General features: G+C 62.7%; 76 protein-coding genes and 1 pseudogene. 53 read left to right on the plus strand and 24 right to left on the minus strand.

Translation table 11 applies throughout. The features are described 5' to 3' along the window. From GHK62_RS15860 to GHK62_RS15880, 5 genes are all read left to right on the plus strand, one after another. Window positions 1-474: trimethylamine methyltransferase family protein (locus GHK62_RS15860; protein WP_193571417.1), on the plus strand; the 474-nt coding region annotated here is incomplete at its 5' end. 107 nt (window positions 475-581) lie between these two features. Further along, entirely contained in the window at window positions 582-1,280 is a 699-nt protein-coding gene (locus GHK62_RS15865) for a 4Fe-4S dicluster domain-containing protein (RefSeq protein WP_153440131.1), read from the plus strand. Window positions 1,281-1,556: 276 nt separating this feature from the next. Continuing rightward, window positions 1,557-2,324 (plus strand): phosphodiester glycosidase family protein, encoded by a 768-nt coding sequence (locus GHK62_RS15870; RefSeq protein ID WP_153440197.1) that lies wholly within the window; start codon window positions 1,557-1,559, stop codon window positions 2,322-2,324. A gap of 74 nt (window positions 2,325-2,398) precedes the next feature. Next, entirely contained in the window at window positions 2,399-2,926 is a 528-nt protein-coding gene (locus GHK62_RS15875) for an RNA polymerase sigma factor (protein WP_153440132.1), read from the plus strand. Window positions 2,927-2,928: 2 nt separating this feature from the next. Next, on the plus strand, window positions 2,929-4,938 hold the full coding sequence (locus GHK62_RS15880; RefSeq protein WP_234886915.1) for a vWA domain-containing protein: 2,010 nt from the start codon (window positions 2,929-2,931) through the stop codon (window positions 4,936-4,938). A gap of 232 nt (window positions 4,939-5,170) precedes the next feature. Here GHK62_RS15880 and GHK62_RS15885 read toward each other — a convergent pair whose 3' ends face one another. From GHK62_RS15885 to GHK62_RS15895, 3 genes are all read right to left on the minus strand, one after another. Next, window positions 5,171-5,518: a hypothetical protein gene (locus GHK62_RS15885; RefSeq protein ID WP_153440133.1), complete on the minus strand. Its 348-nt coding sequence runs from the start codon at window positions 5,516-5,518 to the stop codon at window positions 5,171-5,173. A gap of 301 nt (window positions 5,519-5,819) precedes the next feature. Beyond that, window positions 5,820-6,839, minus strand: coding sequence for a betaine--homocysteine S-methyltransferase (bmt, locus tag GHK62_RS15890; protein ID WP_153440134.1), 1,020 nt, complete (start codon window positions 6,837-6,839; stop codon window positions 5,820-5,822). A 106-nt stretch (window positions 6,840-6,945) separates the two neighbouring features. Then, the gene (locus GHK62_RS15895) at window positions 6,946-7,815 is read right to left on the minus strand and encodes a LysR substrate-binding domain-containing protein (protein WP_153440135.1); all 870 of its coding nucleotides are present in this window, start codon (window positions 7,813-7,815) and stop codon (window positions 6,946-6,948) included. Between the two features lie 105 nt (window positions 7,816-7,920). On the opposite strand from GHK62_RS15895, the gene GHK62_RS15900 reads away from it, so the two are divergent. Continuing rightward, a complete protein-coding gene (locus GHK62_RS15900; protein ID WP_153440136.1) occupies window positions 7,921-8,340 on the plus strand; it encodes a tautomerase family protein in 420 nt (139 codons plus the stop codon). Between the two features lie 170 nt (window positions 8,341-8,510). Here GHK62_RS15900 and GHK62_RS15905 read toward each other — a convergent pair whose 3' ends face one another. From GHK62_RS15905 to GHK62_RS15920, 4 genes are all read right to left on the minus strand, one after another. Next, window positions 8,511-9,557 carry a quaternary amine ABC transporter ATP-binding protein gene (locus GHK62_RS15905; protein WP_153440137.1) on the minus strand — a complete coding sequence of 349 codons (1,047 nt, stop codon included), beginning with the start codon at window positions 9,555-9,557 and terminating at the stop codon, window positions 8,511-8,513. Next, window positions 9,550-10,458 (minus strand): ABC transporter permease, encoded by a 909-nt coding sequence (locus GHK62_RS15910; RefSeq protein WP_153440138.1) that lies wholly within the window; start codon window positions 10,456-10,458, stop codon window positions 9,550-9,552. The genes GHK62_RS15905 and GHK62_RS15910 overlap by 8 nt, the downstream gene beginning before the upstream one ends. Before the next feature lie 252 nt (window positions 10,459-10,710). After that, window positions 10,711-11,709 carry an ABC transporter substrate-binding protein gene (locus tag GHK62_RS15915; protein WP_153440139.1) on the minus strand — a complete coding sequence of 333 codons (999 nt, stop codon included), beginning with the start codon at window positions 11,707-11,709 and terminating at the stop codon, window positions 10,711-10,713. Between the two features lie 878 nt (window positions 11,710-12,587). Then, window positions 12,588-12,731 (minus strand): hypothetical protein, encoded by a 144-nt coding sequence (locus GHK62_RS15920; RefSeq protein WP_153440140.1) that lies wholly within the window; start codon window positions 12,729-12,731, stop codon window positions 12,588-12,590. Window positions 12,732-12,979: 248 nt separating this feature from the next. Between GHK62_RS15920 and GHK62_RS15925 the strand changes: the two genes are divergently transcribed. The 6 genes from GHK62_RS15925 to cobO all read left to right on the plus strand — a co-directional run bounded on the left by GHK62_RS15925 (window position 12,980) and on the right by cobO (window position 23,755). Then, window positions 12,980-14,452 (plus strand): cobyric acid synthase, encoded by a 1,473-nt coding sequence (locus GHK62_RS15925; protein WP_153440141.1) that lies wholly within the window; start codon window positions 12,980-12,982, stop codon window positions 14,450-14,452. 118 nt (window positions 14,453-14,570) lie between these two features. Next, window positions 14,571-16,328 carry an adenylate/guanylate cyclase domain-containing protein gene (locus GHK62_RS15930; protein ID WP_184108838.1) on the plus strand — a complete coding sequence of 586 codons (1,758 nt, stop codon included), beginning with the start codon at window positions 14,571-14,573 and terminating at the stop codon, window positions 16,326-16,328. Window positions 16,329-16,950: 622 nt separating this feature from the next. Continuing rightward, window positions 16,951-17,478: a bifunctional adenosylcobinamide kinase/adenosylcobinamide-phosphate guanylyltransferase gene (gene cobU / locus GHK62_RS15935; RefSeq protein ID WP_153440143.1), complete on the plus strand. Its 528-nt coding sequence runs from the start codon at window positions 16,951-16,953 to the stop codon at window positions 17,476-17,478. Between the two features lie 3 nt (window positions 17,479-17,481). Then, a complete protein-coding gene (cobW, locus tag GHK62_RS15940) occupies window positions 17,482-18,546 on the plus strand; it encodes a cobalamin biosynthesis protein CobW (RefSeq protein WP_153440144.1) in 1,065 nt (354 codons plus the stop codon). A 216-nt stretch (window positions 18,547-18,762) separates the two neighbouring features. Then, a complete protein-coding gene (gene cobN / locus GHK62_RS15945; RefSeq protein ID WP_153440145.1) occupies window positions 18,763-23,100 on the plus strand; it encodes a cobaltochelatase subunit CobN in 4,338 nt (1,445 codons plus the stop codon). A 10-nt stretch (window positions 23,101-23,110) separates the two neighbouring features. After that, a complete protein-coding gene (gene cobO, locus GHK62_RS15950; protein WP_153440146.1) occupies window positions 23,111-23,755 on the plus strand; it encodes a cob(I)yrinic acid a,c-diamide adenosyltransferase in 645 nt (214 codons plus the stop codon). A gap of 53 nt (window positions 23,756-23,808) precedes the next feature. Here the strand turns inward: cobO and GHK62_RS15955 are convergent, their stop codons facing one another. Continuing rightward, window positions 23,809-24,594, minus strand: a complete 786-nt coding sequence (locus GHK62_RS15955; protein ID WP_184108840.1) for a TSUP family transporter — start codon at window positions 24,592-24,594, stop codon at window positions 23,809-23,811. A gap of 489 nt (window positions 24,595-25,083) precedes the next feature. Here GHK62_RS15955 and GHK62_RS15960 point away from each other — a divergent pair, with 489 nt between their 5' ends. The 6 genes from GHK62_RS15960 (at window position 25,084) to GHK62_RS15985 (ending at window position 30,590) form a co-directional block, all read left to right on the plus strand. Beyond that, entirely contained in the window at window positions 25,084-25,539 is a 456-nt protein-coding gene (locus GHK62_RS15960; RefSeq protein WP_153440148.1) for a cobalamin biosynthesis protein, read from the plus strand. A gap of 136 nt (window positions 25,540-25,675) precedes the next feature. Beyond that, window positions 25,676-26,518 carry a uroporphyrinogen-III C-methyltransferase gene (cobA, locus tag GHK62_RS15965; protein ID WP_153440149.1) on the plus strand — a complete coding sequence of 281 codons (843 nt, stop codon included), beginning with the start codon at window positions 25,676-25,678 and terminating at the stop codon, window positions 26,516-26,518. Then, window positions 26,515-27,819, plus strand: a complete 1,305-nt coding sequence (locus GHK62_RS15970; protein WP_153440150.1) for a cobyrinic acid a,c-diamide synthase CobB — start codon at window positions 26,515-26,517, stop codon at window positions 27,817-27,819. The genes cobA and GHK62_RS15970 overlap by 4 nt, the downstream gene beginning before the upstream one ends. Beyond that, window positions 27,816-28,817, plus strand: coding sequence for a threonine-phosphate decarboxylase CobD (gene cobD / locus GHK62_RS15975; protein ID WP_153440151.1), 1,002 nt, complete (start codon window positions 27,816-27,818; stop codon window positions 28,815-28,817). Before GHK62_RS15970 ends, cobD begins: the two co-directional genes overlap by 4 nt. Beyond that, window positions 28,818-29,801: an adenosylcobinamide-phosphate synthase CbiB gene (gene cbiB / locus GHK62_RS15980; RefSeq protein WP_153440152.1), complete on the plus strand. Its 984-nt coding sequence runs from the start codon at window positions 28,818-28,820 to the stop codon at window positions 29,799-29,801. A 36-nt stretch (window positions 29,802-29,837) separates the two neighbouring features. Further along, window positions 29,838-30,590 carry a glycerophosphodiester phosphodiesterase gene (locus GHK62_RS15985; RefSeq protein ID WP_184108843.1) on the plus strand — a complete coding sequence of 251 codons (753 nt, stop codon included), beginning with the start codon at window positions 29,838-29,840 and terminating at the stop codon, window positions 30,588-30,590. Between the two features lie 34 nt (window positions 30,591-30,624). On the opposite strand, the gene GHK62_RS15990 is transcribed toward GHK62_RS15985, so the two are convergent. Next, window positions 30,625-31,362 (minus strand): Crp/Fnr family transcriptional regulator, encoded by a 738-nt coding sequence (locus GHK62_RS15990; RefSeq protein ID WP_153440154.1) that lies wholly within the window; start codon window positions 31,360-31,362, stop codon window positions 30,625-30,627. A gap of 287 nt (window positions 31,363-31,649) precedes the next feature. On the opposite strand from GHK62_RS15990, the gene hemN reads away from it, so the two are divergent. From hemN to GHK62_RS16030, 8 genes are all read left to right on the plus strand, one after another. After that, on the plus strand, window positions 31,650-32,999 hold the full coding sequence (hemN, locus tag GHK62_RS15995) for an oxygen-independent coproporphyrinogen III oxidase (RefSeq protein ID WP_153440155.1): 1,350 nt from the start codon (window positions 31,650-31,652) through the stop codon (window positions 32,997-32,999). A 111-nt stretch (window positions 33,000-33,110) separates the two neighbouring features. Beyond that, entirely contained in the window at window positions 33,111-33,395 is a 285-nt protein-coding gene (locus tag GHK62_RS16000) for an acyl carrier protein (RefSeq protein WP_085938953.1), read from the plus strand. Window positions 33,396-33,509: 114 nt separating this feature from the next. Beyond that, a complete protein-coding gene (locus GHK62_RS16005; RefSeq protein WP_153440156.1) occupies window positions 33,510-33,986 on the plus strand; it encodes a 3-hydroxyacyl-ACP dehydratase FabZ family protein in 477 nt (158 codons plus the stop codon). Between the two features lie 2 nt (window positions 33,987-33,988). Beyond that, on the plus strand, window positions 33,989-35,191 hold the full coding sequence (locus tag GHK62_RS16010) for a beta-ketoacyl-ACP synthase (protein WP_153440157.1): 1,203 nt from the start codon (window positions 33,989-33,991) through the stop codon (window positions 35,189-35,191). A 13-nt stretch (window positions 35,192-35,204) separates the two neighbouring features. Beyond that, a complete protein-coding gene (locus tag GHK62_RS16015) occupies window positions 35,205-36,488 on the plus strand; it encodes a beta-ketoacyl-ACP synthase (RefSeq protein ID WP_153440158.1) in 1,284 nt (427 codons plus the stop codon). A gap of 121 nt (window positions 36,489-36,609) precedes the next feature. Continuing rightward, on the plus strand, window positions 36,610-37,638 hold the full coding sequence (locus GHK62_RS16020) for a zinc-binding dehydrogenase (protein ID WP_153440159.1): 1,029 nt from the start codon (window positions 36,610-36,612) through the stop codon (window positions 37,636-37,638). Window positions 37,639-37,649: 11 nt separating this feature from the next. Further along, a complete protein-coding gene (locus GHK62_RS16025) occupies window positions 37,650-38,573 on the plus strand; it encodes a lipid A biosynthesis lauroyl acyltransferase (protein ID WP_153440199.1) in 924 nt (307 codons plus the stop codon). A 343-nt stretch (window positions 38,574-38,916) separates the two neighbouring features. Further along, window positions 38,917-39,627 carry a PAS domain-containing protein gene (locus GHK62_RS16030; protein WP_153440160.1) on the plus strand — a complete coding sequence of 237 codons (711 nt, stop codon included), beginning with the start codon at window positions 38,917-38,919 and terminating at the stop codon, window positions 39,625-39,627. Between the two features lie 154 nt (window positions 39,628-39,781). Here GHK62_RS16030 and GHK62_RS16040 read toward each other — a convergent pair whose 3' ends face one another. Beyond that, window positions 39,782-40,297 (minus strand): hemerythrin domain-containing protein, encoded by a 516-nt coding sequence (locus tag GHK62_RS16040; RefSeq protein WP_153440161.1) that lies wholly within the window; start codon window positions 40,295-40,297, stop codon window positions 39,782-39,784. 192 nt (window positions 40,298-40,489) lie between these two features. On the opposite strand from GHK62_RS16040, the gene ccoN reads away from it, so the two are divergent. The 4 genes and pseudogenes from ccoN to ccoP all read left to right on the plus strand — a co-directional run bounded on the left by ccoN (window position 40,490) and on the right by ccoP (window position 43,967). Beyond that, the gene (gene ccoN, locus GHK62_RS16045) at window positions 40,490-42,109 is read left to right on the plus strand and encodes a cytochrome-c oxidase, cbb3-type subunit I (protein ID WP_153440162.1); all 1,620 of its coding nucleotides are present in this window, start codon (window positions 40,490-40,492) and stop codon (window positions 42,107-42,109) included. 12 nt (window positions 42,110-42,121) lie between these two features. Then, on the plus strand, window positions 42,122-42,853 hold the full coding sequence (gene ccoO, locus GHK62_RS16050) for a cytochrome-c oxidase, cbb3-type subunit II (protein WP_153440163.1): 732 nt from the start codon (window positions 42,122-42,124) through the stop codon (window positions 42,851-42,853). Between the two features lie 13 nt (window positions 42,854-42,866). Then, a pseudogene (locus tag GHK62_RS34315) lies at window positions 42,867-43,016 on the plus strand (cbb3-type cytochrome c oxidase subunit 3); the annotation flags it as partial. Window positions 43,017-43,103: 87 nt separating this feature from the next. Continuing rightward, window positions 43,104-43,967: a cytochrome-c oxidase, cbb3-type subunit III gene (ccoP, locus tag GHK62_RS16060; protein WP_153440165.1), complete on the plus strand. Its 864-nt coding sequence runs from the start codon at window positions 43,104-43,106 to the stop codon at window positions 43,965-43,967. Window positions 43,968-44,269: 302 nt separating this feature from the next. Here the strand turns inward: ccoP and GHK62_RS16070 are convergent, their stop codons facing one another. The 3 genes from GHK62_RS16070 to GHK62_RS16080 all read right to left on the minus strand — a co-directional run bounded on the left by GHK62_RS16070 (window position 44,270) and on the right by GHK62_RS16080 (window position 46,007). Beyond that, the gene (locus tag GHK62_RS16070) at window positions 44,270-44,623 is read right to left on the minus strand and encodes a VOC family protein (protein ID WP_153440166.1); all 354 of its coding nucleotides are present in this window, start codon (window positions 44,621-44,623) and stop codon (window positions 44,270-44,272) included. Continuing rightward, complete coding sequence (locus GHK62_RS16075; RefSeq protein ID WP_153440167.1) at window positions 44,620-45,060, minus strand: SRPBCC family protein; 441 nt, start codon at window positions 45,058-45,060, stop codon at window positions 44,620-44,622. Before GHK62_RS16075 ends, GHK62_RS16070 begins: the two co-directional genes overlap by 4 nt. A gap of 107 nt (window positions 45,061-45,167) precedes the next feature. Continuing rightward, complete coding sequence (locus GHK62_RS16080; protein WP_153440168.1) at window positions 45,168-46,007, minus strand: helix-turn-helix domain-containing protein; 840 nt, start codon at window positions 46,005-46,007, stop codon at window positions 45,168-45,170. Window positions 46,008-46,209: 202 nt separating this feature from the next. Between GHK62_RS16080 and ccoG the strand changes: the two genes are divergently transcribed. From ccoG to GHK62_RS16110, 6 genes are all read left to right on the plus strand, one after another. Then, the gene (ccoG, locus tag GHK62_RS16085; RefSeq protein ID WP_153440169.1) at window positions 46,210-47,784 is read left to right on the plus strand and encodes a cytochrome c oxidase accessory protein CcoG; all 1,575 of its coding nucleotides are present in this window, start codon (window positions 46,210-46,212) and stop codon (window positions 47,782-47,784) included. Continuing rightward, window positions 47,781-48,275, plus strand: a complete 495-nt coding sequence (locus GHK62_RS16090) for a FixH family protein (protein WP_153440170.1) — start codon at window positions 47,781-47,783, stop codon at window positions 48,273-48,275. The genes ccoG and GHK62_RS16090 overlap by 4 nt, the downstream gene beginning before the upstream one ends. Next, window positions 48,272-50,554, plus strand: a complete 2,283-nt coding sequence (locus tag GHK62_RS16095) for a cation-translocating P-type ATPase (RefSeq protein WP_153440171.1) — start codon at window positions 48,272-48,274, stop codon at window positions 50,552-50,554. Before GHK62_RS16090 ends, GHK62_RS16095 begins: the two co-directional genes overlap by 4 nt. Beyond that, complete coding sequence (ccoS, locus tag GHK62_RS16100) at window positions 50,551-50,709, plus strand: cbb3-type cytochrome oxidase assembly protein CcoS (protein ID WP_153440172.1); 159 nt, start codon at window positions 50,551-50,553, stop codon at window positions 50,707-50,709. The genes GHK62_RS16095 and ccoS overlap by 4 nt, the downstream gene beginning before the upstream one ends. A 179-nt stretch (window positions 50,710-50,888) precedes the next feature. Beyond that, on the plus strand, window positions 50,889-52,319 hold the full coding sequence (gene gndA / locus GHK62_RS16105; protein WP_184108845.1) for an NADP-dependent phosphogluconate dehydrogenase: 1,431 nt from the start codon (window positions 50,889-50,891) through the stop codon (window positions 52,317-52,319). 122 nt (window positions 52,320-52,441) lie between these two features. After that, complete coding sequence (locus GHK62_RS16110; protein ID WP_153440173.1) at window positions 52,442-52,708, plus strand: hypothetical protein; 267 nt, start codon at window positions 52,442-52,444, stop codon at window positions 52,706-52,708. Window positions 52,709-52,812: 104 nt separating this feature from the next. Here the strand turns inward: GHK62_RS16110 and GHK62_RS16115 are convergent, their stop codons facing one another. Then, window positions 52,813-53,118: an antibiotic biosynthesis monooxygenase family protein gene (locus GHK62_RS16115; protein WP_153440174.1), complete on the minus strand. Its 306-nt coding sequence runs from the start codon at window positions 53,116-53,118 to the stop codon at window positions 52,813-52,815. Between the two features lie 144 nt (window positions 53,119-53,262). Then, complete coding sequence (locus GHK62_RS16120; RefSeq protein WP_153440175.1) at window positions 53,263-54,324, minus strand: LacI family transcriptional regulator; 1,062 nt, start codon at window positions 54,322-54,324, stop codon at window positions 53,263-53,265. Between the two features lie 523 nt (window positions 54,325-54,847). Here GHK62_RS16120 and GHK62_RS16125 point away from each other — a divergent pair. The 10 genes from GHK62_RS16125 to GHK62_RS16170 all read left to right on the plus strand — a co-directional run bounded on the left by GHK62_RS16125 (window position 54,848) and on the right by GHK62_RS16170 (window position 67,119). After that, window positions 54,848-56,083, plus strand: coding sequence for an ABC transporter substrate-binding protein (locus GHK62_RS16125; RefSeq protein WP_153440176.1), 1,236 nt, complete (start codon window positions 54,848-54,850; stop codon window positions 56,081-56,083). Between the two features lie 218 nt (window positions 56,084-56,301). After that, window positions 56,302-57,210 (plus strand): carbohydrate ABC transporter permease, encoded by a 909-nt coding sequence (locus GHK62_RS16130; protein WP_153440177.1) that lies wholly within the window; start codon window positions 56,302-56,304, stop codon window positions 57,208-57,210. A 25-nt stretch (window positions 57,211-57,235) separates the two neighbouring features. Continuing rightward, the gene (locus GHK62_RS16135) at window positions 57,236-58,147 is read left to right on the plus strand and encodes a carbohydrate ABC transporter permease (protein ID WP_283064930.1); all 912 of its coding nucleotides are present in this window, start codon (window positions 57,236-57,238) and stop codon (window positions 58,145-58,147) included. A 6-nt stretch (window positions 58,148-58,153) separates the two neighbouring features. Next, the gene (locus GHK62_RS16140) at window positions 58,154-59,239 is read left to right on the plus strand and encodes an ABC transporter ATP-binding protein (RefSeq protein WP_153440178.1); all 1,086 of its coding nucleotides are present in this window, start codon (window positions 58,154-58,156) and stop codon (window positions 59,237-59,239) included. Between the two features lie 96 nt (window positions 59,240-59,335). Beyond that, window positions 59,336-61,810, plus strand: a complete 2,475-nt coding sequence (locus tag GHK62_RS16145; protein ID WP_153440201.1) for a beta-mannosidase — start codon at window positions 59,336-59,338, stop codon at window positions 61,808-61,810. A 5-nt stretch (window positions 61,811-61,815) separates the two neighbouring features. After that, window positions 61,816-62,514: a D-lyxose/D-mannose family sugar isomerase gene (locus GHK62_RS16150; protein WP_153440179.1), complete on the plus strand. Its 699-nt coding sequence runs from the start codon at window positions 61,816-61,818 to the stop codon at window positions 62,512-62,514. Between the two features lie 58 nt (window positions 62,515-62,572). Then, a complete protein-coding gene (locus GHK62_RS16155; RefSeq protein ID WP_153440180.1) occupies window positions 62,573-63,334 on the plus strand; it encodes a sugar phosphate isomerase/epimerase family protein in 762 nt (253 codons plus the stop codon). 15 nt (window positions 63,335-63,349) lie between these two features. Then, window positions 63,350-64,486, plus strand: coding sequence for a Gfo/Idh/MocA family protein (locus GHK62_RS16160; protein WP_153440181.1), 1,137 nt, complete (start codon window positions 63,350-63,352; stop codon window positions 64,484-64,486). A gap of 203 nt (window positions 64,487-64,689) precedes the next feature. Then, window positions 64,690-65,718 carry an L-glyceraldehyde 3-phosphate reductase gene (gene mgrA, locus GHK62_RS16165; protein ID WP_153440182.1) on the plus strand — a complete coding sequence of 343 codons (1,029 nt, stop codon included), beginning with the start codon at window positions 64,690-64,692 and terminating at the stop codon, window positions 65,716-65,718. 294 nt (window positions 65,719-66,012) lie between these two features. Continuing rightward, window positions 66,013-67,119 carry a TRAP transporter substrate-binding protein gene (locus GHK62_RS16170; protein ID WP_153440183.1) on the plus strand — a complete coding sequence of 369 codons (1,107 nt, stop codon included), beginning with the start codon at window positions 66,013-66,015 and terminating at the stop codon, window positions 67,117-67,119. A 315-nt stretch (window positions 67,120-67,434) separates the two neighbouring features. On the opposite strand, the gene GHK62_RS16175 is transcribed toward GHK62_RS16170, so the two are convergent. Both GHK62_RS16175 and GHK62_RS16180 read right to left on the minus strand, forming a co-directional pair. Beyond that, a complete protein-coding gene (locus GHK62_RS16175; RefSeq protein ID WP_153440184.1) occupies window positions 67,435-69,228 on the minus strand; it encodes a TRAP transporter large permease in 1,794 nt (597 codons plus the stop codon). Further along, the gene (locus GHK62_RS16180) at window positions 69,225-69,800 is read right to left on the minus strand and encodes a TRAP transporter small permease subunit (RefSeq protein WP_153440185.1); all 576 of its coding nucleotides are present in this window, start codon (window positions 69,798-69,800) and stop codon (window positions 69,225-69,227) included. The genes GHK62_RS16175 and GHK62_RS16180 overlap by 4 nt, the downstream gene beginning before the upstream one ends. 475 nt (window positions 69,801-70,275) lie before the next feature. On the opposite strand from GHK62_RS16180, the gene GHK62_RS16185 reads away from it, so the two are divergent. Then, window positions 70,276-71,898 carry a glycoside hydrolase family 43 protein gene (locus tag GHK62_RS16185; RefSeq protein WP_153440186.1) on the plus strand — a complete coding sequence of 541 codons (1,623 nt, stop codon included), beginning with the start codon at window positions 70,276-70,278 and terminating at the stop codon, window positions 71,896-71,898. Window positions 71,899-72,027: 129 nt separating this feature from the next. Next, complete coding sequence (locus tag GHK62_RS16190) at window positions 72,028-72,396, plus strand: RcnB family protein (protein ID WP_153440187.1); 369 nt, start codon at window positions 72,028-72,030, stop codon at window positions 72,394-72,396. 111 nt (window positions 72,397-72,507) lie between these two features. On the opposite strand, the gene znuA is transcribed toward GHK62_RS16190, so the two are convergent. Next, window positions 72,508-73,530, minus strand: a complete 1,023-nt coding sequence (gene znuA, locus GHK62_RS16195) for a zinc ABC transporter substrate-binding protein ZnuA (RefSeq protein WP_153440188.1) — start codon at window positions 73,528-73,530, stop codon at window positions 72,508-72,510. Window positions 73,531-73,681: 151 nt separating this feature from the next. Here znuA and GHK62_RS16200 point away from each other — a divergent pair, with 151 nt between their 5' ends. From GHK62_RS16200 to GHK62_RS16210, 3 genes are read left to right on the plus strand one after another with little or no spacing between them, the layout of a single operon-like run. After that, window positions 73,682-74,590 (plus strand): ATP-binding cassette domain-containing protein, encoded by a 909-nt coding sequence (locus GHK62_RS16200; RefSeq protein ID WP_153440189.1) that lies wholly within the window; start codon window positions 73,682-73,684, stop codon window positions 74,588-74,590. Further along, window positions 74,583-75,410, plus strand: a complete 828-nt coding sequence (gene znuB, locus GHK62_RS16205) for a zinc ABC transporter permease subunit ZnuB (protein ID WP_153440190.1) — start codon at window positions 74,583-74,585, stop codon at window positions 75,408-75,410. Before GHK62_RS16200 ends, znuB begins: the two co-directional genes overlap by 8 nt. Next, window positions 75,410-75,808: a Fur family transcriptional regulator gene (locus tag GHK62_RS16210; RefSeq protein ID WP_153440191.1), complete on the plus strand. Its 399-nt coding sequence runs from the start codon at window positions 75,410-75,412 to the stop codon at window positions 75,806-75,808. Before znuB ends, GHK62_RS16210 begins: the two co-directional genes overlap by 1 nt. An 18-nt stretch (window positions 75,809-75,826) precedes the next feature. Here GHK62_RS16210 and GHK62_RS16215 read toward each other — a convergent pair whose 3' ends face one another. The 4 genes from GHK62_RS16215 to GHK62_RS16230 form a co-directional block, all read right to left on the minus strand. After that, window positions 75,827-76,357: a gamma carbonic anhydrase family protein gene (locus GHK62_RS16215; protein WP_153440192.1), complete on the minus strand. Its 531-nt coding sequence runs from the start codon at window positions 76,355-76,357 to the stop codon at window positions 75,827-75,829. A gap of 10 nt (window positions 76,358-76,367) precedes the next feature. Then, window positions 76,368-77,057, minus strand: coding sequence for a fumarylacetoacetate hydrolase family protein (locus GHK62_RS16220; RefSeq protein ID WP_380785535.1), 690 nt, complete (start codon window positions 77,055-77,057; stop codon window positions 76,368-76,370). Between the two features lie 285 nt (window positions 77,058-77,342). Beyond that, window positions 77,343-77,549 carry a hypothetical protein gene (locus GHK62_RS16225; protein WP_136510096.1) on the minus strand — a complete coding sequence of 69 codons (207 nt, stop codon included), beginning with the start codon at window positions 77,547-77,549 and terminating at the stop codon, window positions 77,343-77,345. 308 nt (window positions 77,550-77,857) lie between these two features. Beyond that, entirely contained in the window at window positions 77,858-78,097 is a 240-nt protein-coding gene (locus GHK62_RS16230; RefSeq protein ID WP_153440194.1) for a DUF982 domain-containing protein, read from the minus strand. 417 nt (window positions 78,098-78,514) lie between these two features. Here GHK62_RS16230 and GHK62_RS16235 point away from each other — a divergent pair, with 417 nt between their 5' ends. Beyond that, complete coding sequence (locus tag GHK62_RS16235) at window positions 78,515-78,976, plus strand: DUF4174 domain-containing protein (RefSeq protein ID WP_153440195.1); 462 nt, start codon at window positions 78,515-78,517, stop codon at window positions 78,974-78,976. Here the strand turns inward: GHK62_RS16235 and GHK62_RS34320 are convergent. Next, window positions 78,954-79,376: a hypothetical protein gene (locus GHK62_RS34320; RefSeq protein WP_234886916.1), complete on the minus strand. Its 423-nt coding sequence runs from the start codon at window positions 79,374-79,376 to the stop codon at window positions 78,954-78,956. The genes GHK62_RS16235 and GHK62_RS34320 overlap by 23 nt on opposite strands. Before the next feature lie 273 nt (window positions 79,377-79,649). On the opposite strand from GHK62_RS34320, the gene dusA reads away from it, so the two are divergent. Next, complete coding sequence (gene dusA, locus GHK62_RS16245) at window positions 79,650-80,789, plus strand: tRNA dihydrouridine(20/20a) synthase DusA (protein ID WP_153440196.1); 1,140 nt, start codon at window positions 79,650-79,652, stop codon at window positions 80,787-80,789. Window positions 80,790-80,912: 123 nt separating this feature from the next. Here the strand turns inward: dusA and GHK62_RS16250 are convergent. Continuing rightward, window positions 80,913-81,858 (minus strand): IS630 family transposase gene (locus GHK62_RS16250; protein WP_167528167.1). Its coding sequence is split into 2 segments (ribosomal slippage): window positions 80,913-81,518 and window positions 81,520-81,858, totalling 945 coding nucleotides; the frame shifts between segments, so codons are not numbered across the junction. Window positions 81,859-81,918 lie beyond the last annotated feature (60 nt).

An 81,918-nucleotide genomic window follows, 5' to 3' on the forward strand; every position in this document is an offset into this window, starting at 1 on the left:
CAGGCGGCGCACGAGTCTGCCAACACGCTCAACATGACGTTGCTCGCCGGCACAAACTTCGTGCTGCATGCGGCCGGTTGGCTCGAAGGTGGCCTCGTCTCGTCCTACGAGAAGTTCATGATCGACCAGGACCAACTCGGCATGATGCAGAAGATGGCCGAGGGTGTGGACCTTTCCGAAAACGCCCAGGCGCTCGACGCGATCCGCGAGGTCGGACCGGGCAGCCACTATCTCGGCTGCGCCCACACGCAGGCGAACTTCCAGACCGCCTTCTACCGCTCGCCGCTCGCCGACAACAATTCATTCGAGCAGTGGGAAATCGAAGGTGAGAAGCGGATCGAACAGCGCGCCAATGCGCTGGCGCGCAGCTGGCTCGAGCACTACGAGGCGCCTTACCTCGACCCGGCAATCGACGAGGCATTGAAGGACTACATCGCCAAGCGCAAGGACTCCATGCCCGACGCCTTCACCTGAAAGGCTCCCGAGCGAGCCAGGGAGCAAGGCGGCAGGGCGCAGGTGGCCGACATGATCCAGAAGGACGTCTGGCGCCCGCATTACGAACTACACGGGCCGAAACCGAAATGACGGTTCCCTCGGCGGACGAATTGCTTGAAACGATCCGTGCGGCGCTCGCGCCGCACGGTCTTTTTTTGCGTGGCACGGTGAGTTTTGCCGATGGCGAGGAAGCTCCGATGCTGGCGGACGGCAGACCCGCCGCGAGCATCGTGCTCATCGGCAATATCGGCGGCTCGCTCTGGGAGCCTTTCAGCCGCTGGCGCGATGGTGAGCCCGCTCGCGGAGGAGCCGACCCGCTCGACAATTGGTCGAAGCAGGTAATCCGGCCTGTTGCGGAAGCCGCCGGAGCGATCGCCTATTTCCCTTCCGATCCGCCCTGGCAGCCCTTCCAGCAGTGGGCAATGCGGGCCGAGAGGCTGAAGACTTCGCCGCTCGGGATCCTTATCCACCCGCAGTACGGCCTCTGGCACGGGTATCGGGGAGCGCTCGGCTTCGATCAGGTACTGCCGCGGACGGGCAGCATTTCGGTTGGCCATCCTTGCGACGCCTGTGTGGAAAAACCGTGCAGCTCCGCCTGTCCGGCTGATGCCTTGGCCGCCGGCACATTCGATGTCGGCCGCTGCCGCACACATCTGAGGACGCAGGCGGGGGCAGGCGGCTGTCTCGCCCATGGCTGTCTTTCGCGCGATGCCTGTCCGGTGGGGCGGGATTATCGTTATCCGGCTCAGCAACTCCGGTTCCACATGGCAGCGCTCAGTTTGTAGCCGACGCGGATTGCCCCTCACCCTAACCCTCTCCCCGCACGCGGGGAGAGGGGACTTAAGAGGCCGCCGCTTGCCCTTTCGTCTCCAATTCGGCTAGCTGGGCGAGGGGGCTTCGGCTAGCCGGGCGAGCGGGCGCGGCGGATCCCTTCGCCCCGCTTGCGGGGAGAAGGTGCCGGCAGGCGGATGAGGGGCCTTCCGCGATGGCGAACGCACGCTGCAATTTTCGCCGCAATCCGTGCGATGCTACGCCTCACGATCCGCTTCGAGTCGCGAACCATGCCGCTGTTTCCGAAAGCCTTCCTCGTCGGCGCCGCCATCCTCACCGCCGGCTTTGCCAAGCCCTCGCCAGCCGACGCGGCAGACACCGCCTGCCGGAGCGTTAGCCACCTGGGCGAGGACTATGTCGTCTGTTCCTTCGATCCGGCGGCGAGCGACATTCGCCTCTACAACAAGGGCCAGGGGGGCGTACCGTTCAAATCCTTCAAGGCGCTGTCGCTCGAACTGCGCCACCGCGACGAATATCTCGTCTTCGCCATGAATGGCGGCATGTACCATGAGGATCTCTCGCCCGTTGGCCTGTATGTGGAAGAGGGCGTGGAGCAGGCGTCGCTCAACACCAATTCCGGCTGGGGCAATTTCCACCTGCTACCGAACGGCGTCTTCTACATCGGCGACGGCAAAGCCGGCGTTATGGCGGCGGAGGCCTATCGCGCCGCAGGTATCAAGCCGCGCTTTGCGACGCAATCCGGTCCGATGCTGGTGATCGACGGGGCGCTGCATCCGCGCTTCCTGGCAAACAGCGACAGTTTGAAAACCCGAAACGGCGTCGGCGTGACAAGCGGGGGCGAGGTGGTCTTCGCGGTGTCGAAACGGCCGGTGCGCTTTCATGATTTCGCGACGCTGTTTCGTGACGCGCTTGATTGCCCGAACGCGCTCTTTCTCGATGGCACGATTTCGAGCCTCTATGCGCCCGAGATCAATCGCCACGATCGTCTGTTTCCGCTCGGTCCGATTATCGCCGTTGTCGCTTCGTTCCCGCGATAATTTTTTCCCGAGGGCCCAAGGAACGGTCGGCGGCGGACGTCTAACGGGAAAACAGGTGGAAGGCGGGCACGGACTTGGACGCGGAACTCGTTGAAAGGGCGGTGAGGGGCGACAGGGAGGCGTTCAGCCTTCTGGTCGAGCGCCACTATGATTTCGTCCACGCGGTTGCCTGGCGCTGGACCGGCAACGTGACCGATGCGGAGGATATCGCGCAGGATGTCTGCATTCGCCTCGGTTCCGCGATCCGCGGCTTTCGTGGCACCAGTCGTTTCCGCACCTGGCTCTATACGCTGACGCTTAATGCCGCGCGCGACCATCGCCGCCGTCGAGTGTGTGACGAGCGCAAGATCGCAGCCTATGCGTCGGATCTAGCGGCGCAGGGCACACCGGACGGAGAGGACGAGAACCGGCAGGAAGCGCTCTGGACGGCAGTCCGGGCGCTGCCGGAGAAACAATGCGATGCCGTCCTGCTCGTCTACGCCGAAGGCTTGAGCCATGCCGCAGCGGCAGACGTGCTCGGCTGCTCCGAGGCGACCATCTCCTGGCATGTTCATGAGGCGCGCAGGCGTCTGCGGACAATGCTCGGTAAGGAGGCTGTGTGATCATGACCGACGATTTCGAAAAGCTTGCCGGAAAGCTGCCGCCGATGCCTTCGGGCGAGGCGCGGGCGCGCGCGCTCGCTGCGGCTATGGAAGCCTATGATACGGCGGAAAATTCGGGTGCCCCCCAAGGATCCGCGCCATCCCTTCGTCCAAGCTCCATCCTCAACCGGATTCGGAGCCCCATTATGAACCGGAAATTGCTTGCCGGATCGGCGCTGGCAACGCTGATCGTCGTCCCCGCCGCCATGTACCTGACACTGGAAACAGCCCGCAATGATCGGCTGCCCGAGCAGCAAACCGAGATTGCTGCAAACACCGAATCGAAGCCGGCCGCGCCTGAAGCGCAGGGCGCCGCGTCGCTTGCTCGCTCGCAGCCGGCACAGGCCGCTGCAAAAATTGCGGAAGAAGTGGAAAGCGAAGCACCGGCGGCCGCGGAAGCCGACGCGATGGCGAGCGGAACGGCCGCCGATGCCGCCGCTCCGATGAGCACGCTCGGTGGAGCCGCCGGCTTTGCTGCGCGCGGGCGCATGGAGATCATGCCGGCGCCGACGACACCGGGCGACATTCTTCCGCCGCCGATCGAAAACCGCGAGCGTTTTGGCAACGCCGATGCCAATCCGGTGAAGGCCGTGGCGGCCGAGCCGGTCTCGACCTTCTCCGCCGATGTCGATACGGCCTCCTATTCCTTCGTCCGCCGCTCGCTGATGGCGGGTGAGATGCCCAACCCCGATGCCGTGCGGATCGAGGAGATGGTCAATTATTTCCCCTACGACTGGCCGCGCCCGGCGTCGGCCAGGGAACCCTTCAGGGCGACGGTTACCGTCACGCCCACCCCATGGAACGCGGGCACGCGCCTGATGCATGTGGCAATCAAGGGCTACGAGGTCGTGCCGGCGGAGGCGCCGAAGGCCAACCTCGTCTTCCTGATCGACGTTTCCGGTTCCATGGACGAGCCGGACAAACTGCCGCTGTTGAAGAACGCCTTCCGGCTGCTCGTCGACAAGCTGAAGCCGGAAGACACGGTGTCGATCGTCACCTATGCCGGCAACGCCGGCACGGTGCTCGAGCCGACGGCGGTCAAGGATAAGGCGAAGATCCTGGCGGCGATCGATACGCTGACGCCCGGCGGTTCGACGGCCGGCGCTGCCGGCATCGACGCGGCCTACCAGCTGGCTGAAAAGGCCCGCGTCAAGGACGGCGTCAACCGCATCCTGCTGGCGACCGACGGCGACTTCAATGTCGGCCCGTCAAGCGACGAGGAGCTCAAGCGGCTGGTCGAGGAAAAGCGCAAGAGCGGAGTCTTTCTCTCGGTGCTTGGCTTCGGCCGCGGCAACTACAACGACGCACTGATGCAGGCGATCGCCCAGAACGGCAACGGCGTTGCAACCTATATAGACACCCTCGCCGAAGCCCAGAAAACCCTGGTCGAGGAGGCGGGCTCGTCGCTCTTCCCGATCGCCAAGGACGTCAAGCTGCAAGTGGAGTTCAATCCGGCAGCAATCGCGGAGTATCGTTTGATCGGCTACGAGACCCGGGCACTGAAACGCGAGGATTTCAACAATGACCGGGTGGATGCCGGCGATATCGGCTCGGGCCACAGCGTCACCGCGATCTACGAAGTGACGCCGAAGGGAAGCCCGGCTGTCCTCAACGACGACCTGCGCTATGCGACGGCGGAGAAGCCGGACGCGGACGCAACGGCGCATTCGGGCGAGCTAGCCTATCTCAAGATCCGCTACAAAAAGCCGGACAGCGACAAGAGCGAGTTGATCACCACGCCGGTCACTGAGGCGAATGCGGAGCCTTCGCTCGGCGAAGCCTCGGCAGACGTCCGATTCTCCACAGCCGTCGCCGCCTTCGGCCAGAAGCTTGCGAGAAACCCGGCGCTTGCCGGCTATTCCTATGCGGCGATCTCCGAGCTGGCGGCGGGCGCCAAGGGGGCCGATCCCTTCGGCTATCGCGGCGAGTTCGTCAATCTGGTGCGCCTGGCGAAGGGGCTTTCTGGCGAGTGACTCCGCGGAACCGCCCCTCATCCGCCTGCCGGCACCTTCTCCCCGCGGGCGGGGAGAAGGGGCGACGCCGCGCGGGCTTCGGCAAATTCCAAGCCATTCTGTCAGGGCTGTTGAAGGGGCGAGTCACGAGCCGCGGGCGCGACTCACCCTCGCCCCGCTTGCGGGGAGAGGGCAGGGTGAGGGGCAAGGAGCGCTGCCAGTGAAGCCGGTGCCTGCTGCTGCATCGAAGTTGCTAGGCCTTCGGGTAAGCCCGCTGCAGGCCGCCGGAATTCGCCAGCCCAGCCCGGAACGCTTGGCAGGCCGGGTGCTGGCTGGAGCGCGCTGCTTCCATGAGGCGCATCTGAAGCCGGGCCGGGGCCTCGTTGCCAAGCCACTGTCCGAGCTTCTCCAACTTCAATGAATTCAGGAGGGGTGCCTCGGCGGCGAGTTGGAGATGTCGGTACAGGCCTTCCATGAGGTTTTCGTCCTGCTCGGGGTTTTCCATCAGCAGCTTGACGAAAGCCTGATCTGCTTCGCCGAAGCTCGAAAGCTTGGCGGCGGTCGTGTCCCTGTCCGGAAACGCGGCTGGCCCGACACTCATGAATCGTCTCCCGTCGAATCGAAACGTCTCCGGGGATAGGACAGCAACCCGGCGCCTGCAAGCGTTGCCGGCAACGAGCGCCGCGGCGGTGACTGACGTGGCCTTGGGGCCGAAAAGCTATTTGCCGCTTGATATTGCCGATGTGCGCCGCCGACTGCGTCGGCCTCGGTCGCAAAATATCGCGACCGGCGCACGACGCCCGGCGCGACAGACCGCAACGTCTGATTCTTGCCGGAGAGCAAAAATACGCTCCGAGCACATCGCTCCGGAGCGTTTGTCGTTTCGTTCTGCGCAGTCTGTCTCAGGCGCGGCGGCGGCCAGCGCGTTCGCGGGTCGGTGCGGAGGCGCCTGCGTCGGCGGTCTTGTTGCGCAGCGGACCGATTTTTTCGACGATGAGGTCGAGCGTCGGGCGTTCGCCCTTCGCGTGATTGTCGAGCGCAAGCCGCATGGCGGCAAGATGGTTGCAGGAGGTGCCGCAGCAGCCGCCTATGATCTTCGCCCCGGCATCAACCGCGAGCCGCACATATTCCGCCATCAGCGGCGGGGTGCCGGAATAATGGATCTCGGAGCCACGGAATTCCGGAATGCCGCAATTGCCCTTGACGACGACGGTCGCCTCAGGCTTCGCCGCGGTCATGTCGAGCAGCGAAGAGAGGATGTCGGAGGCGCCGACGCCGCAATTTGCGCCAACCGCGACCGGGCCTTCGCCAATATCGCCGGCGACGGTGTGAATGTCCTTCGGGTGCAGGCCCATCATCGTCTTGCCGGCGGTATCGAACGAGCCGGTATAAACGTAAGGGAGGCCCACCTTGGTTGCTGCTTCAGCCGCCGCGCGGATCTCGTCCGGCGAGGACATGGTCTCGATCCAGGCCACTTCCGCGCCCCCCGCCTTCAGGCCTTCGATCTGCTCGGCAAAGGCCGCAACGGCATCCTCATAGGAAAGCGCGCCGAGCGGGACCAGGAGTTCGCCGGTCGGGCCGACGGAGCCAGCGGTGATGACCTTGCGCGGCGCCTTATCGGCAACGGCGCGGGCGATCTCGGCAGCGCGCTTGTTCAGCGCATGCACGCGATCTTCGGCCTGGTGCAGTTTCAGGCGATGGCGCGTGCCGCCGAAGGAATTGGTGAGGATGATGTCGGCGCCAGCATCGACGAAATCCTGATGCAGCTTGGTGATGTTCTGCGGCTTTGCCTCGTTCCAGAGCTCCGGCGCTTCGCCGGCTTCGAGCCCCATGGCAAAGAGCGACGTCCCGGTCGCGCCATCGGCAAGCAGAACGCCCTTCTGGGCAAGGAGATCGGAAAGGGCATTGGCGGAAGCAGACATCGGTTTTTCCCGGCTGAAAGAGATTGCAACAAGATATAAAGATATCTTTATGTGAATGCAACCGCCTTTGCTGTTGCGCGCCGGAAAAGTCGGAAAGCCGATATGCCTACGCCTGCGTCCGGATGGCGCTGGAAGGCAAGTCGTCCGCGAGCAGAGCGGCAAGATCCGTCACGGCCTTGTCCGCATGGGCACGCAAACGCAGGCTGAATTCGGCTGCGGGCAGGGGCGGCAGGTCGAGATGCGTCGGAGCGCGCTCGATCCCTGGCCCCCGGAACCGTGCCGTGCGAGTCGTGACGGCGATGCCGCTCATGACGGCGGCGCGCAGACCCGACAGGCTCGGACTCGTCGCCGCGATCCGGAAGGGGCGGCCTGCCGCTTCGAGCGCCAAGATCGCCGCGGCCCGGAACCCGCAGGGCGGATCGAGCACGGCCAGCGGCACTTCGGCGTCGATCGTTGCCAGACCTTTGTCGGCGCAAAGCCAGATCATCTCTTCTTTCAGCATAAGCACCTCATCTGCCGCAGGCGCCTGTCGCATCGTCAGGAGAATGTCGACCTGGCCCTGATCGAATGCCGTCGTCAGTTCCTTTGATCTGCCAATCCTGAGATCGAGGCGAACCCGCGGATGGGTGCGAGCGAAGCGGCGCAGGAGGTCGGGCAGCGTCGTATCTGCAAAATCCTGCGTGCTGCCGAGCGAGATTCGTCCGTCGGCGCGTGCGCCCCGGAGGCTGAGCCAGGCATCGCGATGTGCGTCGAGGATGCGGCGGGCGTGGTCCACAAGTTCCTCGCCGATCGGAGTCAGTGTGCGCCCGCGCCCGGCCGGCGCCAGCAGCGGTTCTCCGATCAGAGCTTCGAGGCGCTGCATTTGCGCCGTCACGGCGGAGGGCGACCGATTGACTGCCGCTGCGGCGTGCGCAAGCGAGCCCCCTTCAGCGAAGGCAAGAAATGTACGCAGAAGATCGGGATCGATGAAATTCATGCTTCGATGATATCGAACTATTGATGCAAGACAATTTGATTTTATTGATGTGTCTGTGGTGGCAAGCTGAACCTGAAGAACAACTGCAGTCGAAAGGAGCTGGCTATGCCCATCATCAATGTCACCGTCACCGGGCGCCCGGACCCGGACCTGTCCGCGAGGATCGCTGCAGAAGTCAGCGACCTGACGCAAGCGTACCTGCGCAAGGATCCGACCGTCACCGCCGTTGCGGTGGGTTATGTCGATCCACAGCACTGGTTTGCTGGCGGAAAGTCGATCGCGTCGCAGGAGACCAACAGCTTCTGGCTCGATATCAAGGTCGTGGACGGCACCAACACCAAACAGGAAATGGCCGCTTACATCGAAGCGATCTACGGCGCCTTCGGGAAGCTACTCGGAAAGGTCCATCCGGAGAGTTATGTGCTCGTTCACGAAGTCTCCGCAGCAGCCTATGGTTATGGCGGCAAGACGCAGGAGTTCCGCTTCATCAGCGGCAAGCTCCAGTCGGCTGTGTCGCGGGTCTAGCGCATCGGCCCGAAAATCGGACCCGATTTTCGGAAAGCACAATGCGCGGAATCAAAGAGTTACAGCGTCCTTTGTGCGTCCTAAAGGCCGCACGGCGCTGTAACGAGCCGCGTAGGAAAAGGGCGCCGTCTGGGCGCCCTTCGTCTGTGCGGTGAGAATGCCGTGGCTGCCTATGCCGCCTGGCGGTCGGCGTGGCTCGTCGGCGTCACCATGGCGGCGATGATCGTCTGCAGGTCGATCGCGCCGATCGGCCGGCCGTTCTCATCGACGACGTGGGCCGTGGCGACATGCGCGCCGGTCATCGTGCGGGCGGCCGCTTCGAGAACCGTGCCGGCCAAAAGCGGCACGCCCTCTGGATTGCCGGAGAGCGGCCGCATGATCGTCTCGACGTGCACGACGCGGCCACGGTTCACTTCCTTGACGAAGGCGGTGATGTAGTCGTCGGCCGGCGACAGCACGATCTGCTGGCCGGTGCCCTGCTGTACGACGCGGCCGTCACGCAGGATCGCGATCCTGTCGCCCAACCTCAGCGCTTCGTCGAGGTCGTGGGTGATGAAGACCACAGTCTTTTTCAGTTCCTTCTGCAGGTCGAGCAGCACCGTCTGCATGTCCATGCGGATCAGCGGATCGAGCGCCGAATAGGCCTCGTCCATCAGCAGGATGTCGGCGTCGTTGGTGAGCGCCCGGGCAAGGCCGACGCGCTGCTGCATGCCGCCCGAAAGTTGGTTCGGATAGTGGTTCTCGAACCCCTTGAGGCCGACGCGCTCGATCCAGCCGCGCGCCCGCTTTTCGCTTTCGCGCCGCTCGATGCCCTGGATCTCGAGGCCGTATATCGTGTTCTCGAGAACGGTGCGGTGCGGCAGCAGCGCGAACTTCTGAAACACCATTGCCGTCTTGTTGCGACGGAATTGGCGAAGGTCGTTTTCGTTCATCTTGCAGACGTCGGTGCCGTCATAGAGCACCTCGCCGGCGGTCGGGTCGATCAGCCGGTTGATGTGACGGATCAGCGTCGACTTGCCGGAACCGGACAGACCCATGACCACCGTGATGCAGCCGCCGGGCATCAGGATATTGATGTCCTGCAAGCCGAGCACGTGACCATGCTTCTCGTTGAGCTCGGCCTTGCCCATGCCCTTCTTGACGACGTCGACGTAGTCTTCGCCGCGGGGGCCGAAGATCTTGTAGAGGTTCTTTACCTCGATTGCGTGACTAGCCATGAATAACCTCCGAGTGCTTTTGCAGCCGCCTTCCGAAGGCCTGGCTGGTACGATCGAAAATGATAGCGATGCCGACGAGGGCAAAGCCGTTGAGGAAACCGACGGTGAAGAACTGGTTGGCGATCGCCTGGAGCACGTTCTTGCCGAGCCCGCCGACGCCGATCATCGAGGCGACGACGACCATTGCCAGCGACATCATGATCGTCTGGTTGATGCCGGCCATGATGGTCGGCAGGGCCAGTGGCATCTGCACGTTCTTCAGTTTCTGCCAGGCGGAGGAGCCGAAGGCGTCGGCAGCCTCCAACACTTCCTTGTCGACGAGCCGGATACCGAGATTGGTGAGTCGGATCATCGGCGGCACGGCGTAGATGACGACGGCGATCAGGCCCGGCACCTTGCCGATGCCGAAGATCATGACCACCGGAATGAGATAGACGAAGCTCGGCATCGTCTGCATGACGTCGAGGATCGGATTGACGAAGGCCTGCACGCGGTCGGAGCGGGCCATCAGAATGCCGATCGGGATGCCGATCACGATCGAGATCAACGTGCAGACGGTGACCATGGCGAGCGTGACCATGGTGTCGTTCCAAAGCCCGACGAGCCCGATCGCCAGCATCGACAGCGCCGTGCCGATGGTGATCTTTACGTGACGGCTGCCAACATAAACGATGGCGATCATGATGATCAGCACTAAGATCCAGGGCGAACTGACGAACGCCCGTTCCAGGTAGTTCAGGAACCATTGCAATGGCTGGACCACTGCATCGATCGCATCACCGTAGCTGCGCACGAATCCCTTGAATCCGTCGTCGACGCTCTTGCGCGCCATGCGAATGGTGCCATCGTCAATGGCCGGGAACTTGCAAAGCAGTTCCGGCAAGAAACTGCAGATAGCCATATTTTTCCCCTTCCGGCCGGAAGTCCTGTGCCGCCGGCTGCGTCTTTGGTACGGCCGCGTGCGGCCGTCCTGCGCAGACTTGCTCGTGACCTCTTACGTGTCCCGGCGCGAGAATGTGACAGCGGAACAACGTTCGCGCTTTACTGTTTGCGACGTCAGCGAAGCACTTCACCGCTATGGGCCCAGTCAGGCGGCAATTGTTTGCCCAGGCGCGGCGGCCCGGTCCGGCTGCGTCCACCGCGACGCCTGTTGTCAGAGGGCTGCCTTGACCTTCTCGGCCACCTCGGGACTGACCCATTGGGTCCACATCTCGGGAAACTCTTGGAGAAAGTGTTTGGCCGCGTCCTCGTTGGTGCCCTGGTTCTGGTCCATCCAGGCCAGGACCTTGTTGACGGTGCCGTTATCCCACTTGCGCACCTTGATGTAATCCATGGCGACGCCGGCCTTTTCCGCGAAGGACTTCGTCACGACGGTGTAGACATCCGAGACCGGATAGGAATTGACCTTGGGGTTCGGGCAATCGGGAACGGCGGAGCAGGCGTCCCACTCCTTCTTGTCATGGTCGACGCCGAAGGAGAGGCGGGTCATTTCATACTTGCCGAGGATCGCGGTCGGGGCCCAGTAATAGCCGAGCCAGCCGGTTTTCTTCTCGAAAGCGTTGGCAATGGAGCCGTCGAGGCCGGCGGCCGAGCCTGTATCGACCAGTTCGAAGCCGGCTTTTTCGGCGTCAAGCGCCTTGAACAGATTGGCGGTCGAGACCTGGCAGTTCCATCCGGAGGGGCAGTTGTGGATCGCGCCTTTTGACGCATCTTCCGGCGCAGGGAATAGGTCCGGATGTTTCAGAGCGTCCTGCACGGTCTTGATTTCCGGGTGTGCATCGGCGAGGAACTTCGGTATCCACCAGCCCTCGACGCCGCCCTCGCTTAAGAGTGGCGCGGCCTGGATAAGACGTCCTTCCTTGATGGCTGCGTCGAGCGGCGTGCGCACCGCGTTGACCCAGAGTTCGGGTGCCATGTCGGGCTGCGCTTTCTCGTTCATCGAGGCGAAGGTCGGCATCGTGTCCCCGGTGACGAGCTCGACGGTGCAACCATATCCGTTTTCAAGAATGAATTTGTCGACATGGGCGGCGACGCCCGCCGAGGCCCAGTTCATTTCGGCAATGCTGACTTCGCCGCATTCCGCGGCTTGCGCCGCGCCCGCCACGGCGTAAAGGCCCACGGCGAGAAAGGTGGACGCGAGGAGCTTCTTCATGTTTGCAAGACCTCCCAGTCTTTGTGCAGCCAACGATCGCGAGTGCCGTGCGGGTTACCGCTGTCCCGACGCCCGATTATTCAGTGCAGCCTGAGGTTCGACATCGGAAGGCCAAAATCATGCCCCCGCTGCTGCAGTGTGGGAGTTCTATCCTATCCTGGCCGCGGAACCCTGTCGCCGGCCGGATCTCCTCTTCACCGCTGTGGCAAGCCTAAGTATTCCCAAAGAGAAATCAACCTCTTCAATTGGATTGCCGCGTCGAACGGCACCGTCGTCATGCGTGCGATTTCTGGCTTTCCGGCCGCAAATTTGAGCATTTACGACAAAATTGCCGCAAAATGGGGCTCTGGGAAACTGCGGCACCTCAGGGCCTGTTTCAATCGGGACGTTTCCTGTCGCGATTGCGCCCGCGCATCCATCCGAAGATGTCACGAAAAAAATCAAAAAAAATCGCAATTCACCATTGCTTAAGCGATCAATAACCATCCGGTAACGATGTCAGGCTAATTGTTTGCATGCGGCGGGCGACTGTCGCAGGTCCGGATCAGGTGTTGCGTACCGGACCTGGAACATCCCGCGCCCTATTGCATCTTTCCTCAAATCCTATCCGATTTGAGGAAAGATGCAGCAATTCGAGGTGCTGCAGCGTCCCTTTGCGCGTCTGATAAGACGCGCGGCGCTGTAGGACGGCGGGGCGCTCTGACCTCGAAGAGCGCCGCGATCTCCGGTGTATTCTGCCGGAGAGACCATGCGTTACTAGCGGCCGCATCCCCTCGCAGGAGGTCGGGTGCGGTTTTCGCATTGTGGTCTACTCAACCAGCAAACGGCAACAAAAAAGCCGCCCCGAAAGGAGCGGCTTGAAGCGGGAACGCGCCTGATCATCCAATGTTGGAAGTGCGGATGAAACCGAGCGGGCCACGAGGCGCATCCATCTCGATATTGCGCACGCGGGACTGGCTCGACGGCGCCTTGGAGTTCCAGGCGATCTGAACGAAATTGGGTTTGCTGAAGACGAACAGCATGGCTTTTCTACCTTGGGAGTCCGGGGCTTCGCCCGGGGTTGTTTCGATGCCGTCGATATAAGCGCGAACGGGTGGAACTCAAATGCCAATGTCGCCATCGCATGTCGCAATTCCGCCAGTCCTGTCGCTATTTAGAACAAGCTTCATGAGCGTCCGAAACGGGCCGTGATCACGCACGGCAAAATCACGCTGAACCGCGTCGAAAACAGGCCTTTGCCGGTGCTGGTTTCGATGTTACGGGAGGTCGCATGACAAAGAAGATCATGCTGCAGGGAACCGGCTCGGATGTCGGAAAATCGGTATTGGTGGCCGGGCTCTGCCGGCTCGCCTCCAATCGTGGATTGAAGATCAGGCCGTTCAAGCCGCAGAACATGTCCAACAACGCCGCCGTTTCCGATGACGGCGGCGAGATTGGCCGGGCGCAATGGCTGCAGTCGGTGGCCGCGCGTGTGCCGTCCTCTGTCCACATGAATCCGGTGCTTCTGAAGCCGCAATCGGACGTTGGGAGCCAGATCATCCTGCAGGGCAAGGTGGCAGGCCAGGCGAAGGGCAGGGATTATCAGGCGCTGAAGCCGAAGCTGCTGGGCGCCGTGATGGAAAGTTTCGAACGTGTCTGCGCCGGTGCCGATCTCGTCATTGTCGAAGGTGCGGGGTCGCCGGCGGAAATCAATTTGAGGGCCGGCGATATCGCCAACATGGGCTTTGCCACGCGCGCCGGCGCGCCCGTGGTGCTTGTCGGCGATATCGACCGCGGCGGCGTCATCGCCTCGCTTGTTGGCACGCACGCGATCTTGCCCGAAGAGGATCGGCGCATGGTGAGCGGCTATCTCATCAACAAATTCCGTGGTGACGTGACGCTCTTCGACGAGGGGATTGCGGCGATTCACCGGTTCACCGGCTGGCCTTGCTTCGGCGTGGTGCCGTGGCTGAAGAGTGCCGCACGGCTGCCTGCGGAGGATTCGGTCGTGCTGGAAAAGCTCGCCCGCGGCGACGGCAAGGCGCTCAAGGTCGCGGTGCCGGTCCTGTCGCGGATCGCGAATTTCGACGATCTCGATCCGCTGATGGCCGAGCCGGAGGTCGATCTCGTCTTCGTGCGGCCGGGCACGCCGGTTCCCGACGATGCCGGCCTCGTCGTCATTCCCGGCTCGAAATCGACGATTGCCGACCTCAAGGATTTTCGCGCCGAGGGCTGGGACCGGGACCTCGAGCGCCACCTGCGCCGTGGCGGGCGAGTGATCGGAATTTGCGGCGGCTACCAGATGCTCGGCGCGCGGGTCACCGATCCGCTCGGCATCGAAGGCAGCGAACGCGAAATCGCGGGCCTCGGCCTGCTTGCCGTCGAAACGGAAATGGCGCCGGAGAAGACAGTGCGTAACAGCCGCGCCTGGTCGCTGGAACATGACGTGCCGCTCGACGGCTATGAGATCCACCTCGGTAAGACCACCGGCACCGATTGCGACCGCGCGCCGGTCTCGATCGACGGTCGCCGTGACGGGGCGATGTCGGCCGACGGCAAGGTGATGGGCACCTATCTGCACGGGCTTTTCGGCAGCGACCCCTATCGGGCCGCGCTGCTCAAGAGCTTTGGCATTGAGGCTGGCGGCGGCAACTATCGTCAATCGGTCGATGCGGCACTCGATGATATCGCCGGCGAGCTCGAGGCCGTGCTCGACCCTGCCTGGCTCGACCGGCTGTTCTGCGGCGAGTGCAAGATGGCGTGAAGCCGCGGCGAGCGCCGAAGGGTCGGGCCGCCTGGCACCATTTTGTTGCTTCTCCGGCTTCTGTATTTAAGCTACGGTTGAAATGTCCTGACTGTACGCCGCAGGAGCGGCTGTCCTCGTGGAACGGAAGCTCGCAGTGATCCTTGCCGCTGACGTTGCTGGTTACAGCCGGCTTGTCGCTGCCGACGAGGAAGGCGCGCTTCAGACGCTTGGCACCTACAGCGCGGCGATCGGCGACCTCGTTGCCGAACATGGCGGGCGCATATTTGGTTCGGCCGGCGACAGCGTCGTCGCGGAGTTCCACAGCGCCGTGCAGGCTGTGCGGGCCGCGGTCGCCATCCAGCGTGTGCTTTATCGCCGCAACGCCGACCTTCCCCCCGACCACCGAATGGAGTTTCGCATCGGCCTCAACCTTGGTGATGTCGTCGTCGAAGGCGACAATCTTCTCGGTGACGGCGTCAACGTGGCTGCCCGGCTGCAAGAAGTCGCGCAGCCGGGAGGAATCTGTATTTCGGGTGCGCTCCACGACCAGATCGAGGGCAAGCTCGATTTTCCGCTGGTTCACCTTGGCGACCGCAACCTCAAGAACATTCCGCGTCCCGTGCCGGTGCACAGGGTCGACTGGCGTCGCGAGGACCCGGTCGAGGCCGGGGTGCTCGGCGGCCCACTCGTCCTTCCGGACAAGCCCTCGATCGTCGTCCTTCCCTTCGTCAACATGTCGGGCGACCCGGAACAGGAGTATTTTGCCGACGGGCTAACCGAGGACATCATCACCGCGCTTTCGCTCTACCGCTGGTTCTTCGTCATCGCCCGCAACTCTTCCTTCGCCTATAAGGGGCGTGCCGTCGACGTGAAGCAGGTCGGCCGCGATCTTGGCGTGCGCTATATCGTCGAGGGGAGTGTGCGCCGGGCCGGGACGCGTCTGCGCGTGACCGGACAGCTCATCGAAGCCGAGACCGGCGTCCATCTCTGGGCCCAGCGCTACGACCGCGAACTTGCGGATATCTTCGCCATCCAGGACGAACTCACGCAGAACGTCGTCGGCGCGATCGAACCGGAAATCCTCATCGGGGAGAGCCGGCGTGCCCAGTTCAGCCTTACCAACAACCTCGATGCCTATGAATGTCACATGCGCGGCACCTGGCTGCACAATGCGCAGGACACCGCCGAGCACTTTAAGGAAGCAATCATGTGGCATCGGAGGGCGATCGCTCTTGATCCCGATTTCGGCCGCGCGCACATGATGCTTGCTCGCACGCTCTACGCACGTTGCTTCCACGGCTTCAGCGACGATGTCGACCGCGACAGTGCCGAACTCTATGCGGCGGCCGAGCGCGCTGTCGCGCTGGAAGAGCGCGACCCCTATTCGCACTACGCGATGTGCCTTGCCCATTTCGTGGCGCACCGTGCGCCCGCGGCCGTGGAAGAGGCGCAGCGGGCGATTGACCTCAACCCCAACCTGGCGCTTGCGCACATGGGCCTCGGCTGGGCCCGGATCTTCGCGGGACATTTCGCCGAGGCGCTTGACCCGCTCCACATGGCCCTGAGGCTCAGTCCGCATGACCCGATGACCTACCTGTTCCTCAACCACATCGCGCTTGCCCACTATCATCTCGGCAATTACGAGGAGGCGCTGCACTATTCGGAGCGCGGCATTTCACTCCGCCGGGCCTACTTTAATCGGGTGGTGCTTCTCGCGAGCCTGGGACAGCTTGGCCACGACCAGGAGGCGCGCGAGCTCATACCGGAAATCATGGCTCACGTGCCGGCAGACATTAGCCATTACTGGAAGATCCTCACGCCCTACGTCGATCCCAACCACTATGCGCATCTCATTGACGGGCTGCGCAAGGCGGGGTTCCCGCTCATCGAATAAAGTGACGCCAGGAAAAGCGCGTAGCGGTTTTCCGCTTTCAGCGCTGCCCATGTCGCAGGCCGTCGATTGACTTTGCCAGTGCCGCTTCATAATTAACGTCAATGGATGGTTCCCCCGCGCCGGAGCGGAGCGGGGGAGTAAATGGGAATGTGACGGGGCGGACCCACACCGGGCGCCCTTATCACAGCCGACCCCGCGACTGTAGAACGGTCAGGGTTCGCCATCGGGCTTGTCGCCGCTTTCAGACGGACCGCATGGGGCGGTTCCGCAGGAGGAGGGGGCGGCAGGCCGGAAAAGCCACTGGCATGGCATTGTGATCAGCCGGGCTGGACGCCTCTTCTTCTACGAATCGTCCGCCTTTCACGATGTCGAATGTGCCGGGAAGGCGAGGCGGGCCCGTTCAGCTTTGGTGGCTTGTGTTCGCTTGAACGCTGGCTGTCTGTAGCCGTGACGCCGTGAGCCAGGAGACCTGCCATCCGTCAGGGCATTCCGCCCGAAGGGGAGTCAATCCCCAACGCCAGCACGGAGGTTGTCGTGGCTCACGAATTGTCTTTTGAACGCGCGACAGGCGTGTTGTCCGCCTATTTCCGGTCGAAGCCGTCAGTGAACTGAGGCCGGCCGCATGTCCAATTCCAGTGCCGGGCCGATTCTCGTGCTTGGCGGCGCCCGCTCCGGCAAATCCTCTTTCGCTGAAAAACTCGTCGAGGCCTCCGGGCTGCCGATGCATTACGTCGCCACAGGGCGAGCCTGGGACGACGAGATGCGCGATCGCATCCGCCACCACCAGGACACGCGGCGCGGCAAGGGCTGGATCACCCATGAGGAGCCTCTCGATCTCGTTGCCTTGCTTCGCCGGATCGACGATCCGGCACGCGCGATCCTCGTCGATTGCCTGACGCTCTGGGTCACCAACCTGATGATGGAAGAGCGCGACATGGCGGCCGAATTCGCGGCGCTCGCGGCCTTCCTGCCCGAGGCGAGGGCGCGCCTCATCTTCGTTTCCAATGAGGTTGGCCTTGGCATCGTGCCGGAAAACCGCATGGCGCGCGACTTTCGCGACCATGCCGGCCGCCTCCACCAGATGGTCGCGGAGAAATCCGCCGAAGTTTACTTTGTCGCGGCCGGATTGCCGCTGAAAATGAAGGGTTGATCCATGACACTCGCAAAGGCTCAGCAGGGCAAGATCCCGGCCACAGTCATCACCGGCTTCCTCGGCGCCGGCAAGACGACGATGATCCGCAATCTTTTGCAGAACGCCGACGGCAAGCGCATCGCGCTAATCATCAACGAGTTCGGCGATCTCGGAGTCGACGGCGATGTCCTGAAGGGCTGCGGCGCGGACGCCTGCTCCGAGGACGATATCATCGAACTCACCAATGGCTGCATCTGCTGCACGGTCGCCGATGACTTCATCCCGACCATGACGAAGCTGCTCGAACGCGAGAACCGTCCGGACCACATTGTCATCGAGACCTCGGGTCTCGCCCTGCCGCAGCCGCTGGTCGCCGCCTTCAACTGGCCGGACATCCGCAGCGAAGTGACCGTCGACGGCGTCGTGACCGTCGTCGACAGCGCCGCGGTTGCCGCCGGCCGCTTTGCCGACGACCACGACAAGGTCGATGCGTTGCGCGTCAATGACGACAATCTCGACCATGAAAGCCCGCTCGAAGAGCTCTTCGAGGATCAGTTGACCGCCGCCGACCTCATCGTTCTCAACAAGACCGACCTGATCGATGCATCCGGCCTGAAGTCGGTGCGCGATGAGGTGGCTTCCCGCATCAGCCGCAAGCCGACGATGATCGAGGCGAAGAACGGCGAGGTGGCTGCCGCCATCCTGCTCGGCCTTGGCGTTGGCACCGAGGGCGAGATCGCCAACCGCAAGTCCCATCACGAGATGGAGCATGAGGCCGGCGAAGAGCACGATCACGACGAATTCGACAGTTTTGTCGTCGAACTCGGCGCGATCAGCGATCCCGCCGCCTTCATCGATCGGCTGAAGGGCGTGATCGCGGAGCACGACGTTCTGCGCCTCAAAGGCTTCGCCGACGTCCCCGGCAAGCCGATGCGCCTCCTGATCCAGGCGGTCGGCAGCCGCATCGACCAGTATTACGACCGGGCCTGGGCGGCCGGCGAGGCACGCGGCACGCGCCTCGTCGTCATCGGCCTGCACGACATGGACGAAGCGGCAGTGCGCGCGGCCATTGCGGCGCTGGTGTGAGGTGGTCTTGAACGGGCGCGAGAATTTCCCCTCCCCAAACCCTCCCCACAAGGGGGAGGGGCTTGGCCGGTCCCACCGTCTTTGCGTCCGTCCTAGACGGTTCAGCCAGACGCAAACGCTGAATACGGGCAGGTGGGCGCCGCAGGCGCTTAGCCCCTCCCCCTTGTGGGGAGGGGTTGGGGAGGGGCGCTTCCTTGCGACGTTGGAGGAGATCCCATGCATCTCCTCCTAGCCCAGAAAGGCACGATCGCCGATGGCAACGAGGCGATCGATCTCGGGCAAAGCCCGGCCGACATCCTGTTCCTCTCCGCCGCCGACACGGAACTCGCCTCGATCGCCGCGGCCTACGGGCGGCGGACGGGGGCAAGGACACTGCGCATCGCCAGTCTGATGAACCTGATGCACCCGATGTCGGTCGACACTTATGTCGAGCGCACGGCACGGCATGCGAGGCTGATCGTCGTTCGCCCGCTCGGGGGCGCCAGCTATTTCCGTTATGTGCTCGAGGCGCTCTATGCGGCGGCGATTGCGAATAAATTCCAGATCGCGGTGCTCCCCGGCGACGACAAGCCGGATCCGGGTCTCGATCCGTTCTCTACGGTGTCCGCCAATGACCGCGAGCGCCTCTGGGCCTATTTCACCGAGGGCGGCGCCGACAATGCGGGGCTCTTCCTCGACTATGCCGACGCGCTGATTGATGGAGGCGAGAAGCCGCAGCCGGCGCGGCCGCTCTTGAAGGCGGGTATTTGGTGGCCGAGCGAGGGTGTGATCGGCGTTGAGCGATGGCGCGCGATTGCGGGTCTGCCGGGAACAGCCCCCTCTGTCCTGCCGGACATCTCCCCCACAAGGGGGGAGAACGGGGGTGCAACGCTTCGCCCATCTGGTTCTGCCGAGTTCGAGGCCAAGCCTGCCTCGGCGAGCAAGCCTGTGCGTGACGATCATGCAAATCGACGGTCTGAAACTTGGGAATCGAGCGGTAGCGGCGCGCTGATCTCCCCCCTTGTGGGGGAAATGTCCGACAGGACAGAGGGGGGTAATGCCGCGCAGAGTTCGGAGGAGAAGAAGGAAGCCGAACCCACGGTCGCCATCTGCTTCTACCGCGCGCTCGTCCAAAGCGGCGAAACGAGACCCGTCGAAGCCTTGATCGGGGCGCTTGCGACTGAAGGCATGCGGGCGCTCCCGGTCTTCGTTTCGAGCCTGAAGGATCGGGTCTCGATCGGTACGCTGCAGGCGATCTTCGCTGAAGCCGCACCGGACGTGGTGATGAACGCCACCGGCTTTGCGGTTTCCGCGCCCGGTGCCGACCGTCAGCCGACCGTGCTCGAATCGACCGGCGCGCCGGTGTTGCAGGTGATCTTTTCCGGCTCCTCGCGCGCCGCCTGGGCGGCGTCGCCGCAAGGGCTGATGGCGCGTGATCTCGGCATGAACGTTGCGCTGCCGGAGGTAGACGGCCGCATTCTCTCCCGCGCCGTCTCGTTCAAGGCGGCGTCCGTCTACGATCCGGCGGTAGAAGCCAACATCGTCGGGCACGAACCGCTCTTGGACCGCGTCCGCTTTGCCGCACGGCTTGCTGCCAACTGGGCGCGACTGCGCCGGGCGAGGCCGGAGGCACGCCGCGTTGCCATCGTCATGGCCAATTATCCCAACCGCGATGGGCGCCTCGGCAACGGCGTTGGCCTCGACACGCCGGCCGGCACCATCGAGGTGCTGAAGGCGATGGCCGCGGAAGGCTATCCCATCGGTGACCTTCCCGAGGACGGCGACGCGCTTATGCGCTTCCTGATGGCCGGTCCGACCAATGCGGCGAGCCATGACCGCGAAATCCGCGAGTTCATTTCGCTCGATCGATATAAGGATTTCCTCGCCTCTCTTCCGCGGCAGATCCAGGACGAGGTGACGGCGCGCTGGGGCGATCCCGAAGCCGATCCCTTCTTCTTGGACGGAGCCTTCGCGCTACCGCTCGCGCGCTTCGGCGAGGTCCTCGTCGGCATCCAGCCTGCGCGCGGCTACAACATCGATCCAAAGGAAACCTATCACGCGCCGGACCTCGTTCCGCCGCACGGCTATCTCGCCTTCTATGCTTTCCTGCGGCAGGTCTTCAAAGCTGACGCGATCATCCACATGGGCAAGCATGGCAATCTCGAATGGCTGCCTGGCAAGGCGCTGGCACTTTCGGAGAATTGTTATCCCGAGGCGGTCTTCGGCCCGACACCGCATCTTTACCCCTTCATCGTCAACGATCCGGGCGAAGGCACGCAGGCCAAGCGCCGCACCAGCGCCGTCATTATCGACCATCTGACGCCGCCCTTGACGCGGGCGGAATCCTACGGGCCGCTCAAGGATCTGGAGGCGCTGGTCGACGAGTATTACGAGGCGGCGGGCGGCGACCCGCGCCGGCTCAGGCTCCTGAGCCGGCAGATCCTCGACCTCGTCCGCGACATCGGCCTCGATCATGATGCCGGGATCGAAAAGGCCGACAGTGACGACAAGGCGCTGGAAAAGCTCGACGCCTATCTCTGCGACCTGAAGGAGATGCAGATCCGCGACGGGCTGCATATCTTCGGCGTCGCGCCGGAAGGGCGTTTGCTGACCGACCTCACCGTGGCACTGGCGCGGGTGCCGCGTGGCTTGGGCGAGGGCGGCGACCAGAGCTTGCAGCGGGCCATTGCGTCGGACTTGGGGCTAGGCGGGTCGGCGCAAGTACCCCCCTCTGTCCTGCCGGACATCTCCCCCACAAGGGGGGAGATCAGGGAGGAGAGCTCTCATGCTTCCACGGCGCCCCAACATGAGGCGGGCCCACCGGCTCGAGGACGTGATGCAAGTCTCATGGCCCGGCCACGCCAGGCGGGTCTGACGGCAGAAGGTGCAATTGTTAGCGGTAGCGTCGACCCGAGTATCGGCGGCGGCGCCGGGGAACCGAGCAGTCGCCACCTGCCAATCTCCCCCCTTGTGGGGGAGATGCCCGGCAGGGCAGAGGGGGGTACGCCTCAGCAGCCGCAACCTTTCGACCCGCTCGACTGCGTCATGTCCGCACCCTGGACCGGCCCGGTACCCGCGCCTCTCGCTTCTCTCTCGGATGCACCCTGGCGCACCGCCGGCGATACCGTCGAGCGTATCGAACTCCTCGCGGCGAAGCTGGTCTCCGGCGAGATCGCCTGCCCCGAGAACTGGGCCGCGACACGCGCTGTCCTTGACGAGATCGACGATCGACTGAAGCCCTCGATCGAAGGCTCGGGCGACGCGGAAATCAAAGGCCTGCTCACCGGGCTCGACGGCCGCTTCGTGGCACCCGGGCCGTCCGGTGCGCCGACGCGTGGGCGGCCGGACGTGCTGCCGACCGGCCGCAATTTCTATTCCGTCGACAGCCGCGCCGTGCCGACGCCGGCGGCCTATGAGCTCGGCAAGAAATCGGCCGAATTGCTCATCCGCCGCTATCTGCAGGACCATGGCGAATGGCCGTCCTCCTTCGGGCTCACCGCATGGGGGACCTCCAACATGCGCACCGGCGGCGACGATATCGCCCAGGCGCTGGCGTTGATCGGCGCCAAGCCGGTCTGGGACATGGCCTCGCGCCGCGTGACCGGCTACGAGATCGTGCCGCTGGCGATGCTCGGGCGGCCGCGCGTCGATGTCACGCTCCGCATTTCCGGTTTCTTCCGTGACGCATTTCCGGAGCAAATCGCTTTGTTCGACAAGGCGATCCGCGCCGTCGGGGCGTTGGAAGAGGACGACGCCGACAACATGATCGCCGCGCGCATGCGTGCCGAGACGAAGCGGCTTGAGGAGAAGGGTGTCGAAGCGAAGGAAGCGGCGCGGCGTGCCTCCTACCGCGTCTTCGGTGCCAAGCCGGGTGCCTACGGGGCCGGCCTGCAGGCGCTGATCGACGAGAAGGGCTGGGACAAGCGCAGCGATCTCGCTGATGCCTATCTCACCTGGGGCGGCTATGCCTATGGCGCCGGCGAGGACGGCAAGGCCGAGCGCGGTATTTTCGAAGAACGGCTGCGGTCGATCGAGGCTGTCGTCCAGAATCAGGACAATCGCGAACACGACCTGCTCGACAGTGACGACTATTACCAATTCGAGGGCGGCATGAGTGCTGCGGTGGAGCACCTCGGCGGCCAGCGCCCGGCGATCTATCACAACGACCATTCGCGCCCGGAAAAGCCGGTGATCCGCTCGCTGGAAGAGGAAATCGGCCGCGTCGTGCGCGCCCGCGTCGTCAACCCGAAATGGATCGATGGCGTCATGCGCCATGGTTACAAGGGCGCCTTCGAGATTGCCGCGACGGTCGACTACATGTTCGCCTTTGCCGCGACCAGCGGGGCCGTGCGCGACCATCATTTCGAGGCCGCCTACCGCGCCTTCATCAGCGACGAAAAGGTCCTCGACTTCCTGCGCGACAGGAACCCGGCGGCGCTCGCCGAAATGTCGGAACGCTTCCTGGAGGCAATCGATCGCGGCCTCTGGAATCCGCGCTCCAACTCGGCGCGTTTTGAACTGACCAGTCTGTCCGGCAATGCGGCCGCTCCTCGGCTGCGTACCGGAAACCAATAGGGAGATCACCATGAGCGACGAAACGGTAAAGAGCGGCGAAGCCGCTCCGGAAAAGGACGAAGCCCGCCACGCCATGAAGATGGCGAAGAAGAAGACCGCGCGCGAAAAGATCATGGCGACGAAGACGGACGAAAAAGGCCTGATCATCGTCCACACCGGCAAGGGCAAGGGCAAGTCGACTGCCGGCTTCGGCATGATCTTCCGCCACATCGCACACGGCATGCCCTGTGCCGTCGTGCAGTTCATCAAGGGCGCCATGCAGACCGGCGAGCGCGACCTGATCGAGAAGCATTTCGGCGACCTCTGCCAGTTTTACACACTTGGTGAAGGTTTCACCTGGGAAACGCAGGACCGCGCCCGCGACGTGGCGACGGCCGAAAAAGCCTGGGAAAAGGCCAAGGAACTGATCCGCGACGAGCGCAACTCCATGGTGCTGCTTGACGAGATCAACATCGCGTTGCGTTACGACTACATCGATATCGGCGAGGTCGTGCGCTTCCTGAAAGAGGAAAAGCCGCACATGACCCATGTGGTTCTGACCGGCCGCAACGCCAAGGAAGATCTGATCGAGATCGCCGATCTGGTGACCGAGATGGAACTCGTCAAGCATCCGTTCCGGTCCGGTATCAAGGGGCAGAAGGGCGTCGAATTCTGATGGTTCAAAGCTGGCAGCTATGCGGCGCCGCGCTGCTCGGCGCCGCAGAACCGTCACATACCAAGCCAGATCCGCAGCGGATGCGTCGGGTCGGCCAGCAGTCGGACCGCCAACGCGATTGAGACAACGACGAGCAGCGGCTTGATGATCTTCGCGCCCTTCGCCATCGCGAAGCGCGAGCCGACCTGCGCGCCGAGGAACTGACCCGCGCCCATTGTCAGACCGACCTTCCAGAGCACCACGCCATAGGCAAGAAAGATGAGGAAGGCGCCGAGATTGGAGCCGAAATTCAGGAACTTCGTGTGCGCCGTCGCCTTGATGATGCCGAAGCCGCCGAGGGTGACGAAGCCCAGCATGAAGAAGGACCCGGTACCGGGTCCGAAGACGCCGTCATAGAAGCCGATGAGCGGCACGAAGGTGAGCGTGAAGACGAGCTTCGAGATGCGGTGATGTCTTTCAACGTCGCCGATGTTGGGCTTGCAACCGAAATAGACGGCGATTGCGATCAGCAGGAAGGGCAGAACGGCCTTGAGCGCATCGGCTGGAACGACCGTTGCGAGCAGGGCGCCGAAGATGGAGCCAAGCGCCGCCATGGCCGCCATCGGCAGTTGCTCCTTTAGGCTCACATGGCCGTACCGCGCGTAGGCGAGGCTCGCGGAGCCGGAGCCAAAGAGCGATTGCAGCTTGTTGGTGCCGAGCGTTTCGAGCGGCGGAATGCCCGCGATCAGCATGGCAGGAATGGTGATCATTCCCCCGCCGCCGGCGATCGAATCAATGAACCCGGCAATGAAGGCGGCGGCGAAGAGGAAGAGCAGGATGTGGAGGGCGAGGTCGTGCACAGGAGGCTCAGCAGGCGGAGTGGCAGCGTAATTGTTTCCGCCTTGTGTCAGAGCCCGCGTGAAAATGCAAAGGGGCAATTCGCGAACTAGGCTCTCGTTCGCCAGGAAACGCCCTTCATCCGGCCTGTCGGCCATCCTCTCTCCGCGAGCGGGAAGAGGATGGTGCGGGGGCAAACATGGCCTGCGCAGATTGCGACACGTCGATGGCGCAATCCGGTTTGACCGGCCAGAGGGCCTCCGGTAGAAATGACAAACATGCGACGGCGTCTGCTTCGAGCGGACTGTAAGAGCGTCCGGTGCGGCCGACCCATGCAGGGGGCCTGATCCGGTGCTGTCCAGACCGGTACGGCAATCTGCCAGGCCGGCGCTTCGTATGGAACGCCGACCGCTGCGCGTATCCGGAGGCTTCCGGAAGCTGTGCAGCAAATCACAGAGCAGCTTTGCGTATCGAGGCGGATGCGCGGAGCTGCAGGGGGAGCCGCGCAGCAGATGCCTTCGGTCAATGGACCAACTGTCACCATGCTTGTACTCGGCCTCGGTTGCGAGCGAAACACCGCGCCCGAGGAAGTGATCGAACTTGCAGAGCAGGCGCTTGTCGAGGCTGGCTTAGACCGGGGTGATGTCGACTTCGTTGCCTCGCTTGATGCCCGTGCGGAAGAGCCGGCGATTCATGCCGCCGCGCGCCATTTTTCCGTGCCGGTGCGCTTCTTTGACGCCCCGACGCTGGAGGCGGAAACCGCCCGCCTGCAGAACCCTTCAGAGATGGTCTTTGCCCATACCGGCTGCCACGGCGTGGCGGAAGGTGCGGCGCTCGCTGGCGCAGGCCCGGATGCAGTGCTGATCGTGCCCAGAATCCGTTCGGCTCGGGTGACAGCGGCAATCGCCGGTCCCTTGGCTGTGACCGAAGGGGCCGGCATCAAGGCAAAGCGCGCGGGGACCGGATAATGGCTGCGCCCTTTCGTATTCCTGCGCCGGTTAAAGAGCAGATTCAATGCTCTGTCGCCAATTTCTATGAAAGCAAATCACCTGCCTCACAGGTTGAATCAGGTCTGCGGTCCAGCGAGACCTCAAGGATTATGCCATGACGGATGCAATTTTCGCCGGCCTACCCGAACTCGAACCCGGTTCCGTCTGGCTGGTCGGCGCCGGGCCGGGCGACCCCGGGCTTTTGACTCTGCACGCCGCCAATGCGCTGCGGCAAGCCGATGTCATCGTTCATGATGCGCTGGTGAACAGCGATTGCCTGAAGCTCGCAAAGCCGGGCGCCGCCCTCGAATATGCCGGCAAGCGCGGCGGAAAACCTTCGCCGAAACAGCGCGACATCTCGCTGCGCCTCGTCGAACTGGCGCGCGCCGGGAACCGCGTGCTCCGCCTCAAGGGCGGCGATCCCTTCGTCTTCGGCCGGGGCGGCGAGGAAGCCCTGACGCTCGTCGAGCATCACATTCCGTTCCGCATCGTGCCCGGCATCACCGCCGGCATCGGCGGGCTTGCCTATGCCGGAATTCCGGTGACGCACCGCGAGGTCAACCATGCCGTCACATTCCTGACCGGTCACGATTCCTCGGGCGTCGTGCCGGACCGGATCAACTGGGAAGGCATTGCCAAGGGCTCGCCGGTGATCGTCATGTACATGGCGATGAAGCATATCGGCCAGATTACCGCCAATCTCATTGCCGGCGGCCGCTCGCCGGAGGAGCCGGTCGCCTTCGTCTGCAATGCCGCGACGCCAGAGCAGGCGGTGCTGGAGACGACCCTTTTGCGCGCCGAAGCCGATGTCGCGGCCTCCGGCCTCGAGCCGCCGGCAATCGTGGTCGTCGGCGAGGTCGTGCGCTTGCGCGCCGCTCTCGACTGGCTCGGGGCTCGCGATGGCCGCGTGCTGGCGGCGGATCCCTTTGCAAACCGTGTTCTCCGGGATCGCGCATGAGCGGTCTTCTGATTGCTGCCCCGAGTTCCGGCTCGGGCAAGACCACGGTGACGCTCGGACTGATGCGGGCGCTGAGGAGGCGTGACGTTGCCATTGCACCCGGCAAGGCCGGGCCTGACTATATCGATCCCGCCTTCCACACCGCTGCAAGCGGCGAACCTTGCTTTAACTTCGACCCCTGGGCGATGCGCTCCGAATTGCTCATCGACAACGCCGGGCGGGCGGTGGCCGGCGGTCGGACGCTGGTCGTCGAGGCGATGATGGGACTCTACGACGGTGCCGCCGACGGCACGGGCGCGCCGGCGGATCTCGCAGCGACGCTAGGGCTCGCCGTGGTTCTCGTCGTCGATTGTGCCCGCCTGTCCCATTCGGTGGCGGCGCTGGTGCGCGGTTACGCCGATTACCGCGACGAGATCCGCGTCGCCGGCGTCATCCTCAACAAAGTGGGCAGCGACCGACATGAGATGATGCTGCGCGATGCGCTCGACAGGGCAGGTGTGACGATTTTCGGCGTCCTCCGGCAAGATAGCTCGTTGAAGCTGCCGGAGCGGCACCTGGGCCTTGTGCAGGCCGGCGAGCACGGAGGACTGGAACCGTTTATCGAGCACGCGGCGGATCTTGTCGAGGCAAATTGCGATCTCGATGCGATGCTGGCTGCCGCAACACCCCCACCACCGCAGACGGCCAAGTCCGAAATCGCCACTCTGAAGCCGCTCGGCCAGCGAATCGCCATCGCCCGCGACGTCGCCTTCGCCTTCTGCTATGCGCACCTTATTGCCGGTTGGCGCGGGCAGGGTGCGGAAATTTCCTTCTTCTCGCCGCTAGACGACGAAGCGCCCGAAAGGGGCGTTGACGCGATTTATCTCCCCGGCGGCTATCCCGAGCTGCACGCCGAAAAACTGGCCGGGGCGACGCAGTTCCGCAAGGGCTTGCAAAGCGCCGTGGAGGCGGGCGTGCGTATCTTCGGCGAGTGCGGCGGCTACATGACGCTCGGCGAAGGGCTTGTCGGGGCGGATGGCAGGCGTTACGAAATGCTTGGCCTTTTGCCGCTGGTGACCAGTTTTGCCGAGCGCAAGCGGCATCTCGGCTACCGGCGCGTCGCGCCGCTCGACAACGCATTTTTCGATGGACCGATGACGGCGCACGAGTTCCACTACGCGACCATTGTATCCGAAGGGGCGGCCGAACCGCTCTTTACGGTTCATGACGCGGCGGGCAACGATCTCGGCCAGGCCGGCCTCAGGCGCGGGAATGTCGCCGGCTCCTTCATGCACCTTATCGATCTCTCGGGCAGACAATGACCGCTCCCATCCTTCATGGCGGCGGCGTCACCGAGGCCGCCGCGCGTTTCGGCGGTACCCCGGCCGAGTGGCTCGACCTTTCGACAGGGATCAACCCGTGCCCGGTTTCATTGCCGGAGATCGATCTGAGCGTCTGGCACCGCCTTCCGGACCGGCATGCCGAGGAGGCGGCACGTCTTGCCGCGAGCCGCTACTATGGAACCGGTGACGCCATGCCCCTGCCGGTGCCCGGCACCCAGGCCGCGATCCAGTTGCTGCCGCGGCTCGTCGACGCCGGGCGACGCGCCGCCGTCTTCGCGCCGACCTATGGCGAATACGCCCGCGTGCTTTCCGCTGCGGGCTTCACGATTGATCCCGTCCGGCACGTCGACGATCTTGCCGCCGCGCACGGTCTCGCCGTGGTCGTCAATCCCAACAACCCGACCGGTCGGCTTTTTCCGCCCGAGGAAATCCTTGCCATGGCGGTGGCCATGAAAGCCCATGGCGGCTTCTTGGTGGTCGACGAGGCCTTCGGCGATCTCGAGCCGGATGCGAGCGTCGCCCGCTATGCAGCAACCTCTGACAATCTCATCGTCTTCCGCTCCTTCGGCAAGTTCTTCGGCCTCGCGGGCCTGAGGCTCGGCTTCGTTATCGCTCGCGCCTCTGTGCTCGCGGCGTTCCGCGAGTGGCTCGGTCCCTGGGCCGTTTCCGGCCCGGCGCTCGCCATTTCGACGAAACTCATGGAAGGCGACACTGAGGTGATCGCGAGGGGCATTCTCGCGCGCAAGGCCGGTCTCGATACGGTACTCAGTGCGGCCGGCCTGAAGATCGCGGGCGGCACGGGCCTTTTCACACTGGTCGATAACGATCGGGCATGCGAAGTTCATGCCGCGCTTTGCGAAGCGCACATCCTGACGCGCAAGTTCGACTACAATCCGCACTGGCTCAGGATCGGACTCACCCCGGACGAAAACGGCGATCGGCGCCTTGCCGAAGCTTTGCAGCGGACAGGTGTGTAATTGACTTTTGAAATTTTCCTCATCCTCGTTGTCGCACTGGTCATCGACCGCCTGGTCGGCGATCCCGACTGGCTCTGGGAGCGCGTGACCCATCCGGTCGTCTTTTTTGGCAAGGGGATCGGACTTTTGGATGAGGCGCTCAATCGCGCCAGCGCGGGAGCGGCAGCCCTGAAGATGAGGGGGCTGGCGGCGATCCTCCTCCTGCTCGCAGCAAGCATATTGGTCGGCGTCGTCTTTCATCGCTTGTTCGACGTGCTCGGTGCCATTGGCTTCCTGCTGGAAGCCATCGTGGTTGCCGTCTTTCTTGCGCAGAAGAGCCTCGCGGTTCACGTGATACGCGTGGCGGAGGCCCTGCGTCAAAACGGGCTTGAAGGCGGCAGGGCGGCCGTGTCGATGATCGTCGGCCGCGATCCGAAGACGCTCGACGAGCCCGGCGTCTGCCGGGCCGCGATCGAAAGCCTTGCGGAAAATTTCTCCGATGGCGTCGTCGCACCTGCCCTCTGGTACGCCATCGCCGGGCTTCCGGGCCTGTTCGCCTACAAGATGCTGAATACGGCGGATTCGATGATCGGCCACAAGAGCCCGAAATACCTGCATTTCGGCTGGGCCTCGGCGCGGCTGGATGACCTCGCCAACTGGCCCGCTGCGCGCCTTTCGATCCTGCTGGTAGCCGCCGGCGCCCATTTCAAGCGGGGTGCAGAGGAAGCGAGAACTGCACTCGAAGTGGCACGCCGCGACCACGGCCTCCATCGATCGCCGAATTCCGGCTGGCCGGAGGCGGCGATGGCTGGGGCCCTGAACATCCAGCTTGCCGGGCCGCGGACCTATGGCGGCGTGAAGGTCGACGAGCCGATGATCAACGAGCCCGGCCGATCGATCGTGACGCCGGAGGATATCGACGCCGCCGTTTCCGTCTTTTATGGCGCCTGCTCGGCGATGACGCTGGCCTTTGCCGTCGCCGCTCTGATCGCGTCGCTGTTTTAATTTTCTTCTATTTCTCCATTCCGTTTGTCGCGGGTAGTGACTGCATTGTGGAATGAGACATCGAAACGCAGGCCGCTCATCATCGCCCATCGCGCTGGCGCGGCTCTTGCTGCGGAGAATACTATCGGCGCCCTCAATGCGGCAGCGGCGGCCGGCGCCGATGCCATCGAGACCGATGTTCGCAGGGCAAGGGATGGAGCCCTTGTCTGCATGCACGACGCGGATCTTCGGCGACTATGCGGCGACACGCGTACGGTTGCAGAGTTTCATCTGGCGACACTGCGGAGCTTGTTGCCGGCGGTAATGACATTAAGAGACGCCCTTGCTGCTTCACATCCGCTGGGCATTCTGCTCGACGTCAAGCTCATGGAAGAACGGCATCTTCCTCAGATTATCGGCGAAATCGTGCTCATGGATGCGGCCGAGCGGACGCTGCTTGGTTTGCGTGACATCGGGCTCATCGGCGCCGCGCAAGATATCACGGCGGGTATCGCTGTTCTCGCTTTCCTGGAGGAGCCAGACTCTGCTCCAGAGGCGCGGCGAGCAGGAGCCAACTGGTTCAGGCTGTGGCAGGGTGATGCGACGTCTGAACGCGCTGCTGCCGTGCGTGACGCGGGCATGTGTCTCGCTGTGATGGTTGGTCAACCGCGGACGATCCCTCGTGCGGAGTACCCGCCGTTTCCTGTCGGTCAGGTCGATCGGGAAGGGCTTGATAGGCTGCGAACGATAGCGCCGGACGCAATTCTTCTCGATGATCCGCGTTTGGCTACGGCAGGCGTCTACAGATAGAGGGCTGACTACGACGCAACGCGGTGCTTTTGCGTCAATCAATGCCGGCGAAGCGCATCAGACGGCCGATGTCGGGGACAATGACGCGACGGCTGTTTTCGACACGGATTACGCCGTCCTTGCGCAGCTTGGTGACCTGGCGGCTCACGGTTTCGATGGTGAGGCCGAGATAGTCGGCGATGTCGGCGCGAGACAGCGGCAGGTCGAATTCTGTGGCGGTGCCGTGCTCCGGGTCGATGTGGGTGGCGATGAGGTAGAGGAAGCTCGCGACCTTTTCCTGGGCGGTCTTGCGGCCGAGCGTCAGCATCCAGTCGCGTGCCTCGTCAAGTTCTTTCAGAGCTTGTTCGTGCAGCCGGTGCTCAAGGCCAGGCGCTTCCGTGACAAGCCGCTCGACGACCGCACGCGGGAAAGCGCAGATGTCGATGCCGGTTGCGGCCTCGGCGCTCAGCGCGCTTTCGCGGGTAAAGGGTCGACCCATGAAGTCGGGCGCGAACTGCAGGCCGACGATCTGCTGGCGGCCGTCGGAGAGCATCTTGCTGAGCTTCACGACACCGCGAATGATGTTGGCGTAATTGCTGGTCGTTTCGCCCTGGCCGACCATCTCGCTGCCGGGATCGACCCGCCGGCGCGTCGAATGACGGCTGAGCTCAGTCAACTGGCTTGGCGTGAGGGTGCCGCAGACTCCGCCGTGGCGTGCCTCGCAGGCGAGGCAGACGACTGGAATGTCTGAATTATGGATGTCCTTGCGGCTTTGTTCGCTCACGATTTGCATCTTTCTGCCTCGCCGTTTGTCCAGACCAAAGAGGAACGTCGCTGCCAAATCAAGAGTTGGCCCGGGTAAATCCGCAAAGCGCGAAACAATGTCTCAGCCGGACTTAACGAATGTCAATTTAGCTCGCTCCGTAAGCGGGCATTTGATCAAGATCAAAAAAAGCTTGTCCGCGGCAATTTATTCTCGCGTCCACAATGGTCCCCGGCGCCGGCGCCATGGCGGGCCAAGAACCGTCGGCGATCGGCTCCGGCGATAGCAATAAACGACGTGTCAGAGTGGAGATTAGGATGGAAGATGCACTCGTCTTGAAGCATGCGGCGCCGGTGCCGCGCTACACCAGCTATCCGACCGCGCCGCATTTTTCGGACGCAATCGGCAACGCGGAATACGAGAGCTGGCTTGGCGCGATCGGCGACGGCGAGAGCCTGTCGCTTTACGCACATATTCCCTATTGCGATCGTCTTTGCTGGTTCTGCGCCTGCCATACGAAGCAGACGCTTCGCTATGATCCAGTGGCCGACTATTTGGCGGGCTTGCAGCGCGAGATCGAGGCGATCGGCAAACGGGTGAATGGCGGCGCGCGCGTCACTGCCTTGCACCTCGGCGGCGGCTCGCCGACTCTCGTCCGGCCCGACGATCTCGTCGCGCTCAAGAGCCAATTCTCGCGGCATTTCACCTTTGGCCAGGATTGCGAGATCAGCGTCGAGATGGATCCGAACGACCTCGACGAGGCGCGCCATGATGCGCTGGCGGCGATCGGCATGACCAGGGCGAGTTTCGGCATCCAGGATTTCGATCCGGTCGTGCAGCAAGCGATCAACCGTATCCAGACCTATGAGCAGACGCGCGACGCGATCGAGGCGTCGCGAGCGCGCGGCGTGCGTTCCGTCAATTGCGATGTGCTCTACGGACTGCCGCACCAAACGATGACGACACTTGAGCGGACCATCGATGCGGTACTGTCGCTTAGGCCCGATCGGGTCGCGCTGTTCGGCTACGCCCATGTGCCTTGGATGAAGAAGCATCAGCAGATGATCCCGGAGGAGAGCTTGCCAGACGTCCTCGCGCGCTACGCGCAGATGTCGCGGGCGGCGGAAATGCTCGTCGCCGCCGGTTACGAGGCGATTGGCATCGACCATTTCGCTCGGCCTGCGGACACGCTCGCCGTTGCCAGCCGGGAAGGGCGGTTGCGGCGGAATTTCCAGGGTTACACCGACGACACGGCCGAAACGCTGATTGGTCTCGGCGCGTCGTCGATCGGCCAGTTCCGCGAGGGCTATGTGCAGAACATGCCGGCGACCGGAGAGTATCTGCGCCGGGCGGAGCAGGGCGGTCTTGCCGCCGTTCGCGGTTATGCGCTCACCCCGGAGGACCGGCTGCGGGCACGGGTGATCTCGCTCGTCATGTGCGAGTTCGGCTTTTCCTTCGCGCGCATCGAAGCGGAGTTCCCGGCGCTCGCCGCATCGATCATCGAGGAGGCCCGGCTTTTCCGCGCGCGCGATGCCGACGGCCTTTCGACGATCGAGGCTGGCGTCTTCAAGCTGACGGCGCGCGGACGGCCCTTCGCCCGCTCGGTTGCAGCCGCATTCGACGCTCATCTTTCCGGCGGGCCCGGCCGCCATTCGGTCGCTGTTTAGCAACACCGCATTTTTAATCGCTAAAGCAATCGGCACGGCAAAAGCCAAGAGGCATTGGCTTTTGCCGTGCATTTTTCTATAGGGATCGCCAAGACTCGATTTTCATGAGGTATGCGCGTGACAGCAACATTCGACAAGGTCGCCGATATTATTGCGGAAACCAGCGAGATCGATCGCGAGACGATCAAGCCGGAAAGCCACACGATCGATGATCTCGGCATTGACAGCCTGGACTTCCTCGACATCGTTTTTGCGATCGACAAGGAATTCGGGATCAAGATCCCGCTCGAGCAGTGGACTCAGGAAGTCAACGAAGGCAAGGTGTCGACCGAGGAATACTTCGTGCTGAAGAATCTTTGTGCGAAGATCGACGAACTTCGGGCCGCTAAAGCCTGACCCTTCCGCTGACGCGGTTCGACCCGTTTCACGATGCCGCCTGTCGCGTACCGCGCTTGACAGGCGGCATCGGCGTTTTTACTTGAGCCCGAAACCAAACGGGGATCAGCCTTCATGCTCCTTGAATACTTCCAGATGATCGACCGCGTCGAAACGGTGGATCTTGCGGTGGGCCGCCTGACGGCGCGGTCCGTCGTTCCGGAAAAGAGCCCCGTCTTCGAGGGGCATTTTCCGGGTTATCCCTTGGTTCCGGGCGTACTCCTGATCGAGACCATGGCGCAGGCCTCGGGTTTCCTCGTGCTCGCCGCGACGAAATTTGCAACGATGCCCTTCCTGATGTCGGTCGACGGCGCCAAGATGCGCACCTTCGTGGAGCCTTCCACCGAGCTTGAGATCGAGGCGCTGCTGGAGCATGAAGGATCCGGCTTTGCCGTAACCAAGGCCAAGATCACCTCGGGCGGCAAGAAGATATGCGATGCCCAGCTGAAGCTGAGAACGATGCCGTTCGACCAGGTGCCGCTCGGCGATATAGTTCGCAAGCGCGCCGAGGAGCTCGGATTGATGGCCGCGACGGCCGGTTCGGAGAAGTGAATATGAGGAAATCCGCAAACGACGTGGTGATCACTGGCGTCGGCATCGTGACGAGCCAGGGCGTCGGCGTCGAGCCGCATGTGGCGTTGTTGAGCGCTGCTGAACCGCCGAAAGTGCGCATCGAAACCGAACGTTTCGCTCCCTATCCGGTCCATCCGCTGCCGGAAATCGACTGGTCCCACCAGATCGCCAAGCGTGGCGACCAGCGGCAGATGGAAAACTGGCAGCGCCTCGGCGTCTTTGCCGCCGGCTTGGCCCTGGATGACGCCGGGCTCAAGGACAATCTCGAAGCCTGCGGCAGCATGGACATGATTGTGGCCGCCGGCGGCGGCGAGCGTGACATCAACGTCGACTCGCTGATCGTGGACGAGGGTCTGAAGCGCAACGATCGCGAGCAACTCCTGAACGAGAAGCTGACCACGGAATTGCGCCCGACGCTCTTTCTTGCACAGCTCTCCAACCTGCTCGCCGGCAATATTTCCATCGTCCACAAGGTTACGGGCTCTTCGCGCACCTTCATGGGCGAGGAGGCCGCGGGCATTTCGGCCTTCGAAACCGCCTTCGCCCGCATCAAGGCCGGCCAGTCGACCCATACGCTAGTCGGCGGTGCGTTTTCGGCCGAGCGCATCGACATCATCCTGCTGATCGAAGCCATCCAGGGCTGCGCGGTTGGCGACTGGCATCCGATCTGGTCGCGTAAGCCGGAGGACGGCGGCGGTCTCATCCTCGGTTCGGTCGGCGCCTTCCTCGTGCTCGAATCGCGCCAATATGCCGAGGCGCGCGGCGCCCGCATCTATGCCTCGATCGAGGCGGTCGGCGGCGATCGCGGCAGCCGCCAGGATGGGCGGCTTGAGGCACGTCTTGCCGATCTCGCGGCACCGGCGGCCGCGTTCGAGCCGCAGTCGACCGTCGTCTTTTCGGGAACCACCGGCTTCCACGATCTCGCTCGCCGCGAGAAGGCTTTTCTCGAAACTGAACTCGCTGGTCGGCCTGTCCGCGCCTATGGCGGTCTCGTCGGGCATGGCATCGAGGCACAGTTTCCCGTGGGCCTGGCGCTCGCGGCACTTTCGCTCGGCCACGCCGCCAAGGTACCGCCCTTCGATGCCGATGCTGAAGCCGTGATGACGGCACCGGCCAAGACGGCGGTCGTCACGACGATCGGCCACGCCCGCGGCGAAGGTGTCGCCGTGCTTTCTGCGGAATAAGGGGGCTCGAACCATGAGCAAGGCATATACGGATCATCTCGGCCGCCCGATCGTCGCCGTTACCGGCATGGGCGTCATCACCTCGCTCGGCCAGGGTCTCGAAGACAACTGGGCGGCGCTTTCCGGCGGCGTCTCCGGTATTCACAAGATCACCCGCTTTCCGACCGAGGGGCTTTCGACCCGCATCAGCGGCACGGTCGATTTCATCGAACTGCCGGCCGAAAACGCGGTCGAGCGCTCCTACGCGATGGCGCGCGAAACGACGCTGGAAGCCTTGGCGCAGGCCGGCCTTTCCGGGGATTTCAATGGTCCGCTGTTTCTCGCTGCCCCGCCGATAGAGCCGGAATGGAGCGCACGCTTCGAGCTTGCCGACCGTTCGCCGCCGTCCGAGCGGCCGGGTGACGCCTATAACCGTTTCCTTGCCGCCATGCGGCAGAAGCCGGATCCGGTATTCCACGAGGCCGTGCTCTTCGGCTCGATCTCGGAGCGGCTTGCCGATCGTTTCGGCACGCGCGGCCTGCCGGTGACGCTTTCGACGGCTTGCGCTTCCGGTGCGACCGCGATCCAGCTCGGTGTCGAGGCGATCCGCCAGGGACGCACCGATCGCGCCTTGACGGTCGCAACCGACGGCTCGGTCAGCGCCGAGGCATTGATCCGCTTCTCGCTGCTTTCCGCGCTCTCGACCCAGAACGATCCGCCGGAGAAGGCATCGAAGCCCTTCACCAAGGACCGCGACGGTTTCGTCATTGCGGAAGGTGCCGCGACGCTGGTGCTTGAGTCGCTGGAAGCGGCGATTGCCCGCGGCGCTCGCATCTACGGCATCCTCAAGGGGTGTGGCGAGAAGGCTGACCTCTTCCATCGCACGCGTTCGTCTCCGGATGGCGGCCCGGCGATCGCGACGATCCGCGCCGCACTCGAGGACGCCGGCATCGACGAGAGCGGCATCGGCTATATCAATGCCCACGGCACTTCGACGCCGGAAAACGACAAGATGGAGTATCTGTCGATGTCGTCCGTCTTCGGCGAGCGCCTGCCGACGATCCCGGTTTCGTCGAACAAGTCGATGATCGGCCATACGCTGACGGCCGCCGGCGCGGTCGAGGCGGTTTTCTCGCTCCAGACGATGCTGACCGGCACACTGCCGCCGACCATCAACTACCAGAATCCCGACCCGGCGATCGTTCTCGATGTCGTGCCGAACGTGAAACGCAGCCAGCAGGTCACTGCCGTGCTGTCGAACTCCTTTGGCTTCGGCGGCCAGAACGCCAGTTTGGTCATGACCGCCGAGCCGGCTTGAGGATGGTGCAAGCGGTACAGCGCCGCTTTCCGCAGCATAGCGACACGTTCACGACACGTGTATATGCCGTGGGAGTCGGCACGACCGGCCCTTCGACGACGTAATACTCAAAGGAAACACCATGCGCGCCCTGCAACTGCTCGATGACCGCAAGCTTGAAATCACCGACCTTCCGGAACCGGAAACGCCGGGTCCCGGTGAAGTCACCCTGCGCGTCAAGGCGGTCGCGCTCAACCATATCGACGTCTGGGGCTGGCGCGGCATGGCCTTCGCCAAGCGCAAGATGCCGTTGGTGATCGGCGCGGAAGCGTCCGGCGTGGTCGAGAGCATCGGTCCGGGCGTCGCCAATGTGCTGCCCGGCCAGCTCGTCTCGATCTACGGCGCGCGCACCTGCGGCCTCTGCCGCCCCTGCCGCGAGGGTCGCGACAATCTCTGCGAACATGTAGGCGGCGTGCACGGCTTCCACCTCGACGGTTTCGCGCAGGAACTGGTAAACCTCCCGGCGCGCCTGCTCGTTCCGGCGCCTCCGGGCGTCGATGCCGTCGGTGCTGCGCTGGCGCCCGTCACCTTCGGCACGGTCGAGCACATGCTCTTCGACAACGCCAAGCTCGAACCCGGCGAAACGATCCTCGTCCATGCAGGCGGTTCCGGCATCGGCACGGCGGCGATCCAGCTTGCCAAGAAGATCGGCTGCACCGTGATCACGACGGTCGGTTCGGACGACAAGATCGAGAGGGCAAAGGCGCTCGGCGCGGATCATGTCATCAACTACCGCACCGACCGCTTCGAGGGCGTGGTGCGTAAGCTTACCAAAAAGAAGGGCGTGGACGTCGTCTTCGAACATGTCGGCAAGGACACCTGGGCGGGCTCCATGTTGTCGATGAAGCGGGGCGGGCGTCTCGTCACCTGCGGCTCTACCTCCGGCGTTTCGACCGATATGAACCTGATGATGCTCTTTCAGCAGCAGTTGAAGCTGCTCGGCTCCTTCGGCTGCCGAAAGGAAAATATGGCGAACGCCATGCAGAAGATGGGCCGCGGCCTTGTGCACCCGGTGATCGATACGGAAGTTGGCTTCAACGATATCGATCGCGCGCTTGAGCGCATGGAATCGCGTCAGGTCTTCGGCAAGATCATCCTTCGGATGGACTGAACATCGTGCGCATGCTGATCACGCGGCTGGTGCTGGCCGCCAACCATTTTCGGCAATGGCTGATTGCGCAATTCGTGTTCCTGCTGCTGACCGTTCTGAAGCTCTTCCCGGCTGACACGGCGATTAACTTCATGGACCGCGTCGCCCGCTGGATCGGCCCGAAGACCGGGCGTTACAAGCTGACGCTCACCAATCTGCGCAACGCCTTTCCGGAAAAGAGCGAGGCGGAGCTTCAGGAGATTGCGCTCGAAAGTTGGGGCAACATGGGGCGAATGGCGGCGGAATACGTCTTCCTCGACCAGCTTTTCGATTTCGATCCATACAAGTCGGAGCCGGGCAGGGTGGAGGTCTCCGGCATCCCGCTGTTCCTTGACCTGCGCGACAATCCGCGGCCGTTCATTGTCTTTACCGCCCATAGCGGCAATTTCGAGATGCTGCCCGTTGCGGGCTCGGCCTTCGGACTGGAGGTTACCGTCCTCTTCCGCCCGCCGAACAACCCGTACATGGCCGACAAGGTCTTCGAGTTCCGCAAGGCGCGGATGGGCAATCTTGTGCCCTCGCATGCCGGTTCCTCCTTCGCGCTCGCCCGTCAGCTCGAGCGCGGTGGTGGTGTCGGCGTTCTGGTCGACCAGAAATTCCGCAAGGGGTTGAAGACGAAGTTCTTCGGCCGGGACGTGCAGACCAATCCGCTGCTTGCCAAGCTCGTGCGTCAGTTCAATTGCGAGGTCTATCCCGCCCGTTGCATCCGTCTGCCCGGTGGGCGGTTCCGGCTGGAGCTCGAACCGGCGATTGCGATCCCGCGCCGGGCGGATGGCAGCGTCGACGTCAATGCGACCGCGCAGATGCTGAACGACAAGGTCGAGAGCTGGGTTCGTGAATATCCGGGTCAATGGCTCTGGTATCACGACCGCTGGAACATCAAGCGCAGTCTGTAAAGGCGTTCCGCTGTCTATCCAAAGCGTCGCCTTGCTTCGCACCCCGGCGGCATTGCTCACGACTGTGTGCGTCAGGCCGAAGAGGCCGCATTTCTTGATGAGGCGCATATAGGTGTCGCGGGGGGCGCGGGCTTAGGCTTCGACTTTCTCCTGTTGAACGATGCCGCAATGGGTGTAAACTCATCGTTGTGGTTTGGGGCAACTGCAAGCGCTTTGGATGACAAGCGCAAACGCAGTTATGCGTGGCATTGAGGGGCAATCATCAAAATCCGAATTTGTCTGCAACACCGTCTGTCTTGAAGTGCATCGACACGGCTTTGCCGTGGGGGAATGGGGATTCGAATTGAAGGCGCTGATTGAGCTGTTCTGGTTCAAGTATTCGCAGTTGCAGCATGCCGTGAAAATGGCGGACGAACATTTGATTGGGATTCTGGATCGTGAGCTCGATCCTATTCTGAAGGCAGTTTACGACCAGAAGGCCGTGAGCGTCGAGGACGCGCGTCTGCAGTTCCACTTCCTGATCGATATACTGCGTGCCGAGGCGGCAGACATGGCCTGCGTGCTGCGCCATTCGAAGTTGCTTCAATCGCTGATCGATCGTTATTTCGCGGCGACCGGATTGGCGGATCTCACCGGTCTCGACCTCGAGCGCCCGGCGAGATTGCCCAGCAAGGGGCTTGCCGACGAAGGGCTGCTCAACGAGGCGATTCTCGACTGTCTTACCGACCGGATCGCCGTGATCACTCCGGATTACCGCTACCTCTACACCAACCCGGCGAATGCGAGTCATCTGGAAAGCAGGCCGATGGATCTCATCGGCCGGCACATCGTGGAGTTCATCGGCCTCCAACGCTTCGAGCAGCGTGTGAAGGCCTATCTCGACCGTTGCTTCGGCGGCGAAGTCGTCGAGTACACTTTTGCCAAGACCGTCGATGCACGCACGGTGGTCGTTCGCTGCCGCATGACGCCGTGCCTCTCGTGCAACGGCAAGCTGATCGGCGCGATCCTGGTCATTCAGGAACATGCGGATCGGCGCAGGGCGATTGCGGCCTGACGGCTGGAGTAGGTGAGGCGCACTCGTTGCCTCCGCGTTTCCCGCTTTACTGCACGACGCGCAAAGGACGCTGTAGCACTCTGAAGTGCTGCATGTTTTATCCTTGAATCGGATAGGATTTAAGGAGACATGCAGTAGCGTCTCTTCAGTGGGATTAGGCCGGCTTGCCACCGAGGTGTTGGACGAGGATCCCCCGCAAGCACTCCTTCTCGAAGCTGATGTGCCGTCGCACGCTGGTGAAGAAGCCGCGCAACATGTAGCCGGCGGTCTCGGCATTGACGGTCCTGTCGGCTGCGCCCAGGCGATCGAGCATTTCGGTCAGTTCCTCGGCGAAACACTCGTCTTCGCAGTGCTCGTATTTCAGGCGCTCCAGCAGGGCATGCACGGAAGCGTCGTCTGCAAAGCGGTGCTCGATCCAGGCAAAAACCCGCTGTTCCTCGCCGGCATGGAGATCGCGCATCATCGGTCCGATCACCTTTGCCGCGTAGGCACAGGTCTCGCGGTTGATCTCTCCCGGGAGGCTGTCTGCAATCGCTTCCAGACTGTCGCAGAGCGCCAACTGGTCATGATGAGCGCCGGCCAGCCAGGCCAGCGGTTCGACCGGCGGCTCACGTGATGCAGTAGGCCGCGCTCCGTTCGATAGCGTTCGGCCGTTGATCTTTACTCTCATGCGCTCCGACCCTTCCCACCATCGCCTCACGTGCAGCCCTCCATGGCTACAGAATGCGTCAGAGCGCCAGGGCCAGCCTTGATCTGGATCAAGGTTGACGATGAGCGATTCTGACAGATCAGGGCAGGTTGCGGCGGCATGCGTCGTTCAGTGCGCCGTCGTCAACGAGTTGAGAAAGTTGGGGACCCAACCATGAAATATACATTCGAGATGATCGTGCTCGGGGTCGGCGCCTTCCTGGCGCTGGTTGGGGCCGGCTTCGCTCAGGACCGCCTGTTTGGCGCACATATGTGGGTGCTGTTCTTCGCGTTGCTCGGCGGCACGATCGTGCTCCTACGGCGGATCGACTTCCGCCCGGCTATCGCAGGAGCGGCGCCCCCGCAGTCGGAATATTTCGACGAGGTCGTGAAATACGGTGTTGTCGCCACGGTTTTCTGGGGCGTCGTCGGCTTCCTGGTCGGCGTCATCGTGGCGCTGCAGCTCGCCTTCCCGGACCTCAATATCGAGCCGTGGTTCAATTTCGGACGCATGCGGCCGCTCCACACCTCGGCCGTCATCTTCGCCTTCGGCGGCAACGCGTTGATCGCGACGTCCTTCTATGTCGTCCAGCGCACCAGCCGTGCGCGCCTCTTCGGCGGCAATCTCGGCTGGTTCGTATTCTGGGGCTATCAGCTTTTCATCGTGATGGCGGCGACCGGCTACCTGCTCGGCATCACCCAGAGCCGCGAATACGCCGAGCCTGAATGGTATGTCGATCTCTTGCTCACGATCGTCTGGGTTGCCTATCTCATCGCCTTCCTCGGCACGATCCTCGTGCGCAAGGAGCCGCATATCTATGTGGCAAACTGGTTCTATCTCGCCTTCATCGTCACCATCGCCATGCTGCACATCGTCAACAATCTGGCGGTGCCGGTTTCCTTCCTCGGTTCGAAGAGCTATTCGGCCTTCTCAGGCGTTCAGGATGCGCTGACGCAATGGTGGTACGGGCACAACGCCGTCGGCTTCTTCCTGACGGCCGGCTTCCTGGCGATGATGTACTACTTCATCCCCAAGCAGGTGAACCGGCCCATCTATTCCTACCGGCTGTCGATCATCCACTTCTGGGCGCTGATCTTCATGTACATCTGGGCGGGGCCGCACCACCTCCACTATACCGCGCTGCCCGACTGGGCGCAGACGCTCGGCATGGTCTTCTCCGTTATGCTCTGGATGCCCTCCTGGGGCGGCATGATCAACGGCCTGATGACGCTTTCCGGCGCATGGGACAAGGTCCGCACCGACCCCATCGTGCGCATGCTGATCATGGCCGTCGCTTTCTACGGCATGGCGACCTTCGAGGGGCCGATGATGTCGATCAAGACGGTCAACTCGCTCAGCCACTACACCGACTGGACCATCGGCCACGTCCATTCCGGCGCGCTCGGCTGGAACGGGCTCATCACCTTCGGCGCGATCTATTATCTCGTTCCGAAGCTCTGGAACCGCGAGCGGCTCTATAGCGTGCGCATGGTCAACTGGCACTTCTGGCTCGCCACCCTCGGCATCGTCGTCTACGCCGCCGTCATGTGGGTCGCCGGCATCCAGCAGGGCTTGATGTGGCGCGAATACGACGACCAGGGCTTCCTCGTCTATTCCTTCGCGGAATCGGTCGCGGCCATGTTCCCGTACTACGTGCTGCGTGCCGTCGGCGGCGGCCTGTTCCTCACGGGAGCGCTGCTCATGGCCTTCAACGTAACAATGACGATCCTCGGACGCGTGCGGGACGAAGCCCCGATCCTCGGTGCGACGCCGGTACCGCAGCCTGCGGAATAGGAGGACAGATCCATGTCCATTCTCGACAAACACACCATACTCGAACGCAACGCCACACTCCTCCTGGTCAGTTCGCTGCTCGTCGTCTCGATCGGCGGAATCGTGGAAATCGCGCCGCTCTTCTATCTCGAGAACACCATCGAGAAGGTCGAAGGCATGCGGCCCTATTCGCCGCTGGAGCTTGCCGGACGCGACATCTATGTGCGCGAAGGCTGCTATGTCTGCCACAGCCAGATGATCCGGCCGTTCCGCGACGAGGTCGAACGCTACGGGCATTACTCGCTCGCCGCGGAGTCGATGTACGACCACCCGTTCCAGTGGGGTTCGAAGCGCACCGGGCCGGACCTCGCCCGCGTCGGCGACCGCTACTCCAACGAATGGCACGTCCAGCACATGACCGAGCCGCGCTCGGTGGTGCCGGAATCGGTCATGCCGAGCTACGCCTTCCTGAAGGAAACGCCGCTCGAGGTGACGAACGTCGCCATGAACCTCAAGGCCAACAGGGCGGTCGGCGTCCCCTACACGGACGAGATGATCGACAACGCGGCCGCAGACCTCAAGGCGCAGGCCGATCCCAATGCCGACACGTCCGGCATCGAGGCGCGCTACCCGAAGGCCAAGCTCGGCGATTTCGACGGTGACGCGCAGAGGCTGACGGAGATGGATGCGCTCATCGCCTATCTCCAGATGCTCGGCACGCTCGTCGACTTCTCCACCTACGACGACACCACTGGCTATCGTTGAGGAGGGAACCGACATGGAAACCTACACGCTCATGCGTCACTTCGCCGACAGCTGGGGCCTCCTTGCCATGATGCTCTTCTTCCTCGGCGTCGTCGCTTTTATCTTCCTGCCCGGCGCCAAGAAGGCCGCCGAGCGGGCCGCTTCCATCCCCTTCGATCACGATGTGATCGGCTCTGAGAAGTCAGAGCGGCACCCGGGCGGAAAACCGCTGCACACTTTTCCTCATGCCGCTCGAAAGGAGGATTGATCCATGGCGGACAAGCACATTGACGAGATCAGCGGCGTCGAAACCACCGGTCACGAGTGGGACGGCATTCGCGAGCTCAACAACCCAATGCCGCGCTGGTGGGTCTATAGCTTCTATGCGACGATCATCTGGGCAATCGGCTACGCAATCGCGTACCCTTCATGGCCGATGCTGACCGAAGCCACGCGGGGCGTGCTCGGCTATTCGAGCCGCTCCGAGTTCAGCGTCGAGCTCGCCAATGCCAAGGCGGCACAGGCCGGCAACCTGGAGCGGATCGCGTCGAGGTCGCTCGACGAAATCATTGCCGATCCGCAATTGCAGCAGTTCGCCGTTTCGGCCGGCGCTTCCGCCTTCAAGGTGAACTGTGCGCAGTGCCATGGCTCGGGTGCCGCCGGTGGGCAGGGCTTCCCCAACCTCAACGACGACGACTGGCTTTGGGGCGGGAAGCCGGCTGAGATCTACCAGACGATCGCGCACGGTATTCGTCATTCCGCCGACGGCGAGACGCGGGTCTCGGAGATGCCGTCCTTTGCGGAAATGCTCGACCCCGAGCAGATGAAGCAGACGGCGGCCTATGTCGCGAGCCTCACCGGCACGCCGTCGAACCGGGAACTGGTCGAGCCGGGCAAGCAGCTCTTCGCCGATAATTGCGCTTCGTGCCACGGCGCCGACGCGAAAGGCAGCCGCGAGATGGGCGCACCCAATCTTGCCGACGCCATCTGGCTGAAAGGCGAGGGCGAGCAGGCGATCATCAATCAGATGAAGGCACCGAAGCACGGTGTCATGCCCGCCTGGCTGCCTCGCATCGGCGATACGACAGTCAAGCAACTCGCGGTCTTTGTTCACTCGCTTGGCGGCGGGGAATAGCGGGGGGCCCTCTTTTGGGAGAAGAGGGGCAAGAGGCCTCGCGTCTTAAACGGGCGCGGGGCCGCTTGCCGTCAAGGTCACCCGGAGGTTGGACTCGCTATTGTTGCGGCTTCGGTTCATCATCATTGGGAACCTCGCTGGGGCTGGGCGTTCTGACCATGCGCCGGAAGGCGGTACCTTAGTGATGCTCGAGAGGAGAAATCGAGATGTCACCGGAGTGGCCAATGTTCATTCTACAGTGCATCGTCGTCTTCGGCCTCGTCGGCGCGCTGTTCATCCGGTTCGGCGAGTAGCCGCCACTCTTACTGGGCCGACCAGACCGCGAGCTCGTATCCGTCCGGGTCGGCGAAATGGAAGCGGCGGCCGCCGGGGAAGGAGTAGATCGGCTTGACGATCTTGCCGCCGGCCGCCTCGACCCTTCGCACCGTGTCCTCAAGATCGTTGGCGTAGAGGATGACGAGCGGCCCGCCGCTTCGGACGGGACCAAGTATCGTGAACCCGCCCGTCAGGCGACCGTCGGCGAATTCGCAATATTCCGGGCCGAAGTCTGTGAAGGTCCAGCCGAAGGCGCCGCCGTAAAAGGCCTTGCTCGCTTCGATGCTTGCCACGTTGAACTCGATATAGTCGATACGGCGATCGTTGTCCTTGTTGCTCATTTGTGTGCCGTTCTTTCTGTGGGTTGCCTGGGTTCCTGGTGGGATTCCATGATGGACTTGAGCGCTGCGAGGTCCTTTTCGACCCATGCCGCATCGTCGGCGAATTGCTCGTCGCTCATGCCCGGCTGCCGGAGCAGGGTGAACATGACCTCCGCGCCGTCGCCGTTCGGCACGACGCGTAGAGCGTTGTGCACCGTGAGCCCGCTTTCGAGCGTCACCAGATGATCGACGACGCCGAAATCATTGTCCGGCGCAAAGCGCACGCGTGCGTTGCCAAGCGGACCGGGCGCGATCCAGTCGTCGCCGTCGCGGGAGAGCCCGGATGAAAGCCCTGAGGCCCAAAGCGGCATCTTCTCGTGATCGGCCATGAAGGCATAGACCTCGCGCCAGTCGCGCGCGATCGACGTGTGTATGATCCTGGTGGCCATGGTTGCCATGCGTTGCTCCCTTTGACGCTATCGCTACCACGCCCCGGCGCTGCCGTCTTGAACGAAACGGCCAACGCCGGTCGGATGCGCGGCTGCTCTGAGCGCGGCTAGAGGATCTACCATTCCTGATAAATGGGTTGCGTGCTCTTTCTAAAGTCCTGCATCACGTCCGCGAGCTGCTGCTGGATATCGCCGGGGGTCAACGACGTCAGTTGCTTCGCCTCACGGTTGAGGTGCGCCTGATCGGCATAACCTGCATCGAGTGCGAGCGTCGCCAATGTGGATTGCGGCGAGGCGCGACAGGCGACGAGAAAGCGCTGCAGCCGGAGGATGCGGTCAAGCGTCTTGGCGCCGTAGCCGAAATGCTCGCGGCAGCGACGACGCAGCGTCCGCTCGCTGGTTCCGGTTTCTTCCACGAGCGCGCGGATCGGCTCGACTGAGTTCATCCTTTCGTTTTCGAGAAGCGAGACACAGGCGGCGATCTCGGGCGATGGCGGTTTCACCGTAGGGAGCCGATTTTGCAGGGCCGCCCGGAGAACGGCAATCCGGGTCTCGGCATCTGCCGCTTCTGCAATCTGCGCCTCCAGCACGCGCGCCACGCGCCCCCAGAAAGCATCGAGCGCAACGGTCTTCCCGGTGATCGCGTCGAGCGGCGTGCGCAGCCAGGAGGCGGCCGCACCGATGCGGAAGCGAGCGCCGACGACGGTTTCACCGGCGACGAGTTGGGGAAAGGCCGCCACCTTGTCCGGCCCGACAACCGCAAGACCGCCGGAAATCCAGATTATGTCGACGCAGCCATCCGGCACCACCGCGACGCGCGCTGGCTCGGGCAGGTGGTGCGTCCAGAAGCACTTGACGTCGCCCGCCAGCGCGCCGGATGACGCTTGCTCGCGATAGATGCCCCGGCTTTGGGCAAGGCTGGGACAGTCGGACTGGTCTTGCGTGATTCCCTTCATGCGAAGCGATCCGTCGTGCAAGGCTCCTCCAATCTTACACCGGAAATCGGGCACAAAGCGTGCAGGCAAGCTGCGATGGGTGCGCGGATTTGGACGTTTCGACGCACCGTGTGGCAATAGGGCGCAAACTTGACGCAGATCAAGGCTCGGCCCCTACAGATCCGGCAAAAGCGGCTGGAATAGCAATTTCGGATCCCCATCAATGCGTCCCCAGCCCGTCACCACAGCTGCGTCCGTCGAACGGCTCCAGGCCGAACCGGTCAACGCCGCGCATATGCGCAAGCCGCTTTACGAGAAGCGCCGCAAGATCTTTCCGAAGAGAGCCGAAGGCCGCTTCCGCCGCTTCAAGTGGCTGGTGATGCTGGTCACGCTAAGTATCTACTATCTGACGCCGTGGATCCGTTGGGATCGGGGTGCGCATGCGCCGGACCAAGCCGTGCTCGTCGATCTTGCCGCCCGTCGCTTCTACTTCTTCTTCATCGAGATCTGGCCGCAGGAGTTCTTCTTCGTCGCCGGTTTGCTCGTCATGGCTGGCTTCGGCCTCTTCCTCGTCACCACCGCCGTCGGGCGTGCCTGGTGCGGCTACACCTGCCCGCAGACGGTCTGGGTCGATCTTTTCCTTGTGATCGAGCGCTTCATCGAGGGCGACCGCAATGCGCGCATGCGCCTCGACGCGGGACCGTGGACACTCGACAAGATCTGGAAACGCGTCGTCAAGCACGCGGCATGGCTGCTGATCGGCATCGCCACCGGTGGCGCGTGGATCTTCTATTTCGCCGACGCGCCCTCGCTGCTGAAGAGCTTCGTCATGCTGGAAGCGCCACCGGTCGCCTACATCACGGTCGCGATCCTGACGGCGACGACCTACGTGTTCGGAGGTCTGATGCGCGAGCAGGTCTGCACCTACATGTGCCCATGGCCGCGCATCCAGGCGGCGATGCTGGATGAGAGTTCACTCGTCGTCACCTATAACGACTGGCGCGGCGAACCGCGCTCGCGCCATGCCAAGAAGGCGGCAGCAGCGGGTGAGGTGGTTGGCGATTGCGTCGATTGCAACGCCTGCGTCGCGGTCTGCCCGATGGGCATCGACATTCGCGATGGCCAGCAGCTTGAATGCATCACCTGCGCGCTCTGCATCGACGCCTGCGACGGCGTGATGGACAAGCTCGGGCGCGAACGCGGCCTGATCGCCTACGCAACGCTCAGCGACTACGCGTCGAACATGGCGCTCGCCACAAACAACGGTACGACGGCGATCGACCCGACCCGCGTGCGTGACGCGACCGGCGCCTTCGTCGACAAGGTGCGCCACTTCAACTGGCGCATCATCTTCCGGCCGCGCGTTCTTCTCTATTTCGGCGTCTGGGCGCTGGTCGGCATCGGCCTCGTCTACGCGCTGGTGTCGCGTGACCGACTGGAGCTTAACGTGCTGCACGACCGCAATCCGCAATTCGTAGTCGAGTCGGACGGCTCCGTGCGAAACGGCTACATGGTCAAGCTTCTCAACATGATACCGGAACAGCGCACGATCACTCTGACGCTCGATGGCATGCCGTCGGCAACGATGCGGATCGCCGGACAGGCGCCGGGCGATGGTCGCCGTTTCGCTGTTGGCGTCGATCCGGACAAGGTCACGGCCCTCAAGGTTTTCGTCACGCTGCCGCTGGAAAAACTCCCCGAGGCCGAAGAGGGCTTCATGCTGACAGCCGAAGACCCGTCCAGTCATGAACGCGATGTCTATGAGGCCAATTTCAACCGTCCTGGAGTAGCAAGATGACTAGGGAACAGCGGGTTCCGCGGGGATTTACCGGTTGGCACATGCTGGGTGTGATGGGGCTTTTCTTCGGCACCATCATTTCCATCAACCTGATCATGGCCTGGAACGCCAGCCGCAGCTGGAGCGGCCTTGTCGTCGAGAACACCTATATCGCCAGCCAGCAGTTCAACGGCAAGGTGGCGAAGACGCGGGCTTTCGCGGCAAGCGGTATAGAAGGTACGCTCGCCGCCGAACCGAGGTCGATCCGCTATGCCTTGGCCCGCAACGGCGAAGCGGAACGGACGGCCGACAGGGTCGTCGCGGTATTCAAACGTCCGGTCGAAGAACATGAGGACGTGCGTGTCGAACTCGGTCGTGAGGCTCCCGGCGCCTTTGTCGCCGTACGGACGCTCAAGCCCGGCCAGTGGATCGCCGACGTGACGGCAATGGCGGGCGAGGAAATCGTCTATCGCCAGGCCATTCGCTTCATGGTGCCGGGAGAGCGCAAATGAGCTGCTGTGCCGCGGGCGTCGAAGGCGCACTGGACATCGATCGGCCCGGGCAGGGGCTACCTCCATCCGAAGAGCTGTGGCTTGCGAGCCACGCGCTCGGAGACGGCCTGCGCCAGACCGAACTCAGCGCCCCGGGCGTTCACTGCGGTGCCTGTATCACGACTATCGAAGGGGCCCTTCGCAAGAGGCCAGACGTCGAGAGGGCGCGCGTCAATCTTTCGTCGCGGCGTGTCTCTGTCGTCTGGAAAGAAGAGGTCGCCGGCCGGCGCAGCGACCCGCGCGAGATCGCGCGCGCCATCCGGGATTGCGGCTACGAAGCGCATCTCTTCGCCGCCGGCGTAGAGGAGGGCGACGTCTTGCTCAAGCAGCTAATCCGTGCCGTCGCCGTTGCCGGCTTCGCGGCGACCAACATCATGCTGCTGTCGGTTTCCGTCTGGTCGGGTGCTGATGCGGCGACCCGCGACCTGTTTCACTGGATCTCGGCGATGATAGCGGCGCCGGCAATGATCTATTCGGGACGTTTCTTCTACCAGTCGGCCTGGAATGCGCTTCGCCATGGCCACACCAATATGGATGTGCCGATCGCGCTCGCTGTGACGCTTTCCTACGGCATGTCGCTCCACGAGACGATCGGCCATGGCGAGCACGCCTGGTTCGACGCCTCGGTGACGCTGCTCTTCTTCCTGCTGATTGGCCGCACGCTCGATCACATGATGCGCGGGCGCGCTAGATCGGCGATCAGCGGCCTTGCGCGCCTCTCGCCGCGCGGCGCGACGGTCGTCAACCCTGACGGCTCGCGCGACTATCGTCCGGTCGATGAGATCAAGCCCGGCGAGCGCCTGCTCGTTGCCGCCGGCGAGCGCATCCCGGTCGACGGGCGCGTGCTTTCCGGCGCGAGCGATCTCGATCGCTCGGTCGTCAACGGCGAAAGCGCGCCGGTCGCGGTGAGCACTGGCGACACCGTGCAGGCCGGCACGCTCAATCTCACCGGCCCGCTGACGCTCGAGGCGACGGCGGCGGCGCGCGATTCTTTCCTCGCCGAGATCATGGGATTGATGGAGGCGGCCGAAGGGGGCAGGGCGCGTTATCGACGAATTGCGGATCGTGCGGCGCGCTATTATTCGCCGGCCGTCCACCTGTTGGCGCTGCTTTCCTTCATCGGCTGGATGCTGATCGAGGGCGATGTTCGCCATGCGATGCTGATCGCGGTTGCGGTTCTCATCATCACTTGCCCCTGCGCACTCGGCCTTGCGGTGCCGGTGGTTCAGGTCGTTGCCGCGGGCCGGCTCTTCCAGGGCGGCGTCATGGTCAAGGACGGATCGGCAATGGAGCGCCTTTCCGAAATCGACACCGTGCTGCTCGACAAGACCGGCACGCTCACCATGGGCGAGCCGCGACTCGTCAATGCGGGCGAGGTCGATCCGGGCGCGCTCGCGACTGCCGCCGCAATCGCTCTCCATTCGCGCCATCCGATTGCGACAGCGCTGCACGAGGCGACGGCAGCGGTGCAGCCGCTCGTGGGCGAGATCCGCGAAATACCGGGTGCGGGCATCGAGGCGGGGACAAGCGACGGCGTCTATCGGCTCGGCAGTCGCGCCTTTGCCTGCGGCGACGCGGGTGCGGCGAACGGCCAATCGGAAGCGATCCTGTCGCTCGATGGCCGCGAGCTAGCCTGCTTCCGCTTCGAGGATCGGCTGCGTCCTGCCGCTCGCGAAAGCGCCGACGCCCTCTTTCGCCTGGGGCTTACGAACGGCATCCTTTCCGGCGACCGCGAGCCGGTCGTCGCCGCACTTGCCCGCAGGCTTGGCATCGCGAAATGGCGCGCCGAGCTTTCGCCGCGCGGCAAGGTCGAGGCCTGCGCCGCTGCCGCCGAAGGGGGGCATAGGGTCCTGATGGTCGGCGACGGTATCAACGATGCGCCGGCCCTGCGGGCGGCCCACGTCTCGATGGCGCCCGCGACCGCGGCCGATGTCGGCCGGCAGGCGGCGGATTTCGTCTTCATGCATCAGGGCCTCGACGCCGTTCCCTTCGCCATCGAGACCTCGCGTCGCGCCGGTCGGCTTATCCGCCAAAATTTCGCGCTGGCGATCGGTTACAACGTCATCGCCGTGCCGGTTGCGATCTTCGGCTATGCGACGCCGCTTGTTGCCGCCGTCGCCATGTCGACCTCATCGCTGATCGTGGTTTTCAATGCGTTGCGGCTGAAGGGGCTTGGAACGGCCACGGCTCCGGCAGCGCCGCATGGGGCAGGGCTGCGGCCGGTCAGGAGCGTGCCATGAACACACTCATCTATCTCATTCCGATCGCACTCTTCCTCGGAGGGCTGGGCCTTGCAGCGTTTCTCTGGGCGCTGAAGAGCGGGCAATACGAGGACCTGGACGGAGCCTCCTGGCGTGTCCTCGACGATGGCGACGGCAGGCCTGAAAAGGATTGATTTTCGCAGGAGTGGCTTGTCGTAAATCGATTTGAGTGCCAAAAGAACCTCCGCCGCCGCATGTCCCCAGCCGCCCATCCACTTCCGGAGCGGACCGAACATGCGCAGATCAATATCGAGGGGCTATCCCGCGTGTCTGTTCGGATCGCGGTGGCTCTTCTTCCAACGGAGGCAATCACGTGTCACAGGCGGAAATCGGGCTTATCGGCCTCGGCGTCATGGGGTCGAACCTCGCGCTCAACATCGCTGAAAAGGGCAACAAGGTCGCGGTCTTCAACCGCACGGTCGAGGCGACGCGCAAGTTCTATGCCGAGGCCGGTGCGCTCAAGGAGCAGATCGTTCCCTGCGAGACGATCGAAGAGTTTGTTGCCGCGATCCGCCCACCACGGCCGATCATCATCATGATCAAGGCCGGCGACCCGGTCGATCAGCAGATGGAGATCCTGAAGCCCTATCTTGCCAAGGGCGACATCATGATCGACGCCGGCAACGCCAATTTCCGCGACACGATGCGCCGCTTCGAGGCGCTGAAGGATTCCGGCCTCACCTTCATCGGCATGGGCGTCTCCGGCGGCGAGGAGGGCGCGCGTCATGGTCCGTCGATCATGGTCGGCGGCACGGAGGACTCCTACCGCCGCGTCGAGAAGGTGCTGACCTCGATCGCCGCTAAATACGAGAACGACCCTTGCGTCGCCTGGCTCGGTGAAAACGGCGCCGGCCACTTCGTCAAGACGATCCACAACGGCATCGAATATGCCGACATGCAGATGATCGCCGAAATCTACGGCATCCTGCGCGACGGGCTGAAGATGAGCGCCGCCGAGATCGGCGAGGTCTTCGGCGCCTGGAACAAGGGCCGGCTGAACTCCTATCTGATCGAAATCACCGAAAAGGTGCTGAAAGCCGCCGACCCGCTGACCGGCAAGCCGATCGTCGACATGATCCTCGACAAGGCCGGCCAGAAGGGCACCGGCAAATGGTCGGTGATCGAGGCGCAGAACATGGGCATTCCGGCGACCGGCATCGAGGCAGCCGTCGCCGCCCGCAGCATTTCCTCGATGAAGGAAGAGCGTGAAGCAGCCGAGAAGATTCTCGGCCTGCCGCGGGTCGGCGACTTCACGGTGGCCGATAAGGCGGCCTTCCTCAAGGATCTTGAAAACGCACTGCTTGCCGCCAAGATCGGGGCCTATGCGCAGGGCTTCGCGGTGATGTCGGCCGCCTCGAAGGAGTTCGGCTGGAACCTGCCGATGCCGACGATCGCAAAAATCTGGCGCGCCGGCTGCATCATTCGCTCGCAGTTCCTCGACGAGATCACCACGGCCTTTACCAAGGCGCCGGATGCCGCGAACCTGATCGTGACCCCGGCCTTTGCGGCGATGGTCAAGGAGACGGACGGAGCGCTGCGCCGCGTGGTTTCCGCCGCCGTGCTCGGCGGTCTGCCGGTACCGGCGCTCGCCTCCGCGCTCGGCTATTTCGACAGCTACCGCCGCGGCCGCGGCACGGCCAACGTCATCCAGGCGCAGCGCGACTTCTTCGGCGCCCACGGCTTCGACCGCGTCGATGGCGCCGATAGCCACCACGGTCCGTGGGGCAGTGGGCTGAACGCATAGGGCCGGATCGGAATTCGCTCAAATAGAGGGGCGGCGCTCGCCGCCACCTCCAATCTTTGCAACTACGCAATTCCGGATTGAATTTCTCCAGAGTTCCAACCAGAAAATCATCGAATACCAGCATGAAGTTCAGAGTGATCGACGGCGGCAAAGTCAATGAAGCCATGTCCGCCGATAGCCCAACCATCCGCGCGGAAGCGGATCGACGGATAAAGGCAACCGGCTACGAGCAATGGCGGGTTCGCAGTCTCGCAACCGGCTCGCCGATCCCGAAGTCTATCCAATTTTCGAAGATGCAGATCGAATTCGTCGCCGAGAAACTCGAGCAGCTTAATCCCATTCCCGGCGATTTCACGGACGACAGGTACTGGCCAACTATCGGAGCGTGAAGTCGGCGCCTCCCGCGACCTCCCGGCGCGACAGGCGAAGACTGCAAATGAAACCGGTCCGGCGACAGCACGGGCAAATAGATCTGCTCAGTGCGCCTTCGTCGCTATTTGGTCGGCGCGCTCTCGTAGATTGCCTCACCGGAAACCGCGTCCGTGACATCTGAGCCCTCTCCCTGCGCCTCGAGGGAGTGGCGGAACTTGTCGAGATTGCTGATCATTTTGGGCCGCGCTGCAACGATATGATCGAAACTCTCCCATTCGCCGATCGAGCAGTAGGAACGTTCGCCGGTCTTGATGAGCGCCATTTTCCGTAATCCCTCAAAATCGCGACGGAGTTTACGGAACCATTCCTCGAATTCATCCTCCGAGCCCGGCTTCGTACGGAAACGAACGACGTTGTATGCCGTCATGATGCACCCCCGTATACAGCTTTTAGGCTCAATAATACCATTAATGGTAGAGGTTGTCCCAGTGCTCAATTTAACCGACGGCGGCGGCATGCCGCTTCCGAGGCAGTGAGGCGCCGCGCGGAAGCATTAGCTCGGACGTCTCCGCTATACCTTCCGCGCCTTTGACATGGGCCGCTGGAATTCCGGCTGACTGAGACTTTGCAGCGTCTCGGGTGGCTTTCCTTCGATGTGGCCGATTACGGCCTTGGCGAGCTCGCGCCCGGCAAGGCGGATGTCCTCGTACATGGTCATGACTTCGGGGCGCAGCCAGCGCAGGAAGTCGCTGGGTACCTTGGTGACCATGTCGACATCCGGGCCGACCTTCTTTCCGGCTGATTCGATTGCCGCGACCAGGGCGACAGCGCCGGAGCCGCTGCCGGAAACGATACCGTCCGGGGCATCGACCGAGCGCATCAGTTGTTCGAAGGCGTCGCGGATGGCGACAAGGCTGTGGTCGATGTTGACATGGTGGAAGCTCACCGCCTCCGCACCAAAATCCTTAAGCCCGCGCTCGAAGCCGGTGCGCATGTGGGAATGGAAGGTGAGGTTCGGCGGCGGCTCCAACAGCACCAGCCGGCGTCTGCCGCGCTCGGTGAGCCGGCGCACCGCCTCATAGGCGAAACGTTCGTTGTCGAAGTCATGGAACGGGTGGACGATCCCCATTTCCGTGCGGCCGTGGGTGACAAAGGGCAGGCGGCGCTCGGTCATCAGCGTCACGCGCGCATCGTGCGGCTCCGTCCGCGATATGATGACGCCGTCTGCGGCGCCCGTGTCGAGGATATAGCGGATTGGCCCCAGCGGATCCTTTGTGGAGCTGTAAGGCGTTACCACCAGATGATATTGCGTGCCCGCGAGGATTTCGGTGATGCCAACGACCATGGGGCTGGTGATGCCCATGATCTCTTCCTCCAACGTCAGCACGAGGCTGATGACATTGGTCTTGCCGGTCCTGAGGCGCACGCCGGCACGGTTCGGCTGGTAGCCGATCTGCTTGGCGACGAGGCGCACCCTTTCCTTGGTCTCGGCGCCGATGTCGGGCGCATCCTTCAACGCTCGGGAAACCGTGGTGATCCCAAGACCGGTCATGAAGGCGATCGTCTTCAGCGTCGGCCTACCGCCGTCCGGTGGCGGCGCTGCCGCCGCCCTGTTTTTCGTCTTGCCGTCCATTCCCGTCACCAGCCCCGTCCCCTTATGAGACCTTCGTGCGAACCGCCACGATCAAGCACCCCGCTTTGCCCCGCAGCTTCGTTGCGAACACGCCCGATCCGTCTCGGTTCCCGCCTTATATACGAATTGTGACCGGTGGCCAGATTTCCCAGAGCTGTGTCGCGGAACAAAATCTGTAACGATACAGTAGCGATGTCGAGCATTTTTGTTGCTGCACTGCGAAGAACATAACCATCTGGTTGAATCCTGCACTTGCGAAGCGAGATATTGCATGTGCGAAGCTCCACCCAGGTGCCTAGCGATTGGTTTCGACCAAAAATTCCTTTGAAACAATGCGGTACAGCAGGAATTTGGAGCCTCGCATCGCTGCGCCGAAGCCGATGTTGTCTCCTTTGAGGTTGGGCCATGTACAATCATAAGCTGTATTAGAAATTATATCCCGAATTATTCGTTGTGGGTGTTGCGTCGGAAAATCGTTTGAACTAAGTTTTTACGGCAACGTTACAGTGAGGGAGGAGAACTCATGAAATTGCGTTCCATGGCCGCCGCTTTGGCCGCAACCGTCGCCCTGCCATTCGGCCTGGCCAATGCCACCGATCTGGAGGTTACGCATTGGTGGACTTCCGGCGGTGAAGCCGCGGCGGTCGCCGAACTGGCCAAGGCTTTCGATGCGACCGGCAACAAGTGGGTCGACGGTGCAATCGCCGGCTCGGGCGGGACCGCGCGTCCGATCATGATCAGCCGCATCACCGGCGGCGATCCGATGGGTGCAACCCAGTTCAACCACGGCCGACAGGCGGAAGAACTCGTACAAGCGGGCCTGATGCGCGACCTGACGGATCTCGCCACCCGCGAAAACTGGAAGGAGATCATCAAGCCGGCAAGCCTGCTGGAGTCCTGCACCATCGAGGGCAAGATCTATTGCGCGCCCGTCAACATCCATTCGTGGCAGTGGCTCTGGCTTTCGAATGCCGCTTTCAAGCAGGCCGGCGTCCCGGTCCCGAAGAACTGGGATGAATTCGTCGCGGCAGCACCGGCACTGGAAAAAGCCGGCATCGTGCCGCTCGCCGTCGGCGGTCAGCCGTGGCAGGCAGCAGGTGCCTTCGACGTGCTGATGGTGGCGATCGCCGGAAAAGACACGTTCGAGAAGGTCTTCGCCCAGAAGGACGAGGAAGTGGCTGCAGGTCCGGAGATCGCCAAGGTCTTCAAGGCTGCCGACGATGCGCGCCGCATGTCGAAGGGCAGCAATGTTCAAGACTGGAACCAGGCAACCAACCTCGTCATCACCGGCAAGGCCGGCGGCCAGATCATGGGTGACTGGGCCCAGGGTGAGTTCCAGCTTGCAGGCCAGAAGGCCGGTGTCGACTACACCTGCCTTCCGGGGCTCGGCGTCAACGAAGTGATCTCGACCGGCGGTGACGCATTCTACTTCCCGCTGCTGGACGATGAGGAAAAGTCGAAGGCGCAGGAAGCGTTGGCATCGACCCTGCTGAAGCCGGAGACGCAGGTTGCGTTCAACCTGAAGAAGGGCTCGCTGCCGGTGCGCGGCGACGTGGACCTCGCAGCCGCCAATGATTGCATGAAGAAGGGGCTCGATATCCTTGCCAAGGGCAATGTGATCAAGGGCACCGACCAGCTTCTGTCCGCCGACAGCCAGAAGCAGAAGGAGGACCTCTTCTCCGAGTTCTTCGCAAACGCGTCGATGACGCCGGAGGATGCGCAAAAGCGCTTCGCCGAAATCATCGCGGCGGCGGACTGATTACAGCCGCTTGAAGGGCCCCGCGCATGCGCGGGGCCGCCCTCATGCCCCATTCGGCACGACGTGTTCGCGCCAGGCCTCCGTGCCGACGTCTGCTGGTGTCGGTACAAGAGATGTGCCGGGCAGGGGCCATTACGATGGTGAGGCGGCCGGGGAGCGGTGGCGTTTTTCGCCGCGAGTACCGCCCATCGAAACATTGCAGTTCCGGAGGAGCAAACATGACAGGCCAAACACGCGGCTCGGCTCGCCCGAATCAGTGGTTGCGGAACCTGAATGCGAAGATCGCCTCTATTCCGATGATCCTGACAGCCGTGGTCATCTTCGTCGGCGGCACCGCCTGGACGGTTCTCTATTCCTTCACCAACTCGAAGCTGCTGCCACGGCTTTCGTTCGTCGGCCTCGACCAATATGAGCGGCTATGGGCGGCACCGCGTTGGCTCATCTCGATCGAGAATCTTGCCATCTACGGATTTTTCTCGCTGATTTTCAGCCTCGTGATCGGTTTTGTGCTGGCGGCACTGATGGATCAGAAGATCCGGTTCGAAAATACGTTTCGAACGATCATGCTCTATCCATTCGCCCTGTCGTTCATCGTCACGGGCCTGGTCTGGCAATGGCTGCTCAATCCGCAATACGGAATACAGTCGATCGTGCGGTCGCTTGGCTGGACGAACTTCAACTTCGACCCGCTCTATAATTCCGACATCGTCATCTACGGCATTCTGATCGCAGCGCTCTGGCAGGGCACCGGCCTCGTCATGTGCCTGATGCTCGCCGGGTTGCGCGGCATCGACGAAGATATCTGGAAGGCTGCGCGGGTAGACGGCATCCCGATGTGGAAGACGTATGTGCTGGTCATCATCCCGATGATGCGCGGCGTCTTCATCACGACGCTCGTCATCATCGCGAGCGGCATCGTCAAGGTTTACGATCTCGTCGTGGCGCAGACGAGCGGCGGTCCCGGCATCGCCTCCGAAGTGCCCGCCAAATACGTCTACGATTACATGTTCCAGGCCCAGAACCTGGGCCAGGGCTTTGCCGCCTCCACCATGATGCTCGTGACGGTCGCAATCATCATCGTGCCGTGGGCGTATCTGGAATTCGGAGGAGGTCGCAAGCGTGCTTAATCTCGTCGCCAACAACAGCACCGTTATCGAGTATGAAGCGGTTCCCGGCAGGATCACGTCCGGCCCGCGCGGCGCCAAGCCGCGCAGAACGCTCTCGCGCCGCAACATCGTCGTTTACGGCACGTTGTTCGTAGTCGCTCTCTACTATCTGCTGCCGCTCTACGTGATGATCATGACGTCGCTCAAGGGCATGCCGGAGATTCGCATCGGCAACATCTTTGCGCCTCCGATCGAAATCACCTTCGAGCCCTGGGTGAAGGCCTGGGCCCAGGCTTGCACCGGCCTAAATTGCGACGGGCTTTCGCGCGGCTTCTGGAATTCGGTGCGCATCACCGTTCCTTCGGTGATCATCTCGATCGCGGTCGCCTCGGTGAACGGCTACGCGCTGGCGAACTGGCGCTTCAAAGGGGCCGATCTGTTTTTCACCATCCTCATTATCGGCGCCTTCATTCCCTATCAGGTGATGATCTATCCGATTGTGATCGTGCTGAGGGAAATGGGTGTCTACGGGACGCTGACAGGCCTCATCATCGTCCATACGATCTTCGGCATGCCGATCCTGACCCTCCTGTTCCGCAACTATTTCGCCGGCTTGCCCGAGGAGTTGTTCAAGGCGGCGCGTGTCGATGGCGCCGGGTTCTGGACGATCTACTTCAAGATCATGCTGCCGATGTCGCTGCCGATCTTCGTCGTTGCAATGATCCTCCAGGTGACCGGCATCTGGAACGACTTCCTGTTCGGCGTGGTTTTCACGCGGCCGGAGTACTACCCGATGACCGTGCAGCTCAACAACATCGTCAACTCGGTGCAGGGCGTGAAGGAATACAACGTCAACATGGCGGCAACGCTGCTGACCGGCCTCGTGCCGCTGACGATCTACTTCATCTCCGGCCGGCTGTTCGTGCGCGGCATCGCCGCCGGCGCAGTGAAAGGATAAGCAAGCATGACCAGTGTTTCAGTCAGGGACCTGTCGCTGAACTTCGGCGCCGTCACCGTTCTCGACAGGCTCAATCTCGACATCAATCATGGCGAGTTCCTTGTCCTGCTCGGCTCGTCCGGATGCGGCAAGTCCACGCTCTTGAACTGCATCGCCGGCCTGCTTGACGTTTCGGAAGGGCAGATCTTCATCAAGGACCGCAATGTCACATGGGAGGAGCCGAAGGACCGGGGCATCGGCATGGTGTTCCAGTCTTACGCGCTCTACCCGCAGATGTCGGTCGAGAAGAACCTTTCCTTCGGGCTCCAGGTTGCCAGGGTGCCGCAGGCGGAAATCGACAAGCGTGTCGCACGCGCTGCGGAAATCCTGCAGATCCAGCCGCTTCTGAAGCGCAAGCCCGCCGAGCTTTCCGGCGGCCAGCGCCAGCGCGTGGCGATCGGGCGCGCACTTGTGCGTGACGTCGACGTTTTCCTCTTCGACGAGCCCCTGTCGAACCTTGACGCCAAGCTGCGTTCGGAACTGCGCGTCGAAATCAAGCGACTGCACCAGTCTCTCAAGAACACGATGATCTATGTCACCCACGACCAGATTGAGGCGCTAACCTTGGCCGACCGCATCGCCGTCATGAAGGGTGGCGTCATCCAGCAGCTTGCCGATCCGATGACGATCTATAACGCGCCGGAGAACCTCTTCGTCGCCGGCTTTATCGGTTCGCCATCGATGAACTTCTTCCGTGGCGAGGTCGCCGCCAGGGACGGCGGCACCTTCGTGCAGGTCGATGGCGTGGCCTTCGATGTCACCGCCTATCCGGCGCGCGCAGGATTGCAGCCGGGGCAGAAGGTCGTGCTCGGGCTCCGGCCGGAGCACGTCAAGGTCGATGAGGCTGCGGCAGGAGATGCAGCGCATCAGGCTGTCGTCGACATCGAAGAGCCGATGGGCGCCGACAACCTTTTGTGGCTGACCTTGGCCGGCCAATCGATGTCCGTGCGCATCGCCGGCCAGCGGCGCTACAAGCCTGGCACCAACGTGCGCCTTTCCTTCGACATGGGGGTCGCCTCGATTTTCGACGCTGCCAGCGAAAACCGTATTTGAGAGAAGCAATATTTAGCCCGGGCGACGCTGTCCGGGCTCGCAATGAACAAGAATGACGTCGGCCTCGATCGCCGGCCAGTGAATGGATTTGAGGAAATGCCCTCCGAAACCTTGAACCGCGACGCCATCCGCATCGACTTGTCCGGTGACTGGCTGCTTGCATCGACCGACAACAGCCACGCGCTCACCATTGCGCTTCCGGGCGATGTGCACAGCGCGTTGCAGCAGGCGGGCATCATTGCAGATCCCTATGCCGGCCGGAACGAGGCCGAAGTGCAATGGGTCGCGCACAAGGACTGGGTTCTGGAGCGCACGGTCGTCGTCGATGCGGACGATCTCGACGGGTGCTGGTATCTCGATTTCGAAAGCATCGACACGATCGCTTCGGTCTTCGTCAACGATCGATTGGTTCTGCAAGCGGAAAACTGCTTTCGCCGCTATCGCCCCGACGTGTCGAGTGCGCTCGTCGTCGGCGAGAACCGCATCCGCGTCGTGCTGCATTCCTCGATTGCCGAGGGCGCGCGCCGGCAGGCGGCGCAGCCGTTTTACGTGCCGTATCATGATGGGAATTCGCCGATCGCCAACGGCAACATGCTGCGCAAGCCCCAGTGCCACTTCGGCTGGGACTGGAATATCGCCGTCGCGCCGCTCGGCATCTATGGCTCGCTGGCGCTTCGCCGGCTCGAGACGGCGCGCATCGAGCACGTCACCACACGTCAGCTCTGGCTTGCCGACGGATCGGTCGACCTGCAGGTGACCGTCACCCTTTTTGCCCGCGATCCCGGCATCGTACCCATCTATTTCGAGCTCGATGGCGTGCGGGAGCGCCTGGACTGCGCGGTCGCCGCCGGCGAGACGCGGATCACCCACGTCTTCACGGTCGCAAATCCGAGATTGTGGTGGCCGGCAGGCAGCGGCGAGCAGGCGCTTTCCGTGCTTAACGTCGAGCTGCCGGACGAGAGCGTGACGCGCCAGATCGGTTTCCGCACGATCGATCTCGTCACTGACAAGGACGAGGCGGGGAGCCGTTTTGCCTTCCGCATCAACGGCCGCGAAATCTTCTGCCGCGGAGCGAACTGGATCCCGGCGGATGCGCTGGTGTCGCGCGTGACACCGAAAGGAGTCGAGGACCTCCTGCAATCCGCCGTCGACGCCAATATGAACATGATCCGCGTCTGGGGCGGTGGCTTCTACGAGCCCGACTGGTTCTACGATCTCTGCGACCGGCTGGGACTGCTCGTCTGGCAGGACTTCATGTTCGCCTGCAACCTTTATCCGTCGACGCCGGATTTCCTCGACAATGTCGCGGCCGAGGTGGACTTTCAGGTCAAGCGCCTGTCGTCCCACCCGTCGATCGCGCTTTGGTGCGGCGACAACGAACTTGTCGGCGCGCTCACCTGGTTCGAAGAAAGCCGCAAGGACCGCGACCGTTATCTCGTCTCCTATGACCGCCTGAACCGCACGGTCGAGAAAGCGATGAAGGAGGCTTGCCCGGAGGCGATCTGGTGGCCTTCGAGCCCGTCCGTCGGCTACCTCAATTTTGGTGATGCCTGGCACGCGGACGGTGCGGGCGACATGCACTACTGGTCCGTCTGGCACGAGAACAAGTCCTTCGACAATTATCGCACCGTGCGCCCGCGCTTCTGCTCGGAATTCGGTTTTCAGTCCTACACCTCGATGCCGATCGTCCGGCAATTTGCCGAGGCGCGTGACCTCAACATCGCCTCGCCGGTGATGGAGGCGCACCAGAAGAATGCCGGCGGCAATGAGCGGATTGCGGGGACCATGTTCCGCTATTTTCGCTTTCCGAAGGATTTCCCGAGCTTCGTCTATCTGAGCCAGATCCAGCAGGGGCTCGCGATCCGCACTGCCGTCGACTACTGGCGGTCGCTGAAGCCGCACTGCATGGGGACGCTTTATTGGCAGCTCAACGACACCTGGCCCGTCGCTTCCTGGTCGAGTCTGGACTACGGCGGCCACTGGAAGGCCATGCACTACATGGCCCGCCGCTTCTTCCAGCCGGTTGCGGTTGCCGCCATTCCTTCCGCGGACGGCAATGAAATCACCTTCTCGATGGTGAACGACACCGCCGAGATGGTGACGGTCGAACTCGAAACCTTCCTCGTTTCACTCGACGGCGAGCGTCGCCCGCTGGCAGCGGCCGCGGGTTCCTGCGCACCGGACCGCGCCGCCACGCTCGTCACCATCGCAAGCGCCGACGTACCGGAGGGAACGTTGCTCTTCTGGTCGTTCGAAGCCTCCAACGGCATGAGCGGCGAGGGGCATCATGTCCAGGGTACCTACAAGGCGCTCGATCTCTCACCGTCCGGCCTGACGCTGGAGACCGTGCCGCGATTGGACGGCGCCTTCGACGTTATTGTCGAGGCGAGCGGTCTCGCGCTGCACGTGATGGTCGAAGGCGATGTCGAAGGGCGGTATTCCGACAACGCCTTCGATCTGACGGCCGGCGAGACGAAGGTGATCCGCTTCACGCCGAAGGCGCCGCCCGCCGAAGGCATCGTCCCAAGCTTCAGCGCCTACGACCTCGAATCCTGCCAGGGAAAAGGGTGAGCCGGATGAAACGTAGCCACGTCAACGAGATCATCCGCAAAAGTGACGACTTCATGCGCGGCCACGGCTTCGTGCTGCCCCCCTTTGCCTACTGGTCGCCGGAGGAATTGAAGGCGCGCGTCGCGTCCGACAGTCCGACGATCCTGGAGGCGCGGCTCGGTTGGGACATCACCGATTACGGCAAGGGCCGTTTCGATGAATTCGGTCTCGTCCTTTTCACCTTGAGGAACGGTGCCGCAGCCAATCTCGGCACCGGTAAAGGTATGGTCTATGCCGAGAAGCTGATGATTACACGCGCCGGCCAGATCAATCCGCTGCACCGTCATGCGGTGAAGACGGAGGACATCATCAATCGTGGCGGCGGCGCGCTGGTGCTTGAGATGTACAACTCGCTGCCGGACGGCTCGGTCGACGAGGAAAGCGACGTCGAAGTGGCGTGCGATGCACGCCTGCGCCGGCAGAAGGCAGGCGGACTCCTGAAGCTCCAACCGGGCGAGAGCGTCACATTGCTGCCCGGAAACTGGCATGCCTTCTGGGCTGAGGGAGGCGACGTGTTGATGGGCGAGGTCTCGACCGTCAATGACGACCTCACCGACAATTATTTCCGCGAGTCGGTAGGCCGCTTCTCCGCGATCGAGGAGGACGAGCATCCACTCCATCTGCTCGTGTCGGACTACGACAGCTGGCTGAAGCCAACAGGCTGAAACGCCCGAACCTGCTTCCACCAATCCATACCTGCGCACTTAACGAGGAGAATTTTTGATGAAAGACGTCAGCTTCCAACTCTACAGCGCCCGCAATTTTCCGCCGCTCGCCGACGTGCTCGCCGCCGTCGGCAAGGCTGGCTATACTCAGGTCGAGGGCTACGGCGCGCTTTACGCGTCGCTGACCGACGAAGAGGTCGCTGACTTCAAGCGCGGTCTCGAACGCAGCGGCGTCACCATGCCGACGGCGCATTTCGGCATCGACATGCTGGAGCAGGAGCCGGCGAGGGTGCAGCGGATCGCCGATGCGCTTGGCATCCGGGCGATCTACTGCCCTTACCTGATGCCGGACCAGCGCCCGAGCGATGCGGCCGGCTGGCGCGCCTTCGGTGCACGCCTGCAAGCGGCGGGCAAACCTTTCCGGGATGCGGGTCTCGACTTCGGCTGGCATAACCACGACTTCGAATTCCATGCCCTCGCGGATGGCTCCACACCACTGGACCACATCTTCTCCGGCGGCCCGGATCTTTCCTGGGAGGCCGATATCGCCTGGATCGTGCGTGGCGGCGCCGATCCCTTCGCCTGGATCGCGAAATACGGCAGCCGTATCACTGCGGTCCACGTCAAGGATATCGCGCCGAGGGGCGAGAAGGTTGATGAGGACGGCTGGGCCGATGTCGGCCATGGCACGATCGACTGGAAGGGGCTCGTAAAGGCGCTCTCCGCAACCTCGGTGAAATATTTCATCGCCGAACACGACAACCCCAGCGACTTCCGGCGCTTTGCTGAACGTTCGCTGGCTTCCATCCAATCCTATTGAGTGACGGAAAAAAACATGAAGACGAAGGAACTTGGCGTCGGCATCATTGGATGCGGCAACATCTCCACCACCTATTTCAAGCTCGCGCCGCTCTTCAAGGGCATCAGGATGGTCGCGTGCGCCGACATCAACCCGGCAGCGGCCGAGGCACGGGGCGCGGAATATGACGTGACGGCGCAGAGCATCGAAGCGCTGCTGGCCAATCCGGAAGTGGACATCATCGTCAATCTCACGATCCCGGACGCGCATTTTCCCGTTTCGAAGGCGATCCTCGAAGCCGGAAAACATGTCTACTCCGAAAAGCCCCTGGTCCTGACACTGGAGCAGGGCGAGGAACTCAGGGCTGTCGCCAAGGCGAAGGGCCTTACGGTCGGCTGCGCACCGGATACCTTCCTCGGCGGTGCGCACCAACTCGCCCGCGACTACATCGACGCCGGCAAGATCGGCCGCATTACATCGGGAACCTGCCACGTCATGGGCCCCGGCATGGAGATGTGGCATCCGAATCCGGATTTCTTCTTCCTGCCAGGCGGTGGTCCGGTGCTCGATCTCGGACCTTACTACATCGCCAACCTCATCAACCTGATCGGCCCCGTGAAGCGCGTCGCTGCGCTCTCGTCTATGGCCAACGAGACGCGGACGATCACCAGCGCACCGCGCAATGGTGAGGTCATTCCGGTCAAGACGCCGACCAACATCCATGCGCTGCTCGAATTCCAGAACGGCGCGACGATCACGCTTTCGGCAAGCTGGGATGTCTGGTCGCACCGCCATGCCAACATGGAGCTCTATGGCACCGAAGGATCGCTGTTCGTGCCGGACCCCAATTTCTTCGGTGGCGCCGTCGAGGCGAGCGGGCGTGACAAGAACATTCAGCCTCTGGAAATGTGGGAGCATCCCTTTGCGGTCAACAACTGGGATCACCCGGCGGGGCCGATCGCCAACTATCGCACGGCCGGTCTCGCGGACATGGCGAACGCCATTCTCAACGGCCGCGACGCGCGCTGCTCGCTCGACCGCGCGCTTCACGGCGTCGACGTAATGGTGTCGATCCTGAAATCCGGCGAGGAGGGGCGGTTCGTGACGCTTTCGACCACCTGCACGCAGCCGGCCGCACTGGGCATCGAAGAGGCGCAGGCGCTGCTGCGGTAAAGGGGCGAACCCCTCCCCAAACCCTCCCTACAAGGGGGAGGGGCTTGGCGCCTCCGGCACTCGCCTGCCTACTTCCGGCCTTTTGCGTGCGGTCGATGTCGCTGAGACGGAGGAGGGAAGGTGCGGCAGGGTGAGCCGCTCCCCCTTGTGGGGAGGGGTTGGGGAGGGGTATCAAGCGCCATCCGAAACGAAGGAACATCGACATGGCCTGGCAACCGGCGGAAAACCGATACGAGAAGATGAAATACAATCGCTGCGGCAAGAGCGGGCTGAAGCTGCCAGCGATCTCGCTCGGCCTGTGGCACAATTTCGGCGGCGACACGCCGCACGAGCGTAAGATCGACATGTGCCGTACGGCCTTCGATCTCGGCATCACCCATTTCGACCTCGCCAACAACTACGGTCCGCCGCCTGGATCGGCTGAAACTGCCTTTGGCGAGATCATGCGCACCGACTTCGCCAATTTGCGCGACGAACTGATCATCTCCTCCAAGGCCGGTTACGACATGTGGCCGGGACCCTATGGCGAATGGGGCAGCCGCAAATATCTGATCGCTTCCTGCGACCAGAGCCTGAAGCGGATGGGCCTCGACTACGTCGACATCTTCTATTCCCACCGCTTCGATCCGGACACACCGCTCGAAGAGACCTGCGGCGCGCTCGACCACATCGTCCGTTCGGGCAGGGCGCTCTGTGTCGGCATCTCGTCCTATAATTCGCAGCGCACCCGCGAAGCGGCGGCGATCCTTAAGGATCTCGGAACGCCGTGCCTGATCCACCAGCCGAGCTATTCCATGCTCAACCGCTGGGTCGAGGACGACGGGCTCATCGATACGCTCGAAGATCTAGGCATCGGCTCGATCGTCTTCTCGCCGCTTGCCCAGGGCATGCTGACGACGAAGTACCTAAACGGGATCCCCGAGGATAGTCGCGCGGCCCAGAACCACTTCCTCAAGAAGGATTTCATCCGTCCGGCGATCATCGACAACATCCGCAAGCTGAACGGCATTGCGGACCGCCGTGGCCAGACTCTGGCGCAGATGGCGCTTGCCTGGGTGCTGCGCGGCGGCCGTATTACGTCGGCTCTGATCGGCGCCAGCCGGTCCGGGCAGATTATCGATTGCGTCAAGGCGCTCGAGAACGACAGCTTCACGACGGAAGAACTCGCCGAGATCGATCTCTATGCGCGCGAGGCCGATATCAACCTCTGGGCCAAGTCGGCGGAGCTCTAAACAGAGCGAATTCATTGATTTGCCTCGATTTTAGGCAATATTGACTTATCTCCGGCGCCTTAGACAAAAGTCGAAGAAGGCGCCGGAAAACCGCTGCTGGACATGCAATTGTGAATATGTATGGTGCAGTGGTGCCGGTCCCGCCTGCCAGATGTTTCCTGTGCGCGGCCGGCAAAACGAGGAGGTATGAGCTCTCCCGACGCTCTGGAGCGGACCGAGGAAAGGGCTCAACGAACGGTGTCGCAGGCGCGCGATTGCGCCTGTAGCCGTCATGGCGGGAAATAGGGAGGTATTATGGATCGCCGTTCATTCATCAAACACGCGAGCATCGGCGGCCTGGGTGCGGCTGCCGCCACGGCGCTCGCATCGCCGGCCATCGCGCAGGCAAATCCGAAGATCAACTGGCGCATGGCCTCGTCGTTCCCGAAGTCGCTCGACACGATCTACGGCGGCGGTGAAGTGCTGTCGAAATACGTCTCCGAAGCGACGGACGGCAATTTCCAGATCCAGGTTTTCGCGGCCGGCGAAATCGTTCCCGGTCTGCAGGCCGCTGACGCCGCCGCTGCCGGAACCGTCGAAGCCTGCCACACGGTTGCCTATTACTACTGGGGCAAGGACCCGACCTGGGCACTCGGCGCTGCCGTGCCCTTCGCGCTCAACGCGCGCGGCATGAACGCCTGGCATCATCACGGCGGCGGCATCGACCTCTTCAACGAGTTCCTCGCCACCCAGGGCCTCATCGGCTTCCCGGGCGGAAACACCGGCGTCCAGATGGGCGGCTGGTTCCGCAAGGAGATCAAGACTGTTGCGGACATGCAGGGTCTGAAGATGCGTATCGGCGGTTTCGCCGGTAAGGTCGTCGAAAAGCTCGGCGTCGTGCCGCAGCAGATCGCCGGCGGCGATATCTATCCGGCTCTCGAAAAGGGCACGATTGACGCCGCAGAGTGGGTCGGTCCGTACGATGACGAAAAGCTCGGCTTCTACAAGGTTGCGCCGTACTACTACTATCCCGGCTGGTGGGAAGGCGGCCCGACGGTGCACGCCATGTTCAACAAGGCGGCTTTCGAAGGCCTGCCGAAGAACTACCAGTCGCTGCTTCGCACCGCCTGCCAGGCTACCGACGCGAACATGCTGCAGAAGTACGATTATCTGAATCCGTCTGCGATCAAGCGTCTGGTGGCTGCCGGCGCAAAGCTCAGCCCGTTCAGCCCGGAAATCCTGTCCGCCTGCTTCGACAAGTCGAACGAAGTCTATGCGGAGATGGAAGCATCGAACCCGACCTTCAAGAAGATCTGGGATTCGATCAAGGCCTTCCGCGCCGAGTACTATCTCAACGCGCAGATTGCCGAATACAACTACGACACCTTCATGATGATCCAGCAGCGGAACGGTAAGGTCTGAGCTGCTCTCGCAATCGTAGAAGCGAAAAACCCCGGGGCTTGGCTCCGGGGTATTTCTTTGGCGTCTCGAAATATCGGCGCCATGCTACTGCATGTTTCCTTAAACCAGCCGATTTTCAAAAACATGCAGCAGTTCAAAGTACTACAGGCCCTTTGCGCGTCTGATAACGCGCGGCTGTAGGACAGGCTCCGCCGGACTCATTCGCGACCGCGGGGCGCGATGGCAGACGAAAAAAGCCCCCGAATGCCACTTCGACATTCGGGGCCTCGTTGTTGCGGTCGGCCTGCCGGGAGATGGTCAGGCCGGATTGCTTCATCAGTTGAACTTAGGCGGTGCGCTGAGATCGGTCGCCGGCTTGTTTTGCTGAGCGGGCGCGTTGTTCGGCTGCGCCGGCTGCTGACCGTTGTCGAGCGGACTGCCGCCCGGAAGTTGCAGGCCGCCCGGAAGGCCGAGGCCGCCGCCATTGTCCGGGAGCGTCAGTCCGCCGCCACCCGTTCCGAAGCCCGGCACCTCGATCTTGATGGTGGACGGATCCACGGCCGCGCCGCTTCCCTTGTAGTGCATGACCATCTGCGGGAACATGATCGTCAGCGCTACCATGAGGATCTGGATACCGACGAAAGGCACGGCACCCCAATAGATCTGGCCGGTGGTGACCGGTTGGGTGATCTTGCCGGTCACCTTGTCGAGGTATGGCACCCTGGCTGCGACCGAGCGCAGGTAGAAGAGCGCGAAGCCGAAGGGCGGATGCATGAAGCTCGTCTGCATGTTGATGCCGAGCAGCACGCCGAACCAGATGAGGTCGATCCCGAGCTTGTCGGCCGCCGGTGCGAGCAGCGGCACGATGATGAAGGCGAGCTCGAAGAAATCGAGGAAGAATGCCAGGAAGAAGACCAGCAGGTTGACCGCGATCAGGAAGCCGACTTCGCCTCCCGGCATCGCCGTCAGCAGATGTTCCACCCAGATGTGCCCGTTGACGCCATAGAAGGTCAGCGAGAAGACGCGCGCGCCGATCAGGATGAACAGCACGAAGGCGGAAAGGCGCGTCGTGGCGGTCAACGCCCCGCGTACGACATCGAGAGTAAGACGACCCTTGGCGGCCGCCATGATCAGGGCGCCGACCGCGCCCATCGCTCCGCCTTCCGTCGGCGTCGCGATGCCGAGGAAGATCGTGCCGAGCACCAGGAAGATCAGCGCAAGCGGTGGGATCAGGACGATGATGACCTGCTGGGCTAACCGGGACAGCGCATTGATCTTGAACGCGCGGTCGATGAGCGCGACGACATAGATGAACGCGACGCCGACCGTCGCCCCGAGGATGTCCGCGTTTTCGCCCTGCGTCGGCGAAAGGTAGACGTGGGCGGCGTAGGCGATGCCAGCCGCCACGACGAGGGCGACGATAAGCGACGCGACGCCCGAGCCTAGCGTTCGGGCTTCAAGCGGCAGTGCCGGCATCGAGTCGCGTTTCAGGAATGACATGAGCAGGACGTAACCCATGTACAGGCCCGTCAGCACGAGGCCCGGGATGAGGGCGCCGGCATACATGTCGCCGACAGAGCGGCCGAGCTGGTCGGCAAGGACGATCAACACGAGCGAGGGCGGGATGATCTGGGCGAGCGTGCCGGAGGCCGCGATCACCCCGGACGCCACGCGCCGGTCGTAGCCGTAGCGCAGCATGATCGGCAGCGAGATCAGCCCCATTGCGATGACCGAGGCGGCAACCACGCCGGTGGTTGCCGCAAGCAGAGCGCCGACGAAGATGACCGCATAGGCAAGACCGCCGCGGACGGGACCGAAGAGCTGGCCGATCGTGTCGAGCAGATCCTCGGCCATGCCGGATTTCTCGAGCACGATGCCCATGAAGGTAAAGAAGGGGATGGCGAGCAACGTGTCGTTGGACATCACCCCCCAGAACCGTTCCGGCAGCGCGTTGAGCAGCGGCCAGGAGAGGTTGATCGAATCCGAAAGCGGCGCGAGTTCCACGCCGATAATGAAGAACAGGAGACCGTTGGCGGCAAGCGAAAAGGCGACAGGGTAACCCAGCATCAGGAACACGATCAGCGACACGAACATGATCGGCGCCAGGTTTTCAGCAATGAACTCAATCATGGGCGCACCTCCGGCCCCACGGCTTCGTCAAGCGGCGCATGCGTCGGCACATAGGGGGTGGGATCGTCCATATTTCCCGTCATGACGGCGATTTTCTTGATGATTTCCGAAACACCCTGCAGGGCCAGCAGCACGAAGCCGATGAGCAGGATGGCTTTTGCCGGCCAGATGATGAGGCCGCCTGCGCTCGAGGAGACTTCGCCCGACACATAGGACATCCGGACGTAAGGGACGAGATAATAGAGCATGAGCAGCACGAACGGCATCAGGAAGAAGACGTGACCGAAGAGGTCGATCCAGTGCTGCACACGGCGCGAGAAACTGCCGTAGACGACGTCGATGCGGATGTGTTCGTTCTGGCTGAGCGTATAGGCGGCGGCGAACATGAAGGCGGCGCCGAAGAGATACCACTGTGCCTCGAGCCAGGCATTCGACGACATGTTGAAGATTTTTCGGATGACGGCATTGCCCGCGCTGACGAGCACGGCGACCAGAATGAGCCAGCCGACCGCCTTGCCGATATTCTCGGTGACAGTGTCGATCAACCGACTGAAGCCGAGTAACGGTTTCATCAAGTTCCTCCCCGCAATGGCTGTTTTTATCTTTCGCCAAGCACAGTCACAGTGCCGATTTCAAGCCTCCTTTCAAGTCCGAAGCCCAATTTTCCGGGATAGCGAGATCGTCTCAGACGAAAGTCGAATACGGGGCGGGAGGAAATGCCCAAGACTTAGGCAGGGCGCGCCGCGATCGCTGTTTTCTCCACAAGTTGCGCTCCACGGAATGGTCATCGGTCTGCTTCATGCTTAAGCCGATTCGGGAGTAAGACCATTTTGACCTGCTCCTCCCGCACCGGTAACGGCGTGACGGGGTCTTGAAACGCTTCGGAGTTTCAGGCTGGATGCGCTCGCCAAGAATCTAGAGAGGGATGAGGAAAAGTGTGCGCGGTTTTCCGCCCGCATCCCGCTCTAACTTATTAGAATCGATCACGTTTATGATTTTGGGTCGATTCGACCCAAAATCATCGTGATCCAAGGGAAGAGGCAAGCCATGGTCGCGACTATCCGCAACCCGATCCTTCCGGGCTTCAACCCGGATCCGTCGATCTGCCGGGTCGGCGACGATTATTACATCGCCACGTCGACTTTCGAATGGTATCCGGGCGTGCAGATCCACCATTCACGCGATCTCGTGAACTGGCGACTCGTGCGCCGGCCGCTGGAGCGAGCCAGCCAGCTCGACATGCGCGGCAACCCGGATAGCTGCGGCATCTGGGCGCCGTGCCTGTCCTATTCGGACGGACTGTTCTGGCTGGTCTATACCGACGTCAAGCGCTTCGACGGCAATTTCAAGGACGCGCACAACTACATCGTCACGGCGGAAGCGGTGGAGGCGACCTGGTCCGATCCAGTGTACGTCAATTCGTCCGGCTTTGACCCCTCGCTCTTCCATGACGACGACGGCCGCAAGTGGTTCCTCAACATGCAGTGGAACCACCGCACCGAGAGCTTCGGCGGGGCGCCGAAGAGTCCGGCTTTCGACGGGATTCTCCTGCAGGAGTGGGACGAGCGTACTCGCCGGCTCGTCGGACCGGTCAAGAACATTTTCGCCGGCAGCTCACTCGGTCTGGTCGAGGGCCCGCATCTCTTCAAGCGCAACGGCTGGTACTATCTGACGGTCGCGGAAGGTGGCACCGGCTATGATCATGCGGTGACGATGGCGCGTTCGCGCACCATCGACGGCCCCTACGAGATGCACCCGAACACCCACCTCATTACCTCGAAGAATCATCCCGAAGCCGCGCTGCAGCGGGCGGGGCACGGGCAATATGTCGAGACGCCGGACGGGCAGGCCTACCATACCCATCTCTGCGGACGCCCGCTGCCGCCGAAGCGGCGCTGCACCCTCGGCCGCGAGACGGCGCTGCAGAAATGCGTCTGGCGCGAGGATGGCTGGCTGTACCTCGAAAACGGCGGCGCGGTCCCTGACGTCACCGTCCCGGCGCCGGCAGACACTAGCGTCGTCGCGCAGCCAGACGTGGTCGAGACCGATTTCGACGAGGGCGCGCTTCCTTTCGAGTTCCAGTGGCTGCGCACGCCTGTGGCCGATCGCATCTTTTCACTGACGTGGCGGGAAGGGCACCTCCGGCTCTTCGGCCGGGAAAGCATCGGCAGCTGGTTCGAACAAGCACTGGTGGCGCGGCGGCAGGAGCACCATTCCTTCCGGGCTGAGACCGTTGTCGAATTTGCGCCAGAGACTTACCAGCAGGTGGCCGGCCTGACGCATTACTACAATCGGCACAAGTTCCACGCTTTGGGCGTGACCTGGCACGAAAAGCTCGGACGGGTCGTCACCATTCTCTCGTGCCCCGGCGATTTTCCGCATGGCCGTCTGGAGTTTCCGGCAGGCAGCGGCGTCGCGGTGCCGGAGGGACCCATCCATCTGGCGATGGAGGTGCGTGACAACGACCTCCAGTTCTATTGGCGGGCGACGGAGCGGGACACATGGCAGGCAATCGGCCCTGTGCTTGACGCGGGCGTCGTTTCCGACGAGGGCGGACGTGGCGAGCATGGCTCGTTCACCGGCGCCTTCGCCGGCATGTTCGCCTTCGACACCTCGGGCAACGCATTGCCGGCCGATTTCGATCATTTTCGTTATCAGGCGCTTATGTAAGTGAATTCACTTTATAAGGAAACGATCATAAAGGACGGTTATCATTGCATATTTGTAATCCAATGTTTCATCTTCGGTTCAGCAAGTGAACCGTAGTTTCGAGGGGCAGACAACGAAAGGAAGCCCCTCATGAAACGTCTCATCATTGCCCTGGTCGCCAGTTCCCTCCTGGCAAGCCCCATGGCTTTCGCCCAGCCTTCCGGATCTTTGGAGGTTGCGCAGGCGCATGACCGGTACCGGTCCAAGTCTGTCGACCGCCACGTATATAAGCATGTCGACAAGACCGTAGAAAAGCGCGTGATCGTCAAGAAGCATCGCTGGGCGCGTGGCCATCGCTTGAGCCCGGCAGAGCGTCGCCATATTGCCTATGTCCGTGACTACCGGCGCTACAAGCTGCGCACGCCGCCACGCGGCCAGCAATGGGTGCGCGTCGACAACGATTTCCTCCTGATCAGCCTTGCGACCGGCGTGATCGTCGGGCTTGCCGCCGCGCACTGATCCCCAGCAGTTTGAAGAGGCGGCGGCCTGTCGGCCGCCACCTTCTCGGGCGACGAGAGGAGATGAAAGGCGAGCATCGAGAACCTACCTCGCCGCCATGGGAGGGAGACGTCAGCTCGCAGAAGCGAGGCAGGATTTCAGCGAAGTGCCGATGTTCTCCATCAGCTGGAAATAGAGGTCCGGCCCTGCGTCGAGCGTTGCCGCCTCTGGGTCGAGCGTTCCGGATTTCGCGGGGGTGCCCTCGATGACGACATTGATCAGCTTCGGCTCGAACTGCGATTCGGCGAAAACGCAGGTCGCGCCCAGTTCCTTGATCTTGGCGCGGATCTCGGAAAGCCGCTCGGCGCCGGGAAGGACTTCAGGGCTGACGGTAATGGAGCCGGCGACGCGCACCTTGTAGCGATGCTCGAAATACTGGTAGGCGTCGTGGAAGACGACGAAAGGCTTGTCCCGGACCGGTGCCACCGTCTCGGCGAGGTTTTTGTCCAGTGCATCCAGCCGCTGGTTGAGCTTTTCGAGGTTGGCCTCGTAGGCGGCGGCGTTTTTCGGATCGGTTTCGGCGAGCGCCTTTTCGATCTCGGCAGCCATCGCCTTGGCGTTGATCGGGTCGAGCCACACATGCATGTCGAACTCGCCCTCGTCATGGTGATGCTCATGATCGTTAGCCGGCTCCTGTTCGTCGGCGTGCTCCTCATGTTCGTGGCCGTCATGGGCGGCTTCTTCTGCACCGTGACCGTGGCCTTCATGACCTTCTTCGTCGTGCGCGTGTGCCTCGAATGCACCGCCCTCCCGGAACTTCAGCTTTTCAAGGCCTGGCGCTTCGCTGAGTTCCACCACCTTGGCGCCGCTGCCGAGCGCTTCGAGCGGCTTGTCCAGGAAAGCTTCGAGCCCGTGGCCAACCCAGAACACCACCTTGGCCTCCTGCAATGCCGCGGCATTCGAGGGTTTCATGTTGTAGGTGTGCGGCGATGCGCCGCCCTCGACGATCAGCGACGGTTCGCCGACTCCCTCCATGATTGATGCTACCAGCGAGTGGACGGGCTTGATGGAAGCCACCACATTGGGTCCATCCGCAAAGGCTGGAGAGGAGAGAAGGACTGTGGATACAAAGAGCAGGGCAGGCGTCGATTTCATCGGGGTCTCCGAGCTTTACAGGTTCAAAATCTTAGGCAGCCTTTGCGCATCGGCGTTGCGTATGGCCGCCATGTAATGTTATTACATCAATTGCGTTATGCTATAACGTGTGCGATAGCCAATGGCAACCCCATCAGTCCGGAACTTTTTGATGCTGAATTACCGATCGCCAGAAACGGGGCCGCTCGTCAGCCTCAATAACGCCGGGGTCCGCCGGAACGGGCGATGGCTCGTGCGCGGCGTCGAGTTTTCGATCAGCCGTGGCGAAATCGTCACCCTGATCGGGCCGAACGGCTCGGGCAAATCGACGACGGCGAAGACCGCGATCGGCGTGCTGAAGCCGGACGAGGGGTATGTGGAGCGCGTCGCTGGGCTCAAGGTCGGCTATGTGCCCCAGAAGCTCGCCGTCGACTGGACGTTGCCCTTGACGGTCGATCGGCTGATGACGTTGACGGGTCCCTTGAAGGGCCGTGAGATCGAGGAGGCGCTCGCCGCGACCGGAATGCTCCACATGGCGAAAGCCGAAGTGCAGCATCTTTCGGGTGGCGAGTTCCAGCGGGCGCTGCTCGCCCGCGCGATCGCGCGCAAGCCCGATCTGCTCGTTCTCGACGAGCCGGTCCAGGGCGTCGACTTCTCCGGTGAAATCGCTCTTTACGAACTCATCAAACAGATTCGCAATCGCACCGACTGCGGCATTCTGCTGATCTCGCATGATCTCCATATCGTCATGGCGGAAACTGATACGGTCGTCTGCCTCAACGGCCATGTTTGCTGCCGCGGCACGCCGCAGGCGGTGAGCCGCAGCCCGGAATATCTGAAGCTGTTCGGTCGGCGGGCAGCGGGCACACTTGCGGTCTACAGCCACCATCACGACCATACGCACTTGCCGGACGGCCGCGTGTTGCATGCCGACGGCAGCATCACGGAAAGCTGTTTCCCGGGCGATGGGCATCATCACCACGAGGAAACCGAGGACGTGCACGACCACGATCCGGACTGCGGCTGCGGTCATCACACGCGGCTCCAGGGTTTCGAAAAGGCGGAGAAGCGTGATGCTTGACGATTTTTTCATCCGCGCGCTCGTTGCCGGAATCGGCATCGCCATGGTCGCCGGGCCGCTCGGCTGCTTCGTCATCTGGCGGCGCATGGCCTATTTCGGCGACACCATGGCGCATTCGGCACTGCTCGGCGTCGCGCTGTCGCTGCTCCTCGAACTCAACCTGATGGTCAGCGTCTTCATCGTCGCCTCTGTCGTCTCACTGCTGCTGCTCTTCCTGCAGAAACGCGGTGCGCTGTCGACGGACGCGCTGCTCGGCATCCTCTCGCATTCGGCACTCTCGATCGGCCTCGTCATCGTCGCCTTCATGACCTGGGTCCGGATCGATCTCGTCGGCTTTCTCTTCGGTGATATCCTCGCTGTGTCCGAGGCCGACATCGACATCATCTGGGGCGGCGGCATTCTGGTGATCTTCGCGCTCGTCTATCTCTGGCGGCCTCTGCTTGCCTCGACCGTCAATCCGGAACTGGCGGAAGCCGAAGGCCTGCAGCCGGAGAGGGCACGGCTCTTCTTCATGCTGCTGATGGCACTGGTGATCGCCATCGCCATGAAGATCGTCGGTATCCTGTTGATCACGTCGCTTCTGATCATCCCGGCGGCGACCGCCCGCCGCTTTGCCGGCTCGCCGGAAATCATGGCCGTTCTCGCCTCGCTGATCGGCGCGCTCGCCGTCGCCGGCGGCCTTTTTGGCTCGCTTCGCTTCGACACGCCGTCGGGACCGTCTATTGTGGTTGCGGCGCTGGCGCTGTTCGTGCTGAGTCTGGTGCCGGTCGGCAAGAGACTCGAAAGCGCATCACATTCTTCGCATGGAGGGCATCATTGATGGGCACGCCGCAACTGACGAAAAACCAGTCGCTGGTGATGGGAGCGCTGGCCCATTCGGAAGGCCCGATGAGCGCCTATACCATTCTCGACAAGCTGCGCGACCAGGGTTTTCGCGCGCCGCTGCAGGTCTATCGGGCGCTCGACAAGCTGCTCGAATACGGTCTGGTCCACCGGCTTGAAAGCCTGAACGCCTTCGTGGCCTGCACCTGCCCACATGAGCACGAGCATGATCGCGGCGTCACCGCCTTCACCATCTGCGAGGGCTGCGGTCAGGTGACGGAGTTCCACGACGAGGCGATCGAGGACAGGCTTTCGGCGCTCGTGCGCGCGCAGAGCTTCAAGACCGAAAAGACGACGATCGAGATCCGCGGCCACTGCAAGAGCTGCGCCGCGTGATTTTCAACGGCGTGAGCGTCAGTCCAGCCGCTTGAGTTGGGCGGCATAGCGCTGCCAGTTCTTCACATAGTGTTCGGCGGAACGCTTCAGCCTCTCGACTGCGGCGTCATCGAGGGTGCGGATCGCCTTGGCTGGCGCACCGACAATCAGCGAATTGTCGGGAAACTGCTTGCCTTCGGTGATGAGTGCATTGGCGCCCACAAGGCAGTTCCTGCCGATTTGCGCACCATTCAGGACCGTCGCGCCCATGCCGATCAGAGTATTGTCGCCGATCGAGCAGCCGTGGATGATCGCCCGGTGGCCGATGGTGCAACCTTCTCCGATCGTCGTCGGAAAACCCGGATCGACATGGATGATGACAGCTTCCTGTATGTTCGTCCGCGCGCCGATGCGGATCAGCTCGTTGTCGCCACGCAGTGTCGCGCCGAACCAGATGCCGACATCCTCGCCGATTTCCACCTGGCCGATGATATTGGCGTCCGGCGCTATCCAGTAGCTGCCTTCCGCAGGCGTTTGCGGCTGCAGCGATCCGAGTGCGAAGAGCGGCATGCGGTGTTCCTTAGATCACGGTGACGGAGAGTGCGGCGACACCATCGGCGCCGCAGGTGACGACGTCGCCACGCTGGATCGGGCCGACGCCTGCGGGCGTTCCGGTCATGATGACATCGCCCGGCGCGAGCGTGAAGGTCGTTGAAAGCTCGGCGATGATCTCGGGCACCTTCCAGATCATCTGGGCGAGATCGCCCTGCTGGCGCGTTTCGCCGTTGACCTTCAGCCAGATATTGCCGTTGCTCGGATGGCCGATCGCTTCGGCCGGCACGATCTCCGAGACCGGTGCGGAGTGCTCGAAGGCTTTGGCCGCCGTCCAGGGCTTGCCGGCCTTCTTGGCTTCCGCCTGCAGGTCACGGCGCGTGAAATCGATGCCGACGGCGTATCCATAGACGTGGTTCAACGCCTCGTCGGCGGGAATGTCGGCGCCGCCGCTGCGCAGGGCGACGATCAGTTCCACCTCGTGGTGGACATCGGAAGAGCGCGGCGGGTAGGGGAAGTTCTCGCCCGGCGGCAACAGGTTGTCCGGGTTCTTCTGGAAGAAGAAGGGCGGTTCGCGGTCGGGATCATGTCCCATCTCGATCGCGTGGGCGGCGTAGTTGCGGCCGACGCAATAGACGCGCCGGACCGGAAATCCCACGAGGCTGCCGGAAATCGGCAGCAGCACGGGCGGCGAGGGCGGTATGACTGTTTCCAAGATCGTCCCTTCTCCTGCATGATTCCTCAAATCGGAATCGATTTGAGGATAAAATCATGCAGCGGCTCAAAGTGCTACAGCGACCTTCGCGCGTCTCAAAAGACGCGCGGCGCTGTAGCTACCGTGATCAACCCGGCGGCGAATAACGATGCCGAGCCGCCGAGACGCCACGGGCTTTGCGTATCGAAGACACGCAGAGCTGTGGCGAATCTGAAGCTGGACGTTAGCAGCCCGAAGGGCGGCCGCAAAAGGCAAAGTTATGCCGATGGTTCGACACGGCGGCTGCAATCAGGCGCAGCGCACATAGGCTTTAAGCTGGTCACGTGTCAGAAACCGGCCGTCCGAGCGCGAGTTGAGCTCCGGATGGCTGTATTCGAGGCTGGGTACTTCGGGAAGTTCAAGGGCCTGTCGGACTGTCATGATGCCGATGTCCTTGCGGCCGCTTTCGCGCTTCATGCTGACTTCGACTATGCGATAGAGATGGCTCTCGCTCATGCTGGCTCTCCCGTCTTATTTTTCCCCTTGGTGTGGACTAAAGCTCTCCGAAATTGGTTTTTGTGAGGCACCTCAGAATATAGCGGCAAGAAATGAAGGCTTCGCGACAGAAATCGGGCAGTTTCGCGAAGATTTCTGTGTCATTTCGAGATGCGCGGGAACGAAAAAGTAGTACATTTACGCCTGCGGTCGCTTCGGTCGGAAACTAATCTATGGGCTGACAGGCCAGGCTCCGGTTACCGCGGAAACAAAGAACAACGTCTTCGCCAATTCGCGCGATATCGTGCGTAACGCCGCGCGCCGGTGCCTCAATGTGTCTCTAGATGCGCCTCTTTGGCGGCGGAGATAAAGAGCTTGCGAGCTTCCTCAACGGTACGGCGACCGTCGATTGCGGCGCGGCAGGCGCTGCGGGCGGCGACGTAGTTGGGTCCACGGTGGGGCCACTGGCCCGCCAGGCACCTCAGCGCGTCGGACGGTCCCTTGACCGTACGCACGTCGTTACCGGTCAATCCAAGCTCGATGGGATGGCTCCACAACACTTGATGCATGCTTCTCCTCCTTGAGATCATGAACAACAACGTCGTCAGGTGGGCCCGGGTTCCGTACTCCTCGGACACGCACGTCCATCGCATGCTTCCTTAAATCCGAGCCGGTTCAAGGATAAAACATGCAGCAATTCAAAGTGCTACAGCGCCGCGTCTGCCGGACGCGCGGGCGCTGAAGGCCAAGCGCTTCAATGTAGCGCAGGAATTACGATTTGTCCGCTCTTTTGCGGAGCTTCTCCCGCCGGGGAACCAATCGGGCTGCACGTGGGTTTCGCTCCCGTAAGAGCTCTGAGGGGAGCGGACGGACGATTGCCCCGGACGTTGGCGAACCGGAGGTGAAATCCCTGACGAGTTCATCGTGATCGATCGCGCGCCGTGTTGGGAGGGCGCGACGGTCTTCTGTCGTGTTAGGAAGGAACAATGTGGACAAAATCGCTGGTGGCCGAAATTCTTGGTGAGCCTTCGCTGTCGCAATACGCCGGCAGCAGCCTCGCCCAGTTCGAATGGAAGAATCGCGTCATCGTCATCTTCTCAGATCTGACAAACGAGAAAGCCGCGCGTCAGGAGAAGCTGCTGCTTGAAAAACACCGCGATCTTGCGCGTCACGATGTCGTCGTCCTGCGTGTCAGGGACGGCTGCGCCGTACCCCTGTATGGAGCCGGCGGTGACCTCGATGCACGCCAGATCCGCGAGGACCTCGACGTCAACGAGGTTCGCGAATTCACCGTTGTGGTGGTGGGGAAGGACGGATCGGTGAGACTTCACGCGAACGAGCCTAAAAGGCCGGCAGAACTCTTCGCGCTGTTCAGGGGCGGCGCCGCGCCGTCGAGTCAGGACGCAGGAGCTCGCCCGCGGCAGGTCAATGCAACGTCTTTGAAATAGGCAGTCCGACCGAGGCTCCTTCCCGCATTTGGGCATCGACGCGCCTTGCCGTCGCATAGTCCTCGGTGAGTTCCAGTAAAGCCAGCGCGATCTCCTGCCACGTCCAGCCTTCGCTCTCGGCCACGGCGATCAGTAGCTGGAAATCGTCACCCATGGCGCGTTGGCATTCGAGATCGCGGTCGCGATGATCGGGGCAAATGTTTTGTGCAAGTGCTTTAGTCATCGTACTTCCTCGTTCCGAAAAACAACTCCGGGAGTATTCGGGTGGTTCCATCACGGTGAATGCTTTTGCTGGAGAATACGTGATCGATGCCGAGATGGTTTCAGCCGTTGTGTGGTTGGAGGCGTTCGCCGCACCGAGAGCATTGATGTGCTGGAGGGGTGACTGTTTGCCGATCACGGAGCGGGCTGCTGGAGCGACTAGGGGCGGCGCGCTCTCGCATTATGCGCACGCGCGCGCTATAAGGGCTCGGCCTGCTGCAGGATCCCTCAAATCGGAATCGATTTGAGGATAAATCATGCAGGAATTCAAAATGCTATAGCGATCTTTGCTTGTCTTGAAAGGCGCGCGGCGCTGTAGTTCTGCACTGCCGCTCCGATATGGCGCCGGCCGCGAGGCGTGGCGCCGGAGGGCGTTATGCGAACCCGAGAGACGTGAGAAAGTTTGCCGCCAATGGGTGAAAATCCGGGAAATTCCCGATACTTCAAGGCGCCGGTATTCGCCGTGGCGCCGATGATCGACTGGACCGACCGGCACTACCGCTTTTTCGCGCGGCAGCTCTCGCGCCACGCGCTGCTTTACACGGAGATGATCGTCGCCGACGCGATCCTGCGGGGCGATCGTGAGAGACTGCTTGGCTACCACACCTCGGAGAACCCGGTCGCCTTGCAGCTTGGCGGCAATGATCCGGCGAAGTTGGCGGAGGCCGCCCGGATCGGCGAAGGCTTCGGCTACGACGAGATCAACATGAATGTCGGCTGCCCGTCAGATCGGGTGCAGTCGGGCACTTTTGGCGCCTGCCTGATGCAGGAGCCTGCGCTCGTTGCCGAATGCGTCGCGGCGATGAAGGCGGCCGTCAAAATCCCCGTCACCGTCAAGTGCCGCATCGGCGTCGATGACCAGGATCCAGAGCAGGCGCTGCGCGACCTTGTCGCGCGCGTCAAGGATGCCGGCGCGGATGCCGTCTGGGTGCATGCGCGCAAGGCCTGGCTGCAAGGGCTGAGCCCCCGCGAAAACCGCGAGATCCCGCCGCTCGACTATGGCCTCGTGCATCGGCTGAAGGCGGAGAATCCGAATCTTTTCATCGGCCTCAACGGCGGTCTTCAGACTCTGGATCAGGCGCTTTCGCATCTGGATTGTCGCCTTTTGCCGCCGGGCATACCCGTCAAGCCTGCGGTCGAAGCCGGAAACGGGCCGGCCCTCGACGGCGTCATGCTCGGCCGTGCCGCCTATCATGACAGCGGCCTGCTGACCGCCGCCGACCGCTACTTCGCCCATCCGCTGACGGGCGCCGCGCCCGAGCCGATAGAGCCGCAAGCCTTCAATGATCGTGATCATCGCCTGTCGCACGATTTCTGGGCCGGCGTCCGCGACGCCATGGCGGATTACGCCGCGGCCCATATCGCGAATGGCGGCAGGCTGGTCCACGTCACCCGGCACATGGTCGGCCTGTTCCAGGGCTGGCCCGGCGCCCGGCGCTACCGCCAACTCCTCTCCGCCGACGCCACCCGAAAGGGCGCCGGCCCTGAGGTGATCCACGCCGCCTTCGACGCCGTGTTCGAGGCCGCAACGGCTCGGCAGGCGGCGGAGTAGGGTACGGCGGCGGTCTCGCAGTCGCTCGTTCTTCTGTCAGTCACAGGGGTCCTCGACGCGCCCAGGTGCCGCTTGGGCGCGAGAAGTGCTTAGGCTGACCCATCAGGCTAGAGTCTGTCAGACCTACGTTGAAACGTATCCTGCATGCCTGAGATAGGCGGCGCATTCGTGCGGGCTGAACGCCTTGAGAGCTTCGCCGACGCGCCGCCATGTCGCCTCGACGCTACGCTCGTCGGCCTTGCGCAGCAGGGTCTTGAGTTTGGCGAACATCATCTCGATCGGATTGAGGTCGGGGCTGTAGGGCGGCAGGAAGAACAGATGGGCGCCGGCGTCGCGGATGGCGCTGCGCGCCGGCTTGCCCTTGTGGCTGCCGAGATTGTCGAGGATGACGATATCCCCGGGGTTGAGGGTTGGCGCCAGGCATTGCTCGACCCAGGCGGTGAAGGCAATGCCGTTGATCGGGCCGTCGAGCACGAAGGGTGCGACGATGCGGTCGTGACGCAGCCCGGCGAGGAAGGTCAGCGTCTTCCAATGGCCATGCGGTATTCTGGCGATCAGCGGCTGGCCGCGCTGACACCAGCCGCGGCTGCGCGTCATGTTGGTTTTGACCCAGGTTTCGTCAACGAACACCAGGCGGCGCGGATCAAGTCGATGTTGATGGGTCTTCCAGCGGCTTCGGAAGCGCGCCACCTTCGGCCTGTCCTGCTCGCTGGCGATCAGCGTTTTTTTTAAATGTCTTGCCTTCGCGGCGCAGAAACCGCCAAACGGTGTCATGCGAGACATCGATCCCGGCCGCCTTCAGATCGGCGGCAAGCGCCCGCACCGTCCAATCGGTTTTGGCCGCCAGTCGGCGGTGAACCTCATCGGCCGCCGCGCCCCGCAGCATGGGTTTGACATGGCCCCCCATCTTGGCCGGCGCCAAACCGCGGCCGGACCGGTCGAGCTGGCCGATCCGCACCGCCGTCGCCGCCGATATCCCAAAGCGCAAGGCGGCCGCCCGCACCGTCATGCCTCCGGCCAAAGCGGCGGCGACGCGCTGGCGTAAATCAAGAGAAAGAGGTCGCGCCATCATTGCTGGCCTCCTCACCAGCAATGATCTTGAATCACAATCCCAACAAAAAGGGAATCC

This window comes from Sinorhizobium terangae (assembly GCF_009601505.1).
Lineage (GTDB): Bacteria > Pseudomonadota > Alphaproteobacteria > Rhizobiales > Rhizobiaceae > Sinorhizobium > Sinorhizobium terangae.

Bases quoted from the DNA above. Each gene is read 5' to 3' on its own strand.
- GHK62_RS15865 (WP_153440131.1), top strand. From the start codon at position 582: ATGACGGTTCCCTCGGCGGACGAATTGCTTGAAACGATCCGTGCGGCG.
- GHK62_RS15870 (WP_153440197.1), top strand. From the start codon at position 1,557: ATGCCGCTGTTTCCGAAAGCCTTCCTCGTCGGCGCCGCCATCCTCACC.
- GHK62_RS15880 (WP_234886915.1), top strand. From the start codon at position 2,929: ATGACCGACGATTTCGAAAAGCTTGCCGGAAAGCTGCCGCCGATGCCT.
- GHK62_RS15885 (WP_153440133.1), bottom strand. From the start codon at position 5,518: ATGAGTGTCGGGCCAGCCGCGTTTCCGGACAGGGACACGACCGCCGCC.
- bmt (WP_153440134.1), bottom strand. From the start codon at position 6,839: ATGTCTGCTTCCGCCAATGCCCTTTCCGATCTCCTTGCCCAGAAGGGC.
- GHK62_RS15895 (WP_153440135.1), bottom strand. From the start codon at position 7,815: ATGAATTTCATCGATCCCGATCTTCTGCGTACATTTCTTGCCTTCGCT.
- GHK62_RS15900 (WP_153440136.1), top strand. From the start codon at position 7,921: ATGCCCATCATCAATGTCACCGTCACCGGGCGCCCGGACCCGGACCTG.
- GHK62_RS15905 (WP_153440137.1), bottom strand. From the start codon at position 9,557: ATGGCTAGTCACGCAATCGAGGTAAAGAACCTCTACAAGATCTTCGGC.
- GHK62_RS15910 (WP_153440138.1), bottom strand. From the start codon at position 10,458: ATGGCTATCTGCAGTTTCTTGCCGGAACTGCTTTGCAAGTTCCCGGCC.
- GHK62_RS15915 (WP_153440139.1), bottom strand. From the start codon at position 11,709: ATGAAGAAGCTCCTCGCGTCCACCTTTCTCGCCGTGGGCCTTTACGCC.
- GHK62_RS15920 (WP_153440140.1), bottom strand. From the start codon at position 12,731: ATGCTGTTCGTCTTCAGCAAACCCAATTTCGTTCAGATCGCCTGGAAC.
- GHK62_RS15925 (WP_153440141.1), top strand. From the start codon at position 12,980: ATGACAAAGAAGATCATGCTGCAGGGAACCGGCTCGGATGTCGGAAAA.
- cobU (WP_153440143.1), top strand. From the start codon at position 16,951: ATGTCCAATTCCAGTGCCGGGCCGATTCTCGTGCTTGGCGGCGCCCGC.
- cobW (WP_153440144.1), top strand. From the start codon at position 17,482: ATGACACTCGCAAAGGCTCAGCAGGGCAAGATCCCGGCCACAGTCATC.
- cobN (WP_153440145.1), top strand. From the start codon at position 18,763: ATGCATCTCCTCCTAGCCCAGAAAGGCACGATCGCCGATGGCAACGAG.
- cobO (WP_153440146.1), top strand. From the start codon at position 23,111: ATGAGCGACGAAACGGTAAAGAGCGGCGAAGCCGCTCCGGAAAAGGAC.
- GHK62_RS15960 (WP_153440148.1), top strand. From the start codon at position 25,084: ATGCCTTCGGTCAATGGACCAACTGTCACCATGCTTGTACTCGGCCTC.
- cobA (WP_153440149.1), top strand. From the start codon at position 25,676: ATGACGGATGCAATTTTCGCCGGCCTACCCGAACTCGAACCCGGTTCC.
- GHK62_RS15970 (WP_153440150.1), top strand. From the start codon at position 26,515: ATGAGCGGTCTTCTGATTGCTGCCCCGAGTTCCGGCTCGGGCAAGACC.
- cobD (WP_153440151.1), top strand. From the start codon at position 27,816: ATGACCGCTCCCATCCTTCATGGCGGCGGCGTCACCGAGGCCGCCGCG.
- GHK62_RS15990 (WP_153440154.1), bottom strand. From the start codon at position 31,362: ATGCAAATCGTGAGCGAACAAAGCCGCAAGGACATCCATAATTCAGAC.
- hemN (WP_153440155.1), top strand. From the start codon at position 31,650: ATGGAAGATGCACTCGTCTTGAAGCATGCGGCGCCGGTGCCGCGCTAC.
- GHK62_RS16000 (WP_085938953.1), top strand. From the start codon at position 33,111: ATGCGCGTGACAGCAACATTCGACAAGGTCGCCGATATTATTGCGGAA.
- GHK62_RS16005 (WP_153440156.1), top strand. From the start codon at position 33,510: ATGCTCCTTGAATACTTCCAGATGATCGACCGCGTCGAAACGGTGGAT.
- GHK62_RS16010 (WP_153440157.1), top strand. From the start codon at position 33,989: ATGAGGAAATCCGCAAACGACGTGGTGATCACTGGCGTCGGCATCGTG.
- GHK62_RS16015 (WP_153440158.1), top strand. From the start codon at position 35,205: ATGAGCAAGGCATATACGGATCATCTCGGCCGCCCGATCGTCGCCGTT.
- GHK62_RS16020 (WP_153440159.1), top strand. From the start codon at position 36,610: ATGCGCGCCCTGCAACTGCTCGATGACCGCAAGCTTGAAATCACCGAC.
- GHK62_RS16025 (WP_153440199.1), top strand. From the start codon at position 37,650: ATGCTGATCACGCGGCTGGTGCTGGCCGCCAACCATTTTCGGCAATGG.
- GHK62_RS16040 (WP_153440161.1), bottom strand. From the start codon at position 40,297: ATGAGAGTAAAGATCAACGGCCGAACGCTATCGAACGGAGCGCGGCCT.
- ccoN (WP_153440162.1), top strand. From the start codon at position 40,490: ATGAAATATACATTCGAGATGATCGTGCTCGGGGTCGGCGCCTTCCTG.
- ccoO (WP_153440163.1), top strand. From the start codon at position 42,122: ATGTCCATTCTCGACAAACACACCATACTCGAACGCAACGCCACACTC.
- ccoP (WP_153440165.1), top strand. From the start codon at position 43,104: ATGGCGGACAAGCACATTGACGAGATCAGCGGCGTCGAAACCACCGGT.
- GHK62_RS16070 (WP_153440166.1), bottom strand. From the start codon at position 44,623: ATGAGCAACAAGGACAACGATCGCCGTATCGACTATATCGAGTTCAAC.
- GHK62_RS16075 (WP_153440167.1), bottom strand. From the start codon at position 45,060: ATGGCAACCATGGCCACCAGGATCATACACACGTCGATCGCGCGCGAC.
- GHK62_RS16080 (WP_153440168.1), bottom strand. From the start codon at position 46,007: ATGAAGGGAATCACGCAAGACCAGTCCGACTGTCCCAGCCTTGCCCAA.
- ccoG (WP_153440169.1), top strand. From the start codon at position 46,210: ATGCGTCCCCAGCCCGTCACCACAGCTGCGTCCGTCGAACGGCTCCAG.
- GHK62_RS16090 (WP_153440170.1), top strand. From the start codon at position 47,781: ATGACTAGGGAACAGCGGGTTCCGCGGGGATTTACCGGTTGGCACATG.
- GHK62_RS16095 (WP_153440171.1), top strand. From the start codon at position 48,272: ATGAGCTGCTGTGCCGCGGGCGTCGAAGGCGCACTGGACATCGATCGG.
- ccoS (WP_153440172.1), top strand. From the start codon at position 50,551: ATGAACACACTCATCTATCTCATTCCGATCGCACTCTTCCTCGGAGGG.
- GHK62_RS16110 (WP_153440173.1), top strand. From the start codon at position 52,442: ATGAAGTTCAGAGTGATCGACGGCGGCAAAGTCAATGAAGCCATGTCC.
- GHK62_RS16115 (WP_153440174.1), bottom strand. From the start codon at position 53,118: ATGACGGCATACAACGTCGTTCGTTTCCGTACGAAGCCGGGCTCGGAG.
- GHK62_RS16120 (WP_153440175.1), bottom strand. From the start codon at position 54,324: ATGGACGGCAAGACGAAAAACAGGGCGGCGGCAGCGCCGCCACCGGAC.
- GHK62_RS16125 (WP_153440176.1), top strand. From the start codon at position 54,848: ATGAAATTGCGTTCCATGGCCGCCGCTTTGGCCGCAACCGTCGCCCTG.
- GHK62_RS16130 (WP_153440177.1), top strand. From the start codon at position 56,302: ATGACAGGCCAAACACGCGGCTCGGCTCGCCCGAATCAGTGGTTGCGG.
- GHK62_RS16140 (WP_153440178.1), top strand. From the start codon at position 58,154: ATGACCAGTGTTTCAGTCAGGGACCTGTCGCTGAACTTCGGCGCCGTC.
- GHK62_RS16145 (WP_153440201.1), top strand. From the start codon at position 59,336: ATGCCCTCCGAAACCTTGAACCGCGACGCCATCCGCATCGACTTGTCC.
- GHK62_RS16150 (WP_153440179.1), top strand. From the start codon at position 61,816: ATGAAACGTAGCCACGTCAACGAGATCATCCGCAAAAGTGACGACTTC.
- GHK62_RS16155 (WP_153440180.1), top strand. From the start codon at position 62,573: ATGAAAGACGTCAGCTTCCAACTCTACAGCGCCCGCAATTTTCCGCCG.
- GHK62_RS16160 (WP_153440181.1), top strand. From the start codon at position 63,350: ATGAAGACGAAGGAACTTGGCGTCGGCATCATTGGATGCGGCAACATC.
- mgrA (WP_153440182.1), top strand. From the start codon at position 64,690: ATGGCCTGGCAACCGGCGGAAAACCGATACGAGAAGATGAAATACAAT.
- GHK62_RS16170 (WP_153440183.1), top strand. From the start codon at position 66,013: ATGGATCGCCGTTCATTCATCAAACACGCGAGCATCGGCGGCCTGGGT.
- GHK62_RS16175 (WP_153440184.1), bottom strand. From the start codon at position 69,228: ATGATTGAGTTCATTGCTGAAAACCTGGCGCCGATCATGTTCGTGTCG.
- GHK62_RS16180 (WP_153440185.1), bottom strand. From the start codon at position 69,800: ATGAAACCGTTACTCGGCTTCAGTCGGTTGATCGACACTGTCACCGAG.
- GHK62_RS16185 (WP_153440186.1), top strand. From the start codon at position 70,276: ATGGTCGCGACTATCCGCAACCCGATCCTTCCGGGCTTCAACCCGGAT.
- GHK62_RS16190 (WP_153440187.1), top strand. From the start codon at position 72,028: ATGAAACGTCTCATCATTGCCCTGGTCGCCAGTTCCCTCCTGGCAAGC.
- znuA (WP_153440188.1), bottom strand. From the start codon at position 73,530: ATGAAATCGACGCCTGCCCTGCTCTTTGTATCCACAGTCCTTCTCTCC.
- GHK62_RS16200 (WP_153440189.1), top strand. From the start codon at position 73,682: ATGCTGAATTACCGATCGCCAGAAACGGGGCCGCTCGTCAGCCTCAAT.
- znuB (WP_153440190.1), top strand. From the start codon at position 74,583: ATGCTTGACGATTTTTTCATCCGCGCGCTCGTTGCCGGAATCGGCATC.
- GHK62_RS16210 (WP_153440191.1), top strand. From the start codon at position 75,410: ATGGGCACGCCGCAACTGACGAAAAACCAGTCGCTGGTGATGGGAGCG.
- GHK62_RS16215 (WP_153440192.1), bottom strand. From the start codon at position 76,357: ATGCCGCTCTTCGCACTCGGATCGCTGCAGCCGCAAACGCCTGCGGAA.
- GHK62_RS16225 (WP_136510096.1), bottom strand. From the start codon at position 77,549: ATGAGCGAGAGCCATCTCTATCGCATAGTCGAAGTCAGCATGAAGCGC.
- GHK62_RS16230 (WP_153440194.1), bottom strand. From the start codon at position 78,097: ATGCATCAAGTGTTGTGGAGCCATCCCATCGAGCTTGGATTGACCGGT.
- GHK62_RS16235 (WP_153440195.1), top strand. From the start codon at position 78,515: ATGTGGACAAAATCGCTGGTGGCCGAAATTCTTGGTGAGCCTTCGCTG.
- dusA (WP_153440196.1), top strand. From the start codon at position 79,650: ATGGGTGAAAATCCGGGAAATTCCCGATACTTCAAGGCGCCGGTATTC.